At 46.9% G+C, this 115,343-nt stretch carries 113 protein-coding genes and 3 tRNA genes (1 of these 116 running past the window's edge); 96 read left to right on the top strand and 20 right to left on the bottom strand.

Annotated elements, in window-relative coordinates; genetic code table 11:
• The 10 genes from C7R92_RS24540 to C7R92_RS24495 all read left to right on the top strand — a co-directional run.
• Positions 1 to 1,042: the 3' portion of a CCA tRNA nucleotidyltransferase gene (locus tag C7R92_RS24540; protein WP_106835972.1), read on the top strand. Its footprint begins 182 nt before the window's first position; the window shows 1,042 of its 1,224 coding nt (coding positions 183-1,224); its start codon lies off the left edge, out of view; the stop codon is at positions 1,040 to 1,042.
• On the top strand, positions 1,032 to 2,015 hold the full coding sequence (locus C7R92_RS24535; protein WP_106835971.1) for a biotin--[acetyl-CoA-carboxylase] ligase: 984 nt from the start codon (positions 1,032 to 1,034) through the stop codon (positions 2,013 to 2,015). The genes C7R92_RS24540 and C7R92_RS24535 overlap by 11 nt, the downstream gene beginning before the upstream one ends.
• Positions 2,016 to 2,275: 260 nt before the next feature.
• Entirely contained in the window at positions 2,276 to 3,139 is an 864-nt protein-coding gene (gene panB, locus C7R92_RS24530; RefSeq protein WP_106835970.1) for a 3-methyl-2-oxobutanoate hydroxymethyltransferase, read from the top strand.
• Positions 3,136 to 4,002, top strand: a complete 867-nt coding sequence (panC, locus tag C7R92_RS24525; RefSeq protein ID WP_106835969.1) for a pantoate--beta-alanine ligase — start codon at positions 3,136 to 3,138, stop codon at positions 4,000 to 4,002. Before panB ends, panC begins: the two co-directional genes overlap by 4 nt.
• Before the next feature lie 20 nt (positions 4,003 to 4,022).
• Complete coding sequence (gene panD / locus C7R92_RS24520) at positions 4,023 to 4,406, top strand: aspartate 1-decarboxylase (RefSeq protein WP_007723146.1); 384 nt, start codon at positions 4,023 to 4,025, stop codon at positions 4,404 to 4,406.
• An 82-nt stretch (positions 4,407 to 4,488) separates the two neighbouring features.
• Positions 4,489 to 5,898, top strand: a complete 1,410-nt coding sequence (locus C7R92_RS24515; protein ID WP_106835968.1) for a tetratricopeptide repeat protein — start codon at positions 4,489 to 4,491, stop codon at positions 5,896 to 5,898.
• Positions 5,899 to 5,989: 91 nt separating this feature from the next.
• Entirely contained in the window at positions 5,990 to 8,893 is a 2,904-nt protein-coding gene (gene dinG / locus C7R92_RS24510) for an ATP-dependent DNA helicase DinG (RefSeq protein WP_106835967.1), read from the top strand.
• A gap of 41 nt (positions 8,894 to 8,934) precedes the next feature.
• Complete coding sequence (locus C7R92_RS24505; protein WP_106835966.1) at positions 8,935 to 9,840, top strand: ComEC/Rec2 family competence protein; 906 nt, start codon at positions 8,935 to 8,937, stop codon at positions 9,838 to 9,840.
• Between the two features lie 15 nt (positions 9,841 to 9,855).
• A complete protein-coding gene (locus C7R92_RS24500; RefSeq protein ID WP_017248151.1) occupies positions 9,856 to 10,479 on the top strand; it encodes a redox-sensing transcriptional repressor Rex in 624 nt (207 codons plus the stop codon).
• Between the two features lie 16 nt (positions 10,480 to 10,495).
• Positions 10,496 to 11,800, top strand: coding sequence for an amidohydrolase (locus tag C7R92_RS24495; RefSeq protein ID WP_069845307.1), 1,305 nt, complete (start codon positions 10,496 to 10,498; stop codon positions 11,798 to 11,800).
• A 63-nt stretch (positions 11,801 to 11,863) separates the two neighbouring features.
• Here the strand turns inward: C7R92_RS24495 and C7R92_RS31905 are convergent, their stop codons facing one another.
• The gene (locus tag C7R92_RS31905) at positions 11,864 to 12,043 is read right to left on the bottom strand and encodes a hypothetical protein (RefSeq protein ID WP_133257456.1); all 180 of its coding nucleotides are present in this window, start codon (positions 12,041 to 12,043) and stop codon (positions 11,864 to 11,866) included.
• Positions 12,044 to 12,176: 133 nt separating this feature from the next.
• Between C7R92_RS31905 and C7R92_RS24490 the strand changes: the two genes are divergently transcribed.
• The 23 genes from C7R92_RS24490 (at position 12,177) to C7R92_RS24380 (ending at position 39,655) form a co-directional block, all read left to right on the top strand.
• Positions 12,177 to 12,881, top strand: coding sequence for a hypothetical protein (locus tag C7R92_RS24490; RefSeq protein ID WP_106835965.1), 705 nt, complete (start codon positions 12,177 to 12,179; stop codon positions 12,879 to 12,881).
• A gap of 29 nt (positions 12,882 to 12,910) precedes the next feature.
• Positions 12,911 to 13,390 carry a cell wall elongation regulator TseB-like domain-containing protein gene (locus tag C7R92_RS24485; protein WP_007723133.1) on the top strand — a complete coding sequence of 160 codons (480 nt, stop codon included), beginning with the start codon at positions 12,911 to 12,913 and terminating at the stop codon, positions 13,388 to 13,390.
• A 152-nt stretch (positions 13,391 to 13,542) separates the two neighbouring features.
• Positions 13,543 to 14,070, top strand: a complete 528-nt coding sequence (locus tag C7R92_RS24480) for a hypothetical protein (RefSeq protein ID WP_106835964.1) — start codon at positions 13,543 to 13,545, stop codon at positions 14,068 to 14,070.
• Positions 14,063 to 15,574, top strand: a complete 1,512-nt coding sequence (locus C7R92_RS24475) for an AAA family ATPase (protein WP_106835963.1) — start codon at positions 14,063 to 14,065, stop codon at positions 15,572 to 15,574. Before C7R92_RS24480 ends, C7R92_RS24475 begins: the two co-directional genes overlap by 8 nt.
• A 178-nt stretch (positions 15,575 to 15,752) precedes the next feature.
• Positions 15,753 to 18,599: a WIAG-tail domain gene (locus C7R92_RS24470; RefSeq protein ID WP_106835962.1), complete on the top strand. Its 2,847-nt coding sequence runs from the start codon at positions 15,753 to 15,755 to the stop codon at positions 18,597 to 18,599.
• Between the two features lie 216 nt (positions 18,600 to 18,815).
• Positions 18,816 to 20,105: an asparagine--tRNA ligase gene (asnS, locus tag C7R92_RS24465; protein WP_007723123.1), complete on the top strand. Its 1,290-nt coding sequence runs from the start codon at positions 18,816 to 18,818 to the stop codon at positions 20,103 to 20,105.
• Between the two features lie 122 nt (positions 20,106 to 20,227).
• Positions 20,228 to 20,911 (top strand): DnaD domain-containing protein, encoded by a 684-nt coding sequence (locus tag C7R92_RS24460; protein ID WP_069845302.1) that lies wholly within the window; start codon positions 20,228 to 20,230, stop codon positions 20,909 to 20,911.
• Positions 20,912 to 21,016: 105 nt separating this feature from the next.
• A complete protein-coding gene (locus C7R92_RS24455; RefSeq protein WP_106835961.1) occupies positions 21,017 to 21,439 on the top strand; it encodes a hypothetical protein in 423 nt (140 codons plus the stop codon).
• Entirely contained in the window at positions 21,420 to 22,592 is a 1,173-nt protein-coding gene (locus C7R92_RS24450) for a glycosyltransferase family 4 protein (RefSeq protein WP_106835960.1), read from the top strand. Before C7R92_RS24455 ends, C7R92_RS24450 begins: the two co-directional genes overlap by 20 nt.
• A gap of 122 nt (positions 22,593 to 22,714) precedes the next feature.
• The gene (locus tag C7R92_RS24445; RefSeq protein WP_069845299.1) at positions 22,715 to 23,761 is read left to right on the top strand and encodes a glucose-1-phosphate thymidylyltransferase; all 1,047 of its coding nucleotides are present in this window, start codon (positions 22,715 to 22,717) and stop codon (positions 23,759 to 23,761) included.
• On the top strand, positions 23,758 to 24,561 hold the full coding sequence (locus tag C7R92_RS24440) for a glycosyltransferase family 2 protein (RefSeq protein WP_017248160.1): 804 nt from the start codon (positions 23,758 to 23,760) through the stop codon (positions 24,559 to 24,561). Before C7R92_RS24445 ends, C7R92_RS24440 begins: the two co-directional genes overlap by 4 nt.
• Positions 24,558 to 25,508 carry an NAD-dependent epimerase/dehydratase family protein gene (locus C7R92_RS24435; RefSeq protein WP_069845297.1) on the top strand — a complete coding sequence of 317 codons (951 nt, stop codon included), beginning with the start codon at positions 24,558 to 24,560 and terminating at the stop codon, positions 25,506 to 25,508. The genes C7R92_RS24440 and C7R92_RS24435 overlap by 4 nt, the downstream gene beginning before the upstream one ends.
• 26 nt (positions 25,509 to 25,534) lie before the next feature.
• Positions 25,535 to 26,608: a glycosyltransferase gene (locus C7R92_RS24430; protein WP_017248162.1), complete on the top strand. Its 1,074-nt coding sequence runs from the start codon at positions 25,535 to 25,537 to the stop codon at positions 26,606 to 26,608.
• A gap of 12 nt (positions 26,609 to 26,620) precedes the next feature.
• Positions 26,621 to 27,907 carry a UDP-glucose dehydrogenase family protein gene (locus C7R92_RS24425; protein ID WP_106835959.1) on the top strand — a complete coding sequence of 429 codons (1,287 nt, stop codon included), beginning with the start codon at positions 26,621 to 26,623 and terminating at the stop codon, positions 27,905 to 27,907.
• A gap of 97 nt (positions 27,908 to 28,004) precedes the next feature.
• Positions 28,005 to 29,864, top strand: coding sequence for an oligoendopeptidase F (gene pepF, locus C7R92_RS24420; protein WP_106835958.1), 1,860 nt, complete (start codon positions 28,005 to 28,007; stop codon positions 29,862 to 29,864).
• A 247-nt stretch (positions 29,865 to 30,111) separates the two neighbouring features.
• Entirely contained in the window at positions 30,112 to 31,335 is a 1,224-nt protein-coding gene (locus C7R92_RS24415) for an efflux RND transporter periplasmic adaptor subunit (protein WP_069845293.1), read from the top strand.
• A 4-nt stretch (positions 31,336 to 31,339) separates the two neighbouring features.
• The gene (locus tag C7R92_RS24410) at positions 31,340 to 34,435 is read left to right on the top strand and encodes an efflux RND transporter permease subunit (RefSeq protein ID WP_106835957.1); all 3,096 of its coding nucleotides are present in this window, start codon (positions 31,340 to 31,342) and stop codon (positions 34,433 to 34,435) included.
• Between the two features lie 124 nt (positions 34,436 to 34,559).
• The gene (locus C7R92_RS24405; protein WP_106835956.1) at positions 34,560 to 35,348 is read left to right on the top strand and encodes an SDR family oxidoreductase; all 789 of its coding nucleotides are present in this window, start codon (positions 34,560 to 34,562) and stop codon (positions 35,346 to 35,348) included.
• A 20-nt stretch (positions 35,349 to 35,368) separates the two neighbouring features.
• Positions 35,369 to 35,860 carry a YajQ family cyclic di-GMP-binding protein gene (locus tag C7R92_RS24400; protein ID WP_106835955.1) on the top strand — a complete coding sequence of 164 codons (492 nt, stop codon included), beginning with the start codon at positions 35,369 to 35,371 and terminating at the stop codon, positions 35,858 to 35,860.
• Between the two features lie 92 nt (positions 35,861 to 35,952).
• Positions 35,953 to 36,429, top strand: a complete 477-nt coding sequence (locus C7R92_RS24395) for a hypothetical protein (protein ID WP_017248169.1) — start codon at positions 35,953 to 35,955, stop codon at positions 36,427 to 36,429.
• A 64-nt stretch (positions 36,430 to 36,493) separates the two neighbouring features.
• Positions 36,494 to 37,291: a phosphotransferase gene (locus C7R92_RS24390; protein WP_106835954.1), complete on the top strand. Its 798-nt coding sequence runs from the start codon at positions 36,494 to 36,496 to the stop codon at positions 37,289 to 37,291.
• 79 nt (positions 37,292 to 37,370) lie between these two features.
• Positions 37,371 to 39,029: an AMP-binding protein gene (locus C7R92_RS24385; protein ID WP_106835953.1), complete on the top strand. Its 1,659-nt coding sequence runs from the start codon at positions 37,371 to 37,373 to the stop codon at positions 39,027 to 39,029.
• Positions 39,030 to 39,148: 119 nt separating this feature from the next.
• A complete protein-coding gene (locus C7R92_RS24380; protein WP_069845287.1) occupies positions 39,149 to 39,655 on the top strand; it encodes a GNAT family N-acetyltransferase in 507 nt (168 codons plus the stop codon).
• Between the two features lie 77 nt (positions 39,656 to 39,732).
• Here C7R92_RS24380 and leuD read toward each other — a convergent pair whose 3' ends face one another.
• A complete protein-coding gene (gene leuD, locus C7R92_RS24375) occupies positions 39,733 to 40,317 on the bottom strand; it encodes a 3-isopropylmalate dehydratase small subunit (protein ID WP_106835952.1) in 585 nt (194 codons plus the stop codon).
• A complete protein-coding gene (gene leuC / locus C7R92_RS24370) occupies positions 40,314 to 41,744 on the bottom strand; it encodes a 3-isopropylmalate dehydratase large subunit (RefSeq protein WP_069845286.1) in 1,431 nt (476 codons plus the stop codon). The genes leuD and leuC overlap by 4 nt, the downstream gene beginning before the upstream one ends.
• 115 nt (positions 41,745 to 41,859) lie before the next feature.
• Between leuC and C7R92_RS24365 the strand changes: the two genes are divergently transcribed.
• From C7R92_RS24365 to C7R92_RS24350, 4 genes are read left to right on the top strand one after another with little or no spacing between them, the layout of a single operon-like run.
• Positions 41,860 to 42,747, top strand: a complete 888-nt coding sequence (locus C7R92_RS24365; RefSeq protein WP_106835951.1) for a LysR family transcriptional regulator — start codon at positions 41,860 to 41,862, stop codon at positions 42,745 to 42,747.
• A gap of 57 nt (positions 42,748 to 42,804) precedes the next feature.
• On the top strand, positions 42,805 to 43,152 hold the full coding sequence (locus tag C7R92_RS24360; protein WP_106835950.1) for a thioredoxin family protein: 348 nt from the start codon (positions 42,805 to 42,807) through the stop codon (positions 43,150 to 43,152).
• A 33-nt stretch (positions 43,153 to 43,185) separates the two neighbouring features.
• Positions 43,186 to 44,094: an RluA family pseudouridine synthase gene (locus tag C7R92_RS24355; protein WP_106835949.1), complete on the top strand. Its 909-nt coding sequence runs from the start codon at positions 43,186 to 43,188 to the stop codon at positions 44,092 to 44,094.
• 59 nt (positions 44,095 to 44,153) lie between these two features.
• On the top strand, positions 44,154 to 45,272 hold the full coding sequence (locus C7R92_RS24350) for a YheC/YheD family endospore coat-associated protein (protein ID WP_106835948.1): 1,119 nt from the start codon (positions 44,154 to 44,156) through the stop codon (positions 45,270 to 45,272).
• A gap of 62 nt (positions 45,273 to 45,334) precedes the next feature.
• Here the strand turns inward: C7R92_RS24350 and C7R92_RS24345 are convergent, their stop codons facing one another.
• From C7R92_RS24345 to C7R92_RS24335, 3 genes are all read right to left on the bottom strand, one after another.
• On the bottom strand, positions 45,335 to 46,135 hold the full coding sequence (locus C7R92_RS24345) for a VOC family protein (RefSeq protein ID WP_106835947.1): 801 nt from the start codon (positions 46,133 to 46,135) through the stop codon (positions 45,335 to 45,337).
• An 84-nt stretch (positions 46,136 to 46,219) separates the two neighbouring features.
• Positions 46,220 to 46,672, bottom strand: a complete 453-nt coding sequence (locus C7R92_RS24340) for a GNAT family N-acetyltransferase (protein ID WP_106835946.1) — start codon at positions 46,670 to 46,672, stop codon at positions 46,220 to 46,222.
• An 18-nt stretch (positions 46,673 to 46,690) separates the two neighbouring features.
• Positions 46,691 to 47,182, bottom strand: a complete 492-nt coding sequence (locus C7R92_RS24335; protein ID WP_106835945.1) for an NUDIX hydrolase — start codon at positions 47,180 to 47,182, stop codon at positions 46,691 to 46,693.
• A 161-nt stretch (positions 47,183 to 47,343) separates the two neighbouring features.
• Here C7R92_RS24335 and C7R92_RS24330 point away from each other — a divergent pair, with 161 nt between their 5' ends.
• Both C7R92_RS24330 and C7R92_RS24325 read left to right on the top strand, forming a co-directional pair.
• Positions 47,344 to 48,684, top strand: a complete 1,341-nt coding sequence (locus tag C7R92_RS24330; protein ID WP_106835944.1) for a D-serine ammonia-lyase — start codon at positions 47,344 to 47,346, stop codon at positions 48,682 to 48,684.
• Positions 48,685 to 48,876: 192 nt separating this feature from the next.
• A complete protein-coding gene (locus tag C7R92_RS24325; RefSeq protein ID WP_017248186.1) occupies positions 48,877 to 49,326 on the top strand; it encodes a hypothetical protein in 450 nt (149 codons plus the stop codon).
• Positions 49,327 to 49,355: 29 nt separating this feature from the next.
• Here C7R92_RS24325 and C7R92_RS24320 read toward each other — a convergent pair whose 3' ends face one another.
• The 3 genes from C7R92_RS24320 to trhO form a co-directional block, all read right to left on the bottom strand.
• A complete protein-coding gene (locus tag C7R92_RS24320) occupies positions 49,356 to 49,871 on the bottom strand; it encodes a hypothetical protein (RefSeq protein WP_106835943.1) in 516 nt (171 codons plus the stop codon).
• Positions 49,872 to 49,883: 12 nt separating this feature from the next.
• Positions 49,884 to 51,335, bottom strand: a complete 1,452-nt coding sequence (locus C7R92_RS24315; protein WP_106835942.1) for an amidase family protein — start codon at positions 51,333 to 51,335, stop codon at positions 49,884 to 49,886.
• A 162-nt stretch (positions 51,336 to 51,497) separates the two neighbouring features.
• Positions 51,498 to 52,442, bottom strand: coding sequence for an oxygen-dependent tRNA uridine(34) hydroxylase TrhO (gene trhO / locus C7R92_RS24310; protein ID WP_069845274.1), 945 nt, complete (start codon positions 52,440 to 52,442; stop codon positions 51,498 to 51,500).
• 196 nt (positions 52,443 to 52,638) lie between these two features.
• Here trhO and C7R92_RS24305 point away from each other — a divergent pair, with 196 nt between their 5' ends.
• Positions 52,639 to 53,175, top strand: a complete 537-nt coding sequence (locus C7R92_RS24305; protein ID WP_106835941.1) for a dUTP diphosphatase — start codon at positions 52,639 to 52,641, stop codon at positions 53,173 to 53,175.
• A gap of 91 nt (positions 53,176 to 53,266) precedes the next feature.
• Here the strand turns inward: C7R92_RS24305 and C7R92_RS24300 are convergent, their stop codons facing one another.
• On the bottom strand, positions 53,267 to 53,569 hold the full coding sequence (locus C7R92_RS24300) for a DUF3846 domain-containing protein (protein ID WP_106835940.1): 303 nt from the start codon (positions 53,567 to 53,569) through the stop codon (positions 53,267 to 53,269).
• A gap of 149 nt (positions 53,570 to 53,718) precedes the next feature.
• On the opposite strand from C7R92_RS24300, the gene C7R92_RS24295 reads away from it, so the two are divergent.
• The 6 genes from C7R92_RS24295 (at position 53,719) to C7R92_RS24275 (ending at position 61,061) form a co-directional block, all read left to right on the top strand.
• Positions 53,719 to 54,945, top strand: a complete 1,227-nt coding sequence (locus C7R92_RS24295; RefSeq protein WP_106835939.1) for an NAD(P)/FAD-dependent oxidoreductase — start codon at positions 53,719 to 53,721, stop codon at positions 54,943 to 54,945.
• 296 nt (positions 54,946 to 55,241) lie between these two features.
• Positions 55,242 to 56,234 (top strand): sulfate ABC transporter substrate-binding protein, encoded by a 993-nt coding sequence (locus C7R92_RS24290; RefSeq protein ID WP_412678989.1) that lies wholly within the window; start codon positions 55,242 to 55,244, stop codon positions 56,232 to 56,234.
• A gap of 30 nt (positions 56,235 to 56,264) precedes the next feature.
• Positions 56,265 to 57,101, top strand: a complete 837-nt coding sequence (gene cysT / locus C7R92_RS32615) for a sulfate ABC transporter permease subunit CysT (protein WP_173621636.1) — start codon at positions 56,265 to 56,267, stop codon at positions 57,099 to 57,101.
• Positions 57,102 to 57,113: 12 nt separating this feature from the next.
• On the top strand, positions 57,114 to 57,980 hold the full coding sequence (gene cysW, locus C7R92_RS32610) for a sulfate ABC transporter permease subunit CysW (protein WP_208636231.1): 867 nt from the start codon (positions 57,114 to 57,116) through the stop codon (positions 57,978 to 57,980).
• On the top strand, positions 57,977 to 59,098 hold the full coding sequence (locus C7R92_RS24280) for a sulfate/molybdate ABC transporter ATP-binding protein (RefSeq protein ID WP_017248196.1): 1,122 nt from the start codon (positions 57,977 to 57,979) through the stop codon (positions 59,096 to 59,098). Before cysW ends, C7R92_RS24280 begins: the two co-directional genes overlap by 4 nt.
• Positions 59,099 to 59,447: 349 nt before the next feature.
• Positions 59,448 to 61,061 carry an ABC-F family ATP-binding cassette domain-containing protein gene (locus C7R92_RS24275; protein ID WP_069845498.1) on the top strand — a complete coding sequence of 538 codons (1,614 nt, stop codon included), beginning with the start codon at positions 59,448 to 59,450 and terminating at the stop codon, positions 61,059 to 61,061.
• Between the two features lie 66 nt (positions 61,062 to 61,127).
• Here the strand turns inward: C7R92_RS24275 and C7R92_RS24270 are convergent, their stop codons facing one another.
• Complete coding sequence (locus C7R92_RS24270) at positions 61,128 to 61,313, bottom strand: hypothetical protein (RefSeq protein WP_069845267.1); 186 nt, start codon at positions 61,311 to 61,313, stop codon at positions 61,128 to 61,130.
• 43 nt (positions 61,314 to 61,356) lie between these two features.
• Positions 61,357 to 63,000, bottom strand: a complete 1,644-nt coding sequence (locus C7R92_RS24265) for a PucR family transcriptional regulator (RefSeq protein ID WP_106835937.1) — start codon at positions 62,998 to 63,000, stop codon at positions 61,357 to 61,359.
• 153 nt (positions 63,001 to 63,153) lie between these two features.
• Between C7R92_RS24265 and C7R92_RS24260 the strand changes: the two genes are divergently transcribed.
• From C7R92_RS24260 to C7R92_RS24175, 18 genes are all read left to right on the top strand, one after another.
• The gene (locus tag C7R92_RS24260) at positions 63,154 to 63,351 is read left to right on the top strand and encodes a DUF3311 domain-containing protein (RefSeq protein WP_106836000.1); all 198 of its coding nucleotides are present in this window, start codon (positions 63,154 to 63,156) and stop codon (positions 63,349 to 63,351) included.
• Positions 63,348 to 64,838 (top strand): sodium:solute symporter family protein, encoded by a 1,491-nt coding sequence (locus C7R92_RS24255; protein WP_106835936.1) that lies wholly within the window; start codon positions 63,348 to 63,350, stop codon positions 64,836 to 64,838. Before C7R92_RS24260 ends, C7R92_RS24255 begins: the two co-directional genes overlap by 4 nt.
• A 27-nt stretch (positions 64,839 to 64,865) precedes the next feature.
• Positions 64,866 to 66,488, top strand: a complete 1,623-nt coding sequence (locus tag C7R92_RS24250) for an amidohydrolase (protein WP_106835935.1) — start codon at positions 64,866 to 64,868, stop codon at positions 66,486 to 66,488.
• On the top strand, positions 66,485 to 67,744 hold the full coding sequence (locus tag C7R92_RS24245; RefSeq protein ID WP_106835934.1) for a M20 family metallo-hydrolase: 1,260 nt from the start codon (positions 66,485 to 66,487) through the stop codon (positions 67,742 to 67,744). The genes C7R92_RS24250 and C7R92_RS24245 overlap by 4 nt, the downstream gene beginning before the upstream one ends.
• Before the next feature lie 127 nt (positions 67,745 to 67,871).
• The gene (locus C7R92_RS24240; protein ID WP_017248204.1) at positions 67,872 to 68,729 is read left to right on the top strand and encodes a carbon-nitrogen hydrolase family protein; all 858 of its coding nucleotides are present in this window, start codon (positions 67,872 to 67,874) and stop codon (positions 68,727 to 68,729) included.
• Positions 68,730 to 68,766: 37 nt separating this feature from the next.
• On the top strand, positions 68,767 to 69,438 hold the full coding sequence (locus C7R92_RS24235) for a GNAT family N-acetyltransferase (RefSeq protein WP_106835933.1): 672 nt from the start codon (positions 68,767 to 68,769) through the stop codon (positions 69,436 to 69,438).
• A 41-nt stretch (positions 69,439 to 69,479) separates the two neighbouring features.
• A complete protein-coding gene (locus C7R92_RS24230; protein WP_106835932.1) occupies positions 69,480 to 70,151 on the top strand; it encodes a GNAT family N-acetyltransferase in 672 nt (223 codons plus the stop codon).
• A gap of 120 nt (positions 70,152 to 70,271) precedes the next feature.
• Entirely contained in the window at positions 70,272 to 70,607 is a 336-nt protein-coding gene (locus tag C7R92_RS24225) for a DUF4406 domain-containing protein (RefSeq protein WP_106835931.1), read from the top strand.
• A gap of 24 nt (positions 70,608 to 70,631) precedes the next feature.
• The gene (locus C7R92_RS24220; protein WP_017248208.1) at positions 70,632 to 70,874 is read left to right on the top strand and encodes a hypothetical protein; all 243 of its coding nucleotides are present in this window, start codon (positions 70,632 to 70,634) and stop codon (positions 70,872 to 70,874) included.
• Entirely contained in the window at positions 70,871 to 72,169 is a 1,299-nt protein-coding gene (locus C7R92_RS24215) for a sigma-54 interaction domain-containing protein (RefSeq protein ID WP_106835930.1), read from the top strand. Before C7R92_RS24220 ends, C7R92_RS24215 begins: the two co-directional genes overlap by 4 nt.
• 162 nt (positions 72,170 to 72,331) lie before the next feature.
• On the top strand, positions 72,332 to 73,201 hold the full coding sequence (locus tag C7R92_RS24210) for an energy-coupling factor transporter ATPase (RefSeq protein WP_106835929.1): 870 nt from the start codon (positions 72,332 to 72,334) through the stop codon (positions 73,199 to 73,201).
• Positions 73,198 to 74,058, top strand: coding sequence for an energy-coupling factor transporter ATPase (locus tag C7R92_RS24205; RefSeq protein WP_017248211.1), 861 nt, complete (start codon positions 73,198 to 73,200; stop codon positions 74,056 to 74,058). Before C7R92_RS24210 ends, C7R92_RS24205 begins: the two co-directional genes overlap by 4 nt.
• 13 nt (positions 74,059 to 74,071) lie before the next feature.
• Complete coding sequence (locus tag C7R92_RS24200; protein WP_106835928.1) at positions 74,072 to 74,908, top strand: energy-coupling factor transporter transmembrane component T family protein; 837 nt, start codon at positions 74,072 to 74,074, stop codon at positions 74,906 to 74,908.
• Between the two features lie 66 nt (positions 74,909 to 74,974).
• Entirely contained in the window at positions 74,975 to 75,532 is a 558-nt protein-coding gene (locus C7R92_RS24195; RefSeq protein ID WP_069845257.1) for an ECF transporter S component, read from the top strand.
• Positions 75,532 to 76,494: a P1 family peptidase gene (locus tag C7R92_RS24190; protein ID WP_106835927.1), complete on the top strand. Its 963-nt coding sequence runs from the start codon at positions 75,532 to 75,534 to the stop codon at positions 76,492 to 76,494. Before C7R92_RS24195 ends, C7R92_RS24190 begins: the two co-directional genes overlap by 1 nt.
• 37 nt (positions 76,495 to 76,531) lie before the next feature.
• Complete coding sequence (locus C7R92_RS24185) at positions 76,532 to 77,749, top strand: M20 family metallopeptidase (protein WP_106835926.1); 1,218 nt, start codon at positions 76,532 to 76,534, stop codon at positions 77,747 to 77,749.
• A 143-nt stretch (positions 77,750 to 77,892) separates the two neighbouring features.
• Complete coding sequence (locus tag C7R92_RS24180) at positions 77,893 to 79,680, top strand: M3 family oligoendopeptidase (protein ID WP_106835925.1); 1,788 nt, start codon at positions 77,893 to 77,895, stop codon at positions 79,678 to 79,680.
• Between the two features lie 120 nt (positions 79,681 to 79,800).
• On the top strand, positions 79,801 to 80,043 hold the full coding sequence (locus C7R92_RS24175) for a hypothetical protein (protein ID WP_017248216.1): 243 nt from the start codon (positions 79,801 to 79,803) through the stop codon (positions 80,041 to 80,043).
• A gap of 72 nt (positions 80,044 to 80,115) precedes the next feature.
• Here the strand turns inward: C7R92_RS24175 and C7R92_RS24170 are convergent, their stop codons facing one another.
• The gene (locus tag C7R92_RS24170; protein ID WP_106835924.1) at positions 80,116 to 81,024 is read right to left on the bottom strand and encodes a C40 family peptidase; all 909 of its coding nucleotides are present in this window, start codon (positions 81,022 to 81,024) and stop codon (positions 80,116 to 80,118) included.
• Positions 81,025 to 81,201: 177 nt separating this feature from the next.
• Between C7R92_RS24170 and C7R92_RS24165 the strand changes: the two genes are divergently transcribed.
• From C7R92_RS24165 to C7R92_RS24155, 3 genes are all read left to right on the top strand, one after another.
• Positions 81,202 to 81,278 (top strand) — tRNA-Asp (locus C7R92_RS24165).
• Positions 81,279 to 81,321: 43 nt separating this feature from the next.
• Positions 81,322 to 81,397: transfer RNA gene (locus C7R92_RS24160), tRNA-Thr, on the top strand.
• Between the two features lie 7 nt (positions 81,398 to 81,404).
• Positions 81,405 to 81,491, top strand: a tRNA-Leu gene (locus C7R92_RS24155).
• 84 nt (positions 81,492 to 81,575) lie between these two features.
• On the opposite strand, the gene C7R92_RS24150 is transcribed toward C7R92_RS24155, so the two are convergent.
• Positions 81,576 to 81,905, bottom strand: a complete 330-nt coding sequence (locus C7R92_RS24150; RefSeq protein WP_244195811.1) for a tyrosine-type recombinase/integrase — start codon at positions 81,903 to 81,905, stop codon at positions 81,576 to 81,578.
• Positions 81,906 to 82,118: 213 nt separating this feature from the next.
• Between C7R92_RS24150 and C7R92_RS24145 the strand changes: the two genes are divergently transcribed.
• Positions 82,119 to 82,469 carry a hypothetical protein gene (locus C7R92_RS24145; RefSeq protein WP_106835923.1) on the top strand — a complete coding sequence of 117 codons (351 nt, stop codon included), beginning with the start codon at positions 82,119 to 82,121 and terminating at the stop codon, positions 82,467 to 82,469.
• Positions 82,466 to 82,708 (top strand): hypothetical protein, encoded by a 243-nt coding sequence (locus C7R92_RS24140; RefSeq protein ID WP_106835922.1) that lies wholly within the window; start codon positions 82,466 to 82,468, stop codon positions 82,706 to 82,708. The genes C7R92_RS24145 and C7R92_RS24140 overlap by 4 nt, the downstream gene beginning before the upstream one ends.
• 251 nt (positions 82,709 to 82,959) lie before the next feature.
• Here the strand turns inward: C7R92_RS24140 and C7R92_RS24130 are convergent, their stop codons facing one another.
• Positions 82,960 to 83,406, bottom strand: coding sequence for a hypothetical protein (locus C7R92_RS24130; protein ID WP_106835920.1), 447 nt, complete (start codon positions 83,404 to 83,406; stop codon positions 82,960 to 82,962).
• Positions 83,387 to 83,773 carry a hypothetical protein gene (locus C7R92_RS24125; RefSeq protein WP_106835919.1) on the bottom strand — a complete coding sequence of 129 codons (387 nt, stop codon included), beginning with the start codon at positions 83,771 to 83,773 and terminating at the stop codon, positions 83,387 to 83,389. The genes C7R92_RS24130 and C7R92_RS24125 overlap by 20 nt, the downstream gene beginning before the upstream one ends.
• Positions 83,774 to 84,201: 428 nt before the next feature.
• Here C7R92_RS24125 and C7R92_RS24115 point away from each other — a divergent pair, with 428 nt between their 5' ends.
• The 5 genes from C7R92_RS24115 to C7R92_RS24095 are packed head-to-tail and all read left to right on the top strand — an operon-like array spanning position 84,202 to position 91,716.
• Positions 84,202 to 85,296 carry an ABC-three component system protein gene (locus C7R92_RS24115; RefSeq protein WP_106835917.1) on the top strand — a complete coding sequence of 365 codons (1,095 nt, stop codon included), beginning with the start codon at positions 84,202 to 84,204 and terminating at the stop codon, positions 85,294 to 85,296.
• On the top strand, positions 85,293 to 85,796 hold the full coding sequence (locus C7R92_RS24110; RefSeq protein WP_106835916.1) for an ABC-three component system middle component 2: 504 nt from the start codon (positions 85,293 to 85,295) through the stop codon (positions 85,794 to 85,796). The genes C7R92_RS24115 and C7R92_RS24110 overlap by 4 nt, the downstream gene beginning before the upstream one ends.
• On the top strand, positions 85,796 to 87,694 hold the full coding sequence (locus C7R92_RS24105) for an SMC family protein (protein ID WP_106835915.1): 1,899 nt from the start codon (positions 85,796 to 85,798) through the stop codon (positions 87,692 to 87,694). Before C7R92_RS24110 ends, C7R92_RS24105 begins: the two co-directional genes overlap by 1 nt.
• A gap of 27 nt (positions 87,695 to 87,721) precedes the next feature.
• Entirely contained in the window at positions 87,722 to 90,811 is a 3,090-nt protein-coding gene (locus C7R92_RS24100) for a sacsin N-terminal ATP-binding-like domain-containing protein (protein ID WP_208636230.1), read from the top strand.
• Entirely contained in the window at positions 90,808 to 91,716 is a 909-nt protein-coding gene (locus tag C7R92_RS24095; RefSeq protein ID WP_106835914.1) for a hypothetical protein, read from the top strand. The genes C7R92_RS24100 and C7R92_RS24095 overlap by 4 nt, the downstream gene beginning before the upstream one ends.
• A gap of 216 nt (positions 91,717 to 91,932) precedes the next feature.
• On the opposite strand, the gene C7R92_RS24090 is transcribed toward C7R92_RS24095, so the two are convergent.
• Complete coding sequence (locus tag C7R92_RS24090; RefSeq protein WP_106835913.1) at positions 91,933 to 92,343, bottom strand: DUF3991 domain-containing protein; 411 nt, start codon at positions 92,341 to 92,343, stop codon at positions 91,933 to 91,935.
• 363 nt (positions 92,344 to 92,706) lie between these two features.
• On the opposite strand from C7R92_RS24090, the gene C7R92_RS24085 reads away from it, so the two are divergent.
• From C7R92_RS24085 to C7R92_RS24000, 18 genes are all read left to right on the top strand, one after another.
• On the top strand, positions 92,707 to 93,753 hold the full coding sequence (locus C7R92_RS24085) for an NAD(P)/FAD-dependent oxidoreductase (protein WP_106835912.1): 1,047 nt from the start codon (positions 92,707 to 92,709) through the stop codon (positions 93,751 to 93,753).
• Positions 93,754 to 93,912: 159 nt separating this feature from the next.
• Positions 93,913 to 94,542 (top strand): VanW family protein, encoded by a 630-nt coding sequence (locus C7R92_RS24080; protein ID WP_106835911.1) that lies wholly within the window; start codon positions 93,913 to 93,915, stop codon positions 94,540 to 94,542.
• Between the two features lie 134 nt (positions 94,543 to 94,676).
• Entirely contained in the window at positions 94,677 to 95,222 is a 546-nt protein-coding gene (locus C7R92_RS24075) for a hypothetical protein (protein WP_026043053.1), read from the top strand.
• A gap of 57 nt (positions 95,223 to 95,279) precedes the next feature.
• Entirely contained in the window at positions 95,280 to 95,906 is a 627-nt protein-coding gene (locus C7R92_RS24070) for a fumarylacetoacetate hydrolase family protein (protein WP_106835910.1), read from the top strand.
• 301 nt (positions 95,907 to 96,207) lie between these two features.
• Positions 96,208 to 97,104: a C40 family peptidase gene (locus C7R92_RS24065; RefSeq protein WP_106835909.1), complete on the top strand. Its 897-nt coding sequence runs from the start codon at positions 96,208 to 96,210 to the stop codon at positions 97,102 to 97,104.
• Between the two features lie 311 nt (positions 97,105 to 97,415).
• A complete protein-coding gene (locus tag C7R92_RS24060) occupies positions 97,416 to 98,021 on the top strand; it encodes a TetR/AcrR family transcriptional regulator (protein ID WP_106835908.1) in 606 nt (201 codons plus the stop codon).
• A gap of 33 nt (positions 98,022 to 98,054) precedes the next feature.
• Positions 98,055 to 99,581 carry an o-succinylbenzoate--CoA ligase gene (locus C7R92_RS24055; protein ID WP_106835907.1) on the top strand — a complete coding sequence of 509 codons (1,527 nt, stop codon included), beginning with the start codon at positions 98,055 to 98,057 and terminating at the stop codon, positions 99,579 to 99,581.
• A gap of 10 nt (positions 99,582 to 99,591) precedes the next feature.
• On the top strand, positions 99,592 to 100,008 hold the full coding sequence (locus tag C7R92_RS24050; protein ID WP_017248225.1) for a MaoC family dehydratase: 417 nt from the start codon (positions 99,592 to 99,594) through the stop codon (positions 100,006 to 100,008).
• The gene (locus tag C7R92_RS24045) at positions 100,005 to 101,051 is read left to right on the top strand and encodes a 3-oxoacyl-ACP synthase (protein WP_069845247.1); all 1,047 of its coding nucleotides are present in this window, start codon (positions 100,005 to 100,007) and stop codon (positions 101,049 to 101,051) included. Before C7R92_RS24050 ends, C7R92_RS24045 begins: the two co-directional genes overlap by 4 nt.
• A gap of 67 nt (positions 101,052 to 101,118) precedes the next feature.
• Positions 101,119 to 102,288 carry a substrate-binding domain-containing protein gene (locus C7R92_RS24040; RefSeq protein WP_412678990.1) on the top strand — a complete coding sequence of 390 codons (1,170 nt, stop codon included), beginning with the start codon at positions 101,119 to 101,121 and terminating at the stop codon, positions 102,286 to 102,288.
• Positions 102,289 to 102,300: 12 nt separating this feature from the next.
• Entirely contained in the window at positions 102,301 to 103,071 is a 771-nt protein-coding gene (locus C7R92_RS24035; protein ID WP_106835906.1) for an ABC transporter ATP-binding protein, read from the top strand.
• Positions 103,055 to 103,756 carry an ABC transporter ATP-binding protein gene (locus tag C7R92_RS24030; protein WP_069845245.1) on the top strand — a complete coding sequence of 234 codons (702 nt, stop codon included), beginning with the start codon at positions 103,055 to 103,057 and terminating at the stop codon, positions 103,754 to 103,756. The genes C7R92_RS24035 and C7R92_RS24030 overlap by 17 nt, the downstream gene beginning before the upstream one ends.
• 27 nt (positions 103,757 to 103,783) lie before the next feature.
• A complete protein-coding gene (locus C7R92_RS24025; protein ID WP_106835905.1) occupies positions 103,784 to 104,644 on the top strand; it encodes a branched-chain amino acid ABC transporter permease in 861 nt (286 codons plus the stop codon).
• Positions 104,645 to 104,741: 97 nt separating this feature from the next.
• Complete coding sequence (locus C7R92_RS24020; protein ID WP_208636232.1) at positions 104,742 to 105,650, top strand: branched-chain amino acid ABC transporter permease; 909 nt, start codon at positions 104,742 to 104,744, stop codon at positions 105,648 to 105,650.
• 136 nt (positions 105,651 to 105,786) lie between these two features.
• A complete protein-coding gene (locus C7R92_RS24015; RefSeq protein ID WP_106835903.1) occupies positions 105,787 to 107,370 on the top strand; it encodes an acetate--CoA ligase in 1,584 nt (527 codons plus the stop codon).
• A gap of 105 nt (positions 107,371 to 107,475) precedes the next feature.
• A complete protein-coding gene (locus C7R92_RS24010; RefSeq protein ID WP_106835902.1) occupies positions 107,476 to 108,291 on the top strand; it encodes a transglycosylase domain-containing protein in 816 nt (271 codons plus the stop codon).
• Positions 108,292 to 108,448: 157 nt separating this feature from the next.
• The gene (locus C7R92_RS24005) at positions 108,449 to 108,697 is read left to right on the top strand and encodes a YuzF family protein (RefSeq protein WP_069845239.1); all 249 of its coding nucleotides are present in this window, start codon (positions 108,449 to 108,451) and stop codon (positions 108,695 to 108,697) included.
• Between the two features lie 71 nt (positions 108,698 to 108,768).
• Entirely contained in the window at positions 108,769 to 109,662 is an 894-nt protein-coding gene (locus tag C7R92_RS24000) for a manganese catalase family protein (RefSeq protein WP_012686273.1), read from the top strand.
• Between the two features lie 79 nt (positions 109,663 to 109,741).
• Here the strand turns inward: C7R92_RS24000 and xerS are convergent, their stop codons facing one another.
• Positions 109,742 to 110,854 carry a tyrosine recombinase XerS gene (gene xerS / locus C7R92_RS23995; protein WP_106835901.1) on the bottom strand — a complete coding sequence of 371 codons (1,113 nt, stop codon included), beginning with the start codon at positions 110,852 to 110,854 and terminating at the stop codon, positions 109,742 to 109,744.
• A 146-nt stretch (positions 110,855 to 111,000) separates the two neighbouring features.
• On the opposite strand from xerS, the gene C7R92_RS23990 reads away from it, so the two are divergent.
• The 4 genes from C7R92_RS23990 (at position 111,001) to C7R92_RS32425 (ending at position 114,154) form a co-directional block, all read left to right on the top strand.
• Complete coding sequence (locus tag C7R92_RS23990; RefSeq protein WP_026043057.1) at positions 111,001 to 111,378, top strand: (2Fe-2S) ferredoxin domain-containing protein; 378 nt, start codon at positions 111,001 to 111,003, stop codon at positions 111,376 to 111,378.
• A 279-nt stretch (positions 111,379 to 111,657) separates the two neighbouring features.
• A complete protein-coding gene (locus C7R92_RS23985) occupies positions 111,658 to 112,866 on the top strand; it encodes a glycine C-acetyltransferase (protein WP_170831568.1) in 1,209 nt (402 codons plus the stop codon).
• On the top strand, positions 112,863 to 113,825 hold the full coding sequence (locus C7R92_RS23980; protein WP_069845236.1) for an L-threonine 3-dehydrogenase: 963 nt from the start codon (positions 112,863 to 112,865) through the stop codon (positions 113,823 to 113,825). The genes C7R92_RS23985 and C7R92_RS23980 overlap by 4 nt, the downstream gene beginning before the upstream one ends.
• A 170-nt stretch (positions 113,826 to 113,995) precedes the next feature.
• Positions 113,996 to 114,154 (top strand): hypothetical protein, encoded by a 159-nt coding sequence (locus C7R92_RS32425; RefSeq protein WP_167403232.1) that lies wholly within the window; start codon positions 113,996 to 113,998, stop codon positions 114,152 to 114,154.
• 104 nt (positions 114,155 to 114,258) lie between these two features.
• On the opposite strand, the gene C7R92_RS23975 is transcribed toward C7R92_RS32425, so the two are convergent.
• Together C7R92_RS23975 and C7R92_RS32605 are read right to left on the bottom strand one after the other, a co-directional pair.
• Positions 114,259 to 114,813, bottom strand: coding sequence for a spore coat protein (locus C7R92_RS23975; protein ID WP_106835900.1), 555 nt, complete (start codon positions 114,811 to 114,813; stop codon positions 114,259 to 114,261).
• 238 nt (positions 114,814 to 115,051) lie between these two features.
• Positions 115,052 to 115,343: hypothetical protein (locus C7R92_RS32605; protein WP_208636229.1), on the bottom strand; the 292-nt coding region annotated here is incomplete at its 5' end.

Genomic DNA, 115,343 nt, shown 5'->3' with positions numbered 1-115,343 from the left:
TCTGAAACACGGTACTGTGTCTGTAAAAGTCGAGGGGCAGATGTTCGAAGTAACCACGTTTCGGACGGAAGGAAAATATGAAGATTACCGTCGACCGGCTGAGGTTCAGTTCGTTTCAGAACTTCGGCTCGATCTGGAGCGACGAGATTTTACGATGAACGCAATGGCGATGGATCGTCATCAAGTATTGCACGACCCGTTCGGTGGACGTGAGGATATGCAGCATCGGCTGGTTCGGGCTGTAGGCATTCCGCTTGAGAGATTTCAGGAGGATGCCCTTCGGCTTTTACGAGGTGTGCGCTTTGCTTCCCAGTTAGGTTTTGCGATAGAAGACCAGACTATGCTTGCTATGAAACAGACTGCGCCTTTGTTAGCTCATATTGCTGTGGAGCGCATAAGGGAAGAGCTGAATAAAACGCTCGACAGCAAAGCCCCAGAGGTAGGTTGTCAGTTGTTGAATGAAACAAGACTCATGGCTTATGCCCCTGAGGTAGAAAAACTGTTCGTCCTCTCAAATGAGCATGTCTGGCGGTTGCATCATTTGCAAACCGTGACGCAAAAATGGTCGTTGCTACTGTTTGCGGCGAATTATTCACCTGTGCAATCGCGTGAAGTATGCCGATTCCTCAAAATGTCCAAGCGCGAAACAGAAGCAATTTGTTGTTTGGTTGAACTTCTGATGCGATTGCAGCCACAATGGGATGCCCCTCAACCGATTGAGTGGGGGCCACTGCTGCTTGAAGTCGGTTTGGACACGTGCAACGAGTTCTTCCTTTTATTGCAAGCGTGTTGGTGGAAGGAGAGGCAATCGTTTTCGATGCAAGCACTCCTTGATCAATACGAAAACATGCCTGTCAAAACCATCAAGGATTTGGCAATCACCGGGCTTGACCTGCAAGTAGCCATTCAGAAAAAGCCAGGCGAGTGGATTGTCCGCGTCTTGGAATCGTTGCTTAGACAAACGGCTCTGCACGGTTTACCAAATACACCAGAAGCACTCGTCGAAGTTGCAAAGAAAGAGGTTGCACAAGATGAACATTAAGCAAGTCATCCTTCAGGCATTCCGTGACCAGCCGGGCAGTTTCATCTCTGGTGAAGAATTAAGCCAAACATGCGGTTGCTCTAGGACGGCGGTTTGGAAGCATATCGAAGAGCTGCGCCGAGATGGTTACGAGGTGGAGGCGGTGCGAAAATCGGGGTATCGCCTGCTGGTTGCCCCTGATCGCTTGTCAGCAGCAGAAATCATGGCTGGCCTGGAAACGAATCGGATCGGTCAAAATGTCATCGCTTACGATGAGGTGGTATCTACACAGCCACTCGCACACGAGGCTGCGGCAAAAGGGGCAGTAGAAGGTACGATTGTGCTGGCAGAGCTACAAACAGGTGGGAAAGGCAGACTCGGCCGCCCGTGGCATTCTGCGAAAGGAACGGGGATTTGGATGAGCTTGATCATTCGACCTGCGATTCCGTTACCGAAGACACCCCAGATGACATTGCTAACGGCAGTTGCTGTAGCGACAACGATCCGGGAAGAGACTGGGTTGCCTGTTAAAATCAAATGGCCGAATGATATTTTTATCGGCGACAAAAAAGTATGCGGGATTTTGACAGAGCTAAATGCTGAATCTGATCGAGTCAATTATTTAGTTATCGGAATAGGACTCAATGCCAACAGTGTCGAGTCAGATTTCCCGTCAGAACTGGCACAGATTGCGACTTCGCTTCGTATTGAATCTGGCGAGCCACTCAAGCGCGTTTCGTTTATCCAACGACTCTGCCGAATTTTTGAAGAAGAGTACGATCACTATTTGCAGGCTGGCTTCGAGCGTGTAAAACAAGAGTGGGAGGATCATTCGTACACCATTGGCAAATGGGTGTCCCTCCAGACGATTTCACAACAGTTTGAAGGTCGTGCCGTTGGCTTGGATGAGGAAGGCGTACTCAAGGTCGAGGATCAGGCGGGACAGATCCACAAAGTTTATTCGGCTGATGTCAATTATCGTGCAAATGATTAAATCATTTGCTATACTCCAATTTGGAGGCTGTATCACCTCGTGAACGGTACTCCCGGAGTATTTTTGTATCTATCGTGTAATCTTAAAGCAATACGTGTAAGGACAAAAATCTGCTCAGAGCCTGTGTGGACCGAGACAGAAGGAATCCGTTGGACGCAAATGTCTTTTTGACATGGACAACCTTCTCCCGATTGACGCGAGAAGGTTTTTTTATTCCTCACACGATCCACGGGCTTGATGCGAAAGAGGAGAAATGAACAATGGCAACACACGACAGACCTATTACGACTTCAAGTATCCGCAAGAAAAAAGAAACGCGAACCCCGATTACCATGGTGACCGCCTATGACTATCCGTCAGCCAAATTAGTGGATGAAGCTGGCGCTGATATGATTCTGGTTGGTGATTCATTGGGAATGGTCGTACTGGGTTATGACTCCACCATCCCTGTTACGATGGAGGATATGCTACACCATACGAAAGCAGTAACGAGAGGGGCCAAGCGTGCATTTGTCGTTTCAGACCTGCCTTTTCTCAGCTATCACGGAACAGTTGAGGAAGCAGTGAAAAACGCGGGCAGACTAATGCAAGAAGGGCTGGCCAAGGCAGTCAAAATGGAAGGGGGCCGTGAACTGGCTCCAATCATTACACGCTGTGTACAAGCAGGCATCCCTGTCGTTGGACATATTGGGCTTACTCCGCAATCGGTACATCAATTAGGCGGTTATAAAGTACAAGGAAGAGATCTGGAGGCAGCCAAAAAATTGTTGGATGAGGCCCTTGCGATTCAAGAAGCGGGTGCATTCGCCATTGTGCTGGAATGTGTTCCGGAAGAGGTCGCAGGCATGATTGCAAACAAGCTGGACATCGCTGTGATCGGAATCGGAGCGGGTGCGACATGTGATGGGCAAGTGCTGGTGTTCCATGATATGGTCGGCTACGCATCGGATATCACACCGAAATTCGTGAAGCGTTACGCAAACATCGGTGAAACCATCCGTGAAGCAGTTGAGACCTATAACAAAGAAGTCGAAGCAAGAAGCTTCCCAGGGCCAGAGCATGTCTTTCATGCCTCTGAAGAAACCATCAAGGAATTGTACGGGGAAGGAGCGAAGCAGTCATGATGCAAACAATGATGCAGCAAGTCTCGACAATCGCAGAGATGCGCGTTCATATAAAAGAAGCACGTCGGCAAGGCAAAACGATCGGGATGGTACCGACCATGGGGTTTTTGCATGAAGGTCATCTCAGCTTGGTAAAAGCTGCTCGTGAAGTATGTGATTTGGTTGTGATGAGCATTTTCGTAAACCCGCTGCAATTCGGGCCGAATGAAGACTTTGAACGTTATCCGCGTGATATCGAACGGGATAGTAAAATGGCGGAAGAAGCGGGTGTGGACCTCCTGTTTACCCCGGAAGTCAGCGAGATGTATCCGAAACCGATGCTGACCAATATTTCAGTGGCAAATGTGACGACTCCGTTGTGTGGAGCTTCTCGTCCGGGTCATTTTGATGGCGTATCGACTGTCGTCAATAAATTGTTTCAAATTGTCCAGCCCGATTACGCCTTTTTCGGACAAAAGGATGCCCAGCAAGTAGCTGTTGTGACGCAAATGGTCCACGACTTGTCGATGCTAGTACAAATTATTCCATGCCCAATTGTACGCGAAGCGGATGGGCTTGCTCTGAGCTCTCGGAATGTCTACTTGTCAGCGGATGAGCGAGTACAAGCACTCGTGCTATCACAGAGCCTCAAGCAAGCAGTGGAATGGTTGGGACAGGGCATGGCTCTTTCTGAAATAAAAGATCGCATGACGCAAATGATTTCAGAAAAGCCGCTGGCTGATATTGATTATGTGGAAATTTTGAGCTATCCAGAGCTCACACCCGTCGAGCAGGAAACGGCAGGTCAAACAATCATCATCGCGTTAGCTGCTCGTTTTGGCAAAACGCGTCTGATTGACAATACGATTACATCCATCAAGTAGAGATAAGGGAGGAATTCTTAGTGTTCCGCACCATGATGAAAGCAAAAATCCATCGCGCAACGGTAACTGAAGCAAACTTGAACTATGTGGGCAGTATTACCATCGACAAAAATTTGTTGGATGCACTGGATATTTTGCCAAATGAAAAAGTACAAATCGTCAATAACAACAACGGAGCGCGTCTGGAAACATACGTCATCGAAGGTGCTCCAGGCAGTGGCGTCATTTGCTTGAACGGAGCAGCTGCACGTCTCGTTCAAGAGGGCGATATCGTCATTATTATTGCCTATGCGATGATGACGGATGAAGAGGCGAGAACTTATAAGCCACGTGTCGCCATCATGGATGAGAAAAATCAGATCAAAGAATTGATTGCTGAAGAAGTGCACGCGACGATTCTGTAAGCGATCTGTCTATTCCTGCATAGAGCCACCTGCCTTGTGAGACAATGAAAGTACTCATGCCTCATAGGGGGTGGCTTTTCTTGTGAAAATCGAGGACTGGTTTCATACGCTTCGTAACAAAGCTCAGACGATTGAAGAGAAGTGGCAGGGAGCTTCTGAACAAGAACGTCTTCAGCTCGCGGAACAATTGTTTCAATTGCGCCAAGTAAGTGATACAGTCGTAGACCTGTGGCTGCAATTCGAAGAAAAATTATCGAATGCGATTCGTAACATCAAGGAAATGGAAGGCCAGCTTCCAGTGGAAGAGAAAAAGACGGATCAGTCGAAGGTGAATACAAAATCACCAAAGGCCGTTGAAACGAATCCATACGAGCCGATTTTTCGTCGAGGGGAAGGCTTTTATCATTTGCGCATGTTCCAAGACGCGAAAAAGTGTTTTGCAGAATTAGTCCAAAAATCGCCAGACTGGGAAAGTGGACGCCTGTACTACGCCTACAGTCTCCTTTTGTGCGAGGAGAATGAATTGGCCTTTCGAGAATTCCGTCTTCTCGGCAGGACAGCAAGCTCACCTACCGTTGTGGCCATCAGCTTTAATGCCATCGGTTGCATTCTGGCTGAAGAGGAGCAGTGGTTAGAGGCGGCGCAAGCTTTTAAGACGTCTCTCGAAATCAAGCCAGAACAGGAAGAAGCCAAATACAACCTCGCGCTATGCTATTTAAGAGATGGCGATGCACAGGAAGCTTTGGACGAATTGGAACCATATCTAGAAAAAAACGAGCACGATTGGGAAGCGCAGATGCTATGGCTGCGTGCTGCCAAATTACTGCATACGATGGACCAGACTGTGGAATGGAGTCCGCCTAAAGGCTTGCAACTGCCGACGCGCGATTTGGACAGCGATACCCTTCAGGAAATGGCCTCTTTATACGAAACAGTGGGCAATTATCACCGGGCACAAATTTGCTATCACTTTTTGACGGAGCGTTCCCCAAAAGATGGGTGGACGTGGCATGGCTTGGCCTGGAATACGTGGCTCATTGCAGGTACGAAGCGGGCATTGACGCTCGTCAAAAAAGCCATCAGTCTTGCACCCGAAAATGACGACTTTCTTTTTAGTTATGGATGGATGCTGTTGTTTGATGGAAGGGTAGAGGACGCAATCAAAGCGTTTCGGATCATGCTGGAGAAAAACCGAGACAATCGCCTCGGACAATCCGGGATGATTTCCGCATACGAAAAGCTGGGGGATACACAAGAAGCAAAACGGTTGGCAAAGTATTTCCTGGACGACGCTGAGCCATATGTACGTTCGTTAGGGTATTTTCATCTGGGAAGAATCGCGGTTGTGGAAGAAAATTGGCGCCTAGCTGAACAATATTTTCAACGGGCATTGCCATTCGCAGAACAGTTATGGGAAATCCCCATCTATCTGCAATTATGTGCAAGCAAGCTCGGTCAATCAGAAATGCAAACCGAGCTCGTACAGCCTTAAATGTACAGGAAAGCAGGAATATTTCCCATCGTTGCCGAATGTGAATGGGTGCGGATTGAATGTTTCCGCCCAGGTTACGAGGTGACAACGTTTGAATCGATTACTAGTTGTAGATTTTGAGACGACGGGAAGCCATCCACGCCAAGGTGACAGCATCATTCAGATTGGTGCCGTCGCAATCGATGACGGGCTGATTACCGAGAGTTTTTCCACCCTGATTCATCCGGGCCAGGATATTCCACCGTTTATTACCCAATTAACAGGGATTACCAATGAGATGGTTGCAGATGCTCCTTCCTTGGAAGAAGTGTTTCCAGATTTCTTGCGTTTATTGGACGGGCGAGCTTTTGTTGCACATAATGCAAGCTTTGATCTCCAATTTTTACAAGAAGCCCTGCTGAGCCAGGGCTATTATGCGTTTGACGGCTACGTGTTTGATACAGTGGAGCTATCTCGCGTTCTTTTGCCGATGCAAAATAGCTACAGACTCGGAGAACTGGCGTCTGAGCTGGAGATCGAGCACGATAATCCCCATCAAGCAGACAGCGATGCACTTGCAACGGCGCAACTGTTTCTCCACTTGCTGGATATTTTAAAGAAACTGCCGCTTGTGACGATCCAGCGCCTGCAGATGCTCGTCTCTTCATTTCGCTCTGATATCGAGGTTCTTTTACGTCAGATTGAGATGGAAAAGCTCATAGAGTTGCCGGAGCTGGATGGAACGCCAACCGAAACGAATTCCTCAGACATGTGGGATGTTTATCGCCAGCTGGCCCTTCGGAAGCGGGAAGAAAAAGGAACAGCGTCTCTGAAGCGTCCTCATATCAATGCGACAGTGACCAAAGCGTTTGCCGACCAGCTCGAGGATGTTTTGGGCGAAAACGGGCACATGCAGGCGAAAATGTCGGGGTATCAACGTCGGGATGCTCAGGAAGCGATGATGCATGCCGTCTATGAGGCAATGGAGGATGGTGCCCATTTATTGGTAGAGGCAGGGACAGGTACGGGAAAATCATTAGCCTATCTCTTACCGGGGATCATTTGGACTCATCACAATCAGCAGCAGCTGGTGGTCAGTACCAATACCATTCAATTGCAGGAACAGTTATTCCATAAGGAAATCGCTACCTTGCAGGAGTCGTTGCCGTTTTCCTTTACAGCTTCGACGCTAAAAGGCAGAGGAAACTACTTATGCTTGCGTAAATTTGAACAAGCCGTGGACGAGCCTGTAGAAGGAAGCAGCCAAGAAATGCGCTTGGTCAAAGGACAGATGCTGACGTGGCTCACGCAAACCGTTACCGGTGATGTGGAGGAGCTGAGCATGCCTCCAAGTGGTCAACTGCTGTGGCAACAGGTAAAAAGTGATACGAGCTCTTGTTTGAACCGGGCTTGTCCCTGGTTTAGTCGCTGCTACTATTTTCAGGCGAAGGAACGGGCTCGCGATGTCGATGTACTCATCGTCAATCACGCCCTTTTCATCAGCGACTTGCAAGCGGAAAACAGAATCCTCCCTTCGTATGAAGTTGCCATCATCGATGAGGCCCATCATTTGGAGGATGCCGCGACACAGCATTTAGGCAAGCAGTTTTCAACCACGCAGCTTCTTTTCTTGTTAGATCGTGCATCGGTTGAAGAGAGTGGGGCAATTTCCCGCTTCGCAGAAGAGCTGCAAAGCTGGATGCCTGCGGTAGAAGAAGATGTCGCCACAAAGCTTTTAGAGCTGAGAAAACAGTCCGCTGCCTTACGTGAGAAAGCGCAGCAATGGACACAGCTCTTGTATGCATGGGCATCAGACCGTGCGGAGGAGACGACGGACGCAGGACGTGAGACAGTACGTTATCGGGTCGAATCGTTTGTAGGTAAGCACGAGAAGATACGCAAAGTAACCAAAAAGCTGATAGAAGGGATGACTGCATACGCAGCGGGCATCGAGCAGCTTTTGCGAACGACTCCGCCAGAGGAAAAGCCACCATTTGTCGTACGCAGTCTACTGACAGATTTATTCGGTCTCATCAAAGACTGGCAAAATGTTGTGGAGCTGCTTCACTTCTTTTTACTTGAGCAGGATGGCGAGTATGTATATTGGATGGAAGTAGAGTCCCGTACAGCTCGCAAGCAAGTTCATTTGTCAGCAGCACTCTTGAAGGTTGCCGACTCACTGGCAGAACCGCTTTTCGCGCAGAAGCGGAGTCTGATCTTGACATCAGCCACTCTGACGGTCAAAAACAGCTTCTCCTACATCAAAAGCCAGTTTGGTCTCGACCAACTGTCCGAGGAACGAGTGCGTACCTTGTCACTGCCATCGCCTTTTCATTATGAAGAGCAGGGATTACTGTTGATTCCATCTGATTTCCCCGCACCAGGCAAAGAGAGTGACCACACGTATTTGGAGGCGGTCATTCAAGGGTGTGTTGATGTGGTACTGGCTTCGAAAGGAAGGACGCTGATTCTATTCACCTCCCACTCGATGCTTCGACTTGTTTACCAAGCGATGAAGGAACGGCTTGCGGATGCTCCAGAACCGTATACGCTATTCGGTCACGGAATCGATAGCAATAATCGGAGCAAGCTGGTTCGTTTGTTCCGAAGCATGGAGAGAAGTGTCCTGCTTGGGACGAGCAGCTTCTGGGAAGGTGTCGATATCCAGGGGGAATGGCTGAGCAGTCTAGTCATTGTTCGCCTCCCGTTTGCTCCACCGAATCATCCTGTGTATCAAGGAAGGGCCGAGCTTTTGAAGGCAGAAGGAAAAAACGCTTTTATGTCCTTGTCTCTTCCACAAGCCGTTCTGCAATTTAAACAAGGGGTGGGTCGATTAATTCGCCACCACTTGGATCGCGGGGTTGTGATCGTTCTTGACACGCGTGTGGTTGAGTCGAGATATGGACGCTCATTCCTTCAATCTTTGCCGCCATTTCAGATCGAAAGCGGTCCATGGCCAACGCTTCGAGAACGCATAGAGCCATTCCTTAGTATGCAATCCCTGTCAGATTCATAAAATGAAGCAATAGTCTCATAGGGATTAAGGTGATAAAATAAATGTTATGGAAAAAAGAGTGGCGTTGGTGGATTGTAGTTCTTAGTGCGATTTTCCTTTGCGCATGCTCGATTGATAGCCATTTGTATTTGCAAGAAGCAGCAGTGAAGATAGATGACCCGTTTGAAACAGAGACAGAGCAGGAATTTTCGGGTCTCATTATCACCTACTTGGCACTTCCGCATGGTGAGAGTACACTTTTGAGAATGCCAGGCGGCAAAACGATGCTGATTGATACGGGTACGGCAGATGATTGGCCCGTTCTCTCGGCACGCTTGGCAGAGCTCAAGATCACACGGCTCGACTATGTCGTGTTGACGAACGACCAGCCTGAGCATATGGGAGGCTACGCTTCATTGAGCCAGCAAGTGCTTGTAGATGCCGTCATTTTGCCCAAGCTGATCGCATCATCGCTTCGCCATGTCGTGCTGCTTCGCTCCAACCAAAAACAGATGGAAGCAGAGCAAGGACAAGTACTCACTCTTGACCAAGAAATCTCCATGGAAGTTTTGCTCCCGGATGAACCGTTATTTTTATCGCCTCAGAACAATTCTCTCGTTTTTCGATTGACGCACGGTCAATTGCGATTTTTATTTATGAGCGCAGTGAATGAAAAAGCAGAAGAGCGACTGATGGAACGGAAGAATGACAGACTGAAGGCGGAAGTGCTAAAGGTAGCAGGTCAGGGGAGCAATCAAGGCTCTTCGCAACCGTTTCTGACGCAAGTCGATCCACAGGTCGCCATTATTCAAACAGGCCGATCACGGGATCAAATGAAAGACGGTCAGACGGAAGTCATGGAGCGCTTGGGTGAGTCATGGGCCGAGACATACGTTACCAGCGACGACGGTTCCATTACCATTTTATCCAATGGAAAAGAATATCGGATTTTGAAGCAAAAGAATTAGGGGGGAAGACCGAACGTGGCAAAACACGAAAAGATTTCAGAAGCGGTCGTCCGTCGTTTGCCGATTTATCTGCGTTACCTCAGTTATTTGCAGCAAGTTGAGGTGACCACCGTTTCCTCCCAACAGATGGGCAAGAATCTTGATGTGAATCCTGCCCAAATCAGAAAGGATCTTGCAGCTTTTGGTGATTTTGGAAAAAAGGGAATCGGCTATGATGTCGATTATCTGGTGGAAAAAATCCGTGAAATTCTGAAGCTAACGGATGAAATCCGTGTCGCTTTGGTCGGAGCTGGGCATTTGGGCCATGCCATTAGTAACTACAACGCTTATTTGAAAGATAACATGCGGATTGCGGCCATCTTTGACAATAATCCAGAGAAGCAGGGCAAAAAAGTCGCAGGTATACCCATTCAGCCTTTATCAGAGCTGGAAGAAACAGTCGTCGACAAGCAAATCAAGCTGGCGATTATTACGGTACCGGCACCTGCAGCGCAATCCGTATGTGATCAGTTGACTCAAGCGGGTATCAGGGGGATCTTGAATTTTGCCCCTACGACGATTCGCGCAGGAAAAGATGTTCGCATTCACTATGCGGATGTGACGTCCAACCTGCAAAGCTTGGCCTACTATTTGACGTAAGAATGGAGTGTATACTATGAAAAAGACGATCCTCATTCACGCAACAGTCATTACCGTTAACGATACGAATGAAGTCATTTACGATGGTGCAGTAGCATTCGAAGGCAACAAGATTACGTATGTGGGCCCAACTCCTGAGGACCTGTCGGAAGCGGGATACGATGAAGTCATCGATCAAAAAGGTGATTACATACTGCCTGGCTTAATCAACACGCATGGACATGCTGGTATGTCCCTCCTACGCGGTTATGCAGATGATTTGCCGCTGCAACAATGGCTTGAAGACAAAATGTGGCCATTGGAGGCGCAATTCACGGGAGACACAGTAAAATGGGGTACCCAGCTGTCGCTTATCGAGATGATTCGTACCGGTACCACTACGTTTGTGGATATGTATGATCATATGGATGTCGTGGCGAAGGAAGTCGATACTGCTGGAATGCGCGCTCGCCTTTGCAGAGGGATGATTGGTCTGTGCTCCGAAGAAGAACGTCAAACAAAGCTGAAAGACGCGACTCTTTTTGCAAAAGAATGGCATAATCAGGCAGACGGGCGTATTACCGTCATGATGGCACCGCATGCGCCGTACACGTGCTCGCCAGAATTTATTACCCAAATTATCGAAAAAGCCGATGAGCTTTCCTTGCCGCTTCATATTCATATGTCTGAAACTGCTTGGGAAGTCGGTCAAAACGAGAAGGACTACGGGCTTCGTCCAGTTGCGCATTTGGAAAAGCTGGGAATGTTCAATCGTCCAACACTCGTCGCGCATGCTGTTCACCTAACGGATGAAGAAATCGACATTTTGGCAAAATACAACGTAAGAGTTTCTCATAACGTAGTAAGCAACCTAAAACTGGCTAGTGGTGTTGCGCCAGTTCCTAAAATGTTGGCAAAAGGTGTAAGCGTGTCCCTGGGTACCGACAGCTCTGCAAGCAACAACAATTTGAATTTGTTTGAGGAATTGAAACTCGCTGCGATCCTACACAAAGGTGTGAACAACGATCCAGTAGCGGTTCCAGCAGAGGAAGCACTTCGCATGGCTACTCGTTATGGTGCAGAAGGGGTATTCCAAGAGGAAACACTCGGAAGCATTGAAGTAGGCAAGCAAGCTGACTTGATCGTGCTGGATAGCCACCAAGCCCATTTCCACCCGGCACACCAACCGATTTCACACGTGGTGTACGCAGCCAATGGACGCGATGTGAAAGATACGATTGTAGCGGGTAAATTCTTGATGCGTAATCATAAGCTGTTGACCATCGATGAGGAGCGCGCGATTTATGAAGCAAACCGCGTATTCCAAACGTTAAAACGGTAAAAGGCTCCTGTCAGGTGGGGGACAGGAGTAAGGCAGTGTAGGTGTAGGTAGGGGAATTAGATACTACGACGTTCCGTTGTTCATTTTTGCCACAGCTTTTGTCAGGAGATGATGGCGAAAATGAAGAGTGGGTGTGTGCGACCATTGACGCAAGGGAGACGACAATCCTGCCCAGGAGACGCGGTATTCCTGTAACAGAAACCCAAGTATGTCAGGAGATGTGGTTTGTTGCGAAGATGTCACGCGCTCACCTCCTCGGGGTGTATATGTAGTATGACCGCCCGACCTTAAGCTATGATTAGCAACTTTTCCGTGTCGTTCTAAAACCTTCCCGTATAGCATAGGCTAAAGACAAAAATGGGACAGGGGGGACGACATGTACATCCGGCCCAAAATGCTGTGGTGGCTCATTCCTATCCTACTCGGTCTATTTCTCCTCGGGATTGTATTGGGGACAGTAAGTCGATCAGCCAATACAGACAGCACTGATACTGCGTCTGCGGTCAGACAAACAGCAGGAACGGAGCAGACAGCGACGACGGTAGCGGAGCTTTTGGAGCAGATCACGAAGGACGAGGAACGCTCATTTCTGGTATACATGCAGGATCAGACCTTGCATGGGCGATATCAAAATGAGCAATTTCAGCTCACAGGAGAAATCGGTGGCCACCAGCTTGAAATAGCCAGAAAAGATGGGCAACCAGTATCGGTGCGAATTGATGGCCAGATACAGGATCATGCCGCACTGCCGTATGCGATGTTCACCCCGCATGAGCACGCAGTATTGCTCAAGGGAGTTTTGCAATCGGTTAGTCCTGAACGCCTTGAAGATGCTGCAGGGCAAGGATGGAGTGGATATCGGATAGCGGTTCCACCTGAGGAAGTCTCTTCGTTATTATCGATGTGGTTAGGTCCATCCTTCCCTATTCAGGATTTGTCTTCGAACGTAACAGACGGAATGAAAGTCAATTACCAACTATGGTACGAGTCAACTACGGGGCAGCTTCGCCAACTGGAGCTGGATTTGCAAATGCAAACAGCAGTTGGAGTGAAGAGAGACCAGCTTCGATTCCGATTGTAATGTCAGCCATTTAAAGGAGTTACTTTGCTGTGTTAGTACGAATTATCCTATCAATCGTAGCCGTCATTTTACTTACGGGAGCTGGGTTCGCCTATCACCTGACGGCTTCTGTAGCAGGAGAGCGTAATCAATTTGAGGAAACCGTTCGTCAGTGGGTCCAGGATCGCACGACAATCACGGAAATTGAATCCATTGATGAATATCGAGGCAAGGAGAGCTACGCTGTCGTCATTGGGAAAAATAAGGCGGGTACACAGGTTGTAGCATGGATGACCGATCAGAAAGTTAGTTTCGATCGAATGGATCTAGCTGTTCCTAAAAAGAATGTAGAAGAGGCGGTTTACAAGTCATTCCCGCAATCGGAGATCACTCATTTGGTTCCTGGTCTCGAAAACGATAAGAAATTTTGGGAAGTCACTGTCAAAGACAAAGACGGTCGTTTTCACTATATTCACTATGATCTATTCACAGGTGCTTTGTTAACCTCATACGTGCTCGCGCCAACCTAATACGCTTGCTTGACGACAGGCCTTTTCCTTATGGGAGAAGGCCTGTTTGGCATTCCATCCAACATCTGTATAAGAAATTGATATACTCATATGATATACTGGGGACGTTGCAGAGAGAGAAAACGAGAACGATATTTATGGGGGGAGTAGCCGTGCAGTTGAAAAAGAGCGCAATTGGATTATCTTTGGTGGCAACCTTGGCACTCCTGTTCGGAGGATGGTTCTTGTATCAAAAGATGGAGATTGAGGAGCCAATCCGTGCAGAAATTGGACAAATGCAGTCCGCCACATTGGGTAATTTGGAGATCAGCAAAGATAAAATTCAAATAGATGTAACTGTTACAAAACCTGACACGTTTCCAGCTGAATATCGCAATTTGCTAACGGAAACACAAAAGATCGCAGGGGAAAAAGAAGTGGTCATTGACATAGTCAATCAGTCGACAGCGATGAACGATATATGGCAGAGCGGTCAATTTGTGTTTACAGAAGCAGTGGAGCTGCATGAATATAGCCGCATTCCAGCCCTCGTGGAACAATGGAAAAAGGGGAATCAGCTGGACGAAGCAACTGCATTAATGGATGACGAGAACATTTATGTTTACTTGAAAAAAGGAACGGAGGATTTCTACACCATCATCCCCCGTTCCATTGAAAAAGAGGTGACGGCACGTGCGTAAGGAAGTACTGATCGGCGTCGTACCTGCACTGTTTATTTTTCTTGTTTTTCTAGGTGTAAATATTACGCCATTCTTGGTGTTCGGAGCCGTACTGGGGGCGATTTACTTTCTGGTCATCCGTCAGCAAAATGGACAAGGCGGGAATGTCGCCCTTGGTGGGAAAAGAAAAGCAAACAAGCATGAGCTGCCGAAATCGGACGTGCAGTTTGCTGATATCGGTGGACAGGAACGCGCTAAAAAAGAACTGAAGGAATCGCTTGATTTTCTCGTGTATAAAGACAAAATTGAGCAGTACGGGATTCGCCCGATCAAAGGTGTTCTTTTGACAGGTCCTCCTGGTACGGGTAAAACACTGATGGCGAAAGCAGCAGCGAACTATACAAATTCTGCCTTTGTGGCGGCATCAGGTTCGCAGTTTGTAGAGATGTACGTCGGTGTCGGTGCACAACGCGTTCGTGAATTGTTTCAAGAAGCGAAGACATTGGCAGAGAAAAATGGGCAAGACAGCGCGATTATTTTTATCGATGAGATCGATGTCGTCGGTGGAAAAAGGGACGGTCAACAGCAACGTGAATACGATCAGACCTTGAATCAACTGTTGACGGAGATGGATGGTGTAGCTACGACCGACAAGCCGCGGATTTTAGTCATGGCAGCTACGAACCGGAAAGACATGCTCGATGCAGCGTTGTTGCGTCCTGGTCGTTTTGACCGTCATATTAGCGTTGATCTCCCAGACAAGCCAGCACGCGAGCAGATTTTGACCATTCATACGGCGAATAAACCGCTTGGCGAAGACGTCACATTGGAAAAAGTGGCACAAGAGACATTCGGTTTTTCTGGCGCACAGCTGGAAAGTGTAGCCAATGAAGCGGCTATTTACGCCATGCGTGACCGACTGGACAAGATCACTGCGAAGCATTTTGCTTATGCCGTGGATAAGGTCATGCTCGGAGAGAAAGTAGATCGACAAGCATCAGAGGAAGAGAAGAAGCGTGTTGCTCTCCATGAATTGGGGCATGCCATTGTCAGTGAGATGGTGCGACCAGGCTCTGTCTCGCAGGTCACGCTGAGTCCACGTGGCAAAGCACTAGGGTACGTCCGACAAAATCCAATGGAAGACCGCTATCTGTATACCAAGGATGCGATGGAAAAGCAAATCATGGTTAGCCTTGGAGGAGCCGTAGCGGAGGAAATCTACTACGGTGGGCGCAGTACTGGATCGAAGAATGACTTCGAGCAAGCGCTGGGAATGGCACAGGAAATTGTACAAAGCGGTATGTCGGATCTGGGGATTGTACATTTGCAATACGTGGAGAAGAGTCGTATTCATGACGAGGTTGAGCGTCTGCTGGAAGGGTTGCTCGTAGAAACTCGCAATCTTTTGAGACAATATGACTCCGTATTCCAAACAGGCTTGTACACATTGATGGAAGCAGAAGTTCTGCAAGGCGATGAATTCAGAACGCTTTTGTCACAAACGAAAGAAGAAGTTGCTGTATAAATGAAGATAAAGAACCTGCTAGCTAACGGGAGAGTTGGCCAAGCAGGTTTTTTTGTGTTGGCTGGAAACTTAGGCCAATAAGGATGAAACAATTTTGTAGACACGGTGCCAAATAGGGAAATGGATGAATATCCTACAAGAGTGATACGGGAATGAAATCAGGAGGCAAGGAGACCCTATGGCCAATGTGAACCGGCGAAAAGCAAACAAAAGTCTGAGCAAAACCTTTAGGCAGACCATGCACGAGTTACCGCTCTCATATACATCATCACCCGATCGGGAGTGGATGGAAGACCTCGAATTAAATCTGCTTGAAAGTAATTTGGAGAGCGATCAGAGAATACCTCCCCTCTCTGCTGCCACACCGAAAGAGCAACAACAACCGATTCCCAAAGTACCCAAGCAGGACCTATCCTCCAGACAGGATTCAACTTCCAGGCAGGATTCAACTTCCAGGCAGGATTCAACTTCCAGACAGGTTTCAACTTCCAGGCAGGATACAACTTCCAGGCAGGATACAACTTCCAGACAGGTTTCAAATTCCAAGCAGGATACAACTTCCAGACAGGTTTCAAATTCCAGACAGGATACAACTTTCAAACAGGATGCATCTTCCAAACAAAGCTCAGCTGCCAATCCGAACTTTTATTCGAAGGTCATCAAAGACCGAAATGATGATCGTGTCCAATCATTTGTCTATACAGACGACTTGACAGATCAATCAGTGACAACTGAAAAAATTGCGAATCGTGCCATTGACTCGTCCAAGATTAAGCAAGGCGCCGTGGATAATTCGATTTTGAAGGATTATGCCGTGGACAGCAGCAAACTCGCGGACATGAGCGTAACCTCCACCAAAATCGCACCGCATGCGATACTGAGGGATCATCTGGGGCGGGGAATCGTAGACGGTGAGCATTTGCAGGATTATTCGATATCCGCGCAAAAATTGATCAACCATAGCATTACGTCGGAGAAGTTAGCTGATAAAACCATCGACTCCATGAAATTTGCCGACCACTCGATTCAGAGTAAGCATATTCAGGATCAAGCTATTACGAATGACTTGATCCAGGATCAATCGATTACCACGGAAAAAATAAAAATGGGATCCATTCAAACAAGTAACCTAGCCAATTATGTGATCAACACAGTGAAGCTTGAGGATGGAGCAGTCACAGGAGATAAATTACGCGATGGAGCAGTTACTTCGACGAAGATAGACGAGGATGCAATTGAGTCTCAACATATCCGTGAAGGCTCCATTTACCGTCATCACCTCACTGAAGAGCTAATAGCTGGCAGTAATATTAGCGCTGGCAGCATCACGAATCATCACATCGCATTTCAGGCCATTTACAGCCAGCATTTACAGCCAGAAGCGGTGACCAGTGATAAAGTGGGGCCAAATGCGATTTCGACTGAGCATTTGAACAACAACAGTGTCACGACAGAAAAACTCGCCAAAGAATCAATCGGTAGTACACATTTACAAGCTGGCAGTGTCCTATCGAGCCACTTGCAAGACGGGATGCTGACGTCCAAAAAAATTGGGGATCAGCAGGTTACCACTGGCAAAATAGCCGACAAGGCTGTCACTATCGACAAATTGGCGAACAAGAGTGTAGGAGAGAAACACTTACTCGACGAGAGTGTGAGTTCACGACATCTGATTGACGGGTGCATTCGTTCAGAAAAGTTGGCAAGAAGATCTGTAGAAGAACATCATTTGGCTGACAGACTCATTGGGAGCAATCATCTACGCGAATACATCATCCACACGCAACATCTGCATGACCACTTGGTGACCACCTCAAAATTGGCGCCGGAATCTGTTTCCACAGACAAAATTTCAGATCTAAGCATTACGACAAGCAAAATTGGAGATGCCGTCATCACAGCCCCCAAAATAGCCAAAGATGCGATCAAGACACGCCATCTGGGCAGAGCAGCCGTCACAGGGGAAAAGATCGCCGAAAAAGCAATATCGTCTACACATCTCAACAGTCATATCATTCAAAATGAACATCTCCAGGGTAACTCCATTTCCAAGGAAAAATTACAGGAAGGCAGTGTCACCCGAGAGAAAATAGCTGACCAGAGCATTGATGCGAGCAAGCTAGATAGCCATTCGATTCATGGTGCTCATGTCATAAAAGGCAGCTTGGATGGAACTCATATTATGGAGGGGACGCTCAAAGGAAATCATCTTGTTACCAGAAGCATAACAGAACAGCATCTGCAAAACCGGATCATTACGCAGGAAAAACTGGCAGAGGACTCCGTGACCGGTTCCAAAATTGCGCCCAAAGCTGTCTCTACGCTTCACATTGAGAATGAGTCGATTACGGCTGAGAAGCTGAGCTTTCCGGTCATTGAAACGCATAATCACGTAGGAGTAACCTTTCAACAATACGGTTTCGTCCCATTCAGACTTTCTGCCACGAGCAAGTCCACAGATGTGACCGTTCGTTTGCCACAGCCATATGCGGATACACATTATTGTATGGTGGCGATGACAAATCAACCGGGGATATATACGTCGCTCAAATACACCAAGAGGACTTCAGCGATCATCACCGTGTTTCGCAATCAAGAGGGTCAAGAAGCGACTGGGGTGATTCACTGGATCGCGATTGGAGAAAAAGGAGTAGGTGTCCCACACGAAATATTGGAATGGTCAACGGAGAGGGATCAACTGGAGACAGAAGAAGTCGACGAAGATCAGATCGAGGAAGATCAAGACATGGATGATGAAGACATGGATGATGAAGATACCGATGATGAAGATACCGATGACGAAGATACCGATGACGAAGATACCGATGACGAAGATACCTATGACGAAGATACCGATGATGAAGACACGGATTATGAAGATACGGACGATGAAGACATGGAAGATGAGGACATGGACGAGGATGACATGGATGAAGATGAAGAAGATACGGATGAAAGGGATCTCGAGCAAGATTATTATGAAAGTAGTGAAGAATACGATAGCGATATCGAGCATGATAAATAATTCGGTAGGAAACAACAATGGGGCGAGTGGATGATTCAGAAGCGGGGAGGCCGATGTAGAGATCAGGTCTCCCAAATGTACATTAGTTTACATAATGATTTTATGGTTAACATTATACGAGGAGACTTTCATTGAATTTGCAGGCCCCCAATAGTATAATTATCAGGTATACTTAGTCTGTATTTGCGTGGCATGGTAAATGGAGGGAATCATTCAATGTTGACGACGATTGCCCGAATCGGGCAGCATGTTGGACAAGAAGTACGCCTGGGATGCTGGTTATACAACAAACGCAGCAGCGGCAAGATTCAATTTTTGCAGCTCCGCGACGGCTCCGGCTTCATCCAAGGTGTAGTAGTAAAAGCGGAAGTAGCGGAAGAAGTGTGGGAGAATGCATCGCAGCTCACACAAGAAAGCTCACTTTACATAACCGGTGTAGTTCGTGCGGATGACCGCGCACCAAGCGGTTACGAACTGACAGTAACAGGTGTGGAAATTATTCAGATCGCCCAGGAATATCCGATTTCCTTGAAGGAACACGGTGTTGACTTCCTCATGGACCATCGCCACCTGTGGCTGCGTTCTCCACGTCAGCGTGCAGTCATGGCTGTGCGTTCCGAGGTGATTCGCGCCATGTATGAGTTCTTCCACGAGAACGGTTTCGTAAAAGTAGATCCACCGATTTTGACACCAACCTCTGCGGAAGGTACCACCAATCTGTTCCATACCAAATATTTTGAGGAAGATGCGTATCTCTCGCAGTCCGGCCAGCTTTATATGGAAGCAGTTGCGATGGCGTTAGGTCGCGTTTACTCTTTCGGTCCAACTTTCCGAGCCGAGAAATCCAAGACACGTCGTCACTTGATCGAGTTCTGGATGATCGAGCCGGAGATGGCTTTCGTGGATCATGAAGAAAATCTGCGTATTCAGGAAGCGTTTGTTTCTCATGTGGTACAATCCGTATTGAAAAACTGTGAGCGCGAACTGAAAACGTTGGAGCGCGATACCACAAAACTGCAAAATGTAACGGGGTCGTTCCCACGCATCTCTTATGATGATGCGATCAAACTGTTGCAGGAAAAAGGTAGCGAGATCAAATGGGGAGACGACTTCGGGGCACCGGATGAGACGATGATTGCGGACCACTTCGACAAGCCTGTTTTCATCACTCATTATCCTACCGAAATCAAAGCTTTCTACATGAAGCCACACCCTGAACGTCCGGAAGTGGTTCTGTGCGCGGACATGATCGCACCAGAAGGCTACGGCGAAATCATCGGGGGTAGCCAGCGGATTGATGATCCAGAACTCTTGGAGAAACGTTTTGCTGAGCATGAGCTTTCGGAAGAGGCATATCGCTGGTATTTGGATCTGCGCAAATACGGTACAGTTCCTCACTCGGGCTTCGGTTTGGGTCTGGAGCGTACGATTGCATGGATTTGCGGTCTGGATCATGTGCGTGAAACGATCCCATTCCCACGCATGCTGAATCGTCTCTACCCATAGAGAGTTCCTTTATCATTGAACGATCTACACCCTGTTGCGCGAGGGCAGCAGGGTGTTCCTATTGTTTGACAGCGCGTTTTACGCACTCCCTTGTTATTCCAACCCAGAGGTGAATATGCGTTATGGACTCCCATATATTGCAATTGTTGCAAGAAGGAGCAACATCCGTCTCCAACCTTCTTTTGAAAATGTATAAGCGTATGTCATTGACTGATGACGAGATGATGCTACTGATTCATCTGTTATCCTTTCAGCAGGAAGGGAATCGATTCCCGACCTTAACCGAGCTGGAGGAACGCATGTCCATGACGAGCAGGAAATTGATTCAATCTCTACAAAAGCTATTAAAAGAAGATTGGATTACGATAGATGAGTTTATCGATCCACAGACTGGCATGCGTCATGAGCAATACAATTTGACCCCTTTGTACAAAAAGCTGTACCAGACCTGGCGGGAGCAGCAAGCAGACCCGAGAAGCATGGAGCCCTTTATGGAAGTGGCCGTTTCTCTGGATGCCGAACCTGTTGCCATTTACGCTCGTTTTGAACAGGCATTTGGTCGCCCGTTAGCGCCATTTGAATTGGAGAACATCCACATGTGGACCGAACAGGACGGCTATCAGGAAGAATTGATATTGACCGCTTTGCGTGAGGCTGCAACGGTCGGCAAACTCCACATCCGCTATATTGACAGGATCTTGCTCGAATGGCAAAAGCAGCAGATTACAACGGTAGAACAAGCACGTCTTTACAGCTTGAACTTCCGTAGACAAGCAAATATGAGAGACCACGGGCAACCGCTTTGATTTCATCCAAATCAAGCGGTTTTTTCTATGTCACCGTACACGTACCCATTTTCCTTGTCTGTCATAACATATTACGTAGATGCAAGCTTCAGGAGGCGATGACTTGTGGAAAAACGAAAAAAATGGGATCTGTCTCATTGGGTAACGCCAGGTGTGTTTTCAGGAAGTTATGTCGTAGATGAGGCAGTTCAACGTATTTCAATCGTAAAAGCCAATGAAAAACAGGAAGAGGAAGTAACGGAAAGCGTTCAAGAGTTGGTTGTAAAAACAACAGTAGAGCAGCCGAAGGAACTGGTCTTGGAGCCTACCTTCGAAATTATTATGAGAGAGACCGACGAGGTAGTCGTGGAACAGGTTCACAAGCTTGAACAAGAAGTGATGGAGCTGAAAGAGGCACTGGCTTCGTGGGAAGAAAGATGGGAGAAGCTTGAAGGGAACCATACTAAACAATTGCAGTACCTGTATCAAGTAGTTCTTTCACTTAAAAAGGAGTGGGAGATCGAGCGAAATGAACATCGCAATTATTAGTCCGGGTCCCTTTTCTGTACCACCGGTCAAAGGAAGCTCGGTCGAACACGATATTGACGAGGTTACAAAGATGATCGAGCCCATGCATAACGTGAAGATCTACACGCGTCAATGTGCGACCTATCCAACCTCATCCGTGGAAGAAAACCGGCAGTTTATTCGTGTCCCGTATAAAGGGCCAAAGCCTTATTTGCGCCGGATTATTAACCATATCAAAAAAAACAAGCCAGATGTCATTCTCGTGGAAAACAGACCGATCTATGTTCTTACATTAAAACGCCATTTTCCCAAGATCCCGGTCTTTGTGAATATGCACTCTCACGTGTATGGGTCACAGCCGATCATCAGCAAGGAAAATATGCGGCGTGCCGTTCGACTGGCAACAGGTTTTATTACGAACAGTGAATTTTTACGTCAACATTTTATTCGGACGTGCAAGATTCCTGCTAATAAAATTCATGCGGTTCACCTCGGAGTCGATGTCACTCCTTATCAGGTTGCAAAGATAGCGGTCAAAAAAATGCGCCAAGAAATCGGATTGAAGCCAGATGATCGCGTCTTGTTTTATGCCGGCAGACTCATGCGCGGAAAAGGGGTGCATGTGCTGATCAAAGCCTTTCGCCAGGTGAGCAAACAAGACCCGAAAGCCAAACTCGTCATTGTGGGCGGTACGGGATACGGCAGTAATCGCCTGAACCCGTATGTTCGAGAGCTCAAGCGACTTGCGAAGCCTTTGGGTAAAAAGGTACGTTTCGTCAATTTCGTACCATCCGCAAAAATGCCGCTTTACTATCAAATTGGGGATGTCGTGGCGACACCATCCGTTTGGAAAGAAGCGTTTTGCCGTGTCAATTTAGAGGCAATGGCTTCCGGAAAGCCCGTCATTTCCACTCCACGTGGTGGTATTCGTGAAGTCGTTGCCCACGAGAAAAGTGGCTTTATCATTCCGCCAAAAGATTGGGAAAAAGGATTGCCTGCTGTCTGGGAACTCTTGTGGAGTTCACCTGCTGTCCGGAATGAAATGGGCAAACAGGCCCTGCAACGAGCCAAGTTTTTTTCTTGGTACGCGACAGCGCAAGGCTATCTGAACTTGTTTGAAACAGTTGTTACAACGCGAAGTGAAGAGAAACAACCGCTTTTAAAAACTGGTTAATTCGAACGGAAAGGATGTAGGTGGTTGCCTTTTCTTGCGCCAATGTGGACGTCTGCCCTGTCCAGCTATCCAGATACGCATACCTTATAAGTATCGCAGAGCACAACTGGGGAGTGATACTTGTGAAAGGGTTAATCTTGTGTGCTGGACGTGGGTCGCGACTGCACCCCTTTTCCTATTCGCAACCGAAAACCCTCCTCCCTGTGGCCAATCACCCGGTCTTACACTATTGCATTCGCAAACTGCGTGAAGTGGGCATTCAGGACATTGGCATCGTGATACATCCTTCTCAATCACAGATTCCTCCCATGGTGGGCGATGGTAGTCAATTCGGGGCTACCATTACGTTTATCAGGCAGGAGGTACGACTGGGAATTGCCCATGCTGTCCAGCTAGCGCAACCGTTTTTACAAGACGAACCGTTTATCTTGCTACTAGGTGATAATTTATTGATGGATTCGCTTCACGGACTTACAAAAGCGTTTACGAAGGGAAAATCTGACGGTGTCGTGATGCTAAGTAAAGTGGAGAGACCACAGGACTATGGGATCGCAGAAGTACAAAAAGGACGACTAATCTCTGTAGAGGAAAAGCCACGTCAGCCAAAGAGCAACCTGGCAGTGATTGGTGCATACCTGTTTACGCCACCTATTTTTGAGTCGATTGCTACCCTGCAGCCATCTCCCCGAGGCGAACTAGAAATAACGGATGCGATTCAATCGATGATTAATCGCGGATTCAAGTTGGCTCACTCCGTCACCAACGGAAAGTATTCGGATGTGGGAACCATCGATCGCTGGCTGGAGGCCAACCAGTGGATGCTTACGAGGGAGCTAGGCAATCAACATCAAATTGGCAAAGGAACCATAGTGAAAAATTCGAAGATTACGGGTCCGGTACTAATTGGTGATGATTGTGTGATTGAAAATTGTCAAATCGGACCGTACGTCTCGATCCAAAATGGCGTAAGCTTGAGAAATTGCTCGTATATCGAAAATAGTATCTTGCTGGAAAACAGCTCGCTGCAAGAAATCGCTTGGAAAATAACAAACAGCGTTTTCGGCCGCTCATCGATGTTGACGGGTCAATCTTCTAACAGTACAGGAGTCTTCATTGTAAGCGACAAATCGTCCATTTGCATTCCGGCTTTCAAGAGGGAGGACGTATGAATCCGACCTTTACTGTAGTTATTCCGACATACAATCGCGCCAAGTTTATTCGCAAAGCCATCAACAGCGTCTTGAATCAAACCTCAAAAGATTGGAAGCTGTTGATCATTGACGATGCGTCCACCGATCACACCAGAAGTAAAATTGAAAAATATATGTACCACCCAAACATTATGTATCATCGAATGGAACAAAATTCTGGAATCGGCAAAGTCATGAATCAGGCATTGTCCATGGTGGATACCCCTTATCTCGTACAACTCGACTCCGATGACTGGTTACCGAAACGAACGCTGTCAGTGCTCAAAAAGTACATTCACAAAAGCAAGAAAAGCACAGCTCTCTTCTATGGCAACATGAACATCTGGAAAGTTAGGAGCGGAAAGTATACCAAAACGATTAAGGTGAAGCATAAGACATTTCATAACAAATACCAGTTTCTGAAGTACAATCGCTGGATGGTTTCTCCACGTTGCTATCGCGTAGAAGCCCTGCACAAAGTGGGTGGTTGGGATACCTCGGATCGATACGAGGGAAGGATTATGGAGGACCGGCGAATCATTTTGCGATTAATTGAAAAGTATCGGGTGAGATACATCAACCAGATCCTGTACAACCGGACGAAGCATAAAGGTCAGCTCACAGACAGCAAGATGAAGTTCCGCCGTAATTATTTGCGAAAAAAAACATTCAAATTTTATCTGAACAGGTGGGGTAAGAAGTACAAGGCCATCTATGGTTACAAGGAAGGTTATTTAGTCATTAAAAGGCTGAAGAAAGTGAGGCGTCGGAGGCGATGAAGAAAGCTCTTGTCACCGGCTGTGCAGGTTTTATTGGGTCTCATTTGACACAGCGCTTGTTGAACGATGGCGTGACAGTCATCGGGATAGACGGGTTTATCGATAACTACGATGTTGCCGCGAAACTGCGTAATCTGGCCGAAATAGGAAAACATCCTGCCTTCACCTTCCACTCTACAACGCTTCAGACTGGGCGCTGGGACATTTGGCTTGAGAACGTCGATGCTGTTTTCCATCTCGCTGCCTTGCCGGGCGTGAGAAACAGTTGGGGAAAGTCTTTTTCTGATTATGTTAGCCATAATATTTTGGCTACACAAGAATTGCTGGAGGCTTGCTTGCAAAGACCGAAGCCACCTGTCATCGTGGTTTCGTCCTCTTCCTCGGTTTACGGGACGATGCAAGGGACAGTAACCAATGAAAATGCGCCTCTTCGCCCAGTTTCCCCATATGGTGTGACCAAGGAAGCGATGGAGCAAATCTGCTCCGTTTATGTAAAAGCTTATGGACTCCCGGTTACCATGCTGCGCTACTTTACGGTATACGGTCCCAGACAACGTCCCGATATGGCTTTTCATCGTTTCTTTCGTCAAATGATGAAAGGCGAGCAGGTCGTCATCTATGGGGATGGCCAGCAATCACGAGACTTTACGTATGTGACAGACGCGGTAGAGGCGAATCTGCTCGCTGCACAGCATGCTGTTCCCGGTGACATTTTTAATGTGGGTGGTGATCGGGAAATCAAGCTCATCGATGTGCTATCCATCATGGGTACGTTAATGAATCTAACCCCTCGCATTACGTATCAAAATGGGCCTGCGGGTGACTCCTTACGAACTTGTGCGGATATCCAATTTGCCCAACAACGCTTGGGATACAAGCCAAAAGTGACGCTAGAAGAGGGCCTTAGCCATCAATTAGCAGAGATTCGTTCGCAATCGAAGGGGTAATACCCGTCATCAAGGAGGCCAGTTGCATGCATCGGGTCCTCGTTTATCGCAGAAAGTTTCTTCCCAAGAGTGAAACGTTCATTTACGAGCAATTGCTTGGACATCAAGTGGTCAAACCCGTGGTGTTAACCCGACAGCGAGCCTTTAACCGAAAACAATTTCCTTATTCGCCGGTCTATGTGCGCAAGCATATGGCCGGCCTCTCCACTTGGCTGCGACGAAAAAAATTTAAGTGCCTGCATGCCCGTTTTGGTCCTGCTGGATTAGAATTACTTCCTCATGCACAAAAAAGCAAGCTCCCTCTGATCACTTCCTTTCACGGTTTTGATGCCACCAAGCGCGTCAAAGAAAATCCATTGTACAGAAGGTCCCTCACGCGTCTCTTTCGAAAGGGCCATGCGTTTACAGTCGTGAGCAATCACATGAGAAAGAGATTGATTCATCTGGGCTGTCCCCCATCCAAAATTACCCTTATCCGCTCAGGAATTGATTTACGCAAATTTCCCATGCTGCCGCCACAGCCTGTGGAAAATGGGGAGTACCGATTGCTAAGCGTAGGGAGACTGACTGAAAAAAAGGGTATGGATACGTTAATCAAGGCGTTTACCCACGTGCAAAAAAAACATCCCAAGGCGAAGCTAATCATCGTCGGCGATGGAGAAGAAAAAAAGAAGCTCAAACGACTGATCAAGAAAAACAGGTTAGGCACACAAGTCGTACTCAAAGGAGCTCTGCCACATCGTGAAGTCCAGCGTGAACTGGCTAAGTGCCATTTGTTCATCATCGCATGTAAGACAGCGAGAAATGGCAACCAAGAGGGGATTCCTAATGTCATCATGGAAGCGATGGCTAGCGGACGCCCTGTCATTTCCACCTATCACGCGGGGATTCCGGAGCTGGTCGAAAACAAAGTGACCGGATATCTGGTTCCGGAGAAATCACCGACTGCACTCGGGAAAATGATAAATCGTGTACTAACAGATAGTCACGAGTGGGCACAGGTCACGACGGAGGCTCGACTGAAAGTAGAAAAAAACCACGATATCCATAAGCAACGGATGAGGCTAGAAGAGCTCTATTTACGTGTGTCGAAAAAATGATGAGGTGAAGGAATGAAAGTTGCAGTTATTGGGACCGGCTACGTAGGTTTGACGACTGCTGTCTCCCTTGCCATAAACGGTCATCAGGTGATCGGTATTGACCTCGTTGCGTCCAAAGTAGAAAAATTGCGGCAAGGGATCTCGCCGATTTACGAGCCAGGCTTAGAAGAGGCATTGAAAAAAGTATTGGATGATGGCGCGCTAGCTTTTTATACGGATCTGACAGAGGCGAAGGACGCAGAGATTTTTTTCATTTGTGTGGGGACACCTGAAGCAGCAGACGGCACAGCCGATTTAACGTATTTACTTGGAGCTGTTTCTGACATGGAAAAGGTCCATTCGCTCGCGCCGCAAGAACGCATCGTGGTAATCAAGAGTACCGTACCAGTCGGAACTGGCGAAAAAGTAGCGGGGATGCTGGCTGGCTGTCAAGGTGTATCTGTTGCATCCAACCCGGAGTTTTTACGGGAAGGGAGTGCATTATTGGACGCATTGGAGCCTTCGCGAATCGTCATTGGTGTAGATAGTCCTCAGGCAGCGGCTCGCATGGAGGAGCTGTACAATGGCGTGAAGGCACCGCGAGTAATCACCACCAGAGCAAACGCGGAGCTGATCAAATACGCTTCGAATGCATTTTTGGCAACCCGAATCTCCTTCATGAATGAGCTAGCACGGTTGAGTACCGCGCTCGGGACGGATATTGTGACGATCGCGCGAGGAATGGGACTGGACAGCCGAATCGGTCCGCAATTTTTACGGGCAGGAGTAGGCTATGGCGGTTCCTGTTTTCCGAAGGATACGATTGCGTTATTGCAGCTCGCAGCAGAGCACAATATTCACTTAAGCATTTTGGATAAAGTGCGAGAGGTAAATGCTACACAACCTGGCTGGTTTTTGGAGCAGTTATGCTTGCAACTCCCTGATCTGAAAGGCAAACAAATTGCCGTTTTGGGGTTGACGTTTAAACCGGATACGGATGACATCCGCGAAGCGCCTTCGCTCAAATTGATAGAATCACTTCTGCAAAAAGGCGCTTCCGTGAAGGCGTTCGATCCGATTGGAGCACCTGGTGTCAGCAAGCAGTTTCCACAGATCACGTACACGCAATCCGCGGCAGAAGCATGCGAGGGAGCACACGCCGCTCTATTGGTCACAGAATGGGAACAGTGTGTCCAACTAGATTGGAAACAGGTTCATCAAAGCATGGTGCAGCCGCTCTTGGTAGACGGACGAAATGCCTGGCCGAACCAGGAGGTAAAGGAAGCAGGCTTTCACTATATTGGAGTAGGGAGAAGCTGACTTTTCCATCACGGGAAAGCTCGGCTTTTTTTCTGTGGAAAACGTGAAAGCGCCTGATTGATTTGAACCTGTAGGCATAATGCGATAGGATACACATATGGATGATTTGACCATTTCATCTTACATGAATAACGAGGGAGTGATCACGGTGAATAAAAGCAAAACACTGCCGAAACGCAGTGACGTCCCCGCTGAATACAAATGGCGTCTTGAGGACATGTATCCCACTGATAATGATTGGGAAGCGGACGTACAAAAAGTAAAACAGCTCACAGAAAAAATCGCAGCAATGAAAGGCTCTCTAGCTACTTCCGGAAAACAGTTGCTGGCCGTGTTGACTCTGCAAGATGAATTATTGAAGACGCTTGATCAAGTGTACGTCTATGCACGTATGCGTCGAGACGAAGACAATGCGAACAGCAAGTATCAAGGGCTGACTGACAGGGCGACCAGCCTCAGCACGCAAGTATATGGTTCCATTTCGTACATACAGCCAGAGATTTTGGCGATTTCCACGGAAGACTTGCAAACGTGGATCAAAGAAGTAGAAGGTCTTGAGCACTACCGCATTTTGTTGGAAGAGATAACTCGCTTCAAGCCACATACGCTGTCTGCCGAGGAAGAAGCATTGCTGGCAAATATGAGCGAACTTGTGTCTTCTCCTTCCAAAATTTTTGGGATGCTCAACAACGCTGACATGAAATTTCCGATGATCACGGATGAAAATGGCGAAGAAGTCGAGCTGACCAAGGGACGCTATACGCAGTTCATGGAAAGCAAAGATCGACGCGTGCGCAAAGAAGCATTCGAGGCGTTGTACAGCACGTATGGCAAGTTCCGCAATACAATCGCAGCTTCGTTGACATCTGCCATCAAAGGGGATGTTTTCTACGCACGGACGAGAAAATATCCGTCTGCCCTGTACGCAGCCTTGTTTGCCGATAATGTGGAGCTCCCTGTTTACGATAACCTGATTGCAACGATCCATGAGCATCTTCCGCTCATGCACAGATACATTGCTTTGCGCAAAAAATTATTGGGCGTAGATGAATTGCACATGTACGATTTGTACGTGCCAATCGTACCTGAGACGGACATGAAAATCCCGTATGATCAGGCTGTCTCAACGATTAAAGAAGCCCTTCATCCTCTGGGTGAGGAGTACGGCCGCATTTTGGAAGAAGGTTTTTCCAACGGTTGGATTGATGTGCATGAAAACGAAGGGAAGACAAGCGGAGCCTATTCATGGGGCGCCTTTACGTCACATCCATTTGTGCTCATGAACTACCATGACAATGTCAACAACATGTTTACGTTGGCGCATGAGATGGGGCATGCCTTGCATAGCTACTATTCCAATCACGCACAGCCTTACACGTATGCCGATTACAAGATTTTCGTAGCAGAAGTGGCTTCCACATTGAACGAAGCACTTCTGATGAATCATTTGCTCGAGACGACGACTGACAAGAAACAGCGCATGTACTTGATTAATCATTACCTGGAGCAGTTCCGTGGAACGGTATTCCGTCAAACCATGTTTGCTGAGTTTGAGAAAATTGTGCACGCAAAAGAAGAGCAGGGAGAGCCGCTGACAGCGGAATCTCTCAGTACCATTTATCGTGAGCTCAATGTTGCCTATCACGGCCCGGATATGGTCGTAGACAGCGAGGTAGATTTGGAATGGGCGCGGATTCCTCATTTCTATCGAGGCTTCTATGTGTATAAGTACGCGACTGGCTTCTCTGCCGCGACGTCTCTTTCCAAGCAGATATTGGAGGAAGGCCAGCCAGCCGTGGATCGTTATTTGCAGTTCCTCAAGGGCGGTAGCTCAGATTATCCGCTCAATCTGCTTAAGGGCGCAGGCGTAGACATGACGTCGCCAACACCGATTGCAGAAGCATTAAGTGTATTCAAGGAATTGCTCGAAGAACTGGAACAACTGATCGAACAATAACATGGATCAAATCCAAAAGGCAGTTCAAGTCTATGACTTGGCTGCTTTTTTTGTAAATTTTTCTATAAAATCGTCCAATAAAAGGTAACTTTCCCAGTTTTCTTGCGTATTTATTTATGCGCTGGGAGGTGCTGGTCTCCGTCTCGGGGCGGATATGAATTTCCACCCGCTGACTGTTTTGCAGCAGAGGTAAAAACTGGCACAATTACGCCATGAGGAATGATTGTGAAAATTTGGAGGAATTCTTGTGAAAAAACGGGCATCGATTATTCTGGCTTCGGTAATGTTGGTCGCAGCAGGTTGTTCAGCACCAGCACCAGAGGCACCGCAGCAGACAGAGGCAAAGGCGAAGGTAGTAGAGGTTGTAAAGGTACAAAAAGCAACAAAGCCAGTGATGCTCGCGGTCACAGGGATGGTGGAAGCTAAGCGGGAAGCGGTACTGTCGTTTGGTACAGGCGGAACGATCTCAGCGATCTCCGCGACCAAAGGAGCAAAAATCGCGCAAGGTCAGTTATTGGCCACATTGGATACGCGTTACACCCAAAAAGAAATTGCAGCAGCACAGGGGCAAGTAGAGGAAGCAGCAGCGCGGAAAATCAAGACGTTAAAGGGCGCGACAGCAGAAGCACTTGAGCAGAAGCGTTTGCAGGTAAAAAGTGCGCAAGACAGTTTGGATAAAGCAAAGCAGGACCTCGCAACAAGTGAGAAGCTGTTTGCTGGCGGAGCCATTTCGCAAAACGAAATAAATGCAAGTAAACGGGCTGTTACGCAAGCAGAGATTACCCTGCGTGACGCTCAGCTGTCTCTGAATGAGCTGCAAAAAGGAGCGGAACCAGAAGATGTCATGGTCGCCAATGCATCGATTAAAGCCGCTGCCGGCGGTGTAGACCGTGCGAAGAAGAGCTTGGATGATGCGAAAATTCAGGCGCCATTCGCAGGAACAGTCGTGGATGTAAAGCTGCAAATCGGAGAGCAGGCTTCTCCAAGTCAAGAAATTATTCGTATTGTCGACTTGTCTGAAGTTAAAGTAACCCTGGATGTCTCCAATGAATTGATCGGCCAATTCCGTGAGAAAACAAAGGTGCAGGCTTTGGCGGACGATGGTAAGAAAAGTGAAGGAACCATTGCATTTATCTCTCCAGTTGTGAACAAGGATACAGGGAAGTACCGCGTCGAGATCACGATTCCGAATGCAGATGGTTACTGGCGTGGAGGAATGGCCGCAACAATTGAGGTGCCGCGCCAAGTGAATGGCTTCCTCGTGCCGCTGGAAAGTGTCGGCGTGAGTCAAACCGACCATTACGTGATGGCAGTAGAGAATGGACTGACAGTAAAAAAACCAGTGAAGACCGGTCAATTGGTCGGAGACTCCATCGAAATCGTATCTGGAGTGAAAGAAGGCGACCAGCTCTTGCGCAGTGGAATTACATTCTACGTCGAAGGGCAAAAAGTAGAGGCGAAGGGAGAATAGTTGCATGAACAAGATGATTCTCTTTTTGCTGAAAAGACAGCTAATCGTCTACTTGTTTACATTTTTGCTCGTCATTGCAGGCATGGGGTCTTTATTCAGCTTTAATATCGAACTCGTTCCAAAGACGAACTTCCCTGATATTAACGTAAGAATTTCCGGTGGTGCACTGCCACCAGAAGAGATGGAAGAAAAAGTAACGAAGAAAGTAGAGCAAGAACTAAAATCGATTAATGATATTAAAAAATACTCTTCTTCAACAAGTGCAGGTTTTGTCAGAATCAATGTTTCTGCAAATGAAGGCAAAGGCGAGCAGGTTAAGCAAGATGTACAAAATGCCGTTAACCGTCTCCGAAACGGTTTTCCGAAAGCCGTTGACTCTGTAGATATCTTCCAGAGCAATATGGGTAGCGATCAAATGATTGATTTTGCCATCGTGGGAGCAGAGCCAAAGACCATGCTGAGTTTGGCAAAAACCTCAATCAAGGATCGCATTGAAGAAGTCGAGGGCGTCAAGGAAGTAATCGTAGAAGAGAAAAGCTTCGAGAATAAAATTACCATTTCCTTTTTGCCACAGCGATTGAATGCCTATCAAACAACGCCAGCGGCTATCATTTCACAGCTTCAGGATACAAACTGGAAGCAAGGGATTGGTACACTGGAGAACACGGGATTTGATACGGTTGTCATGATTGACAATACTTATCAGACTCCACAGGAAATAGAGGCTTTGCCAATTGATACACCGAGAGGAACCGTTTCTCTGAATCAACTGGCACAAATTGAAGATTTGCGTGGAAAAGTAAAAGACTTCGTCGCCCTGACAAACGGTTCTGTGTTTATTCAACTCAGCGTGACGCGGGCAGACGGTTATGACTTGATCACGACACAAAAGAATGTAGAAGAAGTCGTTCGCAAAATTAACACAGAAGCAAACGGAAAATACAACATCAAAGTCATGTTCGAAGGAGCTTCCTTTGTCGAGCATGCCGTGAGCAACCTCAGCCGGGATGTCATGATTGGTGGGGCGCTTGCGATCATCATCTTGTTCGTCTTCCTTCGCAACTGGAGGGTCACACTCGTTATCGCTACGACGCTGCCGCTCTCTGCGTTGATGACGTTCATCGCGATGAAACTCGCAGGCTACAACATCGATATGATCAGCTTGCTGTCACTTAGCTTGTCAGTCGGCTTGATCGTCGATGCCGCCATCGTCGTATTGGAAAGTATCTATCACTACCGGGAAAAGGGCGAAGAGCTGAAGCAGGCAATTATTAAAGGAACGAGAGAAGTTTTGACACCTGTGTTCACCTCGCAGCTCACGATCATCATCGTCTTTTTGCCACTTGTCTTTGCTGATTTTGAAGATTGGCTGAAACCGGTTTTAGCCACAATCGCCTTTACGGTATCCGCTGCCATTATTGCATCGACGATCGCTGCTTTCTTCTTCGTTCCCGTGTTTTCCAATCGCTTCTTGCAGAAGGATAAGCACGTTTCACTAGAAGGAGAAGGCAAGGAACACTTTATCATTCGTGTATTCAGCGGTATTTTACATGTAGCGATTAGACATCGAATGAAAACAATTTTACTCGCAGTAGCATTGCTGGTTGGTTCTGCTTTCCTCACACCTTTTATGAAAATGGGTCAAGGAATTAACCCAAATGAAAATATCGTCTTTGTCACTATGAAAATGCCAATCGGTACTACGTTGGAAACAGCCCAAAAAGCAGCCATCACCGCGGAAACATCTATGCGGGAGATCCCGGAAATCAAGGATGTATTCTTCTTCACTTCCAAGGAAGAAGCAACATTGTTCATTTCCTTAATTCCGAAGACGGAGAGAACACGTGAAAAGGACGCTTTGAATGAGGATATTAACAAGCGCCTGAATGCGACCCCAGGAATCGATTCTGTCTCCATGTCTTTCGGACAACAAGGGGGAAGCGGCCCGATCCAACTGGATGTTTACGGGGATGACATGGAAGTCATGCGGAAGATCGCAACCGATCTGGAAGTGATGCTTGGCACGATCAACGGGCTCACCAACATTCGCAACGATTTTAAAGAAGGAAAAGAAAAAGTTACGTTGCTGCCAAAACAAGAAGCGCTTACCAGACTGAATGTAGATCACCGTTCCCTTTTGCAACAACTGAGCGTGTTAATTGGCAGCCAACCAATTACGTCCATCACACAAGATGGAATCGAAGTAAACATCGTTGCCAAGATGCCGGATAACTGGCTGAAGCACCCGGATCAGCTCAAAACGATTATGGTGACATCGAAAGACGGGGCAGCAGTGCCTTTGGCAGACCTGGTGGATATGGAGTACAGTAAGTCTCCGATCACGATTGAGCGTAAAGAAGGCGAACGTATCGTGACGGTTTCTGCCGAGATGCTGGGAAGTGATTTAGGCCCAGTAGGCCGTGAGATTAATGAGAAATTGCCAAACGTGATTGTACCAGCAGGATATAAGGTGGAAATTGCCGGTAAGCTAAAAGAGCAAAGCACGAATATAAACCAGGGGATCTTCGTATTCTTGGGGGTTCTGGCTCTGATTTACGTCATTATGGTTGCCCAGTTCGGGCGGATGTCCCAACCGTTTATCATCATGCTGACGATTCCAATGGCCTTGGTCGGTGTTGTGCTTGGATTCGTCCTTACGCAGCGGACATTCGGTGAAATGGCGATGATCGGGATTATCATGCTTGTCGGTATCGTCGTATCCAATGCGATCCTCTTGATCGACAGGATCAACCTGCTGCGTAAACGTGGAATGGAAACCGCAGAGGCGATCATCCAAGGAACCAAAGAACGTATTCGTCCCGTTATCATGACGAAGTTGACGGCGATTCTCGGGATGCTACCGATGGGTCTTGCAATGGCGGAAGGCTCTGATTTGGAAGCTCCACTCGCAACAGCCGTTATCTCCGGCTTGATTTTCCACACAATCGTGACACTGGTGCTCGTTCCAGTTCTGTACTCCCTGTTTGAGGGGGCGAAGGCAAGAAGACTGGAGCGCAAAGAGGCTCGCCAGGCGAAGCGCGAAGCAAAACGAGAAGCAAAACAAAATAAAGATAAGAACGTACCTCCGACAGAGGTATAGCGATTAGCAAGAGAAGGGGAGTATGTGCTGTACCCCTTCTCTTTTGCTTTTCCTTCGTCTGAAAGTTCTGTAGAATAAAGAGATCAAGATACATACAAGAGTGAACCATGAAAGGAGCATGCACATGGATCTATATTTGCAAGGAAAAACGGCTCTAGTACTCGCCTCATCAAAAGGATTGGGGAAGGCAACAGCGCAGTGCCTCGCCCAAGAAGGAGCGAATGTCACGATATGCGGTAGAGATGAAGCTGCTCTGGAAATCGTTCGTGCTGAGATCGAACAGGCTACTGGAAAATCACCTCTAGCCGTAACTGTGGATGTGACAAAGGAAGAAGACATAAAGCGAGTTGTCGAAGCAACGGTCAAGCATTTTGGCAGCGTCGATATTTTAATCAACAATTCAGGCGGGCCAGCGACAGGCAGATTCGATCAGCTCACCGACGAACAGTGGATGCAAGCCTTCCAGCTAAATTTGCTCAGCTATGTACGGGCCATTCGTGCTGTTTTGCCGCATATGCGAGCGAACCAATTTGGAAGAATCATCAACTTCGCGTCTTCGTCCTTTAAACAGCCGATTGAGAATTTGCTCTTGTCCAATACGTTTCGTACAGGGGTATTGGGCCTATCCAAGACGCTTTCCTCAGAACTCGGACCAGATGGGATTCTGATTAATACCATCGGGCCTGGCAGAATTGCGACGGATCGTGTGGCACAATTGGATGGGCTTACCGCAGAGGCGAAGAGCATTAGTGCAGATGAAGTAAGAGAAAATTGGGAGAAGCAAATCCCATTGGGCAGATACGGTCAGCCTGACGAGTTTGCTCGCATGGTGACGTTCTTGGCTTCGCCAGCAAACAGCTACGTGACAGGTCAATCCTTCCTCGTCGATGGTGGCTTGATCCGTGCGATCTAATAAAAGAGAGGAGAATTTCTTTGAGTAAAGAGAGCTCATTTGATATCGTGTCCAAAGTAGAGTTGTCCGAAGTGAACAATGCGATTCAGACCGCATTAAAAGAAATAGAAAATCGCTTTGACTTCAAAGGGAGCAAGAGTAGCATCTACTTGGAAAAGGAAGAGCTTGTTCTCGTCTCCGATGACGACTTCAAGCTCAGTCAGGTAAAAGACATTTTACTTGGGAAGCTTGTCAAACGGGATGTCCCGATCAAAAACCTCGACTACGGCAAAATTGAACCGGCAGCGGGTGGTACTGTCCGTCAGCGTGTTAAGCTAGTGCAGGGGATCGACAAAGACAATGCGAAAAAGATCAACAGCATCATTAAAGATACAGGGGTCAAAGTAAAAACACAGATTCAAGACGATCAGATTCGCGTGACGGGAAAAAGCAAAGATGAATTACAGCAAATCATCAACGCGATTCGCAAGGCTGATCTGCCATTGGAAGTACAATTTATTAACTATCGTTAACTACTAGAAAAGTTTTTGCTTCTAACTCTCTTCACTCTCGCATATGCATGTACAAATAAGTGACAAGCACTTGCGAAAGGGAGAGTAGAGACATGAAGGTCTTTATTATCAGTATGCGCAATCTCATTTTGGGCGGAATCGTTTTTCTTGTAGTACTAGTGGCGGGAATCGTACTTTTGGTCAAAGATCCTCTGAGCGTCTCTGACTCTTATCGACCGTCAGATCCAACTACTTCTGTTACAGCGACGGCACCCATGAACCAGCCAGCAGGGTCAGAAAAGCCAGCGCTGAATATGGAGGTCAAGATGGATGGGACGACGGCAGAAGTATCCTTGCTTACAGAGAACTTCACGTTTGTTCAGGACAATGGAGAATTGGCAGAGGCACCAGTCTTTGGTGAGGGGCACGCACATTTATACCTGAATGGCGAGCCAAAAGGGATGATTTATCAACCAGAATTTTTACTGAAAAAGTTGCCCAAGGGAGAGCATGAAATTCGGGTAGAGCTCAACTACAGCAACCACCTGCCATACAAGGTAGAGGTTACGAAAAAAATCGTTGTGCAGTAAAGTAGATGGCGTTCCACAACAGGGACGCTTTCTTTTTTCGTCAAAAGAAAGGAGCGTTCATGCAATGTCAAAATCGTCATCGTCGAAAGAAGAATTATTAGCGGGCGGAAACGTCACGAACGTTTACCGTTCTGGCCATACAGTTAGAAGGGAAGTAAAGCCAGGAAGCAAGAACATCCATGATTTATTGAAGCACTTGGAAAGAAAAGGCTATCCGAATGCGCCGAAATTTTTAGGCATGGATGAAAAGGGGAGAGAAATCCTGTCCTTTATTGAAGGAGAGGTAGGTCATTATCCTTGGAAGGAATATATGCATGCAAACGAAGCGTTACAAGAAATTGCGAAAATGCTTCGGCTTTATCATGATTCTGTGAGTGATTTTCCTTTCGATGATCAGTGGCATTCGTTGGATCACACTCCTGGCCCGTGTGAGATCATCTGTCATAACGACTTTGCTATGTACAATATCATTTTCCATCAAGAAGTACCGATTGGCATTATCGATTTTGATTTAGCGGCTCCGGGTCCAAGACTTTGGGATATCGCCTATACGCTCTATACCTGCGTGCCTTTGAGTAGATTTTCTTTAACGGAATCCGGAGAAAAAATCCATTATCAATCACTGCTGCATGCCAATCAGCGAAAACAGCGAGTGGCCATGTTTTTTGAATCGTACGGGATGGAAATGAAGGAAGGTACGCTAGAAATGGTCTTGCTTCGCTTAGAAGGACTATGCAAAACCATTGCCAGAAAAGCCAGTGAAGGCGATGCTGCTTTTCAAAAGATGGTGGAAGAAGGTCATATTCTTCACTATCAAGAGGACATTGCCTTTATCAAAGAACACAAGAACGAATGGGTATAGGACGATAATGGAAAAAGAAGGGATTGTGGCGTAAAAGAAGAATCATACAGAATAGTCTGAATGTTTTGGGGGTGCTTGTATGATTCATATGACCACAATCGGCAATATGTTAGACGACACAACCAGTAAATATCAGGAAAAGGAAGCGCTGGTTTATCACGAACGAGGGCTCCGTTATACGTTTGGGGAATTTCAAGCGATATGCAATCAGGCAGCGCGGGGATTTATGTCTCTTGGCATTCAAAAAGGGGACAATATCGCGATTTGGGCAACCAATGTGCCAGAATGGGTGATTTCCCAGTTTGCTACGGCGAAAATGGGCGGTGTACTGGTAACGGTCAATACGAGCTACCGGGTACATGAACTGGAATATTTGCTGCGTCAATCCGAGTCGACGACACTTCTCTTAATGGATTCTTATCGCGATGCGAATTATCTCGCCATGATTCAAGAGATTTGCCCAGAGTTACAGACATGTGATCCAGGAGCGCTACAATCTAAAAGGCTTCCGCATTTAAAAAATGTGATCTATCTAGGGAATGAGCGACAACCCGGAATGTTTTTGTGGAGTGATTTACTCGAACGTGCTGTATTGGTCAGGGAAGAAGAGCGGATCGCGCGTCAGGCGACGCTCTCCCCTGATGATGTCATCAATATGCAGTACACATCTGGGACGACTGGTTTTCCAAAGGGAGTCATGCTGTCACATGTCAATATCGTCAACAATGCCGTCAAGGTAGCGGAATGTCAGCGGCTCGGGTCAGAGGATAAGGTGTGCATTCCTGTTCCGTTTTTCCACTGCTTTGGCTGTGTGATGGGGACCTTGGCATGTGTAGTAACTGGTGCGACGATGGTTCCTGTCATCGCCTTTGATCCCGGTGTGGTACTTGCGGTTGTAGAGGCTGAACGCTGCACAGCACTGTACGGTGTACCCACCATGTTTATTGCCGAGCTGAACCATTCGACTTTTGCCGAGCGTGACCTGAGTTCGCTGCGAACAGGCATCATGGCTGGTTCTTTATGCCCGATTGAGGTTATGAAGAAGGTCGTCGATCAAATGGGAATCCGTGACATTACGATTGCGTACGGACAAACCGAAGCTTCTCCCGTCATCACACAGACCGTGCCAGAGGATTCCCTCGAGCGAAAAGTATCCACTGTCGGTCGACTGCATGCAGAGGTAGAAGCAAAAATCATCGATCCGGCGACAGATGACATTTTGCCGCCAGGTGTACAAGGCGAGCTGTGCACCCGAGGATATTTGGTCATGAAAGGCTATTACAACATGCCAGAGGAGACAGTGAAAGCGATCGATCACGAAGGCTGGTTACATACCGGAGACTTGGCAACGGTCGATGAAGAAGGCTACTATCGAATTACTGGCAGGCTTAAAGACATGATCATTCGCGGAGGGGAAAATATTTATCCTCGTGAAGTGGAAGAATTCCTCTATACACATCCAAAAGTGCTGGATGTCCAGATTGTAGGTGTACCTGATGCTAAATACGGCGAGCAGGTATTGGCGTGCATTCGGGTAAAGCCTCACGAAACGTTGACGGAGGATGAGGTACGGGACTATTGCGAAGGGAAGATCGCTCATTACAAAATCCCTCGCTACATACAGTTTGTAGATGAATATCCGATGACCGCTTCCGGTAAAATTCAAAAGTTCAAGCTGCGGGAGCAAGCACTGGAGCTGTTTGGGCAAAGTAACGCCATTCAGTCTGGAACTGCATAGGAAGAGGTTCATAGGCCAGGGAGATGCTCCTGGTCTATTTTTTTTAGATAGTTCTTTACTTTCTAGCAACTCTTGACTAAGATAAGTGGAAATTAAAAATAGGAGAGGTGCAGCTTAGAATGGAAGTTCGCTTTTTGGCACCAGATGATGCAGATGAGCTAATTAAAATTAGACTGGAAGGGCTGCAAACTGATCCAGATGCATTCGGCTCTACCTATGAAGAGGAAATTCAAATGCCTGGGGAAGAGTGGCTGAGAAGACTTTCGCAAGGAGAGGCGGGGGATAGCGGCTATTTTGGAGCTTTTGTGGAAGGACATCTGGCTGGCATCATTGGTTTTTTCCGCCACCGAGGGATGAAAGCAAGACACAAAGCATCTATCGTCTCCATGTACGTGCGTGAAGCGTATCGGGGGAAGGGTGTCGCGCAAGCACTCATGCAGACTGAGCTCGCGTATTTGAAGAAGCGGGGAGATATTGATACGGTACAGCTCGCTGTCGTCACGACCAATCCGGGTGCCATTCATCTCTATGAAAAAATGGGTTTTCTCCCATACGGTTTAGAGAAGCGGGCACTGAAAATCGGCGATCAATACTTTGATGAGAACCACATGTATATTCATCTATAGGACAAGCATAGAAAAAGCGAAGGGACACAATAGTGGATGCCTTCGCTTTTTCTATGCGCTACGCTATGGATGGTAAATTAACGACTTGCTTCGTATGCAGTGATCTTATCTTCATACTGCAACGTGATTCCAATATCGTCGAGACCATTCAGCAGGCAGTAACGACGATAGGAGTCTACCTCGAATGGATAGGAGAGACCTTCACTGTCACGAACGACTTGTTCTTGCAGATCGATAGTCAGCTGGTAGTTCGGCTTGTTTTGAGCGCGATTGAACAGCTCATCGACTTGCTCTTCACTTAACTTGATCGGCAGGATGCCGTTTTTGAAGCAGTTGTTGTAAAAAATGTCCGCAAAGGATGGAGCAATCACACAGCGGAAGCCATAATCAAGGAGAGCCCATGGGGCATGCTCACGAGAGGAGCCGCAGCCAAAATTGTTGCGGGCAAGAAGGACCGTAGACTCCTTGTACGCAGGCGTATTCAGAATGAACGTATCGATTGGCGCACCATCGACAGTAAAGCGCCATTCGTAGAACAGGAATTGACCAAAACCGCTACGCTCAATGCGCTTCAAGAACTGCTTAGGGATAATTGCGTCGGTATCTACGTTTACACGATCGAGTGGGGCTACCACTCCGGAGTGGATGACAAATGGATTCATTGGAATACCTCCTTGCTAGCGTTCTCGCTTTTCCATTCACGTACGTCGACGAAGTGGCCTGCGATAGCTGCTGCTGCTGCCATTTCCGGGCTAACCAGATGCGTTCTCCCGCCGCGTCCTTGACGTCCTTCGAAGTTCCGGTTAGAGGTAGAAGCACAACGCTCACCCTCGGAAAGGATATCTGGATTCATGGCCAGACACATGGAACAACCAGATTCGCGCCAGTCAAAGCCAGCTTCTTGGAAAATGAGGTGCAAGCCTTCTTGCTCAGCGAGCTGTTTAACTGCCTGAGAGCCAGGAACGACCATCGCGTGTACGGAAGGGGAGACCTTGCGTCCTTTTGCCACCTCGGCTGCTTTGCGCAAGTCCTCGATCCGACCGTTTGTACAGGAGCCGATAAACACGCGATCGATTTTGATTTCGCTCATAGGAGTGCCAGGTGCAAGGTCCATGTACGCCAAAGCATCTTGTGCCGCTTTGCGCTGTGCGACTGTCTCGAATGACTCAGGGTTTGGAACGGTGTTTGTAATGTTCGTACCCATACCAGGGCTCGTTCCCCAGGTAACTTGCGGTGCGATCTCGGCTGCCTCGATTTCTACACAGGCATCAAACGCAGCGCCTTCGTCCGTGCATAGCTCTTTCCAAGCCTCGACAGCTGAAAGGAAGTCTTCCCCTTGTGGAACGTAGCGCTTGCCTTTCAAGTAGTTAAAAGTAGTCTGGTCAGGAGCGATTAAGCCAGCACGAGCGCCACCCTCAATCGTCATGTTGCACACAGTCATGCGTTCTTCCATGGTTAGGTTGCGGATCGCAGCGCCTGTGTATTCTACGACGTAACCAGTTGCAAAATCAGTTCCGTATTTTGCGATAATCGCCAAAATTAAATCTTTTGCACTGACACCGAATGGCAGGTCGCCATTTACGCGTACTTCCATCGTTTTTGGTTTGGATTGCTGCAAGCATTGCGTTGCGAGTACATGCTCCACTTCACTGGTACCAATACCGAAGGCGAGGGCACCGAATGCTCCGTGAGTGGAGGTGTGGCTGTCACCGCAGACGATTGTTTTGCCTGGATGCGTGAGCCCGAGCTCAGGACCAATGACGTGGACGATCCCTTGATCTGGGCTGTTCAGATCCGCGAGTGTAATCCCGAATTCCTCACAGTTCGCCGTCAAGGTTTCCATTTGTTGACGAGAAATAGGGTCTTTGACATTGAAACGGTCAGCAGTCGGTACGTTGTGGTCCATGGTTGCGAAGGTAAGCTCTGGACGGCGGACTTTGCGGCCAGCCAAGCGGAGTCCTTCAAAAGCTTGCGGCGAAGTCACCTCGTGAACCAGGTGCAGGTCGATATACAAAAGGCTCGGCTTGCCTGCCTCTTCGTGAATAACGTGATTGTCCCAAATCTTTTCAAACATCGTACGGGCTGTCATCATGTTTTCCTCCTTCGATCAAAAAACTCTTAACAAGGTTGTAACATGGCAAAGAGAATAGTTCAAAGATATAATAATTATAAGAAGGATAGTTTTTGCCTATCGGGAGGTCTATATGGAGTTACGACAAATTCGTTATGTACTCGCTGTTGCGGAAGAACGCAGTTTTTCTCGGGCAGCCAATCGATTACATTTGGCCCAACCTTCGTTGAGCCAGCAAATTGCGAAGCTGGAGAAAATACTCGGTGTCAGCTTGTTCCATCGCTTGCCGCAGCATGTAGAACTGACTGATGCGGGCCAGCGCTTCATACAGGTGGCGCAAACGCTCGTCGACATGTCAGAGGGCCTAGAGAGGGAAATGCGAGCTTATGCCATAGGAGAAAGCGGCAAATTGCTAGTAGGAAGTCTACCGATTACAGGGGCGTACGTACTGCCAAGGGTGTTGCCTACGTTTACAAAGCAATTTCCCGGTGTCGAGCTGCAATTGATGGAGGAAACGTCGAGTCATTTGGAGCAGCTACTTGTGCGGGGGAAAATTGATGTAAGCCTACTAACGATGCCCATCAGTGATCCGTCTCTGGAAATCATCCCCGCGATCAATGAAGAAATCTTTTTAGCGGTACCGGCCAATCATCCGCTCGCGAAACGAAAAGAAGTCGATCTCGCAGAGGTAGCTGATCAGCCTTTTATCCTGTTAAAAGAAGGACAAGGCTTCCGCACGATTTCGCTCCGGCTCTGTGAGCAGGCGGGATTCCGACCGCGAATCGTGTTTGAGAGCTCGAACATCCAGACAGCTCAGTCACTTGTTGCAGCAGGTATGGGGTTGTCGTTTGCGCCGAAAATGATTACGCTCGCACCTGGAACAATTGAACCACCTACTTATGTGCGGATAAAATCAAAACCTTCTCGCACACTCGTCGTGGCGTATCGAAAGGACAAACCATTGTCACGCCCGGCTGAAGCGTTTGTGCAATGTCTCATCGAGCAGGGTGGAAAAATATAGAGTGATTTCCCGTGCCTGTGGTACACTATTTCCAAATCATTCTGGGAGGAAGATAACATGAGAGAAATTAAGACAGAAGCTGAGTTCGAGCAAGTAATCGCAGCAACCAAGCCAGTCATCGTCAAATTCTTCACGGATTGGTGCCCAGATTGCCATCGCATTGATCCATTTATGCCTGCCGTGGAAGAAAAATACAAAGAACAGCTGGACATGATTGAAGTCAACCGTGACACTCTTCCGGACTTGTCCCAAAAGTACGATATCTTCGGAATTCCGAGCTTTATTGCGTTCCATAATGGAAAAGAACTGGTTCGCTTTGTTAGCAAGCTCGGAAAAAGTCGTGAGGAGATCGAGCATTTCCTGGACCGTGCTATTCAAGTCAGTAAAGGACTCGAGCAATCGTAATTGCATCAACATAGAACAGGGAGATAGACAGAAATGTTATTCATGAAAAAAGAAGGGGAATGGCTCGTTGCTCATTTACGAGACAAAGACGATGCTATCCCGATTGGGAACCTGCTGCGCGAAGAGTGGAAGCTGCCTCGCAAGCAGGTCCATCTTTTATTCCAACACAAAGAAATCCTACTGGATGGCGCACCTGTTGCTCAGCATGTTGCAGGAAAAGCAGGTCAGGAAATTCGCCTGCGGATGTGCAAGCCTGAGCCATTGGGGCTTGATCCGGCTAGTGAAGTTCCCGAGATCTTGTACGAGGATGATCATTTGCTCATCGTGAATAAGCAAGTTGGCCTTCTGTTACATCCAACCGAACGATATCATCATGTGACGTTGGATCATCTCGTGTCGGGGCACTTTTTCCGTACAGGTTTGGAAGCAAAAGTTCGCCATGTCCATCGGCTGGATCAGGATACGTCAGGCGTCGTTCTGTACGCGAAGCATGCGTGGGCCTCTGCACTATTAGATGAAATGCTGCGTGAGCGCACAATCAAGCGTACCTATGTCGCGTATGTTTCGGGACAAATGTCCAAAGAGCGCGGGAAAATCAATGAGCCCATTGGAAAAGACCGGAATCATGGGACGCGCAGAAGGGTTACACCTCACGGCGATCCAGCGATTACCCATTATCAGGTGAAGGAACGCTTTCAAACAGCTACGAAAGTAGAATGTCAATTGGAGACAGGGAGAACCCATCAAATTCGCGTTCACTTCAATCATATTGGGCACCCGCTTTTAGGGGATGAACTGTATGGTGGCAAGCGCGAACTCATTAAGCGACAAGCGCTGCACGCAGCAGTGCTCAAATTTGTGCATCCATTCGGGGGAGAAGTCATCGAAGTCACGGCTCCGTTGCCACTCGATCTGTTTCACTTGGAAAAGAAGCTGAGATAATCGCCATTTGACTACGGACTGAATAAACTGCCAAGGAGGAAACGAGAGAGGGTGGTCTTTTGAAACGACCCATAATCGGCATCTTGACTTGGCGGGAAGGCAAACGCTTTGCAGAGCCAACCTATTTTCGTCGACTACTCAAGGCTGGACAAGAACTAGGCTGTACCGTTTTCTTGTTTTCACCAAACGATGTGCTTGGGGCCGGGAAGCAGGTGAGAGGGTATGTCCCGGGGAGTAATGGCGGTTGGCAAGCAAGGATATTTGACCGTCCAGACGCTGTTTTCGACCGATACCGCTATACACCGTCACAAGCGTTTAAGAACTATGTGGCCTTTCGGCGGACGAGTAATTTTTTGTACGCAAACAATCGCTTGGCAAACAAATGGCGTGTACATGAGGTGCTGCATCGGGACCCCAGAATGCATCGCTGGCTTCCGGAGACACACCTCTACAACCGACAAAGCCTAGTCAACATGCTAGGCAAGCATCCATTGCTCTACGTAAAGCCACTCAATGGAACAGGAGGACGAAACATCTTGTCCATTGAAAAGCGTGGCGATGAACTTCGACTGCTCGGACGGAACAAGCAAAGGGCGAAAGTATCCACAGTAGTAAGAGACAAAGCCGCTGCCCAGAGATGGGTAGATCGATGGACGAGACAGGAGAAATACATCGTTCAGCAAGGACTTCGTTTGCAACTGGTTCCTTCGCGTGCAGTAGACATGCGCCTATTGATTCAAAAGAATGGGCAGGGTGAATGGAGCATTACAGGTCATGGAATTCGCGTGGGTCCAGAACGCAGTGCCACCTCTAATCTGCATGGCGGGGGAAAAGCTATCCCTGTTTCGGTATTTCTCCGACCGAAGTTTGGGGAGGAGCGCACTGCACAGATCGTACATGATTGCGAACAGCTCGCTTTTCAAACAGCGGAAACACTCGAGGATCATTTTGGACGGATGGTTGAATTTGGACTGGATATTGGCATCGATGTAGATGGTCGTGCTTGGCTGATCGAAGTGAATCCCAAACCAGCTCGGGAAATTTTCCGGGAGATGGGGGAAACGGGGCAGTACAAGAATGCCATTACTCGCCCGCTTGAATACGCCATCTACCTTGCAAAAACACAAGGACGCGAAGGTCGCGAGCCACTTTTGAAGAGAAAGGTCGCCAGAGGATAGTGTGGAAGGAGAACAGCGGCAGTCAGGACAACGTCTGAAGTCCTCGTCTGCCGCTGTATTTGTTAGGTGGAGATAGAAAGCGGTAATTGCAATTTACTAGGGATGTCGGGGGCGTAATCGGGTGTATGGATAACAGAAAACGAGTATCCTTCCCGGACGAACGTAAGCTCATGAGCATCCGAATGGAAGAGGACATTACTTTTTTCAAAGCGTCTCCGCACTTTTTGCAGAAACGCTTGGTCAGGTGTTCCAAAAGTGACGTGCATTTTTGGTGGTAACGCTTTCATGGCGATGGGAATCCAAGGTCTATTTTTCCATGTGGCTACAATATGTGCTGTACCCCCGATGACAAAGTTGAAAATTTCGCCATCCTCATAGGTTTTCATGCTTATATTCGATTTTAGCCATTGCGTAAAAACAGGCACACTTTCCACAGGACAGCCCACTTCTCGTAAATATAGAATGTGTAGGGGAGTGGATGGCAGGACGACCTCTTCTGACACATACTCGTGGGCAATAATCTCAAGAAGATTCCCGTCTCCATCCCGGAAATACAGGTTCATCCGTCCTTTTTCTTGATCAATGTCATGCCCATCCTCCCATCGAACAAGCAAAAGACCAGATTCTTTGATCTTTTTCGCTGATTCATGAAATAGGGAATAAGGCACTTGAAAAGCAATATGGGCGGGGGAGATCGGTTCATACACTTCTTCAAAGGTTAAACGAAAATCGGGTGTGACTTGAAACGTAATCTGTTTGTCTGATTGAGATGAAATCGGAAAGCCGAGACGGTCTGCGTAAACCTGGTGTACCCCTTGGATGGACACAGTTTTTAAGGTTAATTTAGAAAAATGCGTGATCACCTGGCATCACCTTTTCCTATAAAAAGATAACATAATATAAATTATGTATACTCATCTGGTTCACACTGTTTCTAGACAATCTTCTCAAATATCTTGAGAGAGGCGAACCATATCTACCACTTGAATCCCGTTTTCGTAAATCTCTTCCTCATAATGCCGCAAGAAAAAGTCTCGATCGATCCAATTCATCCGAAAGCCACACTTTTGATAAAGGGCGAGCTGACCCACGCTAGAATTCCCTGTTCCAACCTCGATCGTCTTATAACCGAGAGATTTGGCTACTTCAATGGAATGAAGAACGAGCTTTTTGCCAATGCCCTTGCCTTGATAGGCCTCATCGACGGCAACATTCACGAGTTCAATCGTATCCGGTCTGGTTGGAATCAAGACGTAGACACCTACGATGCTATCCTCCAGAACAGCGACATAGCATTGACCTCTTTGTAAATAATCTTTCACCAATTTGACAGAGGGGTCAGCCAATAAGAGTAAATCCATTGGTGGTTGTTCCTGTGCGGCAAGCTTGCGAATTTCCATCTGTATTTCTCCTCCGATTCAAGTTGTTACCGGCTTTGGCAATGGAGCTGTTTCATAGTTGACAACCTGGTTATTTTCGTACGTAAAGGAATGCTGACAAGGGTCAGCTTCTTCCAACATGTATGGTAAAAACATGGGAAGGTTTTCTGGGACGCCAGCATTGTCGGGGTCCAAGATCCACGCTAGCTCTTTCCAGTCAAGTATGCCTTCATCCACTACCTGTGGGGTTTGAGAGCGCTCGTAGTCTTCTGGAAGATGAGCGAGAAATGCATACATACCACCCGTTTCCTTTCCATCGACGAGCCAAGAGACAATTCCTTTGTAGCAAGCGGTTTCTAGCAAAATGCCCGTCTCTTCCCGAACCTCGCGAAGAACACTGTCCATTGGAGTCTCTCCGTGCTCTAGTTTACCGCCTACGCCATTCCATAGCCCCATCAACGGTGATTTGTTGCGATTCAGCATGAGGATTCCATTTCTATGTTTGAGAAAGCATATGGTATAGCGATACATGTTATCACTTTCCTTTTTGTTACAGTCAACTTCTTTAACGACCATTGTATCAAATGAGTGGATTCATCAGTAATTTTTATTTGGTTTTCCAAAAGAAGTTTCGTACTATTTCGATATAATAACAAAGATGAGTGGAAGGAAGAATAGGGGGCTCGTTCAAGATGGGAAACAATGAAAAGGTGGAAGGACTAACAATGGAGGAGTGGAAAAAGAAATATCCGCTTCTTGCTAACATGATGGAGACGGATGAAGTTTTCTGGACGAACCCTAGCTATGATGAGATCGCAAAAGCAACTCTCGCTGTTACACCAGAGGAAGTCCAGGATGCAGAAGAACGCTTGCGACGCTTTGGCTCGTTCATTCAAGTGGCTTTTCCCGAGACGAGAGAAGCTGGTGGACTGATCGAGTCCCCACTCGTACCGATAAAAGAGATGAAAAAGCACCTAGAGTCTCGCTTTGCGTCGGATATACAGGGGAATCTCTGGTTAAAATGCGACAGCCATTTGCCTATTGCCGGTTCCATCAAAGCGCGTGGCGGCATCTACGAGGTGCTGGCACATGCAGAAGAATTGGCCCAAAAGCATCAGATGCTGCAACCGGACAATGATTATGCCATTTTGGCTTCGGATGCGCTGCGGGAACTGTTTTCCCGTTATTCCATTGCAGTAGGCTCGACAGGAAATCTCGGTTTGAGCATCGGGATTATCAGTGCTAAGCTTGGTTTTCAAGTCACCGTACACATGTCAGCGGACGCCAAAGCATGGAAAAAGGAATTGCTGCGGGCAAAAGGAGTCCAGGTTGTGGAGTACGCATCGGATTACGGAAAAGCGGTGGAAGAGGGCAGGAAGCAGGCAGAAGCCGATCCGAACTGCTATTTCATCGATGATGAGAACTCTAAGCGATTATTCCTCGGCTATGCAGTAGCAGCAAAACGATTGAAAAGGCAACTAGAGGAACAACAAATAAAAGTAGATCGTGATCATCCGCTGTTCGTCTACCTTCCGTGTGGAGTTGGTGGTGGTCCTGGTGGTGTAGCGTACGGGTTAAAGCTCATTTATGGTGATCATGTTCATTGCTTTTTTGCGGAACCAACTCATTCTCCCTGCATGCTGCTAGGGTTAATGACAGGTCTGCATGACAAGGTCTCCGTTCAAGATTTCGGGATCGACAACAAGACAGAGGCGGATGGTCTGGCAGTTGGTCGACCTTCCCGATTGGTAGGAAAAATGATGGAGGACCTATTGAGTGGCGTGTTTACAGTGGACGACGAGGAGCTATACGCTTTGTTACGTGCCTTGCGCGATCACGAATCCATTCGATTGGAGCCGTCTGCATTGGCTGGCATGCCAGGACCTGCTAGATTGTTTCAGCAGGAGACAGGGCGTCACTATTTGGCGAAGCAAGGTCTAACAGAAAAAATGAAAAAGGCGACTCACATCGTATGGGCGACGGGTGGGAGTATGGTGCCGGAGAAAATCCAGGACGATTCCTATTATGGATAATAGATGAATAAGATGTCAATTATTCGTTTAAAACGATTGAAAATGAGAGCAGGAGTTTGCTTTTTTTACGAGAATTAGTGAGAGACAACCCATTTTTTGCGATTCCGTCCGCTTTGTTGAGACGGTTTTTTTCTGTAAGAAGATTAGGTTTCGATATTTTTGGGCGAGACTGAAATCGAAGGAGGGATAAACGTGGACCAAATACTTCAACTGATCAAAGATTACTGGCCGATTGCGCTAGGTATCATAATCATTATCATGGCTGCCCAATGGGTGGTGCGAAGTATCATTCGAATTATTTCGCTGGCTGCTATTATTGGTGTTGTGCTCGTGTTGTTTTTCCAATTCAGTCCTGAAGAAGTGATCCAAATGGGACGTCAAGCAGCCGTAGCTACACAGGAAGTCGTCGATAAGACGATTACACCCGTCTTGGACAAAGAGCTCAAGGATGCCGATATTTCCTTTAAGGAAGATGGCACCTATGAAGTGAAGACAACGAGTATTCGTATCGTAGGCAAAAAAGGCGAATCCAAAGCGACTGTTTATTACAAGGATGAGGAATGGGAAGTAAATATCGGTCAATTGAGCAAGCTGTTCCAGGATCGACTTGGTAAAGCGGAGCAAGAAAGCAAAACGATGTAGAGATTGAAAAACGCATGGGCCAAAAGGCCTCATGCGTTTTTTGCTGGATAAGCGAGTACTTCCTTTACCCATGTATCTAGCAGATGCTGATAATCTTCGCTCGTTTTGATTCCGGGGGCTGAGGCAAATTGTTTTTCGAGTGGGAGCGTGAGCAGTTTTTTAGCGAATCCCCTATCGGTATCATCTTCTAATACTAAATACACGACATCTTCCAAGGAGCGAAAGCTAGTAACGCTATACTCGCTTTCATTTATCATCGTTTGAAAATGACCGTGCCGATATTGGCAAAGGATGAAAGTGAAATCTAGGTTGTTTATGATTTCTAAAAATCTGTTCAAAAACGCTGGTTCCACCATGATACACTCTAGCCAATGGTATGGATCATGAGAGTGGCTGATGTGGAATTCTGGAATAATTTCGATAAAGTGCTGCTTTCGTTCAGGACTGGCTTTGGCATAGTAAGCATAGTTGAATTTGCGAATGATTTTCTTCAGGTGTTTGAAAGGGATTGCTGTGCCAATAAAAAGTCCGTAATATCGGTTCATTCTGTGCTTCCTTTACGCTTTTGTCATTTTCGGAGCTACACGCAGTCGAGTTGCTTGCTCGTAAGCGTAGGCTAGGCGAAGAAGAGTAGGTTCCTGGAATGCCAATCCGGTCAGCATGATGCCAAATGGCTTGCCCACAGAAGTATAGCCAGCTGGTACCGTAATCGAAGGGTAACCAGCTTTGGCAGGGATAGCATAACCCGTACTGCCGGGGTACAAGAGGGCATCGAGTTCGTGCTCCTTCATAACAGCATCAAGACCTTGTTTCTGTGACATTTCCAAATCGAATAGGCGATTAGCCAGATACTCCGGCTCTGTCAGTGTACCACTTGTTTGCTCGGATTCCTCCAGCAGCTCTTGCCCGTAAAGCAGGGCTTGTTCCTCATGTGCCCGATTAAAAGCAATGACATCCTGTAAGGAGCGGATCGGGGAGGAGGCTGGTAAGGTTTTTAAATACGCATTTACCCCAACCTTGAATTCATGCACGAGAACATGTCTGTCCCACTCGGCATTTTCTGTCGGAATGGATACCGGATCTATGACTGTTGCGCCAGCCTCCTTGAGCTTTTCAATAGCTGCTTCATACAAAGCGATTTCTTCGTTTTCACACTCAGCCAAAAACCTGGAGCGCACAACGCCGATACGTGCACCCCGTAATCCATCTGCATGGAGGTAGGAGAGGTAATCAGTATGTGCTAGCCCCTCGCTTTTTCCAGTCACCGGATCATTTGCATCTATACCAGTAAGCGCACCAAGCAAAATAGCTGCATCTGTCACGGTTCTCGCTATCGGTCCGGCTGTGTCTTGGCTATGGGAAATCGGGATGATACCGGAACGGCTGATTAAGCCAACAGTAGGTTTGATTCCCACGAGTGAATTCTGTTCGGCTGGGTGGAGAATCGACCCGGAAGTCTCAGTACCGACTGCCACAACGGCAAAACCTGCGGCAATACCAGCAGCTGAACCCGAGCTAGACCCGCCGACATCGAGTACACCAGGCCCATATGGGTTCAACACTTGTCCACCACGCGAGCTGTAGCCATCTGGCATGTTATTGGAGACAAAGTTAGCCCATTCCGTCAGATTGGTTTTCCCTAAAAGGACGGCGCCCGCCTCTCGGAGCCTAGTCACAACAAATGCGTCCGCAGAGGCAAACGAATCAGCCAAAGCTAGAGCTCCAGCCGTCGTGTGCATCTTGTCAGATGTCGCAATGTTATCCTTGATCAGTACAGGGATTCCGTGAAGCGGCCCGCGACTGCCTGACACCGCTCGTTCCCGATCCAGAGATTCTGCGATCGCCAGTGCATCTGGATTCAGTTCACAAATGGCATTGATTTGGATGCCTTGTTTATTGTAGGTGGCAATCCGCTGTAAAAAGGCGAGAGTCAGTTCCCGCGAAGTCGTGGTTCCAGCTGTCATGGCAGCTTGCCATTCGAGAATGCTTGTTTGATGAATCAATGACATGATTTATCCCCTTTTTCGAATGATTTGATTTTTATTATAGTACCAAATTCAGGCAAAAGGGAGAAGGGATGGAAAAGGGAGGGAGAGAAGGGTGAGCCTTTTGCCTATAAAAAAACAAGCTGACTCTACGTAAGAATCAGCTTGTTCGGTCGTGTATGCTGTTTAAGCGTTTGATCCAGCAGCTGCTAGCTTTGCTTTTTCTTCTGCTTCTACATAACGGTTGCGAGGGTGCTCGCGGCATTCGTCGGAGCAAGAACGCTTGAATTTTGTCTCACATTCTGGGCAGCAGAAGTGCTGCTTGTTGCAGAATGGGTTGGCGCAGTTGAGATAGCGGTCTTCCACAGTACCGCAGTAGTGACAGCGTCCAATCACGACGTCTTCTTCGGTATGGTTGATCGGAACAGAGATACGCTCGTCAAATACGTAGCATTTTCCATCCCACAGACGCCCTTGGACTTCTGGATCTTTTCCATACGTGACAATTCCGCCCTCAAGGTGGTAAACATTTTCAAAACCTTGTTGCAGCAAGACACCTGTCAGCTTTTCGCAACGAATACCGCCTGTGCAGTAGGTGAGGACTTTTTTATCCTTGAACTGGCTCATGTTTTCACGAATCCACTCAGGGAACTCTCGGGATGAATCCACTTCTGGGCGAATCGCACCACGGAAATGTCCCAAATCGTATTCGTAATAGTTGCGACCGTCAAGGATCACGACGTCTTCTTCCTGCATCATTTCGTGCCATTCTTTTGGGTTCAGATAGGTGCCGACTAGTTCATTCGGATTAACATCTTCCTCCAAACGCCAGGTTACGAGCTCCTGTTTCGGGCGCACAAACATTTTTTTGAATGCATGCTCTTCCGACTCATCTATTTTAAACCACATATCACTAAAACGTGGATCTTTTCGCACATATTCCATGTAGGCGTCGGTTTGTTCAATCGTGCCGGATACGGTTCCATTAATGCCCTCCGGAGCTACGATAATCCGCCCTTTCAGCCCGTTATCCTTGCAAAATTGCAAGTGCTCGGCTGCGTACTCCTCATAATTTTCAATAGGAGTATACTTGTAATACAACAAAATGCGATATGGTTTTTGTACTTGCAAGGTACAATTCCACCTTTCTTTTCAATTGTGATTTTAGATGCAACGGTGATTATATCACATTCCATTGTTATAAGCGCTGAAAAAGAAAGGGATTTGTGAGGTTTTTATGAAAATCGGTGCTTCTTGCTGGAAGTGGACGCATCCTGTACACTATGAATGGTAATCAGCTGAAACGCTATAGAGGAGAGACCATTACATGAACATGACAAATGAGCGCCTGGTTACACAGGTGAAAATTAAAAAGCTCCACCAAGACGCCGTGATCCCTGCGTACGCGAGAGCAATGGACGCGGGCTTTGATCTGGTCGCGGTAGAGGATACATTGATTGCCCCTGGCCAATCTGCAAAAGTTAGAACTGGCTTGGCGTTCGCGCTTCCAGAAGGATTTGAATTGCAAGTGCGCCCTCGCTCGGGGATCAGTGCAAAAACAAAGCTGCGCTTGTCCAATGCACCAGGGACTGTTGATGCAGGCTATCGCGGTGAAGTATGTGTCCTGATCGATAACATTCGAATCGCATCCGGAAAAAGTGGCAAGGTATGTCTGGGCGCTAGCGAAAACGAAGTAACCGTTGAACAAGAAGTCGATGCACATAGCTACTTGATCAAAAAAGGGGACCGGATTGCACAGGGCGTCATTGCAATCGTTCCAGTCGCACAGTTCGAAGTAGTCGATGAGCTGGATGAGACAGAAAGAGGAGCAGGCGGCTTCGGCAGCAGCGGTATCAAGAGCTAGTTCTATCGAGTAAAAATACAAGACCCCTGATCATCAGCCGTGTAAATGGAGGTAAGCTGATACGTCAGGGGTCATTGTTTTGATCAAATCCTCATCCTTTGGCGGATAAAAACTGGTCGATTCTCGAAAGATCGTCAGCTGTCAGCGAACGTCCATCTGCTTTGACGAATACGCAAGGTCCATAGACCCAGTCTAAAAACCCATCTGATGTGATGGGGAAATTGTTGGCTTGTACCCCGCGCGCATCTTCATTCACAACGAGAGAGATTCCCTCCAGATGGTCATCCTCCACTATCTCATAATCTCCACCCACCAGCTCCTGTAGTTCATCCGTCCCAGCGATTTCTCGAACAACTGCATTTTCATGCGGAAGCTTTACGTATACCGTAGTCAATCACAATCACTCCTTCTGACACCCATCATAACGCATCACCAATGAATTGTGCGATAGGGGAGCGGATGCCTGTTGGCGTGTTGGTTATCCTATGGTTGAGAATTGAAGTAACGTCCGTATTGATACTTTCAGCCTGAGGGGACTTGCTGATGATATTCGTGACCGGAAAACTGTATTGGCCAGAAACATTGCCAGCGCCACCCCTATATCCCGCTCTGACCGAGGACGTGAAGTGTGACGTTCTGATCATTGGTGGCGGTGAGGCAGGAGCACTCGTTTCCTATTATTTGAAGCAGCATGATGTGGATGTCATCCTCGTGGATAAACGGCGGGTGAGTGGGGGCAGCAGCAGCGCTAACACCGGTTTGTTGCAAATATGCAACGATAAAACGTTAACAGCCTGTATCCATTCGTTCGGTGAGCAAAAAGGAGTTCGTTTTTACGAACTGACGCGGCAGGCGGTTGATGAATTGGAAAACATCTCTGGGCAGCTAGATCAATCTCCAGATTACATAAGACGTGACAGCTTGTATTATGCCAGTGAACCAGCTGATGCGGAGAGCTTGCGGACAGAGTACCAGTTATTGAGGAAGTTTGGCTTTCCAGTCACCTATTTGGAGCGACCGGATATAGAGAAGCGATTCTCTTTTTCGAGGGCAGGGGCTATTTATTCCAAGGGAGATGCGGAGCTCAATCCGTACAAATTTGCCAACGGTGTGATCGCCCACTCTGTGAAAAAAGGGATGCGGGTATACGAAAACACGGAAGTCGTGCATCAAAAAGTGCAGGACGGAGGGCTTTTGGTCTATACCAATAATGGGCACACAATCAAGTGCAGGCGTGCCGTGTTTGCCACTGGCTACGAAGCACAATCCATGAAGCGCAATGCCAACGCTGTGATTTCCAGCTCGTTTTCCATCGTGACCAATCAAGTCGAAGCGCTTACGGGTTGGCCGCATGCATGTTTAATCTGGGAAACAGCCCGTCCCTATTTATATATCCGTACTTGTTCGGAAGGGAGAATCATTGTCGGAGGACTGGATGAGCCGTTGAACGACTTACAAAAGAAGGAGGCTTCCAGTCTGAAAAAGCGGGATCATTTGCTCGCAAAGATTCAAGAGTTATTTCCAGAGATTCCAATGCGAGCTGAATATTATTGGGGAGCGACTTTTGTCGATACCCATGACGGACTCCCGCTTTTTGGGGAGCAGAAAGGCTATCCGCATTGCTTGTTCACACTAGGCTACGGTGGGAACGGAACCGTCTATTCGACCATCGGCGCGCAAATTATCAGTGATCTGATTACCAAAGGAAGTCATTCGGACGCCGATCTTTTTGCTTTTGACCGGATAAAATATGCCAGTGTAACAGTCTGATCGAAAAAGCTTTCCCATTCAACGGGAAGGCTTATTTTTTTGAAAATGTCAGAACGGGCGGGCCCAAATTTGTTGGATGGGCAAGTAACATTTGAACGTGGCCTACCTGCCTAGCATAGGGTAGATGGAAATATCGTTGACAGGAGTAAAAAGGCAGGTATAATTTTCAATAACAGAGTATTCCGAGTAAAATACTATAGATTAGAAGAGGAGTGAAGGTGAGCTGTATGAAAACCACGAAAGGCAAGGTCCAGACGATCCTGCAACGCGTAGGAATTGTTGCTATGGCAGCTGCTATGGCAGGCTGCTCGGCTGCTGCACCAGCAGAAACAGGTAATGGAGCTGCGGGCAGCAACTCTACGGTAGAGCTGCTCAATGTTTCCTACGATCCGACGCGAGAGTTTTACCAAGATATCAACAAGGAGTTTGCCTCAGAGTGGCAACAAAAGACTGGTCAAACCGTGACGATCAAGCAATCACATGGCGGTTCAGGCAAGCAATCCCGCTCCGTCATCGATGGTTTGGAAGCAGATGTAGTCACCCTTGCCCTCGCTTATGATATTGACGCGATTGCCGAACGCGGTCTGATTCCTGCCGATTGGCAAAAGAAGCTCTCGGACAACAGCTCGCCTTACACCTCCACGATTGTGTTTCTCGTGCGCAAAGGCAATCCGAAGCAAATCAAAGATTGGGATGATTTGATCAAGCCTGGTATATCCGTGATTACACCGAATCCGAAAACGTCTGGGGGAGCCAGATGGAATTACTTGGCTGCCTGGGGTTATGCCTTGAAGACAAATGGCAGGGATGAAGCGAAGGCACAAGAATTCGTTGCACAATTGTTTAAAAATGTACCCGTCCTCGATTCTGGGGCACGTGGTTCGACCACTACGTTTGTCGAGCGTGGCATTGGGGATGTGCTAATTGCATGGGAAAACGAAGCGTATCTCGCTGTCAATGAACTAGGGAAAGACAAGTTTGAGATTGTGAATCCGTCCTTGAGCATTTTGGCTGAACCACCTGTAACCATCGTTGACAAATACGCTGACAAGCACAAGACAAAAGAAGTAGCAGAAGCATACCTCCAGTTCCTGTATACCAAAAAAGGCCAAGAGCTCGCAGCCAAGCATTACTACCGCCCTCGTTCGCAGGAAGTGCTCCAAGCACATACACCGGCATTCCCTGACATCCAATTATTTACCATCGATGAGTTATTTGGTGGTTGGACGAAAGCACAAAAGACTCATTTTGCAGATCAAGGCGTCTTCGATCAACTTTATAAACCATAGACGTACACTTTCCTCAGAGGAGTTACCTTCATGAGAAAATCATTCCGCAACAGAGGGTTTTTGCCAGGCTTTGGCATGACCATGGGCTATACAATCATCTACCTGAGTCTTCTGGTGCTGATCCCTCTGTCTGTCTTGTTTTTAAAGGCTTCGGCGATGAGTTGGGAGCAATTCATAGGGACGATTATGGATACGAGGGTCCTTGCCTCTATTCGTGTGAGTATTATGACTTCTCTTTTCGCGGCTTGTCTCAATGCGGTGTTTGGTGTCTTGGTAGCATGGGTGTTGGTACGCTATCAGTTTGCGGGGAAGCGGATCATTGACGGCATAGTTGACCTGCCATTTGCTTTACCTACCGCGGTAGGCGGGATTGCCCTGACTTCTATTTACGCTGAAAATGGCTGGATCGGGCAGTACCTGGCGGAGTGGGGGATCAAGGTAGCGTACACTCCCATCGGTATATGGGTTGCACTGACATTCATCGGTCTTCCTTTTGTCGTCAGAACGGTCCAGCCTGTGTTGCAGGATTGGGATTTGCAAATGGAGGAAGCGGCAGCTACGTTGGGAGCTACTCGATGGAATACATTTTGGCGGGTGGTTTTGCCGCATCTGTTACCGGCGATCATTACGGGTTTTGCGCTCGCCTTTGCTAGAGCACTGGGTGAGTATGGCTCCGTTGTTTTCATCTCCGGGAACATGCCGTTGAAAACAGAAATTGTGCCCCTCTTGATTATGACCAAGCTGGAACAGTTTGACTATGCGGGCGCTACGGCAATTGCAACGGTCATGCTAGTGATTTCCTTTGTCATGCTGTTGGTCATCAACTACTTGCAATGGAAAATCAATAAATTCGATGCGGCCCGTTAGGAGGTATCACGTATGAGACATTTGACGGAGCCGGCCTATATCCGATGGACACTGATTATCGTGGCCTTGCTCTTCCTCGGCTTGTTTTTGATCCTACCGCTAGTAGCTGTTTTTACAGAAGCGTTTCGGCAAGGGGCGGAGGTGTTCGTGGCGTCCATTACAGAGGAGGAAACATTATCCGCTGTCAAGCTCACCTTGCTTGTCGCTGCCATTAGTGTACCGCTGAATGTGACGTTCGGGATCGCTGCAGCATGGGCAATTGCCAAGTTTTCATTCCCGGGTAAAAATGTGTTGCTTACGTTGATAGACTTGCCATTTGCCGTGTCTCCAGTCATTGCGGGCCTTATCTTTGTCCTCTTGTTTGGGAGTCAAGGTGTGGCGGCGCCCTTGCTTGCGGCATGGGACTTACAAATCATTTTCGCAGTTCCCGGTATCATGCTCGCGACCACCTTTGTTACCTTCCCGTTCGTCGCTCGTGAACTGATTCCGGTCATGGAAGCACAGGGAAGAGACGAGGAGGAAGCAGCAGTCTCGCTCGGAGCAAGCGGCTGGAAAACATTTTTACGCGTCACGCTGCCAAACGTAAAATGGGGACTCCTGTACGGGGTCATTTTGTGTAATGCCCGCGCCATGGGTGAATTCGGGGCAGTATCCGTCGTTTCCGGTCATATCCGTGGCATGACCAATACGCTCCCGTTGCATGTGGAGATTCTCTACAACGAATATCAATTCGCTGCTGCCTTTGCGGTAGCCACCTTGCTTGCTGCCTTAGCCTTGGTGACGCTTATTCTGAAAAGCTTGATCGAGTGGAAAACCGAGCGGCAAGCAAAGCTGGATGAGGAACAACACTACGACGTGACAGGAGAGAGAGCCGGATGAGTATCGAGGTAGTGAACATTACGAAGTCATATAAAAGCTTTACGGCGCTGAAAAATGTGAATCTGCATATCCCGGAAGGCGAACTCGTAGCGCTTCTCGGGCCTTCCGGATCGGGAAAGACGACGCTTTTGCGTCTCATCGCTGGACTGGAGCAACCGCAGGAGGGAAGCATCCTCTTTCACGGAGAGGATAATACGAACCGCGACGTGCGCGAGCGGCAGGTTGGATTTGTTTTTCAGCATTACGCCTTGTTTCGGCATATGAACATTTTTGACAACATTGCGTTTGGGTTGTCCGTTCGCTCCCGCAAAACACGACCGAGCAAGGAGGAAATCAGTGAAAAGGTTCATTCGCTGTTAAAGCTCGTTCAGCTAGAAGGTCTCGCACATCGCTATCCCTCACAGCTATCCGGTGGTCAGCGCCAACGTGTCGCATTGGCGAGGGCATTGGCAGTGGAACCAAAATTTTTGCTGCTGGATGAACCGTTCGGCGCTTTGGATACGAAAGTGAGACAGGAGCTGCGTCGCTGGCTCCGTCATCTGCACGGGAAGCTCGGGCTGACGATTCTGTTCGTCACGCACGATCAGGAGGAAGCGATGGAATTGGCGGATCAGGTAGTTGTGATGAATGAAGGGCGAGTGGAGCAGGTAGGATCGCCCGAAGAAATTTACCACCATCCGGCGAATCCGTTTGTGTACAGCTTTCTGGGGCGGGTCAATTTGTTTCACGGACGAATCCAAAATGGCAAAATCAAGCTCGGCGAAGCAGAGTTCGAGACAGATTGGAAGGATAAAGCGGTGGAGGCTCCCGCTGTTGGATACATGCGACCACATGATGTAGAGATATCGTTGCGACCGCCAGAGGGGAAGTCTGCCAGATCTGTTCAGGCCGAAATTAACCATATTTCGCTCTTGGGTCCGATCGTTCGTCTGGACCTGAAACGTTTGGACACGGATGAGGTTTTTGAGGCAGAGATGAGCAGGCAGCGTTTTATGGAGTTGAACGTAGAGGAGGAGAGCATTGTGTATGTGACGTTGCACAATGTATCGATCTATGTGGATTCACAGCCTCTACAGACACATCGCCCTTCCCTCGTTCCGTTGCAGGCCAGTGTTTGATCCGATTGATTGCAAATAAACCGGTCTGCATTTGCCGCAGGCCGGTTTTTGCTGGAGGCACTCTCTACTCGCCACGTTGCTTGGAGCGTGTCTGTTCTTTGCTAATTGTGTTCGATCTACGAGTTTGCGAAGGGTTTTCTTTCTTTCCCATCTCATTTTTTACACCGTTTTGCTTGGACATTTCTCTGCCTCCTTCCCATTGGATTGCCATGGTAGTTTTCCCTGTGAAAAGGATTTTCATGAATCAAGTGTTTTTTGCTGTGCGCGAAATCGTTTACCTTTTGCAAAATGAGGTCATCTCTGGTAAGATAAGTGTTTGAACGATTCAAAAAAGGCAGGTATTGCGACGATGATAAGCACTCAGAACGTGACGCTGCGCTACGGTAAGCGCGCACTGTTTGAAGATGTATCCATTAAGTTTACCCCAGGTAACTGTTACGGCCTCATCGGTGCGAACGGTGCAGGGAAGTCTACCTTCGTGAAGATCCTCTCCGGAGAGATCGATCCGACGAGTGGTCACGTTTCGGTGACACCGGGCGAGCGTATCGCTGTATTAAAGCAGAACCACTTTGAATTTGACGAGTACGAAGTGTTGAAAACGGTAATTATGGGCCACAAGCGCCTGTTCGAGATCATGGAAGAGAAGACCGCTCTCTACATGAAAGAAGATTTCTCTGAGGAAGACGGCAATCGCGCGTCCCAATTGGAGGGAGAATTCGAAGAGCTGAACGGCTGGATGGCCGAAGCAGATGCAGCTAGCTTGCTGATCGGTCTTGGTATCCCGACTGACTTGCACGACAAGCAGATGAAAGACCTCTCTAGTACGGAGAAGGTACGTGTTCTGTTGGCGCAAGCCCTGTTTGGCAATCCACACATCCTGCTTCTCGATGAGCCTACGAACCACTTGGACATCGAGTCGATTCGTTGGTTGGAAAACTTCCTGGCGGATTATGAAAACACCGTCATCGTTGTATCCCATGACCGTCACTTCCTGAACAAGGTGTGTACGCACATTGCGGATATTGACTTTGGCAAAATCCAAATGTACGTGGGTAACTACGACTTCTGGTACGAATCCAGCCAATTGGCACTGAAAATGGTTCGTGACCAGAATAAGAAGAAAGAAGAAAAAATGAAGGAACTGCAAGAGTTTATTGCGCGTTTCTCTGCGAATGCTTCCAAGTCCAAGCAGGCGACTTCGCGTAAAAAGCTGTTGGAGAAAATTACGTTGGAAGACATTCGTCCTTCCAGCCGTAAGTATCCGTTCATCAACTTCAAGCCAGAGCGTGAAGCGGGTAAAAACCTCGTAGCCATCGAAGGCTTGAGCAAGACGATTGAAGGCGAAAAACTGTTTGAAAACCTTCACCTCACCATCAACAAAGGGGACAAAGTTGCTTTTGTCGGACCAAATGAGCTGGCGAAAACAACCTTCTTCCAAATTTTGATGGGCGAAGTTCAGCCTGATAGCGGTTCTTTCGAATGGGGCGTTACGACTTCCCAAGCGTACTTCCCAAAAGACAATGCGGAGTACTTTAGCTCCGATTTGAGCCTGGTTGACTGGCTGCGCCAATACTCCAAAGATCAAGACGAGACATTCATTCGTGGATTCCTCGGTCGCATGCTGTTCTCTGGAGATGAAGCGCTGAAAAAGTCAAACGTATTGTCCGGGGGAGAAAAAGTTCGTTGCATGCTGTCCAAGATGATGCTGGCGAGTGCCAACGTACTGATCATGGACGAACCGACAAACCACTTGGATTTGGAATCCATTACTGCATTGAATAACGGCTTGATTGAGTTCGACGGTACACTTCTGTTCGTATCTCATGACCACCAGTTCGTTCAAACCATTGCGAACCGGGTCATTGAGTTCACGCCGAAGGGTGTCATTGATAAAATGATGACATATGACGAGTACCTGGAGAGCGATGAAATCAAACGCCTGCGTGATGAGCATTACGCGTAAGCTGCCTACGCACATATAAAAAGCCCTTGTCTTCGCACAAATCGTGCAGAAGTCAGGGGCTTTTTCTCATGTTACGGGGTTTTCCACGAACTCGATTTTAGTAAGGAAGGCTTCCTTGCTCGAGAAAATGACGCGCTCTTTTCGGGGGGAAGTAAAGAACACCACGATATACTGGTCATCTATGTATTCTACCGTGCCTCGTTTCTTTGGTCTCTGTATCGTCTTCACGGGTTTATTCAACCATTCGTTCATCTGTTGTTCCTCCTACCTGGCTTTCCCATTCATTATACCAAGATTAAAGGCGATGCCCAATGACATGTGCAGTTATGGCGATGCGCAGAAGCATTTGATCGTGCCCGTTTTCCGCATTCAATCCAGTCCACTCTCGGATGAGCTGGATGCGGTATTTGATTGTATTTTTATGGACATACAAACGACGCGCGGCTTCCGCGTAATTCCCATCCGCTTGCAAAAACACTTGCAAGGTTTGCAAGAGCTGTCCGTTCTTGTCTCGATCATAGCTTTGAATTTTGCCCAGACATTCTTCTGCAAACGTTTGGGCTTCTGTCGCTGGATCGTCTGCATACATGATTCGCTCGAGTCCTAAGTCGTGGTAGCTTTTGACGTGAAGAGAAGAGACGTTGGCTGGGGGTGTAGAATGGAGAGCAGTTCGCAAGCTGATCAGCGCTTCCCGATAACTACAAACGATGCCTTCTCGCTCAGGATGATATCGCCCAATTCCTGCAAAGACGGGCTGATCCAATTGCTTGGTGACCGTATTCAAGCACTGTTCCTGCAGCCATTGCGAGAGCGGTTCAGTGGGGGCATGAATAGGCATAGGCACGAGCAAGAGGACACGATTTTCCTGATCCAAACCATACAGAATCGCCTCATTTGAGGAAAAAAAGCTGTGCAACGCGTTCAGAAGATGATGGTTTTCTTGCCAAAGTTCCATGCCGGTTTTGTCATGAGGGGAGGAGCTTACGATCATCGCGATATAGTGATCGGACAACTCCCAGCCAACTTCATCCGCCTTTCGCATGAGCATTTCATGTGAGACGATCTGGCCACTGACGAGTTGTTGCAAAAAATCATTGCGAAAACGCTGGAATGTTTCCTGGATGGCTCGTTGTCGCTGCATTTCAAGTGACAAGAGGGCAGCCGTTTGCTCGATGGCGACTTTTTCCCACGCGTAAAGATCACGCTCCCGCTGTCCAATGATGATGGTTCCCTGCACGATTTGGTCGTGGAGAAGCCACCGGACATGGATGCCTTCTTTTTGTCTGCTAAGAGGCTCTTGCGTTAGTCGAATTGGGGCGCGTTGACCGTATAGCTTGTCCAATGAATCATCGCCTGGGAACGAACCAAGCGAGGAATCCCATTTCCATTTATGCTGGGGGACATGGATGGATACAGGAGCATCAAGGGTATCGGACAGTAAATCTGTCAAAGTAGAAATCGGAGCTCCTCCCGTTAAATAGTGATGAAACCGTTCATAAATGGCATGGGTTCTGTCTAGCTCGATGCGCTGTTTGTCATTGATGTATTGAACGACTGGCACGATGACATCCGACCAAGCTTTATTCATCGGAAAGGACAGGATAGGAAATGCCTTTTTCGTAGCGTGGGAGAGAACGGCTTCAGGAAGGTCCTCGATGTACCGACCTAATTTGATGGCAAGCCCGGGGGTGCCGATGGTGACTAGCTCATCGATGAGTGTTATCAGCCGTTTCGTACATGTTTTTTGCTGAGAGAGAAATGGAAAGCCTGTCGTCAGAACGAATTCACCAGCACGCAGCCACCTGTGGCCATCGGGAGAATCAAACGAGGTGACGCCCAGCAGTTCATTCTCTAAAGAGTCCGCGCCTGCAAGCACTGACGATTCATCAAAGCCACCAACTAGTATGAGCTCACGGACAGTAATCATTACGCTCACCATGCTTTCATCATCTTTTAGCTACTTGTACAAAACACCGTTCCATTTTCTAGTCATGTGAACAAAGGAAATAATTGAATTTTTAGATAATACTAATGTACATGTCCAGGATGTGTACAGGCAATGGGACAAATCGAGCAAACTGGGGGGAGTCGTATGAAAGCGAGGGATTGGCTAGGAGTACTGCCGTTCATTGGGATGCTAGGAGGAATTCCGTTTGTGAATCGGGTAGAGCCTTACGTATTAGGCATGCCGTTTGTCCTATTTTGGATCGTTCTCTGGGTTGTCTTAACTTCCGTCATCATGGCATTCCTCAACAAAATCGACCCTGCTACAAAGGAGGACAGCCAATGAATATTGCCTTGATCATTATTTTTGCCTTTTTATTGCTGTCCTTCTACTCCGGTATTCGTGCGCAACGAGGGAAAGACATGAATATGGAACAATGGACCGTTGGCGGTAGAGGATTCGGTTCGATCTTTATTTTCTTGCTGGTAGCAGGCGAGATTTATACGACATTTACCTTTTTGGGAGGCAGTGGTTGGGCGTACTCCAAAGGGGCACCTTCTTATTACGTTCTCTCTTACATTTCCCTCGCCTATGTCATTTCCTACTGGCTCTTGCCGCCCATTTGGCGGTATGCCAAAGAGCATAAGCTCGTCTCCCAATCCGATTTTTTTGTAAGCAAATACAATAGTCCGATACTCGGCATTTTGGTCGCAGCGGTCGGAGTCATTGCGATTATTCCGTATCTCGTCCTCCAATTCAAAGGATTGGGGATCATCGTGTCGGAAGCATCCTATGGCTCGATTTCACCTGCTGCTGCGATATGGATCGGAGTCATTGCTGTGACCATTTACGTCATGATCTCAGGAATTCACGGTTCGGCTTGGACGGCTGCGATCAAGGACATCATGATTTTCTTTGTCGTCGTTTTCCTCGGGCTTTACCTTCCGTTTCATTATTACGGGGGTATCCAACCGATGTTTGAAGCCGTACAAGCTTCCAATCCTGGTTTCTTGACGTTCCCTGAGGAGGGATTAAGTATTTCCTGGTATATTTCAACGGTGCTGGTCACGGTGTTCGGATTTTACATGTGGCCGCATACGTTCGGTTCCGTGTTTTCAGCGAAAAATGCAAATGTGTTCCGCAAAAATACGATCATGCTGCCGCTCTATACCTTGATGCTGTTGTTTGTGTTCTTTGTCGGCTTTACGGCGATTCTGCAAGTGCCCGGATTAAAAGGGGCGGACGGTGATTTGTCCTTGCTCCGTCTGTCGTTGCAAACATTCGATCCGTGGGTAGTCGGGATCATTGGAGCAGCAGGCTTGTTAACTGCGCTCGTACCAGGCTCCATGCTATTGATGACAGGGGCAACGCTCTTGGCGAAAAATGTGTACAAAGTCATGGCTCCGCACACATCTGACGCACAAATCGCCCGGATTGCCAAATGGTTAGTGCCTGTCATCTCGTTGATCTCGCTGTATTTTGCAATGAGTGGGGGAGATACGCTCGTAACGCTGTTATTAATGGGCTACAGCTTGGTCACACAGTTATTCCCGGCATTGCTTTTTAGTCTTCCTGCCAAGCCGTGGGTAAATAAATACGGTGCGTTTGCCGGGATTTTATGTGGGGTGTCAACCGTTGCGTATGTGACGATTTTCCAAGTGACGATAGCGACTATGTTTCCGAATTGGCCAGCCGTTGTCAAAGACTTGAACATTGGTGTCGTGGCATTGCTAGTCAATATCGTCGTGATGTTTACTGTGACGTTTTTGACGAAGAATCTTTTTGCACTCAATCGTCATGCGGCAAACACAGAAGGGACACCCACTCTTTAATACTCATTTCCTAAAGGGGGCAGTTATATGGCAGATATGGTTTTTCTCAATGGACAGGTGATCACGGTAGATCATGAGAATCGGGTGGCAGAAGCAGTGGCAGTCAGAGGGAATCGCATTCTTGCTGTCGGGTCTAGTGAAGATGTGAAACAGTTGATTCAATCACATACAAACGTTATTGATTTACAAGGGAAGAGTCTATTGCCCGGCTTCATCGATGCCCATCTGCATATTACGATTTACGGTACGAACAAACTGGGAGTCGATTGCAAAGCGAGAGGGATCAGGTCGATTGATGATCTGCTCACCGCACTGAAAGAACAAGCGGCAAAAACACCAGCAGGAGAATGGGTGAGGGCATGTGGTTTCGATGAAAATCTCATGATCGAGCAACGCTATCCGACAATCGCCGAGCTGGATGAAGTGACGACAGCGCATCCTGTTTTTGTCATGAGGACGTGCGCTCATCACTCAGTCGTAAACAGCAGAGCGCTTGCCATAGCGGGTTACGACAGAGAGACAGCCGATCCCCAAGGTGGACGTATTGATCGTGATGCAGATGGTGAGCTAACGGGATTCCTCATCGAAACGGCACATATGAACCTATTTGAAAAAGCGGCTTTTACAGAAGTAGAGTATATCGAAGGTTTGCGATTAGCTTCGAAAGACTTTGTTGCTGCGGGGATTACGAGCATCCACGATGCGGGAGGATACGGTCCAGAGAACTATCGGGCGATGCAAAAAGCGGTACAGAAAGGTGACGTGAAAGTTCGCATCTACGCAATGGTTTGTGCGCTGAATCAATCCGATGATTTTGTCCGAAAGATGGTCGATGCAGGGATGGTAACGGGTACGGGGAATGCTCGGTTCCGTATCGGACCCGCGAAAGTTTTTACAGATGGGGCAAGCATTGCGCCCACGATGGCCATGCGTGAACCGTTCACCAGCCGACCAGATGATTATGGAATTCTCTACTATGAACAGGACGAGTTGAATACCATTTTGGGAGAGGCACATGCAAAAGGTTTTCAAATTACCGCTCATGCCCAGGGAGATCGAGCGATTGACATGCTGCTGACATGCTTTGAAACGGCACTAGAAGCGCATCCGCGCGAGAACCACCGACATCGAATTGAACATGCGGGTGTATCTGCGCCTGATCTGCTGGCAAGAATGGCTCGGCTAGGCGTCGTACCCATCCCAAATCCTGCTTTTATCTACGATTACGGTGATTCGTATGTGACCAACATCGGAGAGCGTGTCCGACATATGTTTCCGGCGAGGGATCAGTTCGACGCGGGGATCGTTACGGCAGGAGCGTCGGATAGTCCCGTGACTGATTTCAACCCGCTGATTGGGATTCATACTGCCGTTAATCGGTTGAGTAAAACAGGTCAGGATGTGGGGGGAAATCAAAGGGTCAGCATCATGGAGGCGATTCGCATGTTTACTTGGAACGGAGCGTACGCCAGTTTTGAGGAGGGGATCAAAGGGAGTATTGAAGTCGGGAAGCTGGCTGATCTCGTGGTGCTGGACGGCGATATTTTGGCAACGCGGGCAGATCGTATCAAAGAGCTGCGCGTAGACAAAACGATGATCGATGGGGAGTTCGTCTATCAACGCCAAGATGAGGAGGTTTTACAAGCATGAACGTAAAAGCGAGAAAGCTAGCGATCAATGAAGAACGACTGCAAAAACGAATCGAGCAATTGGCGCAAATCGGGAAAATAGGGGAAACGGGTGTATGTCGACTCGCTTTGTCTGCTGAAGACCGGGCAGGCGTAGAGCTGGTGCGTAGCTGGATGGAAGAAGCTGGTCTTCAGACGCGGATCGATGACTTCGGCAATTTGATTGGTCGGATGACGGGGAAGGATGATCAAGCCCCGATCTTGATGATTGGCTCGCATATCGATTCGCAGCCATACGGTGGTCAGTACGATGGTGTGATCGGGGTATTGGGCGGGCTGGAGGTTGTCCAGACGTTGAGTGAACAAGGGGTCATGCCTGCACAGTCGATTGAAATCATTGCGTTTTGTGACGAAGAAGGATGCCGGTTTCAAAAAGGACTGTTTGGTTCCAAAGGCATTCTCGGCATGCTGGACCCGACGGACTTGGAGCGGACGGACAAAAACGGGATCACACGCAGGCAGGCACTCGTTGATTTTGGATGCGACCCTGATCGCCTAGAAGCGTCTATTTATACAAAAGGCAGCATCGGTGCTTATCTGGAGCTGCATATTGAGCAGGGGCCGATTCTCGATGATGCGAAAGAAGCGATTGGAATCGTGTCTGCGATATCAGGGCCTTTGTGGTGGACGGTCGAGCTGACTGGTTTTGCCGGGCACGCTGGTTCTGTACCGATGCCGATGAGAAAGGATGCACTTGTCGGAGCAGCAAAAGTAATTTTGGCTGTGAACGAGCTGGCAAAGCTCGATCCACAAGCGCCAACAGTCGGGACAGTCGGTCACTTGGAGGTTTTCCCGGATTCGCGCAACATCATTCCAGAGCGGGTACGTTTTTCGATTGATTTGCGGGATATCGATTTGCAGCGTCGTGACGAGCGTGAACAAGCATTGCGCGAGGCGATTGAGCTAGCCGCTGTAGAAGGTGGATTGCAATTTACGATCACCGAAGATACGAATAGTGACCCGCGTTATTGTGCAGACTGGATAAAGGCAATCATGCATGAGGAGAGCAGCAAGCTCGGTGCTTCTGTGCGCGAACTGATGAGCGGTCCTTTCCATGACGCTTTGGCGCTCTCCTACGTTTGTGATTACGGGATGATTTTTGTCCGCTGTAAGGACGGTATCAGTCATAATCCGCAAGAATACGCAGCCTATGAAGACGTGGCACTGGGAACAGAGCTGCTCTACAAAACCGTATTGCGGATGAGTAGCAACCAATAAGGGAGAGAGTCGCCCGTCTAAGTGGATAGGCGACTTTTTCATACAGTCAATGGCGAGACTTTACAGACTGTTTTTGATATATTTTAGTCTGAGAGGTTCTTATCACGTTTGAGGAAGGAAGAATGGCATGAAAATGCGTGTTTCCGCTGTGCAGTATCATCTGCATACCATACATAGCTTTGAAGACTTTGCCAATCAAGTTGAGCACTACGTGAAAAACGCACAAGAGTACGACACAGAATTTCTCCTTTTCCCGGAGCTGTTTACGACTCAACTCATGTCGATTGGAGACGAGCAGGGCAATGCGCTGCCGATTACGGCATTGCCATCATTCACGGACCGATATGTCGAGCTGTTTCGTTCCCTCGCTGCCAAATACGAGATGTATCTGATTGGTGGAACGCACATCATCGAGGAAAACGGCAAGCTTTACAATACGGCTTTTCTGTTTTACCCGGATGGACGTGTAGGGCAGCAGAAAAAAATCCATATCACGCCATGGGAAGTAAAAGGCTGGAACATGGGGGCTGGCGACTCGTTGCAAATCTTTGAGACCGACAAAGGGAAAGTCGCGATGATTATTTGCTACGACATCGAGTTCCCTGAGTGGGTGCGCATCGCCAAAGCACGGGGCGCAGACGTCATTTTCTGCCCATCCTGCACGGATGATCGCCACGCTTTCCACCGCGTACGTTATACCAGTCATGCCCGGACGATTGAAAACCAGGTGTATGTCGTACTGACTGGAACCGTAGGCTCGCTGCCGACAGTTGATTTCATGCGAGCAAACTTTGGACAAGCGGCGATCTTGACGCCAAACGATGTTCCGTTCCCTCCGCGAGGCATTCTTGCTGAAGGGGAAATCAACCACGACATGATGGTAACCGCTGACCTGGATATCCAATTGCTATACGACGTGCGGGAAAAAGGATCCGTCACAACGTGGCGCGACCGCCGCACCGATTTGTATACAGACTGGAAGTAAAGCATTCCATCGTGATCAGGACAGCAGGAGGATGAATATGTACAGAAAAGAGCTGTATGTATTTGAAGGGAACAAGCCACGCAAAGCCGTCATACGCAACTACAATCATGCAGACTTCTTCGAATTGATCCAAATCCAGGCGGAGAGCTTTCCCCCGCCGTTCCCGTCTGAGTTATGGTGGAACCAGGAGCAGCTGATGAACCATATTACGCTGTTTCCAGAAGGTGCCATTTGTGTAGAAGTGGACGGGGTTTTGGCGGGTTCGATGACAGGGTTGCTCGTGAGGTTTGATCCGGCTCACCCCGAGCATAAGTGGGAGGATGTCACGGATAGCGGTTATATCCGTAATCACGATCCGCAAGGGGACACCCTGTACATCGTAGACATTTGCATTCGTCCGAGCTTCCGCAAGCTGGGATTGGGTCAACAGATGATGCAAGCGATGTATGAGCTGGTGGTACAAAAAGGACTGCGCAGATTGCTCGGCGGAGGTCGCATGCCAGGATATGGACGTTATGCAGACCAATGGACACCTGAGCAGTATTTGGAGCGTGTTCTGACAGGGGAAGTAAGAGACCCGGTGATTACATTTCTCATGCGCTGCGGTCGTACGCCTGTTCAGGTCGTGGCGAATTATTTGGAAGATGAGGAATCTCGCAACTACGCGACACTCATGGAATGGAAAAATCCATTTCAGCAGCATCTGTAGGGCGTTTATCCGACATAATCGATCAAGAGGGGATATGACTGATGGAATTCGTACGTATTCAACATATTGACAATCCGCTGTTTGCGAAGATGCACCGTTTGATGCAAGAGGTTTTCCCGCCTGAGGAAGTATTGGAGTACGATCTGTGGAAAGAACCGCTGGAAGATCCGGGTATTCGTGTATTTGTAGCTGTACACGAAGGAGAAGTTGTGGGCGCTACCGAATACCGTTATTACACAGACATGAACGTAGCCATGACAGACTTCACGATCATTGGTCAAGAAGGTCTCGGAGTGGGCCGATTCCTCGCCAGAGAGCGTCAAAAAGACCTGCTCGCTCTGGCTGCTGAAAACGGCAAGGAGCTGTACGGGATGTTTGCAGAAATCTACGACCCGTACCGTGTGGAAGAACACAACTTTGGCGGGATCAAGCCAATGGACCCATTTGTACGCCGTGAAGTGCTCTCTCATCTCGGCTACAAACGTACGAGCTTTACCTATGTACATCCGTCCTGGCAAAATGACGGGGAAGCGGTATCTGGACTTGATCTGGGCTTCATGCCGACAAACGAAGAGCAAACAACCCTCGAAGCGGATCTGATCGTCACGTTCTTGAAGCGTTATTACGCCGTGCTTCCACAAAAGCCACAAGCATGGCTCGACATGGTGAAAGACTTGGAGAGTAAAGAAACTGTAGAACTGCTTCCTATCTAATCGCAAGACAACAAGAACCAACTCTCCTGTGGAGCTATGTTCACGGCTCCATGGGAGTTTTTCGTAGTAGACCAGTCAGATTATTACGAAAAATGCATGCCGTAGGAAGAGGGATTCAAAATGAAAATCATCACGCTATGCGGGTCTACCAAATTCAAAAAAGAATTTGAGCAGGCGAATACGTATTTGACTCTCCAAGGAAACATCGTGATGAGCGTAGCTTTTTTTGAACAGAGCGAGGGCTTTGAGATATCACAGGAGCAAGCAGATCTACTCACTGACATTCACTTTCGAAAAATTGATTTGTCCGACGAGATTTTTGTCATCGATGTAGAGGGCTATATCGGAAGCAGTACAAGCAAGGAAATTGCGTATGCAAAAGAACAAGGAAAGCCGGTTCATTATTACTCCAAGAGTGGGATCAACGATAAAGTGATTGCCGCATTCTTTCACTAACGAGAAAATACAGAGGTGAAACAGGTGAATGCTCAAAATCTAGCATCGATCTTCCTTTACATAGCCGTCATCTTTCACTTGCTGGGCATGAGTGGCTGGACTTCTGCCAAGCTGGCACAACCAATCGAGCTCGCCATCCTCGCGCTGATGCTCCTGTCCATTTTCATTTTACGGAAAAAGAAACGAAAAAAGCGTCGGGCAAGAAGGCCAGCACCAGAAGTAGCAGTCATGCTTGAGAATGCCGAGGAAGGAGAGCCAGGCAAATGATCCATGACATCCACATGCAGGCGATTCTGGATGCTTCCCATGACGGCATCATCGCGGTCGATCGGGATTCTATTATTATCGGGGTCAATAAAAACGCGATGGAAATACTCGGTCTGCCAGGCAATATCGTGGGACAAAAAATTACCCGTTATATTCCCAATTCAGATATGTTGAGAATTTTGGCAACGGGAAAAAAAGAGCGAGGGGATATCGCGACGATCCTGAATCGGCAAATTATCATCAACCGTTTGCCGATTGTCGTAAAGGGTGAAATCGTGGGAGCGGTGTCCACTTTTAAAGAGATCACCGACATTCAAAAAATGGAGATGCGCATTCGCAAGCAGAGCATGGAGAGTGGCTTGGAAGCCAAATTCCGCCTGGAGGATATTGTGGGAGAATCATCTGCGATCCGCGAAGCGAAGGTATGGGCGGAAACATTTGCACGGACAGATGCGACGGTTCTCATTCAGGGGGAGACTGGAACTGGCAAGGAGTTGTTTGCCCAAGGAATTCATTTGAGCAGCCAGCGTGCAACCGGGCCCTTCATCCCGGTTAACTGTGCGGCGCTCCCCGGCAATTTATTGGAGAGCGAGTTGTTCGGATACGAGGAGGGCGCTTTTACTGGCGCGCGAAAAGGTGGAAAGCCTGGGCTGTTTGAATTGGCACACGGAGGCACGCTGTTCCTCGATGAAATCGGAGAGATGTCGATCCCGATCCAAGCGTTGCTCTTGCGTATCTTGCAGGAGAAAAAAGTCCGCAGAATCAGCGGAGAGCGCATCGTCCCTGTCGATGTGAGAATTATCGCGGCAACGAATCGGGATTTGGAACGACTGGTAGAGGAAAAGGAGTTTCGCTCAGACTTGTACTTCCGATTGAATGTGCTGACGTTAGAGCTGCCTGCTTTACGAGAGCGAATTGAAGATATTCCGCTATTGGTGGCATCGATCATTGGAGAGATCAAGGAACGGGAAAATAAAAGGCATCTGAAAGTAGAAGAGGCCGTTTTCCGCGTTCTCAAACAATACGACTGGCCAGGTAACGTACGAGAGCTGCGCAACGTGGTGGAAAGAATGGTCTTGCTCTGTAAGAATGACGCGCTTGGCAAGGAGGACACTGCTTTTTTTGCCAAGAAGCTGTATCAGCGGCAATCTTACCGAGATCAAGAAGAGAGAGAAGCAGAAGTCATCCGAAAGGTTTTGGCGGAGACGAAGGGAAACAAGGGAGAAGCGGCGAAAATTTTGGGAATGGATCGGTCTACGCTGTGGAGAAAAATGAAGCGCTACGAAAGATTGTAGAAATTGATGCAATTGCAACATCAGCGATGCATGTTTGCAACAGAGTGGCTCCGTTATTTGTTTAATTTACAGAAAATTAAAAACATATTCATTTGGCATGGTAGTTGCTTATTTATGGAGGACACAACGCTTACGACTTTTACGAAAAGGCGAGGGGAGAGCATGACACCACAACCGATTATTCGTGTAGAAAATGTCTCGTTTGCCTATCAGGTTAACCAAGATCAACAAATTCCTGTTCTGCAAAATGTCTCCCTAGAAGTGTTTCCAGGAGAGTATGTCGCCATCATCGGTCATAATGGGTCCGGTAAGTCAACGCTGTCTAAGCATCTCAATGGAATTTTGACTCCAAACGATGGCGATGTCATCGTTAACGGAATCAACACGCGTGAAAAACAGCGAATTCATGAAGTGAGGAGCCGTGTCGGGATGGTTTTTCAGCATCCGGACAATCAGATTGTCGCGACGATTGTAGAGGATGATGTGGCCTTCGGACTGGAGAACATAGGGACATCTGCAGAAGAGATGAAAACACGAGTGGATTTTGCCCTAGAGGCAGTAGGAATGAGTGCCTTTCGCCATCGACCGCCTCATCATTTGTCTGGTGGACAAAAGCAACGGATCGCCATTGCGGGGATATTGGCGATGAAGCCACAATGCCTCGTCATGGACGAAGCGACGAGTATGCTGGACAGCTACGGTAGACAGGATATACTAGCAGTCGTTCGCAAGCTGCATCGCGAAGGAATGACGATCGTCACCGTGACCCATCACATGTCAGAGGTAGCAGAAGCAGATCGCGTCATCGTAATGGAGGGCGGCAAGATCGTATTGGAGGGTACTCCACGTGAAGTATTTTCCCATCAGGAAAGACTTCGCGAGCTTCATCTGGATGTTCCAGACGCGAGCCGAATTGCTCATCTCGTTCACTCCGAATATCACGAATTTACACCTGATCTCATCCACAATGCGGAAGTTGTCGCGGAGGTTAATCGTTTATACGTCAGACAAGCGGAGGCGAGTGGTTCATGACGCAACCGATCGTAAACGTAGAAAATCTATCTCATGTCTACATGCACGGAACGCCTCTCGAACATCGGGCCCTCGACCAGGTAAGCATCCAGGTGGCAGAAGGCGAATGCTTGGCCATTATCGGTCATACTGGATCGGGAAAATCGACGTTAATCCAGCATTTTAACGGCCTGATTCGCCCGCAATCCGGTACGGTCATCATCAATGGAATGGACGTATCTTCACCCAAGATCGATATTCGTACGTTGCGTAGACAAGTAGGACTCGTTTTTCAAAACCCGGAGGATCAACTTTTCGAAAAACTGGTCGGTGATGACGTAGCCTACGGACCTTTTCGGATGGGGCTCCCTTTAGAGGAAGTGCGGCGACGTGTACAGTGGGCGATGGACTTAGTTGGCCTCTCGTTTCAGGAGATGAAAGACCGTCCGACTTTTGCCTTAAGTGGTGGGCAGAAGCGCAAGGTGGCATTGGCTGGCGTCCTTTCCTTGCAACCCAAGGTTCTCGTACTTGACGAGCCAACAGCAGGGCTGGACCCGCGCTCTCGTCATGAGCTATTGGAGCGCATCCGCCGTCTCAATCGGGAAGAAAAGCTAACGGTTATTTTCGTCTCACACAATATGGAAGAGGTCGCCAAGCTTGCTGATCGTGTCTACGTCATGGCAAACGGCAAATCAGTCTGTGAAGGGACACCACGACAAATTTTTGGCAATCAGGAATTGCTGCGGCAGCATCATATCGGCACACCGGAATCGGTAGATATTTTATACAGACTTCGTGAGCAGGGCTACAGCATCGATGCTAGCGCTTTTTTACCCGAAGAGACAGCGATGGAAATTTTGAAACTGATGAACCGCTAAGGAGGGGGTCCACATGTCAGCAGAATTTGAATTGACGCGCAATATTACCATCGGTCAATATTTACCCACTGCTTCGGTCGTTCATCGTCTCGATCCTCGTTTCAAGCTGGGTGCTTTCGTCATCCTCATCTTAGCGATTGCCATCTGCGATACATACGTGGGTAATCTGTTTGCTTTAGCCATTTGTATCTGGATGTTTCAAATCTCGAAAATCCCCCTACATTACGGTATATCCGGTATCAAGCCCGCTATCCCCTTTATCATGATTTTGGCGATCATGCAGTTACTATTTTACGGGGAGGTTGTCAATGGCGGAACCGTTTATTTGAAATACGGCTTCATCACGATCACGAGTGAGAGTGTACGCCTCGTTATCGTGTCTGCCATACGTTTCGTAGAAGTAATCTTCTTATCGAGTGTCCTCACGCTCAGCACTTCGACGACGGAACTTACACACGGAATGGAGCGATTGCTGGGGCCATTAGAAAAAGTAAAGTTTCCGGTTCATGCCTTTGCTTTGATCATCACGATTGCTGTGCGCTTTGTACCTACCTTCGCGATGGAAATGGAAAAAATGATGAAAGCACAAGCATCCCGTGGTGCAGATTTCGGTACAGGAGAATGGTGGCGGATCATCCAGCGAACAAAAGACATGTTTCCCATCATCATCCCGCTGTTTAATGTGGCGCTCTCCAGAGCAGAAGATTTGATTTTGGCAATGGAAGCCAGATGCTACACACCAGGTGCTGCACGGACCAGATACACCCAATACAAGGCTGTAGGCAAAGATTACGTCGCGCTGATCGTGAGTATTGTCATTTCAGCCGTCATGCTCGCCATACCTTGGTAAGGGAGACTAGCGGGAATTCGCCCGAGTAGGGCATTCCACATAAAACTCGTAAAAGGAGGAGTATGCATGGAAAAAGGCTTGACCGTTCGCAAGATTGTCATTGCAGGCGTTTTGGGCGCGATAGCGATTTTGCTCGGGGTGACACGTCTCGGCTACATTCCGGTTCCGACAGCAGCGGGCAATGCCACTATTATGCACATCCCGGCTGTGATCGGGGGCATAATGGAGGGCTGGGGCGTTGGTATGATCATTGGCCTTATATTTGGAGTCTCTTCTTTCTTAAATGCCACCGTTCCGCTTTTTAAAGACCCTCTTGTAGCCATCCTGCCACGTTTGTTCATCGGTGTGACTGCTTATTTGACCTATGCTGGTTTGAAAAACGTCAATCAGTACTTGGCGATTGGTGCCGCTGGCTTTATTGGGGCGATGACAAACACGATCCTGGTACTGGGCATGGCCGTCATTCGAGGATACATGACCCTCGGCGTAGCGACCACAGTTGCAATCACGAACGGCTTGCCAGAAGCAATTGTTTCGGTCATTGTTACATTGGCTGTCGTTGCGGCTTGGAAGAAATTAGGGTCAGCAGGTAGGCAAAAATCAAAAATTTCAGGAGACTTATAATGACCGGAACGATTGTTGACGTACCCGGCGTTCTCGTCGGGCATGCACAAAACGAAGAAACATTAACGGGATGCAGTGTGATTATGCTGGAAAAGCCGTCTGTCTGCGGCGTGGATGTCCGGGGTTCTGCCCCGGGCACCCGCGAGACGGACCTCTTGGACCCTGTCAATCTGGTGAGTGTCGTCCATGCGATTTGCCTTTCGGGTGGCAGTGCATACGGTTTGGATGCTGCTACAGGTCTCATGCAGTATTTAGAGGAACATGGCATCGGACTGGATGTTGGCTATGGCGTCGTTCCTATCGTTCCAGCAGCAGTCTTGTTCGACCTGGCAGTAGGCGACTATCGGGTTCGTCCGGATCGTCAAATGGGCTATGCGGCAGCACAGGCAGCAAGCCGTGAGAAAGTAGCACAAGGAAACGTCGGTGCTGGTACAGGTGCGACAGTAGGCAAGCTGAATGGATTTGGGAATGCGATGAAGAGCGGGTTAGGCACAGCTTCCGTGATTCTACCCAATGGACTCGTCATAGGCGCAATCGTCGCTGTAAATGCGGTCGGTCATGTCGTAAATCCGCAGTCAGGGACGATCATAGCCGGGCCGAGAGATGAACAGGGAACCATTCGGGATAGCATGGAGATACTGCGCCAGCAAGCTTTTGCTCCGATCCCTCCAGGTACGAACACGACGATTGCCGTAGTCGCCAGCAATGCTCACTTGTCCAAAGCAGAAGCAAATAAAGTAGCGCAAATGGCTCATGACGGGCTTGCCCGTACAATCCGTCCGATTCACACGATGTACGATGGCGACACGATTTTTGCTGTAGCAACAGGCGAAGTAGAGGCGAGTGTAGACTTGGTGGGCGCGTTGTCCGCAGATGTGCTGGCAGAAGCCGTCATCCAAGCGGTTAAGCACGCAGAGGAAGCAGGGGGACTGCCATCTTATCGCAGATACTTCCAGGAATAGGTGTAACATATTTGGATGCAGAGGAGAGGATTGGCGGATGAATCAGGTGATATCCTTTGTTGACGAGCAGGAAGTTGTACGTCTAACGCAGGAGCTAGTTAGAATTCCAAGTGTGTTTCGTCCCGATCAGACAGGAGCGAATGAAGAGCGGGTAGCGCTATTTGTCGCCGATTATCTTCGTAACATGGGTTTGCAGGTTTTCTATGAAGAGGTTGTTCCAGGCAGACCGAATGTCATCGCTTTTTATGATTCGGGCAAGCCTGGCAAAACGCTTTTATTCGAAGCCCATACAGATGTCGTAACAGAAGGGGATCGGGATGCTTGGAGCTACGACCCTTTTGGTGGAACAATATCTAGTGGGCGTATCTACGGGCGTGGCTCCTGTGACACAAAAGGAAATCTGGCTGCCGCGATATGTGCCGTCAAAGCTATCCAACGATCCAAACAGTCTTTTACAGGCAAAATCCTCCTATGCATCCCTTGCGATGAGGAGAGCATGATGATCGGGATCAAAGATTTCATTCGTCGCGGTTGGGCCAACAACGTTGATGCGGCGATTATCTGTGAACCGGAAGAAAATCAGCTCTGCATCACGCAAAAAGGAGCCATGCGAGCAATTCTTCGTACGTTTGGCAAGATGGCGCATGGAGCTATGCCACTGACGGGCATCAATCCGAACACAAGGATGGCACGCGCCATCGTGGCGTTAGAAGAGCTGGAACGAAAGGAAATGGCTCGTCTGGGAGAGCATCCAATGTTGGGGTGGCCGAGTATCACTCCGACGATTTTGCAGGCACCGGTCAAAGGAGACGCCCAAATCAACGTCGTACCCGATCAATGCATGACAACACTTGATATTCGCACGGTTCCCGGGCAGGACCACCAAGAGCTGTATAAAGAGATCAGTGTCATATTAGAGGAACTAGGCAAAGAGGATGACAAGTTCAAGGCTACTCTGGAAGTAATCGAAGAGCGCCCTTGGACGTTGACTGGCATGCATGAAGAAGTTGTGACTTCCGTTGCGAACGCCTATCGGGAAATCACAAAAAAAGAGCCCGTATATAATGGCGTCCCAGGTGCGACAGATGGAACCTTCCTGCACAAGGCCGGCATTCCGATTTTGACGACAGGCGCAGGTGATCGCCACATCCCTCATCATGCAGATGAGTACGTAGCTATTGACCAATTGGTGGAATCCACCCAGCTTTTTGCCTTGTCTGCATTAACGTTTTTGACGCAGCCAGTACGAGCTTGATCACTTACAAAAGAACTCTGCTTACGCTAGCGGCAGAGTCTTTTTATTCTCGCAAAAGAAGTTTTTTTAGCAAAAACTTGCAGAATCCATCTAAATTTTTTTACAATAGGCTTGTTACATAAGAGAAAAGGAGGCGCGTGCCCATGAATATGCGCTGGAATTTGGACGTCTTGTATTCCTCATTTGATGCACCAGAATGGAAACAAGATTGGGAGAAGTTTGTACGTGAAACTGAAGAGATCAAAAGCTGGGCAGCGCAAAACTTTCAATCTTCAGAAGATGCAGTAGCGAAGATGGAGACATACATAACGATGATGACCTCCGTCTTGCAAACGCATTTCCGCTTGTACGCCCACGGAGAGCTGACTGCCAGCGTGGATGCCAAGAATGAAGTAGCACTGCTTGCGATTGAAAAAGTACAGAATCAGGCTGTGGAATTGGTTGAACCAGGCGTACAATTCCAAAAATGGCTAGGATCGTTGAGCGACCTGGACGAGTTGATTAACCAATCGGAGCTGTTAGAGACACATCGCTTTATGTTGACAGAAATGTCAGATAAGAGCAAATACATGCTGAGCGAAAAAGAAGAAATCGTCCTAGCAAAAATGAAAAATACAGGGTCAAATGCATGGACAAAGCTCCATGAAATGCTGACTTCCACTTTACTGGTAGACATTACAGTCGATGGGGAGCACAAACAGCTTCCATTGCCAGTGGTGCGGAACATGGCGAACGAAAAAGATCCGCAGCTTCGCAAAACGGCCTACGAGGCGGAACTTGCCGCTTACAAAAAAATCGATGGAGCTGCTGCTGCCAGCTTGAATGGAATTAAAGGCGAGGTTATTACCGTAGCGAAGCTAAGAGGCTATGAATCGCCGCTGGATAAGACGTTGCAAGACTCCCGTATGGACCGCGAGACGCTCGAAGCGATGCTTCAGGCGATGCGTGAGAGCCTGCCATCCTTCCATCAATACTTCCGTACAAAGGCGAAGCTACTCGGCCATGAGAGCGCTCAGTTGCCGTTTTATGATCTGTTTGCGCCAGTGGGCGAGGCAGACATGCGGTTCTCGTATGAGGAATCCCGCGACTTCATTGTGAAGCACTTTGGTAGCTTTAGCGAAAAGCTCGCCAACTATGCAGCACGAGCTTATGACAATCAGTGGATTGATGCCGAGATTCGTGAAGGCAAGCGTGGAGGGGCATTCTGCTACAACCTGCACATCGTAGGGGAGAGCAGAATTATGTCGAACTACACAGGCAGCTACAGCGATGTGAGCACAATGGCACATGAATTGGGTCATGGCTATCACGGAGAATGTCTCGTAAACGAAGCATTCTTGAATAGCGAATACCCAATGCCAATCGCCGAAACCGCGTCCATTTTGTGCGAAACCATCATTGCCAATGCAGCACTTGAACAAGCGACCTCCGAGGAAGCATTTGCGATTTTGGAAAATGATATCAGCGGAGCAAGTCAGGTGATCGTCGATATTTATAGCCGTTACTTGTTCGAGACTGCGGTATTTGAGCGCAGAACTGAAGGTGCCTTGTCTGTTTCCACTCTGAACGAACTGATGCTACAAGCGCAAAAGGACGCTTACGGAGATGGTTTGGATCCGGCAGCTCTACACCCGTACATGTGGGTATGTAAACCGCACTATTATAGCGCGGATTACAATTTCTACAACTTCCCGTATGCTTTTGGGCTTCTGTTCGCGAAAGGCTTGTACGCAGAGTATCTCAAGCGCGGGGAAGCTTTTGTTGAGCAGTACGACAAGCTCTTATCTGTTACGGGCAAAATGAGCGTTGCAGATGTAGCAGCTATCATGGATGTTGATGTACGCTCCGTCGATTTCTGGCGGAATTCACTCTCTTTGGTTGCAAAAGATATCGACAAATTCGTAGAGCTCGCGTCTGCACGCCTAAACTAAATAGGAAGAACGTCCGCTATGTCATTAGCGGACGTTTTTTATTCATGTTGCAAAGCGTTTTTGTGCGCATAGGGAACAGAGCGGAAGGAGAAAGTAAGAAAAAACAGATGAGGTGATTACGTGGTAAACGGATTGCAGTTACTCGACCTATTGCGGGAAACGGAGAACAAGATGCTGCATTTACATAGAGCCATCGACAGAGTAAGCAGCGAGCCGGATTTCAAGGAGTCTGTCAGTGTTCTTACCGTAGTCGTTCGTGATTATCAACTTCAGCTCGACAAAATGAAACAAGCATTGGGCAAAATCGAAATCGGAGGGCAGCAACAACAACATCAGCAGGCCCATAATACCGAAATACATTAAGCACAGAAAAACAAACAGCCCTCGAACTGCTGCAAAGGCAGATAGGGCTGTTTGCTTTTATGTGTAGAAAGCTTACTGGAAGGTAGCGTATCGCTTCACTCCATAAAACGGGTAGAGCTTATGCATGTATTCGACTTTGCCATAGCGAACATCTTCGCCATTCGCATGCACGATTGCTCCATTACCCAAATAGATCGCTACGTGGGACACGCGTCCTTTTCCAAGCGAATCGTAGAACAAGAGGTCACCAGGCTGTGCTTGATCCAGTGATACTTCTTGACCGCCACGGAATTGATCTTCAGAAGTGCGCGGCAGTGTAACCCCAAGCTGTTCAAAAACGTATGAAGTAAAGCCACTACAATCAAAGCCATTCGGAGTAGTTCCGCCTAAGACGTATGGTGTATTGAGCAATGGCTCAAAAATTTCCTTCATTCGACCCAGATCTTCTGCATTTACCTCGGCAGGCAGCGAAACGGTAGAAGTGAGGTTTGGACTTAGGAACTCTGTAGCAACGTATGCTTCACGATCTTCGAATTCGATTTTCGTCCATTCATTACCCGTTTCTACGACTTCTACAATGGAACCGAAACTTAGCTTGCCTAACACTTTTGCGTCAGTCGAAGGCTTTTTACGCACATTCAGCACGTCACCAGTGACACGGGCTTTTTCACCAGCAGTTAGTTCTTTAGACTCAGTGGTAGCGTTATCATTCTGATTGACAGCTACATCGGAAGGAGTGTCCGTCGCAATGGAGCCAGAAGTGTTTTCACCGTGAACAGATAGAGTTTGTCCAATTGACAATCTATCGTCATTCAGTTGGTTCCATTGAATAAGTTGATCCACCGTTACTTGATGTTCACGAGCGATCTTGCTCAGCGTATCACCTGCTGATACCACATATGCCGATGAGGAAGCATGGGCAGCAGTAGGCAGCAGAGTGAAGAGGGCGAGGAAGGTGAGTAGCCTCGAAGTCTTTTTCATGTCATCGTCTCCACCAATCTACTAAAATCTGCATATCTAGCTAAAATTCTATCGGATTTTCGTTGGTAAATCTATGAAAAAATTAATCTTTCATTATTTTTTTAAAAACTATTGCATCTGGAGATAGAATCGTGCTATATTACAGAAGTCGCCGCAAGATGGAGACAAAAATCACATGGAGCTGTGGTGAAGTTGGAGTTCACGCCGGTCTGTCACACCGGAGGTCGCGGGTTCGAGTCCCGTCAGCTCCGCCATTCTATTTTTAGAATGTGCGAATTACATAGTTTCTCGTAATGTGCCGGTATAGCTCAATTGGTAGAGCACCTGACTTGTAATCAGGGGGTTGTGGGTTCAAGTCCTATTGCCGGCACCATTTTTATGCGGTCGTGGCGGAATTGGCAGACGCGCTAGATTCAGGTTCTAGTGGTGGCAACACCGTGGAGGTTCAAGTCCTCTCGACCGCACCATTTCATTAATGACAGGTTTCTGATCTGCTTTTTCTAGCAGAGCAGGAGCCTTTTTGTTATTCAATATCTTTAAGCGGGTGCTCATTACCTGAGCAGAAGAAATCTTGGAACTGTAATCCAAATGAGCGTAATATTAGCTGTAGTGGAGAAATGACTATGACCGAGCCATTCTTGAATATCATTCATGCCTACGCCGTTTGCGAGCAATAGGCTAGCGCAACTGTGCCGAAGATCGTGAAAACGAATCCGGCGCATTTTATGTTTCTCCAGTACAAACGGAAAGTGCTGAGTAATATATCCCGGTTTAATCCGTTGCACCAGCTTATCCAAGTAGATGTAATCTTTGTACTCGTTGCTATAAGAATTTTTGTAAAGTTCACGGTTTTTCTGCTGCTCCTGCTGAGCCCGTTGCAGTAATTCCTGAAAAAACCGGAACGAGAGGTAACGTGCAGTTGTTCCTTTATACCGTTATGCGGTTCGTTCGACTCGGGAAGTCGGCGGGCTCATCCGCATCGAAGGGGATTATGAAAAAGTAGGCGATATTTCCCCCGGATTGGAGAAGCGTCTGTTAGAAAACGGTCTGCCGCTGTCTGAATTGCAGCGGTTGAGAACGGGAGGCATTGACGCATGATTGTTTTGCTGTTCCTTTCCTTCATTGGCTTATCCGCCGGAAGCCTGCTGCTCCTTCGGCTGTCCCCTCGACTTCTGATTCAGGCGTTTGCCGCCTGCATTCAACGTCGTCAGACACACAAACCATCAATCGCCAAACAAATTCGTCATGTGAAACATCAAAAAAAACTCAAAGGCTGGCGGGCTACCATAGCCGAAGCAATCGCGATCTTGAAACAAACCGGAAATGAGCAGCGAACGGGCTTTCTTTTTGTCCTGTCCCTGTTGCTGGCAGTTTGGGGCGCAATCTTGGCTCTGTTGATAAACAACCTTTGGCTGCTGCCGGTTCTTGCGGCGGCTTGGCGATGATGCCCTTTTGGATGGTACTGTTTACAGCGACGTTTTACAAAAAACGGTTGCACGCAGAAATTGGAAACGGCGCTTTCAGTCATCACCACTTCTTATTTACGAAGCGAAAATATTTTGTCAGCAGTAGAGGAAAATCTGCCCTATATGAATCCACTCGTGCGGCAGTAATTGATAAGCCAGCCTTCCAGTTGGAGGCAAATGACGGCGCAGTTCAAACATTTGGTTCGCAAGATGCTTAACGGAAGACGGTTGGTTGAGATGGTGTTTGGGGAATCGAAGAAGGGAGTCCTCGTCTTCATGTTCAAAACGATGCTGGAGTGCCAGAAATTCTTTGAGATTCAACTGTTTCAGGTAGGCTTCAAATTCGTCCACGGTGCGGTCGGTTACTTGAGTAATACCAGATTTAGCTTGGTCCCAGAGCGCACAAATTTGTTTGATTTTATAAGCTGTTTTCGAATACGGTTTGGAATTTCGGGATGGGTGTAGTTTATCATGATTGTTTGCGATTGATCCCAAAACACCACATGAGGTGGGGATGATTTTTCTCGTTATGGAACGCAGCGGCCCAACATACATTTTCAATCTTGATCTGATTTTGCGCGGCAATCGTGGCGATATGCTGTTCAATATACTGTTGCCAATCGGGGAAATCAGTTAAGCCGAGTTCAAGCGCGATTTCGGTCTGAAATGAGATAACGCTGCGATACATGTTTTTGCCTTCTCGGGAGATTTGCCGTGCAAGCCGGGCCACTTCCTGCCAGGATTCAAAATCTTGCAATGTACCGGGTCGGATCTTTCCAAATAAACCGTAACCTTTGTTCGCATGCTGGACTGCACCGGGACGGGTGGCGATATAACCAATGTGCGTGTAGTTGCTGATCGCAGTTTTCAGATGATTGGGATGAAAGAAGCGCTTCTTATAGATCAGCGCCGACATCGGCATCACCTCCGCGCAATTGCTCCAGATTGTCCTCGAATTCATCTCCCAATAGAAACAGCTTCTCCGCATCACTCAGTTTCATCTTGGTGTATTCAACGGCCAGCCGTCGCACTTTCTTTTCTATCTCGCGGAAGGTGGTGTAGCGGTTCGTATCAATGAGGTCGGTTAGTATGGCAATTGTGGAATAGTACGCTGCGGCGGACATGATGAGGTCTTTGCTGGCAAGTCGGGCCAGTCGATTGCTAAGACCGTTTATCGCGATTCCGATTTCCTGACGGATGATGCTAGTAATGAAGTCAATCTCTGCGGTATAGGCTTCGACGGACCTGCCTTTTTGAATGAAGGCACGTACTACATATGCCATACTGAGATGCTTGGATGCGGTATACTTCTTGAGGGAGTCATATTGGGATTTGGGCCTTTAGGGGATTTTAGTGACATTCGTTTATCGGGGGAACACCTTAGAAAATGTCGGTGGAAGCTCTGCTTCCACGCTGTTTTTTCGCAAAATGGCATTTTGCTATTCCTGCCTTCTACTCTTCCACTCCCAAGAGGCGGGTCTCTTGGAGAGTGGAAGAGTAGAAGGCTTATCCAATAAAAAAAAGGTAAAGGGGACATTCAATTCACTCCCTTCCTACTTAATTTATCAATGATGATAGTTCAAAATTCGTATACCAAATCAGTGGTAGAACATAGTGCTACTTGCCTAGATTTTATGTAGAATAGAAAGGGAATGCTTGGAAAATGTAGAATATCCTAATAAAGTAGCATTTCTTGTTGAAAGGTGATTATATGGAAACAACTCTTAGTGACTTAAAACCATTCAAATTACCGCAAAAGCCGGATAATTACGATATTCTTTTTGGGTTGCCTATCCCCCCTATAGATAGATTGCGAACGTTTTCAGCAGATCAATTTGAGGACATGATTTGTGAATGGGTCGATGGATATTTGAAAAAAGAGTATACATCTGTGTATCGCTCAGGCTCGGCTGGTGATAAGGGAAGGGATATAGTCGCATTTGTAAATGATGATTCCCCGAATCATGTCTGGGATAATTATCAATGTAAGCATTATGACCATCCGCTTTATCCAAGTGATGTATGGTTAGAATTGGGGAAACTATGCTACTACACGTTTATTAAAGAATATACAATTCCAAGAAAGTACTATTTGATTTCTTCTTGTGGTTTGGGAACTTCTTTATCAGAATTAATCGAGTATCCGACTCGTCTGAATGCAGGATTAATCTCAGCTTGGGAAGATAAATGCAAGAGAAAGATTACGAATGTAAACGAAGTTTCTTTAACTAACGAGTTACTGGAATATATCCAAAAATTTGACTTTTCAATAATAAATCACTGTCCTCCTCAGAAGTTGATAGAACAGTACAGCAGCACACCTTTTTACAAATATCGTTTTGGTGGCGGGTTAAATAAGCCTAGACCTCAGTCAGAGGCCCCGGGACCTTTAATACAACCGGAAGAAGTAAGATATGTTTCACAACTATTTGAAGCATATTCAGATCACCTTGGAGAAAAGGTTGCTGGTATTGAGGAACTGAAGAATTACAGCTCGCTGCATCGACATTTTAATAGACAGCGGGAAGACTATTATAAAGCGGAATCACTTAGAAGATTTGCTAGGGATGAGTTGCCTTATGACGAGCCCTTTGAAAAGTTACAGGATGAAATTTATAGAGGAGTAATTGACACGGCAGAGGATACTCATGCAGACGGTTTTGTATGTGTTAAGGAAACAATAAAAGAAGCTAGAAAATTGGAGATTACAAGCAATGTACTAATTAGCTACATTGATGGAAGTGATAGAAGTGGAATATGCCATCAACTAGCGAACAAAGACTCTCTGAACTGGGTGAGAAAATGAACGAGGTAAAATTAAGTAGAGAAACATACCTATTCAATACTCCACTAGAAACTGGGCTTCGGTGCTTAGTGATTTTAGCAGGATTAGAAAATAAAGCTATAGATATTCAAAGGCTTATTTATTTGGATTATCTATTAACACATTATGGTGATGTTGAGCCAGAAGTTGAGAGTCTGCATCCTTCAACACCATCTCGATCTGGCGAAATATTGATAAAGCGAGATTTAGTGAGCCAAGGGCTTCACTTAATGATTAGCAAAAAGCTTATTAACATCGAATATGGAAAAAATGGAATTTTGTATGGAGCAACACCTTACTCTAAAGCGTTTCTGCAACATTTCGAATCTAACTATATGCTACGGCTTCTGGATGTGAATAAATTACTGATAGACAAATTCTCTAATTATACTGATTTGGAACTCAAAAATTTTATAATGAGAAATATTGATCGGTGGGGTGGAGAATTTGTAAAAGAAGCTTTCGTAAGGGGGGGCAACTAATGAATACAGAGGGATTTTTTATTTCGGAAATCCGACTTACAGGAAAAAATAAGAGAAATGCTAGTATCGTACTAAAAAAAGGGCTTAATGTTATCTCAGGTGCTTCTGATACTGGGAAGACTTACATATTTCAATTAATAAACTATATGTTTGGTGGTAAAGATGAACCAAAAGAAATAGATGAAAGTATTGGGTATTCAACTATTTTTATTGAACTTGAGAAATATGAAGGAGAAAGCTATACATTAAAGCGTGAAATTGGTGATTCATCAATTTTTGTCTATGAGTCAAAAATTGATGATATTTCATTTCTGCAGAATTGTTTGAAACTGAAAGCTAAGCATGATAAGGATGACAAGGACAATATATCAACATTTCTCTTATCCTTAACGGGAATCAAAGATATGCTTTTAAGGAAAAATGCAAGAGGAACCAAAATATCTTTTTCTTTCAGACATCTCGTTGCTCTAATGATGCTAAATGAAGAAAAAATTATATCAGAGGAAGTACCTATTTATTCCGGTATACCTACAAATAAAACGACTGAACAGTCTGCATTTAAGACTATTCTAACAGGTATCGACGATAGCTATGGGGAAGAGATAGATGACCCTAAGATATATAGAACCCGACTTGAAGGAAAGTTGGAGTTTGTAGGCTCTTTGTTACAGAAATTAAAATTGGAATTAAAAGAAAAAGGTGCACAAATTCAGGGATATGATGCCAATGAATTAACTTTAGAAATTGAGAAATTAATGAGCACATTATCAAGTAACAGCAAAGAAATTAACTTTAGAATGGGACAAAAGAAAGAAATATGGATTCAAGAACAAGAAATAAAATCAAGAATTTTAATGCTCGAAGAACTATTAGAAAGATTTAGATTGCTTGAAAAAAGTTATCTTTCTGATTTAGATAGACTTCAATTGCTTATCGAAGGTGATCACTATATCTCACAATTATTTGATTCAAATTGTCCTGTTTGCAATAATCCTTTCAACTCAAAAACTACTGAGCATAATCATGATTTTTACTTAGAGGATTTACAAATTGCGTGTGCTGAGGAAAGTAATAAAATTAACGCTCAACTAAATGATCTTAGAGAAACGTTAACTAATCTACAAAATGAGAATAAAGAAAACAATGAGAAAGTAAAACTTCTAAGTCAACAAATTAAGGAAATTGAAGTCATTATTCACCGTGAATTAAAGCCAATTGCAGTATTAACGAAAGAAAGAATGGATAATTTGTTGAACGTAAAAAAGATTTTTCATGAAATTGAACTTAATGAACGTCGTATTGCTGAGTATCAAACTAGCCAGTTAGATATTATGAGGGAGTTGTCTAAAAAGAATCAAAAGATGAAATTCGTTAATGAAATAACAACAGAAATTTATGATGGTTTTGCTACAGAAGTGAAAGAGTTACTTGATGGATGGAACTACCCTGATTTAACAAGTGTAAGCATAGATTATGATGATCAGGAGTTAATTGTTTCAGGTAAGAAGAGAAAAAATCATGGAAAAGGTTATCGGGCAATATTAAATGCTGCTTTTGTTATTGCAATTATGAAATATACAAGAAGTATTGGACTCAAGCATCCTGGGCTGATTATTTTAGATTCTCCGCTAACTACTTACAAAGAAAGGCTCAATCAAACAACACTAAGCAGTAGTGAAGAAGATATATCGCTAGACATGAAGCAAGCCTTTTTCAAAAATTTATCTAAACTTCGAAATGATGTTCAGGTAATCATTTTTGAAAATATAGACCCTATTAAAGAAGTACAGGATAACATGAACTATATTCATTTTAGCAAAGTAATTGGTGTGGGGAGATATGGTTTTATTCCGGTTGACAATATTTCTGAAACAGTGAGCAATAATCCAATTGAATAAAATATATAGTTGAAGGTGATAGTGAAAATGATGGAGTTTTCGCAGAAAATACGTAATTTACGAAATAAAGCCCAAGAGACACAAGCTGCAAATAAAATAATTGATATGCTGACTGAGTTAAAATTGAAGAATGATGAAACAACCTCTTATAGATGGATCTGGGAACTTATACAAAATGCGAAAGACGTTGTTAACACGAGTGGGATGGTTGACATAGTTATAAACTTTGACGAAGGCAATAAGACTGTTGAATTCAAACATAATGGCAAACTGTTCTCAACAGAAAATATTGTTTTTCTAATAGAACAAGTGTCCACAAAAGATCGCACAATAACTAATGAAAAAAATAAGAAGACTACAGGGAAATTTGGAACAGGTTTTTTAACTACTCACTTGCTTTCAGAAAAAGTTAGGGTTTCTGGATATCTGCAGGATGCTGGTGAATCACCATGTTCTTTTAATGTTATTTTAGACCGATCTGGTATGGATCAGCAATCAATAATTAGTGCCATACAAGAAAGTTGTTCGCAGTTAGATAAGAATACTACCATAACTACTGACAAAACAATAAATGACGAAGATTTCAATACTTGCTTCACCTATGTTTTGGATGAGTCTGGACTGTCAACAGCAAAAAAAGGTCTGAAGAATCTGCTTATTGCTGCACCTTACGTATTTGCATTTGTTCCAGAGATAGGTTCAATCACAGTAACAAGCGGTCAATATATACAAAAAATTAGCCGCGGTAGAATGATTGAAACTGAGCTTGAAGATGCGAAGGTAACAAATGTTGTAATTGCAACAAAGGGGATAACAAAAGATAGATATATTTTTGTTTTGGGAACGAATGACTTATCTGTTGCAGTAGAAGTTGAACAGCGTGCAGGTAACAATTTTACAACAAAGTACGATACTCAATTACCCAAGATATTTTGTGACTTTCCTCTCTTAGGAACAAATGATTTTTCATTCCCTGTTGTAGTAAACAGTTCTCTGTTTAATCCAACAGAACCACGAAACGGAATACATTTAACGGATAAAGTACATAAACAAATAACAGAAAATAAGCAAATATTAATGGAAGCATCACAACTTTATGTTAAGATAGTGGACTACTTTTTAGAAAAAGAATATGAGGGAATCTACAACATTACAAAAATCTCTGAACAGCCTGAAAAGGATTGGCTATCTAAAGAGTGGTTTGAGCAAGAAATAATTAATAATCTAAAGTCTCATATCACAGAAATTCCTCTCATTTCTACACATAATGCTGGCAAAATACCTCTTAAAGATGAATGGGGCGGTACAGGTGTATTCATTCCAAAAGATTTAGATGAAACTCTCAGGGCAAAAGTATGGACACTATCAAGCAAACTCATTCCCCATATGATTACAAAGCGTGAAGAATTAGAGTGTTGGTACAATTCTTTATGGGAAGAATGTCAAAATTACGGTTTATTAGATTTAATTAACCGAGTAGAAGCATTTGAAAATATTAGTGAGTTATCAAAACAGCTTAATGGTAATGTAACTGACTGGCTAAATGAATTATTGGCATTATTCTATTCTAATGAATATTCGTATACCAACGTCCTTGGCAGAAGCCCACGTATTTTGCCAAATCAATACGGTGAATTTCGTACTTTAGATGAGGTATCACTTGATTGCGGTATTGATGAAGTTTATAAAGACATATCTACTGTATTAAATTTCGATTTTAAAATTGAATTATTGGATAGAGAAATTAATAGTGAATTCCTTACTAATTTAAAAAAACTCACGTTGGATGATGTTTTCTCAGAGATTCTAAAAAAATTGCATAGATCACATCCTGCAGCAGAAGACTTTTATAAGAGCATTATTTCTCTTCAAGCTAAACAGAATAGCGAACAAAATGATTTTTTAGATCTTGTTTGTGAATTGCAAGGTAAAGATGCCTGGATTAGGAATAGTGTTTCGAAACATTCACAAGAGCTATTAAAATTGGCATTAAAATTCTGGAGGGAAAAAATAACCAAGGACATAAGCTTCTATGAAAGTATAGGAATCTTTGCCTCTAGTTTTAATTTTGCCAGTGAGCATGAGGCGATGATGTGGGTGTCAAATCTCGTTCGAATTTTGGCGAAATATGAGCAAGAGGGTTTATTGGATCGGATTGCTATATTGCCTGATCAATATGGAAATTTCAAAATGAGAGCAGAATTATCACTGGATTCAGGTGAAATTGATGAAATCCTGAAAGATGCATCTAAATATGCTGGATATGATGTACGTAAAACATTGTTATCAAAAGACATTATTTTAGATCTACCTGAAAATAGAACTGTATACCTAGAGAACATTTCCGAGAAAATCACACAGTATGTGAAAGAGAATAAAAACAGTATTGGGCAAAACGATATTGATGTGAAAGAAGTATTTCAAAAAACATATCTTTGGCTTAGAGAAAATTTGGATAATGAAACGGTCAAAAAGTGTTTCAAAGAATTATTAGCTAATTTACATTGGTTTTATAATGATAATGATATTGCTGAAAATATGTCGAAAATTGAAGAATACAACGACGTATTAGAGAAATATGGTGTTTCTGGAGTGCAGGAATTAGAGAAGATATTATCTCGCTCAGATGTTGAAAGTAGTTCAAGTAAAACGGTGGAAATTTCAATGGAACTTCTTGCACAATGGGGTATTTCAACAGAAGAAGATTTAAATCGTGCTTTGGCAAATAATGTGTTTGGTGCAGAATTTATTCATGATTCTAAACGTAGCTTAGAATTTTTCAGCTATGTCCAAGAAATTCTTGAGCGCTCCAAGAAAAAAATCATTGAATTTTTAGATAAGCAGCCCGAATATGATGTTTCAGACTTAATGGAAATTAGTAATACTATCTTCGTAATTAAAAAATACAATACTGAAATTTATTTAATTGCTCGACCATCTGATTATGGTCAAATAATATTATATTATGATTCTGAGTTGGATGTTCTTGACTATGAAAAAGATTGTGAATTGTGGGTTGAAGATAATAAAAGCGATCCGCAAAAAATTACATTTGGAAAAATACTGAAGTTAACTGGTGTTAATAAAATTCCACTTAGGAGCATAAGAGAGAAATGATTGACATTAATGAAGTACAGCAATTACTGCAGTCTCCGGCTTCAAAAAATCTTATTTGTACAAACTTAGAATTCAGACCGCAAAATTTGGCCATGTTTATTGCTGCTCTGTCAAACATGACAGAGGAGTATGGTTACATTGTAATAGGAGTAATGAAAAATATAAATAATTACTCTATTGACGGAATAAGTAATGGATTCAAGTTAGATGTACCTATTAAACGAGCACTCAGTTTATTATCTGAGCAACCGATAATAGACTTCGGTTCCCTTATGATTGAAGGTAAAAATATTTATGCAATCAAAGTGAGAAATATTACAAGTGAAATTTTCTTCAAGCCTACACAAAATACTGAATCTCCAACCGATTTATTTATTCGTGATCTTTACTTGGCTTGCATCAAACTTCAAGCACGTAAGCTTTATGTGAGCACTACAGAAGATGAACGTAATGACTTTATAACAGATTTACTGGAAACAAACGGATATCGTATAAAAGACCAAACTCGACGCGGAAGTTCTGCCAGTGGAAAATCGTCTGGCGAAATTGATATTTTTGTTGAAAAAAATGGAATGCCCTTTACAATTATTGAAGCCCTTAATTTAGATAGTTTAAACACTAATTATCTTGATACTCATCTTGACAAAATATATTCTTATGATACAACAGGAAATGTGTTTAATGTGTGCTTGTCATATGTTAAAGTTAAAGATTTTAGTTCTTTTTGGGACAAGTATTGCGACTATGTTAAAAAACATGAATACCCAGTAATGCTTGTCTCTTCAGATATAAATGCTGATAGAGATTATCCATACTCTGACATAAGATTTATGACAACGACCCATAATCGTTCAGGTAAAAATACTCGCCTTTATCATATGTGCGTAAAAATACAAGACACGTAAACAAAAATGGAGCAATTCTCCGATGATAGTTTTTTTGTTTACTATTTTATTCATATGGAGTGTCGTCAGTATTAGCACCAATTTCGGCTGGGGATTTGTAAATGTATTTCGAATCTGATGTACAGATTGATATAAGTAAATCCTCATTTACATCCTTTCCCTCAGACTTTTCATTAATGGTAACGTAGCCTTGAGCAGTATATTTTGTCTTAAAACTCAATGCAGCCTCTTGTCCCCAATTGGGAGAGGGGCTGCCATTGCTATAAGTAGCATTTGCATCGTTATCCAAACAAACACAATTTCTTGTATCGCATTGTATTGAAGAAACCTCTCAAGTGCCTGATCGGATAGGCATTCGAGCGAAATGTAGTAAGCAGCTTTCCAGTCTTGACCACGTAGTTTCGCAATTGTAGCCCTACTCATCGCATCAATGGGGCTTTCAAAAACGTATACCCGCTTGCTGTCAGGCTGCCCGTTTAGAAGAAACGGATAACTTTTGTTCGAATACTCCCGATCCTGCTTGAAAGGCTTGTTTGGAGTGGTACCGCGCATGGAGCAATACCGTGCAGTTCCTACTTGATTATATCCAACAAATACACAGTTCCCTGTTTTGTCTTGCTGATACAGTTCTTTTCATGCATGAGTAATGAGACTATTTCAGGTGATATTCCGCGTACTTGAGCTTATGTTATAATGACGTATAAGTTTCAGGTTCTAGTGGTGGCAACACCGTGGAGGTTCAAGTCCTCTCGACCGCACCATAGTGCAAACAACAGGTTCGTAAATTGGCTGATGAAGCTATTTACGAACCTGTTTATTTTTTCTTGAACCGTTCCTCACATTTCATTGCAGTTCAAGCGATAAAGTTGCTCATTGAATGTTGAATCCTCCTCCATTTTCCATTACAATCACATTGTGATAATGAATCTCATTTTCAACATCACTTTTGATGATTCATAAACAAACAAGAAAGACAGTGGAGGGGTAGTTGTGGGAGGACAGTTGGAGCTGTTTGATGTAACCATTATTGGTGGTGGCCCTGCGGGGATGTATGCTGCCTTTTATAGCGGAATGCGCGATATGAAGACGAAGCTCATTGAAGCGAAAGAAGATCTCGGTGGAAGAATGTTGATCTATCCAGAAAAAATGATCTGGGATGTAGGTGGTGTACCACCACAACTATGTGAAAAGCTGGTTGCCAATCTGGTGGAGCAAGCGAAGACATTTGATCCCACCATTGTGCTGGGCGAGGCGATCATCGGCCTGGAGCCACAAGAAGATGGTACGTACATACTCGTTGCAAAATCGGGGAAACGGCATTGGACCCGCACGATTATACTGGCTCTGGGCCGAGGTATTTTGAAAATGGCAAAACTGGAGATCGAAGGGGCCGAGCGCTACGAGGTGACAAATCTTCATTATACGGTGCAGGAACTGGAGCCATTCCGTGGGAAGCACGTCCTCATCTCAGGTGGCGGGGACTCCGCGGTCGATTGGGCAAATGAACTGGTGCAAATCGCAGCGTCCGTAACTGTCGTGCATCGCCGTGATGTATTTGGTGGACATGAGCGGAATGTAAAGCGCATGAAAGAGTCATCTGCGATCGTTCGCACCCCATATACGGTCACGCAATTGCAAAGCTCAGACAAAGAAACGATCGATAAAGTGACGATACGTCATCTGGAGACGGACGAGACGGAGCAAATCGATGTCGACGCCATCATCGTCAATCACGGATTGAAGGCCGATTTCACTGGGATTAAAGAGTGGGGCTTGGACATGGATGAGTGGAACGTGTTTGTCAGTCCTCGTCTGGCAACGAATCTGCCAGGGATTTTTGCGGCGGGAGATTTTGCGAGCTTTGACAGCAAGATTACGCTGATCGCAGGAGCATTCACCGATGCGGCTGTGGCCGTAAACAGTGCAAAATTACACATAGACCCAGTAGCAGATCGGATGGCGTATGTTTCTTCCCATAACCAGCGCTTTAAAGAAAAGAACAAAGCCCTCGGGGTTATCGATGAGGATGACGAATAGAACCTGATGTAGGACAAAAAGCCCAACATTTGCAGGTTGATTGCCGCTTTTCCCATACGTTACATTGTTAGAGACAAGGTGTAATAACAATGACAGGCTATATAAATAGGGAGCTTCGCGTCAGTCAATCGATCAACAAATGTGGGAGAGGAAGTAGAAATGAAGAAAGTTCGGCATTGGCCGATCAGTATAGTGACAGTGGCCCTTGTGTTCTCGCTGGGCATGAACTACGCGCCTGAGCGTGCAATGGCGTTACAAGTGGATCCGTTATCTCCTGCTATCGAGTTGCAGGAAAAGTTACAGAAAAAGTATGTGGAGAAGATGGACCTCAAGGAAGAGGAGGTTCTCGGTTTTTATTACTCATCGATGAAAGACAGCACAGATACTCGTAAACATAACATCAAGCAAGCATTGGCCAAGATTCATAATGAAAAAATCAAACCGCAACAGGTGTTTTCTTTCAATGAAACAGTGGGAAATTCGAATTTGCCAGAGGATGGTTGGCAGAAGGCCGGCGTTATTCAGAATGGTCAGCTCGTCGATGACTATGGAGGCGGGATTTGTCAGGTTTCCAGCACGCTTTACAATGTAGCTGCTGTAGCGGGGATGATCATGGTGGAACGGCATAACCACAGCAAATCAGTGGGATACGTGCCAGTGGGTCAAGATGCCACAGTAGCGTATGGCTATATGGATTTTAAATTTACCAACTTGTATGATTTCCCTGTGAAAATCAAAGCAAAATCATACGATGACGAACATGTTGTGATTGCGATCATACGTGCGTAGCTTAGCAGGAATAAAGGGGGCATCCTATGGATGAACCCTGTTTTTTTTCGTATTTTGTCAGGAAAAAAATGGATGGTAATTTAGTTTTGAGTCATGCATTCCTGACCATACTGTTTGTAGAGGGAGGTGCCGTGATGTTCGTTCAGATGACAGGTGATTCACACAATCAAGAGGTTCTCGTCATGGGAGAACGGTTAGATCGCCAGCAGGATGGTTGCTATCTTTTGCCTGGGAGACTTGTCCATGCATTGAAGCCACAGGATTTGCCGGTAGGAATCCCATTTAAGCTCTCAGGTGCGTTGCCCTCCGGCTACGGGTTTTATCGGGAGGACTCTGTTATTTTTCGGCGGACGAATGATACTCCCTCTCTGTGGATTGATGTTACTTCTACATATATGGTTGCGGAATGGGATGGTTTGTTCTCGGTAGAAGCGACGGTTGAAGCCAGAAAGCATGTCGTGGAACAACAACAGCAGTTTGCCTTTGTCCTCTCCGAAGTGACAGAGCAGCAAGTGATTTTCCATTACGAATTTTCCTGGTGCTCTGAGCACGAGATGGATCTGGAAAGTGCGTTGGAATCCATTTGTGATACCGTGATTGAAGTAGAAGCACGAGGGAATGCCCGTCTTTGGCCTGGCTATCGAAACTACATGGAAGAGGACGAACAAGACAAGCTGTAATACGCCGTGCAGCCATGATATAGTGAAAAAAGAGATAGCACCAAAGGAGAGGACAAAATGGAGTCAGTCAAAAATATTTACTGTATCGGTCGCAACTATCGATTGCATGCTGCGGAGTTGGGGAACGATGTACCAACCAAGCCAATGATCTTTGATAAGCCAACACATGCGCTTGCAATGGCAAATGGCGAGGCCATTGAGCTTCCGGCATCTCGTGGAGAGCTTCATTATGAGGCGGAGCTTGTGATTCACATCGCGAGACCATATGAGGCTGGAGTTGCACTTGACGAGATGATTGACAAAATAGCACTCGGCATCGACTTTACTTTGCGGGATGTTCAGAGCGAGCTGAAGAAAGCAGGGCATCCATGGTTGTTGGCAAAAGGGTTTAAAAATTCAGCCATTTTGACGTCTTTTCATCCTTTCCCTGGTATTCATGAGCTGCACCAAACGGATTTCTCCTTGCTGAAAAATGGAGAGCAAGTGCAACGCGGTAATCTTCGTGATGTGATTTTTGATTTGGAAACCATGATTGCCTATATATCCGAACATCTAGGACTGGATCAAGGGGATATCATTTACACAGGTACGCCAGCGGGGGTAGGACCTGTTACAGATGGGGATGTCCTCACTCTCAAGTGGGGAGAAGAGACTTGGGGGCAGTTTACGGCGAAAATGAAATAGGTATGAATGGAGAACCATCTTCTGACAGAAACAAGCAGAAGATGGTTTTTGTTTGGAGTTCGGGCCAGCAAAATAGCCGTTTTTTGCGACGAAAATCACCTTTGATACCGTTTTGTAACTTTTATGGTTCCATGGAACTAAGAGGTAGCAACCGCCTACTTTGCACCCTGTTTTCTGACTAGTCCCATGCTACCAATTCCATCATTGGAAAATTTTACGGTCTTATCCTCCTGTTTCCTCCTGCGCTATTCTGTCCATGTACCCAAGACGGGTGCCACAACATGACAAGGAGGAAAAGAAAGTGACGAAACGAGATTGGGTAATGAAGTCAACAGTAGCAGTCATGCTGAGTACGTCCCTGTTAATGGGTGGTCAAGTTGGAGTAGTGGCCGCTAAGACACAAGATTCAAAACAGTCAGAGGTTGCAAATATTGCTACTTCTTTGATCGGGAAGGATTACGAGTACAAAGCAAAGGGACCGAAGCAATTCGGATCTGCAGAGCTGGCTGCGTATGCGTACAAACAAGTAGGGATATCCATTGGGAGCACAATCTCTAGCCTGTACAAGACTGGGAGTAAAGTATCCGAAAAAAGCGTGGCGCCAGGAGATTTGGTGTTCTTCGCCTCTAGCGGAAGCGGAAGCCCAACTTTTATGGGAATATACATAGGCAGTGATCAATTCGTCTATTCTTCGAAAGGGGAAGACGAGGTAGTTGTAAAAACATACTCGAAGTACAGTGACAAATTTGTAGGGGCTCGTCGTGTTATTGATTCCTCAGAGAATACGCCGAGCAAGCCAGAACAGCCTGTAAGCAAAACTGCCGATCAGGTCATTAAAAATGGCGAAAAGTATTTGGGCACGAAGTACAAATACGGTTCAAGCAGTAGCACAACCAGTACGTTCGACTGCTCTTCCTTTACCCAACGTGTATTCAAGGAAGCGGGTATTACTCTGCCACGCGATTCCCGTCAGCAATCGACTGTTGGGAAATCTGTTTCCAAAAGCAACCTGCAAAAAGGTGATCTGATCTTCATGAAGGCATCGGTAAACAGTACTTCTGATCGGATTACACACGTGGCTATTTACGCAGGGAATGGAAAAATCCTGCACACTTACGGTAGTCCTGGTGTGACTTACTCCAAGTACGATGGAACGAACTGGGAGAAGCGCACAGTGAAAATCAAGCGTGTTATCTAATCATACAACTTCAAAGTGTTTACTCCGCTCTCGTGCTTTCGTACGGGAGCTTTTTTATGTGCTTTTGTATAATAAGACGCTGCTTCACTTTTTTTGTTTCGCGTCAATTATTGCCAACTGAGTAGAGAAAGTTATTCCCTTAGAAGAAGGGCCAGCCGCCTTGGCTGAACTCGCGACGCGTCGAGTGAAAGGGAAAGGCCACTATGGTCCCTTTTCTTATTGTGAAAACGAGTCTCCCTAGAATGAGTGCGAAAAATACATATTGTAATATTCTGAATTATACATATAATAAAAACTGAGAGGTGATTCAGATGTCAGAAAATAGTCTGCCTACCCCTGTTTTGACCAAAAAGGGACAGGAAACCCGCAAAAAAATACTGGATGCCGCGGAGCATGTGTTTGGCGAGCTGGGTTATTATGATGCATCTATCGTCTTGATCACACAGCATGCACAGGTATCCCAAGGAACGTTTTACAATTATTTCGAGTCGAAGAAAGCCATTTATGATGAATTGATCAGGCAGTTGAGCAGAGAGCTTCGTTCGACGATCAAAGAAGCAATCATGGGAGCAACCACACAAGAAGAGAATTTGCGCCTAGGATTTCTGGCCTTTTTTCGTTGGATCAAACATCATCGCAACATGTACAGCATTATTCAACAGGCTGCGCTCGTCGATCAGGAGCTATATCGCTGGTATTACGCCAAACTGGCAGCGGGGTACGTACGAAGTCTGAAGAACGCCATGACCGAAGGTGCGTTTCGAGAGATGGATCATGAGACGCTGGCTTATTGTCTCATGTCGATCGGACAATTCATCGGGATGCGTTGGGTTTACTGGGAAAATGAAGACGTACCGGAAGAGGTGCTAGAAACAGCCATGTCGATGATTATGAAAGGGATTGCTGCCAAGCCGTAACCGATTCATTTTATAGGCAAAGGAGTAGAGTTCATGCACGGAATTGCTTATTGGATTGAAAAGCGAGCCCGAATCACTCCGACGCGGATCGCAGTGATTGCCAACGATCAATCACTTACGTATCAGCAAATGAATGAGCAGATGCAATGTCTTGCCAACTATTTACGACATGAGCTACAGGTCAAAAAGGGGGACAGGATCGGCATTTTGTCCCAAAACAGTTTGGAGTATGTGCTTCTGCTGTTTGCCATCGCCAAACTCGGTGCGATTGCCGTCCCCTTTAATATTCGCTTGACCCCTGCAGAATTAGACTATCAGTTTGAGGATAGTGGTATCCGCGTGTTATGTGCCCAGCCGGAGTTCGCTGCCACCATTGAGCTGATCAAGGGGAAGGCCAGTGTTGCGCACATGATATGGCTGGAACCGGGAGAACTCCCTTGGAGCCAGGATGGCCCGAGTGAGTCATCCCAGCACAGTAGGACCGAGGTAGATGATGGCAGTGGAGATGATCCATACATCATTTGCTATACATCAGGAACGACAGGAAAGCCTAAGGGAGCAGTACTCACCCAAGAAAATATGTTTTGGAACTCTGTACACAATGTAGCCGCGCTTGATCTCACCTCAGAAGACTGCTCGATTGTCTTATTGCCACTCTTTCATATCGGGGGAATCGGACTGTTTGCCTTCCCTACATGGCTTGCTGGCGGACGCGTCGTAGTCGCCGGGAAGTTCGACCCTGATAAAGCGATTCAACTAATCGAATCACACCAAGTCACCATCGTGATGGGTGTGCCCGCCATCCATGAAGCCATTCGTCAAAGTCCCTTATTTGCTACCACATCATTCGATTCTGTCCGTTGGTTTTACAACGGTGGCGCTCCATGCCCCATGGAACTCATCCAGCATTTTCAGGAGCGAGGCCTCCCTTTTGGACAAGGATACGGCCTAACAGAAACATCTCCTACTGTGTTTATGATTGCGAAGGAAGATGCAAAAAGAAAAGCCGGCTCAATCGGTAAGCCCGTCATGTTTTGTGAAGTCCGCCTGATCTCGGATGACGGAAAAGACATGGGTCATGGCGAAATCGGAGAACTGCTCGTCAAAGGTCCGAATGTAATGAAGGAATACTGGAACAAACCAGTAGAAACAGCCAAGACCATCCGGGATGGGTGGCTGTACACAGGGGATTTGGCACGTTTTGATGAAGAAGGGTTCGCCTATATCGTAGGAAGGCGCAAAGACATGATTATCTCAGGCGGGGAGAACATTTATCCACTGGAGCTGGAACAGGTCATCGGCGAGCTGGATGACGTTCAGGAAGCCGCAGTCGTCGGTGTACCCGATGAAAAATGGGGAGAGGTCGCAAAGGCGTTTATCGTGCCCAAATCAGGTGCAGTCATCACGGAAGCATACATGAAAGCGCACTGTGAGCAAAGACTGGCGAAGTATAAAATCCCGAAGTCATTCGTGTTTCTGAACGAACTGCCACGCAATGCAACAGGGAAAATCGTCAAGCAAGCATTGACCAGATTGAAGAGCGATTCCATTACGCAATGAGGTGATTCGTATGGCGAGATTTGCAATAGGGGAGCAAGCATCTTTTAGCAGAACGATTACGGAAACAGATATCGTTCTATTTGCGGGAATGAGTGGGGATTACAATCCGGTGCACATCGACCAACAGTACGCAAAAGACACGCGATTCGGTCAGCGTATCTCACATGGACTGTTGACGGCGAGCATGTTGTCCAGATTGCTCGGGATGCAGCTGCCTGGCATCGGTTCCATTTACAAGGACCAGACCATTCAGTTTACGGCTCCGGTATTGATCGGAGACACAATCACCGCGACCGCCACTGTGCTAGAGTATCAGGAAGAGAGAGGCATGATCCGATTGCTTACGGAATGCACGAATCAGCATGGAAAAGTAGTTCTGACTGGAACAGCGACGATGCTCGTACCGAAGGAAGGAGCGAAAGTATGAATCATCTTGAAGCGAATACGATCCATGAGCAGACTATCGGAGTGGAAGCGACGTCCGTATTTTTTCCTGAGGGAGTAGAAACAGCTGAGCGATTGGCTGAAAAGACCGGAATCCCCACGCGAGTTATTATCGAAAAATTCGGTCTATACCAAAAGCATGTCGCAGATGACACGCTTCATGCATCAGACCTCGCTGTGCTCGCTGCCCAACAACTGACCGGCTCGGTGATCGATCCATCTGAGATTGACGTGATTATTTACTTCGGCAGTCCGCACAAAGATTACTATGTATGGTCCAGCGCACCGAAGATTACATACGAGCTAAAAGCGACAAACGCATACGGTTTCGAGATGATGAACGTCAGCTCGTGCTTTCCAATTGCTTTGAAGGTCGCCAAAGATATGCTGACGGCAGATGCAACCATTAAAAACATTTTGCTGGTTGCTGGCTGTAAAGAATCACAAATCGTCGATTACGACAATCCTCGCTCACGCTTCATGTTTAATTTTGCAGATGGGGGGACAGCGGCTCTCGTAAAGCGTGGTGCTACAAAGAGTAGAATTCTCCACAGCTGTGTCATTACCGATGGTTCTTTTCACGATGATATTAGGGTACCTGCAGGCGGTTCGAGGCTACAACCTAGTCATGAAACGGTGGAAAACAGACTCCACTACATCGATGTTCCGAATCCGACCGATATGAAAGAACGACTTGATCCCGTTTCCATACCGAACTTTGTCCATGTGGTAGAGCAGGCCTTGGCAAAAAGCAATCGTTCCTTGCGTGATTTGAAGCTGCTGCTTCCTTTGCACACAAAGCGTTCGATGTTCTTAGAGCTGTTGGAACGTTTGCAACTTAGCGAGGAGCAGGCCGTCTATCTCGATCATTACGGGCATTTGTCTGCACTCGATCCGTGTATTGGACTACATGTCGCACAACAAGAGGGACGTCTTGCCCCTGGGGATATTGTCGTAGCTGTCAGTGCTGGAACTGGATATACGTGGGCTGCAACCGTGCTGGAATGGTTAGCCGAATCGCAATGAACATTATGACTCTCGAGGAGGAACCGGCGTGAAAAAAAGAGGTTGGAAAATGTTGCTCCCACTAGCGATGTCTGTCGTGCTTGTTGTTGGTTGCAGCCAAAATGAAAGCGCTTCATCTGGCAGTGGTCATACGATCAAGGTAGGCGTACTCGCTTCGCTTACGGGGCCATTGGAGAGCTACGGCAAGCAGACGGTAAGAGGTTTTGAGCTTGGACTCGATTATGCAACAGAGGGCAAGCGAGAGATCGCTGGCAAAAAGATCGTGTTTGTCGTTGAGGATACAGAGACGAAACCGGATGTCGCCGTCCAAAAAGCGACGAAGCTCCTGGAAACCGACAAGGTAGATTTTCTCGTAGGCTCCTCGAGTTCAGGCGATACGCTAGCTGTCCTTCCGCTGGCAGAAGAGTACAAAAAAATCATGGTCGTAGAACCGGCTGTAGCAGATAGTATCACCGGGAAAAACTGGAACAGATACATTTTCCGCACAGGTCGAAATTCTTCGCAGGACGCAGTTGCTGGCGCTGCGGCGATTGCTTCCAAAGGAACGAAGATCGCGACGATGGCCCAAGACAGCGCCTACGGTCGAGAAGGGATTGAAGCCTTTAAGACTGCAGCTGAAAAATTAGGGGCTGTCATTATCGAAGAACAATACGTGGACACGAACACGACTGATTTTACAGCCAACATCCAAAAAATCATTAGCGCCAAACCCGAATATGTGTTCATCACGTGGGCAGGCTCGAACTCCCCATGGAAACAGCTTCAAGATATGCAGGTTCAGCAAAAAGGCATCAAGGTGTCTACGGGAGCACCTGATATCGCTGCCTTGAAAACGATGGAGGCCATGATCGGAATGGAAGGCTTCTCGGTGTATTACCATTCGCTCCCGAAAACGAAAATGAACGATTGGCTCATCGATGAGCACAAGAAGCGTTTTAACGGCGAGATTCCTGACTTATTTACGGCAGGCGGGATGACGGCAGCCGTATCAGTTGTGGAAGCGCTGAAAAAGACGAACGCCGATACAGACTCGGAGAAGTTGATTACTACGATGGAAGGCATGACCTTTGATACGCCGAAGGGCCAGATGCAGTTCCGGGTCGAGGACCATCAGGCACTGCAAACGTTGTACGCGATCAAGCTAGAGAAAAAAGACGGAGTCGATCATCCGGTCCCTGTACTCGTTCGGGAGATGACGATGGAAGAGACAGCACCACCTGTCAGGAACCAGAAGTAGAGGAGGTGTGTGATGAGTTACTTGTTGGAAACGGTTGACGTAAGCGTAGCATTCGGGGAGCAAACAGTCATAAACAAGGTATCGCTAAATATCCCGAAGCAGCGATTTACTTCGATCATCGGACCGAATGGAGCCGGAAAGACGACATTGTTTAACTTGTTAAGCGGGCAGCTTGCTCCATCACAAGGAACGATCAAGTACAAGGGGCAAGATATTACACACTTGCCCCCAGCAGCACGAACGAGATTGGGTATTGGTCGATCATTTCAATTGACAAACTTATTTCCCAAGCTAACGGTGCGGGAAAACATTCGATTAGCCGTGCAAGCCGCACAGGGCGTTCGGTTTCGTTTGTGGATTTCTCAGGCAGATCAGATGCGACAGGCTGAGGAAGTTGAGCGATTGCTGCATCTGGTATTGCTCGAGAAAAAGGCGGATGTACTGGCAAGTCTATTGGCGCATGGGGAGAAACGAAAGCTGGAGCTAGCCATGCTACTTGGACTGCGTCCGGATGTTCTCTTACTAGACGAACCGACTGCGGGGATTTCACTGGAGGAAGTCCCAGCTGTATTGAAGGTGATCGAATCGATTAAGGAAAGCAATTCGTGCACGATCATCCTCATCGAACACAAGATGGACATGGTCAAATCACTCTCCGATCACATGGTCGTACTATTTCATGGAGAGCTATTGGCTGAGGGGACACCGACTGACATGATGCGAAATGAGCAGGTGCAGTCTGCCTACTTGGGAGGGTTGTATAAGCATGATGCTGCAACTTGATCACATTGAAACGTACCTCGACCAGTTTCACATCTTGCAGGGAGTCTCGCTATCCGTGCAAGCAGGCAGTATTACTGTCCTGTTTGGACGAAACGGCGCGGGCAAAACAACGACGCTTCGTTCCATCATGGGGCTTGCCCCGATCCGTCATGGCCAAATTCGCTATTTAGGAGAAGAAATCGGGCATCTGCCGACCTATTCCATCGCGCGTAAGGGGATTGGCTATGTGCCCGAGAATCAAGGGATTTTCCATGATTTTACGGTAGAAGAGACGTTCCGGCTCGCCATGCAAAAAAATGACGACGAACAAAAAGAAAAGCTCGCGTGGATGCTGGATCTATTCCCTGACCTGGGTCATTACTGGAAAAAGAAAAGCGGGCACTTAAGCGGAGGTCAGAAGCAAATGCTGGCGATTGCACGAGCTTATGTGAACAGCAACGGACTCTTGTTAATTGACGAGCCGAGCAAGGGACTGGCGCCTATCATGGTTGAAAAGCTCATGTTTCACATCGAATCGATGAAGCAGAAAACGACTGTGCTTTTAGTCGAGCAAAACTTTATGATGGCGAGCATGATCGGCGAGCAGTACTACTTGATGGATGAAGGGAAAATTGTCCGCGGTGGCGCGATGCAGGAGTTGAAGGATGATGCAGATACGCGACAAAAATATTTGGGCATTGCCTGAGCGTATAACAGGGAGGGGGAGGATGAAATGGATGTCGCGATGAATTTGCTGGTAAATGGACTGGCGACAGGCATACTCATTTTCTTGCTCGCTTCTGGGCTCACGTTGATCTTTGGCTTAATGAGTGTGTTGAACTTTGCCCACGGTGGATTGTTTGCCTGGGGAGCTTTTGCTGGTGTATGGCTTTTCGGATTGACGGATAGCTTTCTTCTGGCCATTGTAGGTGCTGTCGTCATCGGGATGCTGCTCGGTTTCGTGTTAGAGCGCGTGCTGATCCGTCCGGTGTACGGTGATCACATTCAGCAACTGCTCGTGACATTGGGCGGGATGCTCGTGATAAGTGAATTGCTCAAGGTGTTCTGGAGCCCCAATCCTATTCGGGCAGTATTACCAGATTATTTGCAAGGGAGCATCGAGCTTGGCGACATCATACTGATCACATATCGCTTGTTTGTCATCGCAGTGGGAATCGTTGTGTACGTCGGGTTGCACCTGTTGTTAACCAAAACCAGACTAGGCTTGATCGTCCGAGCGGGTGTGATCGATAAGGAAATGGTGCAGGCACTCGGCATCAATATTAAACAAGTGTTTACATTCGTCTTTTTGCTGGGAGCAGGCATGGCTGCGCTCGGAGGAAGTCTGCTGGCACCGTATTCTGGGGTCATTTTTGCGGAAATGGGTATGCAGTATGCGATTCTGGCATTCATCGTCGTCATTGTCGGTGGGATGGGAAGCGTTCAAGGCTCTATGATTGCGGCGCTTTTAGTAGGAGTGCTTGGCTCGTTTATGGCTTACTTCGTTCCAGAGCTTTCACTGGCAGTGAACATGCTGCTGATGCTGGCAGTGCTGCTTATCAAACCATCCGGCCTGTTTGGAGCGAAGGGGTGATCATGCGTTGACTACATCTGGATTGTTGAACCATCGATTTATTGTGTTTGTCTTTCTAGCCTTGGCAGTTTTGCCGTTTCTTTCAGACTCGCGAAGCATGTACATCATGTTTACCCAAATCTTTATCTTTGCGATTTTTGCGATGAGTTTTGATTTGTTGCTCGGCTATACGGGGATCGTCTCATTCGGACACTGTATGTTTTTCGGAATAGGTGCGTACTCCGTGTCTTTATTCTTGAAAAACTTTGGTGCGACGATCAGTTATTTCTTGCTTGGCGTACTTGTTGCTATTGTGCTCTCCGGTATTCTCAGCTACGTGATCGGGATGCTGTCGTTGCGATTGAAAAGTCATTTTTATGCGATGCTGACCTTGGCGATTTCCCAGCTGCTATTCGTATTGGCAGAAAAATGGCGCTCACTGACGATGGGAGGGGATGGCTTCACCTTTCCGGTGCCTGAGCTGTTTCGTGACCGTTTGTCCTTTTACTATGTATGCCTGATCCTAATGGTCATGCTGTTCGTCATCTTGCGGGCGTTTACGCACTCTCCACTCGGCAAGGTATTGAAAGCCATCGGTCAAAATGAACAACGTGCGGAAGCGTTAGGCTATCAAATTCTTCATTATAAGGTAATCGTCAGCATTGTCGCTGGAGTGGTTGCTGCGATTAGTGGAGGCTTGTACGCGGTCATGCTGCGTTTTGTGAACACCCAAGTATTTTCGATTGAAACGACGCTGGATGCGCTCTTGATGAGCATGATCGGTGGGCTGGGAACGCTTTTCGGCTCCATTCTGGGATCAGGGATTGTGGAGTTGGCGCATCATGGGCTGACAGAGTTGGCGAAGCTTCATCCGATTTTCGAAAGATGGGTCATCTTCCTAGGCTTGCTCTATATTTTGGTCGTGCTCTGCTTCCCGAGCGGAATTGTCGGCAGCTTTCAAGAGTGGAGAGAGAAAAGAAAACAGCGTTCCCTGCAGGCTGCAACGATTACGGAGCAAGTAGAGTGATAGGAATGAAAGAAGGGAGGTCAACCCATACAAAAGGTTGGCCTTTTTTTGTCCCATTTTTGTCGAAAGAAAAAGGGGAGAATTATAGTGATGTCGAATTATTATTCATCAATCTAAGAAAAGGTGGAGATGTGCTATGGAACTGAACATTCCAGTGAACTATAACTTCGCTACCCAGGTGGACGAATGGGCGAGAAAACATCCGGAGAGACGAGCTGTTTGGGAGCTGGATGAACAAGATCAGGAACATATCCTTACGTACGAAGATTTGCGCCAATATTCAAATAAAATTGCGAATGGTCTAGGGTCGATTGGAATCGAGCATGGGGATCGGGTACTCGTCCTAGTTTCCCGAGGAACCTTGGCCTATGGCCTCTATTTGGCACTGCTGAAGCTGGGGGCAGTGATTTTGCCAGGGTCAGAGATGCTGCGTTACAAAGATATCGAGTACCGGATCAATCATGCAAAAGTCAAAGCTGTGATCAGCTTCGCGGGAGCAATGAGTGAGGTTGATCTGACGAGAGGCAATTACTCTACCCTGCAACACTACATCACGACGGGCGAAGAGAAAGAAGGGTGGATTTCGCTTGAGGAGCTACTCCAGGGGCAGGACACAGAATTTGAGGTCGTAAACACGAAGTCGGATGAGCTGGCCTTCCTGTCTTATACGTCAGGCACGACTGGGGGACCCAAAGGGGTTATGCACGTTCACGGTTGGCCGTTTGCGCATTTGGCTGTGGCCGCGACACAGTGGCTGGACGTTCGCGAAGGTGACGTGGTTTGGGCAACGGCGGGGCCTGGTTGGGCCAAGTGGATCTGGAGTCCGTTTGTCTCTACGTTAGGGCTGGGAGCGACCGCGTTTGTCTATAAAGGAAAGTTTTCTGCCGAGAATTATTTGACAATTCTGCAAAAACATCCAGTTTCTGTCTTGTGTGCGACGCCCACCGAGTACAGAATCATGGCAAAAGTAACGGATTTGGAACAATACAAGCTGTCCGCCTTGCGCTCTGCATGTTCGGCCGGTGAACCGCTCAATCGGGAAGTGATCGACACATTCCGCCGCGTATTCCAGTTGACCGTGCGAGATGGTTACGGACAGACAGAGAATACTTTGCTGGTGGGTACCTTTGTCGGCATGGAGCCGAGGCCAGGTTCGATGGGCAAGCCATCTCCTGTGGTGAGGAGCGCCATAATTGACGAAGAAGGAGCGGAGCTGCCAGTAGGCAAAGTGGGCGATATTGCCATTGATCGCCATATGGTAGCGCTGTTCAAAGGCTATCTGGATGATCCCGATCGCACTGCCAGAGCGTTTCGCGGCGACTGGTACGTGACGGGTGATCAAGGTCGCATGGATGAAGATGGCTACATCTGGTTCGAAGGACGTTCGGACGACATTATCATCTCAGGCGGATATACGATTGGTCCCTTTGAGGTCGAAGATGCCTTGGTGAAGCATGCGGCAGTAGCGGAGTGTGCGGCGGTTGCCAGTCCAGATCCAGAGCGTGGTCATGTGGTAAAAGCCTTTGTCATCCTGAAAAAAGGGAATGAGCCATCCGAAGAGTTGATCTTGGAATTGCAAAACCATGTCAAGCAATTAACCGCTCCGTATAAATACCCGCGTAAAATCGAATTTGTACAGGAACTGCCGAAAACAACCTCCGGTAAAATCAGACGGATCGAGCTGCGGCAGCACGAGGCACAGCAAAATCAGCATTCGTAATGGTTTGTCTTACGAAATTGTAAGATTGCTGTAAGTGGATTCGATGGGACGAAATGCGCGCATCCCCTACAATGTGAGTAGAAGCAAGGTAAGGGGGAATGCAGCATGAACCACCTTCCAATCCCATTAGGAAGAAACACCGACTTGTATGAAGCCGCGAGCATGCCCAAGAGCATCAAGAAACTCGGTGTTCGTTGGAAAAAACGACTGCGTATCAGTTTTCTCGTGATCATGATGGCAGCTATCTTGGCGCCGATCGTGCTTGCGTGGACAGGGAATATATGGATAGATGAAAATAAGCTGGCTGCTGTACAGCAATCCAACAGCTATGTAAAGCTGGACGAAATGCCTGACCATGTGTGGAAGGCGTTCGTTGCGATCGAGGATCATCGGTTTATGCAGCATCCAGGAGTAGATCCTGTTGGATTGAGCCGAGCGATCTGGGTGGATATCAAGGAAGGTGCCTACGTGCAGGGGGGAAGTACGATTACCATGCAGTTGGCGCGAAACCTGTTTCTGACGAACGACAAAACGATGACCAGAAAAGTGAAGGAAATCGCGATCGCTTTGCAATTGGAACAGCGATACAGCAAAAAAGAACTGCTCGAAATCTACCTCAACGTCATTTATTTCGGGCACGGAAAGTACGGGATTGGCGAGGCTGTTCCCTTTTACTTCGGGAAAAAAGCAACAGAAACAGGGAATCGAGCGGTAACACTGGGAGAAGCGGCTATGCTGGCTTCTTTACCAAAAGGACCAGAGCGTTACTCACCGGTCAAGAACTGGGACCGAGCCAAACAACGGCAAGCGGTTGTATTGAACCGGATGAACGAATTGGACGTGATTGATCAAAGTGAAAGTAAGTTGGCAAAGAACGAGCAGATTTACGTTGTTCCTACTGCCAAACGTGCAGCGAAATAAACGAATGTAATGGAATCCCCTGTCTAGATGGCAGGGGATATTTGTTTTGGAATCGATCAGGCATGCAGAATGGTAAGCGATATCCTATGCACTCACCCATCCCAACCGTTGGGCATAAAATACGGTGAGGAACTACAGGAAGGAGTCCAAAAACGTCATGAGTTCGTATCCTTTTCAGACACAAGCACAACCAGCGTCAAGTACCCCCGCTATGAATTCCTTCATTGACCCTTATTTGTATCAGACGTTGCAAAGTGTCATACGGCGTGAAGTTGCCATTCAAACAACCCAGGGAAATGTCCGTGGAAACGTTGTCGATGTGCTACCTGACCATGTGGTACTACAGACGGGAGGTTCTACGTTTTTTGTACGCATACAACAGATCGTCTGGGTCATGCCGTTTTAAACTGGTATGAAACAACCCTTCGCCCACATAAAACAGTACAGGTAGGTGCAAAACGGGGGGAGGGAAGCAGGTTGTTTACTCGTATCAACAGGTTGGCAATTGAGCTGCCAGAACCGGCTTATGGAGATGCCAACGCCGCTGCGGCCGTCCAGGAGCTATTGGGCGGTCGTTTTGGTGAGATGTCAACGCTAAACAATTATTTGTTCCAATCCTTCAACTTTCGCGGAAAGAGCAAACTAAAGCCTTTTTATGACTTGGTCGCCAGCATTACAGCGGAAGAAGTCGGGCATGTGGAGCTGGTCTCCAACGCAATCAATTTGTGCATGAAAGGGATTACGCGTCCGGGGGACCCAGATACGACTCCACTAAATAACGGATTAAATAAGCGTAATACGTACCATTTTATTGCGACCGCGCAAACCGCGATGCCAGGAGACTCCATGGGAAAATCATGGACAGGTGATTACGTATTCTCGAGCGGGAATCTGGTGCTTGATCTTTTGCACAACTTTTTTCTGGAGTGCGGAGCGCGTACTCACAAGATGAGGGTGTACGAAATGACGGATCATCCCACAGCTCGGGCCATGATCGGTTACTTGCTCGTCAGAGGGGGCGTCCATATCGTAGCGTACGCCAAAGCTTTGGAGATCGCTACGGGTGTGGATATGACGAAAATGCTGCCTGTTCCCAATCTGGATAACACACAATTCGATGCCACTCACCCGTATATCGCGATGGGATTGAATCGCAAGTTGTTTACGTTCAGCTATCAGGACTATCAGGATATCGCCATGATTTGGCGCGGCCCGTTGCCTGATGGTGGAACAGCAGAGGTCATTCAAGGCGTCCCGGATGGCGGCCCTGTTCCGGACTTAGATGAGCTGCCAGAAGAATTTGCGCCCGGTGTATCGCGGGAAGACTTTATGAAAATCGCGGAACGCTTGCAACGGTCAGCGGGGATGTAGATGGAATGGAAAAAGCATGAAAAAAGTGACCAGTCCGCAGTGGTATGCAGATTGGTCACTTGTTCTTGTTGAGGCAGTCTTACGTCGTCCGGTTCACAGCCTTACCCAGAGCATCTTCTAGTACATGGGCATACTGCATGGTCGTTTCGATTTTGGAGTGCCCCAGTTGTGCTTGTAGCTGATGGGGGTCAGGGTTCAAGCGGAGAAACTGTGTAGCAAAGCTGTGACGAAGCTTATGGACAGACAAATCGGGGATGCCGAAGGCTTTGGCGTACTTTTTGACCAGCTTTTGAACAGACCGCACTTCAATGCGATGCCCATTCGGATTGGAAGGGGAAACAGCGAGAAAAACAGCGTCCTCTTGCGGTTCGGGATTGTATTTGTCACGCAGCTGCAAGTATTTTGCTAAGTACTCCTTGCCCCAGTCACTGAAAAAAGGAGCGTCCTCTTTCTTTCCTTTGCGGATCAATTTCAACTGGTTTTTTTCCATAATAATGTCTGATAGATCGAGACTGACGATCTCTGACACACGGAAGCCACCGGAGAGAATCATCGCGATCAAGGCAGTATCCCGGTCGCGGTTTTGCATGTGATACTGCTTCTTTTTTTCCGTATCACAATGGGCCAGATACCCGTTGTAGACAAAATCGACGAACTGATAGATTTCGTCGTCAATCAGGATTTTTGCCCGAATGGCGTGGGCGCGTGCGAGGGGAGTCAGCTCCGTGATCTCCAGCTCGATTTTGGCGAGTACATTCCGCGTCAAATACGATTCCCCATTCTCATCCTCAGCGAGGGCAGACAAATAATGAAAAAGCGATTTCAGACTCGATATTTTTCTGCTGATGGTGCGGTCGCTGTATTCTTTCTTCGCGCTTTTGGTAGGGTTCGAGAGCAAAGCGGATCGCTCATATAAATGCGACTCCTGCAAGTACAATATGTAGCTTTCTACCGTTTCTTTCTTCAGGTCATTCAAATCGTTTAACGGAATGTCCTTCATATCCGTCGCGGTACTCAAACCTTCTGTCATCATCCAGCGAAAGAAAAAAGAGAAATCGCGAAGGTATCCAAGCAAGGTGGAGGGTGAATTTTTTTTTGATTTTTTATGCTCAATAAACTTTTCGACATACCATGGGTAGGAGCCCACTGTTTGCAAAAGCTGCAAGGCATCGCGCTGTTTGGTAACGGACATGCTTTCACCACCAAAATCATTTTGTAAATCGTATACGAACATATATTCTATCAAAAACCAAACGTTCTGGGAATTGCAAATTGAACAAGAAACCGTCATGATGGGGAGTATGGATGGATGTTGGAGAAGAACGGAGAGGATTCGTAGTGGCAACATGGGATTTATCTCAGACAAAGCATCATGTGTTGATCTGTAATGGCGGAAGCTGTATGCGCAAGGGTGGCGAAGAGGTTACGGTAGCGATACGCGAGGCGATTACCAACGCAGGTTTGGATGACTATGTACATACAACCCGCACGCGTTGCAACGGACGCTGTGAGGACGCATGCGTGATGATCGTGTACCCCGAAGGAATCTGGTATGAAAACGTGACGCCAGAAGATGCACAGCTGTTGGTGGAAGAGCATTTTCAAAATGGTAGACCAGTAGAGGCTTTGATGACGCATCGCTTCGAAACGAACGGTTTTGTGCGTACGATAGACACCAAGCCTGGTATCTTAAAATCACAAAAGGCAAAAAAATGAGGAAAAGGCCACGATCTGCTCACATGAAGCTAGAGAGTGGTTTTTTCATTTTCAGGAGTCTACGAATTACGACAAAAGGAGAAAGTAGGAGAGATGACAATATCGAAAGGAAAATGATTGAAAGCGTTAACAATATGTCTTTGTGATGTGGACGTTTTAAGTAAATGGTGGTAAACTGTCTGTAGATTGACTTGATTTTATGCGAATTTTATCAAAATGATATGTCCATACAGCGTGAACAATTGTTTTTGTGGAATTTACTAATCGATGGCTGAAATAATGGAGGGATTCTCGTTGGCGAGCAAAACACTTGAACATTTTTTACATGAAAATCTGACAGATTTGAAGAGCAAGGGACTGTACAACGTCATTGACCCTTTGCAAAGCGCGAACGGTCCTGTCATTACGATTGCAGGAAAAGAACTGATCAACCTCTCTTCCAATAACTATCTGGGCTTGGCTACTGATCAACGCCTAGTGGACGCTGCGATTGCAGCAGCAAGCAAATACGGTGTAGGGGCAGGGGCTGTACGTACCATTAATGGTACCTTGGACTTGCACGTGAAGCTAGAAGAAAAGCTCGCTGCCTTCAAGCACACGGAAGCCGCGATTGCTTACCAATCTGGTTTTAACTGCAACATGGCTGCGATCTCTGCTGTCATGGACAAAGACGATGCGATTCTTTCTGACGAGTTGAACCACGCTTCCATTATTGATGGATGCCGCCTGTCTCGTGCACAAATTATCCGTGTGAACCACTCCGATATTGATGACTTGCGTGCGAAAGCGAAGGAAGCGAAAGAATCCGGCAAATATAAAAAACTGATGGTCATTACTGACGGCGTATTTTCGATGGATGGCGATGTTGCCAAGCTGCCGGAAATCGTAGAGGTTGCCGAACAATATGACTTGATTACGTATGTAGACGATGCCCACGGCTCTGGTGTTCTCGGTAAAGGGGCAGGAACGGTTAAGCATTTTGGCCTGTCTGATAAAATCGACTTCCAAATCGGTACGCTTTCCAAAGCAATTGGGGTAGTCGGCGGTTATGTAGCAGGACGCCAAGAGCTGATCGACTGGCTCAAAGTACGCAGCAGACCGTTCCTGTTCTCGACCGCGCTGACTCCAGCGGATGTGGCTGCTTCCATTGCGGCTATCGATATTTTGATGAACAGCACCGAGCTGCACGACAAGCTGTGGGATAACGGACATTACCTCAAAAAAGGCTTGAAAGAACTCGGCTTCAATATCGGGGAGAGCGAAACGCCTATCACTCCATGCATTATCGGAGACGAACAGCAAACCCAGGAGTTCAGCAAGCGACTGTATGAAGAGGGCGTGTACGCGAAAGCGATCGTGTTCCCGACTGTAGCAAAAGGAACCGGCCGTGTACGGAATATGCCAACAGCGGCACATAGCAAAGAAATGTTGGATCGTGCCCTTAGCATCTACGAAAAAGTTGGGAAAGAAATGGGGATCCTGAAATGAAAAAAATTCTGGTAACCGGGGCGTTAGGACAAATTGGTTCCGAGCTCATCATGAAATTACGCGATATTTACGGAGCGGATCAAGTCATCGCCACAGATATCCGGAAAAACGAAGACGATCCTGTTGTGCAATCGGGTCCATTCGAAGTTCTTGATGTCACTGACGGGAACCGGATGTTTGAGCTGGCGAAGAAACATGGCGTGGATACGATCATGCATTTGGCTGCCCTGTTGTCTGCAACAGCTGAAGCAAAGCCTCTCTTGGCATGGAACCTGAACATGGGTGGGCTGGTAAACGCGCTGGAAGCAGCACGTGAGCTGAACTGCCAATTCTTTACGCCAAGCTCGATTGGTGCATTTGGTCCGACTACACCGAAGGACAACACACCACAGGACACGATCCAACGCCCTACGACCATGTATGGCGTAAACAAAGTATCCGGTGAGTTGCTCTGCGATTACTATTATCAAAAATTCGGGGTAGATACGCGCGGTGTACGCTTCCCAGGTCTGATCTCGTATGTAGCGCCTCCGGGTGGTGGTACGACCGACTACGCAGTAGACATTTACTACAAGGCGATCCAACACGGAGCGTATACGTCCTACATCGGTAAAGGCACATACATGGATATGATGTACATGCCTGATGCGCTGAATGCGATTGTTACCCTGATGGAAGCAGATGCCTCCAAGCTCATTCACCGCAATGCGTTCAACGTGACTGCGATGAGCATTGAGCCAGAGGATGTAGCAGCAGCGATCCGTAAACACATTCCTGAGTTTACACTCTCTTATGAAGTCGACCCTGTGCGTCAGGCGATCGCGGACAGTTGGCCGAACTCCATTGATGCTACGGCTGCCTTGCAAGAGTGGGGCTTCAAAGCGGAGTACGACTTGGACAAAATGACTGAGGACATGCTCGCAAAACTGCGGGGAAAGTTGCTCCAGCAGGTCGGATAAGCGAAGAGTGAAAAAGAAAACTGCCATTTCTTCTTGTACGTGATACGAGAGAGGTGGCAGTTTTTTGTTTCCAATCACATGCAGTGTGAAAGACTTTTGAATGTCTTTCCCGTTGTACGGGCACAGTAACAAAACATGCTTGAAGGAAAGAGGAATGGAGGGAGAGAACCATGGATTTACCAAAAACCTTGCAGGACAACCATTCGAAGCAAGACGAAGAAGGACAAGTCATCCCAAATTTTCAAGAGACTAAAGGCAGTGACAATGAGGAGCGACCAATAGAAAGCTGGGGATGGTCAAATAATACAGAGACCGTTCGAGGTCGCTGACACATGGTAACAAAAAACCTTCCAGAATCCGGGAGGTTTTTCTCGTTCCCGGTTCTATGCTTCGACAAATTGAAAACCGTCCAAACAAGGACGGTTTTTGTGGCTTACAGGAGCATTTGTTGTTGAGGCTGGTAGGCGTTAATCATCGTATTCATCGTATGATCGGCAAGCTGCGGAGCTTGGTAGTAGCCTCTTGCATTCAAGTATTGCCAAGTTTCATACGCCATTTGCTGGCATGCATTCGCGCCATTTACATGATATTGTCGGATACCTGGGTCCACACACTCTGCCGCCCACAGCATACCGATAGCGGAACCCGCTTTATGCCAGTTTAACATCAAAGTACCGATCGTCATATCAGACAAGCGGGTTGGGTGCGGGTTGGGCGCAGCCATCTGTGGGTTATTTAGACCAATAGCAGTCGGTTGGGCTACACGCAATTGAATAGGGGCTGGCGCTATGTTGAATCCTTTTCCCTGCAGTAGGCTAATCCCTTGCTGGTATGCGGTCATGATCATTTGCTGATGTCGGTTAATGATACTCGTTAATTGAGGGTCTTGCGCCATCTCGGCAAGTAATCCGTGCATTTCAATCGCGGCGTGTTTGGAGCGGAGTGCTTCTTGTGTTTCCAAAAATTCATGGGCAGCAAAACGTTGCATAATGGCCTCCTGATCTATCGTTTGGTTTTGGACTGTCAACCTCTGTTATTGTTTGTTCTGAAGTAATGGATATTCAGGAAAAAGAATCTAACTGACGTATTCAGCTGAATAGGAATTGGAGCCTGCGTGCACGGAAAGCAATGTATTGGCATCAAAAAAAGATACCATTCCACGGAAGTTGCTGAGCAGAAATTTTTCGTAAAAGTGAGACCTTGGATTGCTTCCTCGGTTTTTCTTTTTAATTTGGGTTTTTGGTTGTCATTTTAGGATGTTGCAATGTATAAGCGGGGTATGTTAAGATCGTTCTGACAATTAACGATTGGAGTTGAAGAGGATAATGTAATATTTTTTGCCACTTTTTGAAGAATGAAGCAGAGTTTGTTTTGTTCTTCATTGGCAAGAAAGTTACCTTATTCTTTTCACTCAAAAAATATACCCTTTTCATTCCCTGAACGGGGCTGGATTTGCCGTATTTTTTTGAGCTACAAGAAAGGTAACTTTCTTGTAGCTCTTTTTTAGTGCGCCCAGCA

The sequence above is a fragment of the Brevibacillus porteri genome (genome assembly GCF_003013475.1).
Taxonomy (GTDB): Bacteria; Bacillota; Bacilli; order Brevibacillales; family Brevibacillaceae; genus Brevibacillus; species Brevibacillus porteri.
Note: the sequence above shows the minus strand (reverse complement) of the source record. Positions and strands in the feature narration are given on the sequence as shown.

What these genes read in the sequence shown, in the direction of transcription:
- C7R92_RS24535 (WP_106835971.1), top strand. Translation starts at nt 1,032, where the DNA reads ATGAACATTAAGCAAGTCATCCTTCAGGCATTCCGTGACCAGCCGGGC.
- panB (WP_106835970.1), top strand. Translation starts at nt 2,276, where the DNA reads ATGGCAACACACGACAGACCTATTACGACTTCAAGTATCCGCAAGAAA.
- panC (WP_106835969.1), top strand. Translation starts at nt 3,136, where the DNA reads ATGATGCAAACAATGATGCAGCAAGTCTCGACAATCGCAGAGATGCGC.
- C7R92_RS24505 (WP_106835966.1), top strand. Translation starts at nt 8,935, where the DNA reads ATGTTATGGAAAAAAGAGTGGCGTTGGTGGATTGTAGTTCTTAGTGCG.
- C7R92_RS24495 (WP_069845307.1), top strand. Translation starts at nt 10,496, where the DNA reads ATGAAAAAGACGATCCTCATTCACGCAACAGTCATTACCGTTAACGAT.
- C7R92_RS24490 (WP_106835965.1), top strand. Translation starts at nt 12,177, where the DNA reads ATGTACATCCGGCCCAAAATGCTGTGGTGGCTCATTCCTATCCTACTC.
- C7R92_RS24470 (WP_106835962.1), top strand. Translation starts at nt 15,753, where the DNA reads ATGGCCAATGTGAACCGGCGAAAAGCAAACAAAAGTCTGAGCAAAACC.
- asnS (WP_007723123.1), top strand. Translation starts at nt 18,816, where the DNA reads ATGTTGACGACGATTGCCCGAATCGGGCAGCATGTTGGACAAGAAGTA.
- C7R92_RS24460 (WP_069845302.1), top strand. Translation starts at nt 20,228, where the DNA reads ATGGACTCCCATATATTGCAATTGTTGCAAGAAGGAGCAACATCCGTC.
- C7R92_RS24450 (WP_106835960.1), top strand. Translation starts at nt 21,420, where the DNA reads ATGAACATCGCAATTATTAGTCCGGGTCCCTTTTCTGTACCACCGGTC.
- C7R92_RS24440 (WP_017248160.1), top strand. Translation starts at nt 23,758, where the DNA reads ATGAATCCGACCTTTACTGTAGTTATTCCGACATACAATCGCGCCAAG.
- C7R92_RS24435 (WP_069845297.1), top strand. Translation starts at nt 24,558, where the DNA reads ATGAAGAAAGCTCTTGTCACCGGCTGTGCAGGTTTTATTGGGTCTCAT.
- C7R92_RS24430 (WP_017248162.1), top strand. Translation starts at nt 25,535, where the DNA reads ATGCATCGGGTCCTCGTTTATCGCAGAAAGTTTCTTCCCAAGAGTGAA.
- C7R92_RS24425 (WP_106835959.1), top strand. Translation starts at nt 26,621, where the DNA reads ATGAAAGTTGCAGTTATTGGGACCGGCTACGTAGGTTTGACGACTGCT.
- pepF (WP_106835958.1), top strand. Translation starts at nt 28,005, where the DNA reads ATGGATGATTTGACCATTTCATCTTACATGAATAACGAGGGAGTGATC.
- C7R92_RS24410 (WP_106835957.1), top strand. Translation starts at nt 31,340, where the DNA reads ATGAACAAGATGATTCTCTTTTTGCTGAAAAGACAGCTAATCGTCTAC.
- C7R92_RS24405 (WP_106835956.1), top strand. Translation starts at nt 34,560, where the DNA reads ATGGATCTATATTTGCAAGGAAAAACGGCTCTAGTACTCGCCTCATCA.
- C7R92_RS24395 (WP_017248169.1), top strand. Translation starts at nt 35,953, where the DNA reads ATGAAGGTCTTTATTATCAGTATGCGCAATCTCATTTTGGGCGGAATC.
- C7R92_RS24390 (WP_106835954.1), top strand. Translation starts at nt 36,494, where the DNA reads ATGTCAAAATCGTCATCGTCGAAAGAAGAATTATTAGCGGGCGGAAAC.
- C7R92_RS24385 (WP_106835953.1), top strand. Translation starts at nt 37,371, where the DNA reads ATGATTCATATGACCACAATCGGCAATATGTTAGACGACACAACCAGT.
- C7R92_RS24380 (WP_069845287.1), top strand. Translation starts at nt 39,149, where the DNA reads ATGGAAGTTCGCTTTTTGGCACCAGATGATGCAGATGAGCTAATTAAA.
- leuD (WP_106835952.1), bottom strand. Translation starts at nt 40,317, where the DNA reads ATGAATCCATTTGTCATCCACTCCGGAGTGGTAGCCCCACTCGATCGT.
- leuC (WP_069845286.1), bottom strand. Translation starts at nt 41,744, where the DNA reads ATGACAGCCCGTACGATGTTTGAAAAGATTTGGGACAATCACGTTATT.
- C7R92_RS24365 (WP_106835951.1), top strand. Translation starts at nt 41,860, where the DNA reads ATGGAGTTACGACAAATTCGTTATGTACTCGCTGTTGCGGAAGAACGC.
- C7R92_RS24360 (WP_106835950.1), top strand. Translation starts at nt 42,805, where the DNA reads ATGAGAGAAATTAAGACAGAAGCTGAGTTCGAGCAAGTAATCGCAGCA.
- C7R92_RS24355 (WP_106835949.1), top strand. Translation starts at nt 43,186, where the DNA reads ATGTTATTCATGAAAAAAGAAGGGGAATGGCTCGTTGCTCATTTACGA.
- C7R92_RS24340 (WP_106835946.1), bottom strand. Translation starts at nt 46,672, where the DNA reads ATGGAAATTCGCAAGCTTGCCGCACAGGAACAACCACCAATGGATTTA.
- C7R92_RS24335 (WP_106835945.1), bottom strand. Translation starts at nt 47,182, where the DNA reads ATGTATCGCTATACCATATGCTTTCTCAAACATAGAAATGGAATCCTC.
- C7R92_RS24330 (WP_106835944.1), top strand. Translation starts at nt 47,344, where the DNA reads ATGGGAAACAATGAAAAGGTGGAAGGACTAACAATGGAGGAGTGGAAA.
- C7R92_RS24320 (WP_106835943.1), bottom strand. Translation starts at nt 49,871, where the DNA reads ATGAACCGATATTACGGACTTTTTATTGGCACAGCAATCCCTTTCAAA.
- C7R92_RS24315 (WP_106835942.1), bottom strand. Translation starts at nt 51,335, where the DNA reads ATGTCATTGATTCATCAAACAAGCATTCTCGAATGGCAAGCTGCCATG.
- C7R92_RS24305 (WP_106835941.1), top strand. Translation starts at nt 52,639, where the DNA reads ATGAACATGACAAATGAGCGCCTGGTTACACAGGTGAAAATTAAAAAG.
- C7R92_RS24295 (WP_106835939.1), top strand. Translation starts at nt 53,719, where the DNA reads ATGATATTCGTGACCGGAAAACTGTATTGGCCAGAAACATTGCCAGCG.
- C7R92_RS24290 (WP_412678989.1), top strand. Translation starts at nt 55,242, where the DNA reads ATGGCAGGCTGCTCGGCTGCTGCACCAGCAGAAACAGGTAATGGAGCT.
- cysT (WP_173621636.1), top strand. Translation starts at nt 56,265, where the DNA reads ATGAGAAAATCATTCCGCAACAGAGGGTTTTTGCCAGGCTTTGGCATG.
- cysW (WP_208636231.1), top strand. Translation starts at nt 57,114, where the DNA reads ATGAGACATTTGACGGAGCCGGCCTATATCCGATGGACACTGATTATC.
- C7R92_RS24280 (WP_017248196.1), top strand. Translation starts at nt 57,977, where the DNA reads ATGAGTATCGAGGTAGTGAACATTACGAAGTCATATAAAAGCTTTACG.
- C7R92_RS24275 (WP_069845498.1), top strand. Translation starts at nt 59,448, where the DNA reads ATGATAAGCACTCAGAACGTGACGCTGCGCTACGGTAAGCGCGCACTG.
- C7R92_RS24270 (WP_069845267.1), bottom strand. Translation starts at nt 61,313, where the DNA reads ATGAACGAATGGTTGAATAAACCCGTGAAGACGATACAGAGACCAAAG.
- C7R92_RS24265 (WP_106835937.1), bottom strand. Translation starts at nt 63,000, where the DNA reads ATGGTGAGCGTAATGATTACTGTCCGTGAGCTCATACTAGTTGGTGGC.
- C7R92_RS24260 (WP_106836000.1), top strand. Translation starts at nt 63,154, where the DNA reads ATGAAAGCGAGGGATTGGCTAGGAGTACTGCCGTTCATTGGGATGCTA.
- C7R92_RS24255 (WP_106835936.1), top strand. Translation starts at nt 63,348, where the DNA reads ATGAATATTGCCTTGATCATTATTTTTGCCTTTTTATTGCTGTCCTTC.
- C7R92_RS24250 (WP_106835935.1), top strand. Translation starts at nt 64,866, where the DNA reads ATGGCAGATATGGTTTTTCTCAATGGACAGGTGATCACGGTAGATCAT.
- C7R92_RS24245 (WP_106835934.1), top strand. Translation starts at nt 66,485, where the DNA reads ATGAACGTAAAAGCGAGAAAGCTAGCGATCAATGAAGAACGACTGCAA.
- C7R92_RS24240 (WP_017248204.1), top strand. Translation starts at nt 67,872, where the DNA reads ATGAAAATGCGTGTTTCCGCTGTGCAGTATCATCTGCATACCATACAT.
- C7R92_RS24235 (WP_106835933.1), top strand. Translation starts at nt 68,767, where the DNA reads ATGTACAGAAAAGAGCTGTATGTATTTGAAGGGAACAAGCCACGCAAA.
- C7R92_RS24230 (WP_106835932.1), top strand. Translation starts at nt 69,480, where the DNA reads ATGGAATTCGTACGTATTCAACATATTGACAATCCGCTGTTTGCGAAG.
- C7R92_RS24225 (WP_106835931.1), top strand. Translation starts at nt 70,272, where the DNA reads ATGAAAATCATCACGCTATGCGGGTCTACCAAATTCAAAAAAGAATTT.
- C7R92_RS24215 (WP_106835930.1), top strand. Translation starts at nt 70,871, where the DNA reads ATGATCCATGACATCCACATGCAGGCGATTCTGGATGCTTCCCATGAC.
- C7R92_RS24210 (WP_106835929.1), top strand. Translation starts at nt 72,332, where the DNA reads ATGACACCACAACCGATTATTCGTGTAGAAAATGTCTCGTTTGCCTAT.
- C7R92_RS24205 (WP_017248211.1), top strand. Translation starts at nt 73,198, where the DNA reads ATGACGCAACCGATCGTAAACGTAGAAAATCTATCTCATGTCTACATG.
- C7R92_RS24200 (WP_106835928.1), top strand. Translation starts at nt 74,072, where the DNA reads ATGTCAGCAGAATTTGAATTGACGCGCAATATTACCATCGGTCAATAT.
- C7R92_RS24195 (WP_069845257.1), top strand. Translation starts at nt 74,975, where the DNA reads ATGGAAAAAGGCTTGACCGTTCGCAAGATTGTCATTGCAGGCGTTTTG.
- C7R92_RS24190 (WP_106835927.1), top strand. Translation starts at nt 75,532, where the DNA reads ATGACCGGAACGATTGTTGACGTACCCGGCGTTCTCGTCGGGCATGCA.
- C7R92_RS24185 (WP_106835926.1), top strand. Translation starts at nt 76,532, where the DNA reads ATGAATCAGGTGATATCCTTTGTTGACGAGCAGGAAGTTGTACGTCTA.
- C7R92_RS24180 (WP_106835925.1), top strand. Translation starts at nt 77,893, where the DNA reads ATGAATATGCGCTGGAATTTGGACGTCTTGTATTCCTCATTTGATGCA.
- C7R92_RS24170 (WP_106835924.1), bottom strand. Translation starts at nt 81,024, where the DNA reads ATGAAAAAGACTTCGAGGCTACTCACCTTCCTCGCCCTCTTCACTCTG.
- C7R92_RS24145 (WP_106835923.1), top strand. Translation starts at nt 82,119, where the DNA reads ATGATTGTTTTGCTGTTCCTTTCCTTCATTGGCTTATCCGCCGGAAGC.
- C7R92_RS24140 (WP_106835922.1), top strand. Translation starts at nt 82,466, where the DNA reads ATGATGCCCTTTTGGATGGTACTGTTTACAGCGACGTTTTACAAAAAA.
- C7R92_RS24130 (WP_106835920.1), bottom strand. Translation starts at nt 83,406, where the DNA reads ATGTCGGCGCTGATCTATAAGAAGCGCTTCTTTCATCCCAATCATCTG.
- C7R92_RS24125 (WP_106835919.1), bottom strand. Translation starts at nt 83,773, where the DNA reads ATGGCATATGTAGTACGTGCCTTCATTCAAAAAGGCAGGTCCGTCGAA.
- C7R92_RS24115 (WP_106835917.1), top strand. Translation starts at nt 84,202, where the DNA reads ATGGAAACAACTCTTAGTGACTTAAAACCATTCAAATTACCGCAAAAG.
- C7R92_RS24110 (WP_106835916.1), top strand. Translation starts at nt 85,293, where the DNA reads ATGAACGAGGTAAAATTAAGTAGAGAAACATACCTATTCAATACTCCA.
- C7R92_RS24105 (WP_106835915.1), top strand. Translation starts at nt 85,796, where the DNA reads ATGAATACAGAGGGATTTTTTATTTCGGAAATCCGACTTACAGGAAAA.
- C7R92_RS24100 (WP_208636230.1), top strand. Translation starts at nt 87,722, where the DNA reads ATGATGGAGTTTTCGCAGAAAATACGTAATTTACGAAATAAAGCCCAA.
- C7R92_RS24095 (WP_106835914.1), top strand. Translation starts at nt 90,808, where the DNA reads ATGATTGACATTAATGAAGTACAGCAATTACTGCAGTCTCCGGCTTCA.
- C7R92_RS24080 (WP_106835911.1), top strand. Translation starts at nt 93,913, where the DNA reads ATGAAGAAAGTTCGGCATTGGCCGATCAGTATAGTGACAGTGGCCCTT.
- C7R92_RS24075 (WP_026043053.1), top strand. Translation starts at nt 94,677, where the DNA reads ATGTTCGTTCAGATGACAGGTGATTCACACAATCAAGAGGTTCTCGTC.
- C7R92_RS24070 (WP_106835910.1), top strand. Translation starts at nt 95,280, where the DNA reads ATGGAGTCAGTCAAAAATATTTACTGTATCGGTCGCAACTATCGATTG.
- C7R92_RS24060 (WP_106835908.1), top strand. Translation starts at nt 97,416, where the DNA reads ATGTCAGAAAATAGTCTGCCTACCCCTGTTTTGACCAAAAAGGGACAG.
- C7R92_RS24055 (WP_106835907.1), top strand. Translation starts at nt 98,055, where the DNA reads ATGCACGGAATTGCTTATTGGATTGAAAAGCGAGCCCGAATCACTCCG.
- C7R92_RS24050 (WP_017248225.1), top strand. Translation starts at nt 99,592, where the DNA reads ATGGCGAGATTTGCAATAGGGGAGCAAGCATCTTTTAGCAGAACGATT.
- C7R92_RS24045 (WP_069845247.1), top strand. Translation starts at nt 100,005, where the DNA reads ATGAATCATCTTGAAGCGAATACGATCCATGAGCAGACTATCGGAGTG.
- C7R92_RS24040 (WP_412678990.1), top strand. Translation starts at nt 101,119, where the DNA reads ATGTCTGTCGTGCTTGTTGTTGGTTGCAGCCAAAATGAAAGCGCTTCA.
- C7R92_RS24035 (WP_106835906.1), top strand. Translation starts at nt 102,301, where the DNA reads ATGAGTTACTTGTTGGAAACGGTTGACGTAAGCGTAGCATTCGGGGAG.
- C7R92_RS24030 (WP_069845245.1), top strand. Translation starts at nt 103,055, where the DNA reads ATGATGCTGCAACTTGATCACATTGAAACGTACCTCGACCAGTTTCAC.
- C7R92_RS24025 (WP_106835905.1), top strand. Translation starts at nt 103,784, where the DNA reads ATGGATGTCGCGATGAATTTGCTGGTAAATGGACTGGCGACAGGCATA.
- C7R92_RS24020 (WP_208636232.1), top strand. Translation starts at nt 104,742, where the DNA reads ATGTACATCATGTTTACCCAAATCTTTATCTTTGCGATTTTTGCGATG.
- C7R92_RS24015 (WP_106835903.1), top strand. Translation starts at nt 105,787, where the DNA reads ATGGAACTGAACATTCCAGTGAACTATAACTTCGCTACCCAGGTGGAC.
- C7R92_RS24010 (WP_106835902.1), top strand. Translation starts at nt 107,476, where the DNA reads ATGAACCACCTTCCAATCCCATTAGGAAGAAACACCGACTTGTATGAA.
- C7R92_RS24005 (WP_069845239.1), top strand. Translation starts at nt 108,449, where the DNA reads ATGAGTTCGTATCCTTTTCAGACACAAGCACAACCAGCGTCAAGTACC.
- xerS (WP_106835901.1), bottom strand. Translation starts at nt 110,854, where the DNA reads ATGTCCGTTACCAAACAGCGCGATGCCTTGCAGCTTTTGCAAACAGTG.
- C7R92_RS23985 (WP_170831568.1), top strand. Translation starts at nt 111,658, where the DNA reads ATGGAGGGATTCTCGTTGGCGAGCAAAACACTTGAACATTTTTTACAT.
- C7R92_RS23980 (WP_069845236.1), top strand. Translation starts at nt 112,863, where the DNA reads ATGAAAAAAATTCTGGTAACCGGGGCGTTAGGACAAATTGGTTCCGAG.
- C7R92_RS32425 (WP_167403232.1), top strand. Translation starts at nt 113,996, where the DNA reads ATGGATTTACCAAAAACCTTGCAGGACAACCATTCGAAGCAAGACGAA.
- C7R92_RS23975 (WP_106835900.1), bottom strand. Translation starts at nt 114,813, where the DNA reads ATGCAACGTTTTGCTGCCCATGAATTTTTGGAAACACAAGAAGCACTC.